This window comes from Terrabacter sp. LjRoot27, assembly GCF_964254175.1.
Taxonomy (GTDB): domain Bacteria; phylum Actinomycetota; class Actinomycetes; order Actinomycetales; family Dermatophilaceae; genus Terrabacter.
The window spans coordinates 4,368,208-4,478,997 of sequence record NZ_CAXUSS020000001.1; the positions used below are offsets into that span (position 1 = coordinate 4,368,208).

The window sequence follows — 110,790 nt, forward strand, 5'->3', positions numbered from 1 at the left end:
CGGCAGCTCGCCCCCGACCTCGCCTACCTGCTCAGGGCCTCCGGCGTCAGCCTGTGAAGGCCGTCGACGGGAGGTCGCGCTCGTCGTCGGCGAGAGCGCGCACGACGCGCTCGGCGACGGCCGCAGGATCGAGGCCCTGCGGCAGGCGCGGCGCCTCGCCGGCGACCGGACGGGTCGCCAGTCCCGTCTCGGTGTGCGGAGGACGGACGTCGAGGACGCGGATGCGCCGTCGCCGCAGCTCGGTCGCGAGCGCCGCGTCGAACGCGGTGAGCCCCGCCTTGGCCGCACTGTAGGCGGCCATCCCGGGCATCGCCTTCTCGGCGACGACGGCGCTCACCTGGGCGAGGAAGCCGCCCTCGGGGATGACGCCCAGGGCCGCCCGCGCGAGGCGGATCGGCGCGACGAGGTCGAGGAGCAGCACCTCGTCGAGGGTGTCGTCGTCGAGGTCGTCGACGGCGCCGAACGCGACGACACCGGCCGCGTTGACGACACCCGTCAGGGCCGCGGCACCACTCGCGGCGCGCACGACCGACGCGGGTCCGTCGGGCATCGTCAGGTCGACGGCGACGGTCGTCACGACGGCGCCACCCAGCTCGTCGGCGAGCGCCTGCAGCCGGGACGCGTCCCGGCCGGAGAGGGTGACCCGGGCGCCGGACGACACGAGCCGCCTCGCGATCGCGCTGCCGAGGCCCCCCGTGGCGCCGAGGACGAGGACGTGCGCTGAGGCGAGGTCGGTCACCCCGCCATCATCACCCGGCGGGTGCCCCTCCGGAAGGTGCGCTCGATCCTCCCCGGTTCGACGATCGGCGACCCCGGAGACGGGTATGTTGAGGGCGACCGCGCCGGGGGGCGCGGCCTACGGGGGACCGTGGGACACCGGGGGACACGGGGGCAGCACCATGGCACAGACGCATTCGTCCGGCGACGGCGACAGGGACGACCGCCGCGACAGGGAGCTCATGGCTCCCCACGAGGTCGCCCGGCTCTTCCGGGTCTCCCCGGCCACCATCACCCGCTGGGCCCGCGTCGGTCTCCTGCCGTCGACCCGGACGCCCGGCGGCCACCGACGGTTCGAGCGAGCCAACGTGCTGGCACACCTGGAGCGGCTCGTCCGCGAGGGGGACGCCGACCGCACCCGCAGCGCGACCGGCGACGCCTGACCGCACGTGTCGACACGGCATACGCCCTTCCCTCGCGCGGAACGGGGCCCCCTCCGGTGGAGAGGACCCCGCTCACCTGCCACCCGACAGGAACGCCTCCACGCTCAGTCGAGCAGGTAGTCCTGGGTCTGCGGGTTGAGCCACGGCAGGTGCTTCGCGCCCGCCACGGCCTTGTTGCTGAACCGGAGCGTGTCGACGCCGCGGGAGATGTCGTTGGCGACGATCAGGCCGTTGTACCAGTAGGTCGACCACTGGTTGGAACGCATGTCGTAGTAGCCGATCTCCTTGGGGGACGAGGGGTTCGTCAGGTCGACCACAGAGGTCCCCGATCCGTACGCGGACGCGACGAGGACGTAGCGGTCGGCCAGGGGGACGTAGTTGAAGTTGTGGTACGTGTTCGGCTCGGCCCGCGGGATCCGCAGGTGGCTCAAGGCCTTCGACGGGTCGGCGGTCGAGTAGGTCCACAGGGCGCCGAAGGGCTCCTTCGCCGGCCCGAAGTACTCGTCGCCGAACGTGACGTAGCGACCGTCGGGCGTGAAGGCGGCCGAGTGCCAGATGTCCACGTCCGGTGTGTCGATGTCGGCCGTGACCACCGGGTGCAGCGGGTCGGAGATGTCCCACAGCTGACCCTGCGAGAGGCAGGCCGCTGCAGCGAGCTTCTTCGGCGACAGGACGGTGATGTCGTGGCAGGCGAAGAACGGCGTCACCCCCTGGGCGGCACCGAAGAGGTCGACACCCTTGATGGTCGGCTCGCTGACGACCCGGGCCCCTGCCCCGGCCGCTGCGTCGTCACCGTCCACCTCGATGACCGAGATGTGCTCGAACGGGGGCTGGCAGTCGGGACCGATGTTGCTCGCCGACAGCGGGTAGGACGCCACGTAGACGTACGCCGTGTCGCCCTCGCCGGGGACCAGGGTGTTGGTGTGCGACCCACAGTCCGTGCGCACACCCTTGATGAACGTCGGGGAGGCGGGGTCGCTGATGTCGAAGACGCGGATGCCCTCGAAGGCGCCGGGCGTGCTGGCCGTGACGTTCCTCGAGCCTTCGCAGCCCACGGTGCTCTGCGGGGTGTCTACGGACAGGAAGAGCAGGTCGCCGTGGACGGTGACGTCGCCCTGCGGTCCGTTGCAGTGGACGTCGGCGAGCTCGACCGGCGCACCGGGCTCGGCGAGGTCGATGACGCGGAAGCCGCCGTAGTGACCGGCGAACGCGAGGCTGCCCTTGAAGGCGAGGTCGGAGTTGACCCCACCCGTGTGGGCTGCCGTGCTCAGCAGGTGCATGTCCCTGCTGTAGCCGTCGGCCGCACTGGCTGGTGGAGGAGGTGGGATGCTGCCGTCGTCCCACGGTTCGTGGGCTGCTGCCGGCAGGGCCGTGGCGAGGGCGACGGTCGCAGCGGCGACCGCGACGAGCGTACGGATGTGTCGCATGGGTGAGCCTCCTGGAAGGACCGCTCTCCCCCCGAGTCGGGAGCGATCGGGACTGCCGGGAGCCGGTCGGCTCCGGCTCGGCCATGCTGGCACGAAACGGACATATCGGCGCGTCGAGGCAGCACGTGCCCCATCAGCCCCCGGGTGTGGGAGGTGTCGGTCATGATGTGCGGGTCATGACGCGATGGACTTCCCAGCAGGTGGCCGGCCTGGCTCCCGACGCCTCGTCGCTGGCCGCTGCCCGCAGGCTCGCGCGCCCGGGACCCTGGTCCGACACGGGCTCCACCGAGACGTTGCTCTGGGGCAAGTGCCAGGGCTCGGGCAAGACGCCCTACCAGGTGAGCATCGACCTCACCGGACCCGCGTTCCGCTGCTCGTGCCCGAGCCGGAAGTTCCCGTGCAAGCACGGGCTCGCGCTCCTGCTCCTCTGGGTCGACGGGTCGGGGTCGGTGGCTGACGCCGCCGAGGCCGCAGGGTTCGCGCAGGAGTGGGCGGCCGAGCGCTCGGCGCGGGCCGAGGCGAAGGCCGCCGGTGACGCCGCCCGTCCCGCGCGGACACCCGACCCCGCTGCGGCGGCGAAGCGGCTCGAGGAGCGGCTCGCCCTCATGGACGACGGCATGGACGACTTCGCGCGCTGGCTCACCGACCTCGCGCGCAGCGGCACGGCGGCCGCCCGGCACCAGTCCTACGCGTGGTGGGACGGCACGGCGGCGCGCCTCGTCGACGCGCAGCTGCCCGGCCTCGCCGACGACGTGCGCTCGGTCGGCGGCGCCGTGAGCGGTCGCGCCGACTGGGCCGAGCGGCTGCTCGTCGCCCTCGGCCGGTGGTGGACGGCCACCCGGGCCTGGTCCGCGCGCGACTCGCTCGGCGAGGCTCGGCTGGGCGACCTGCGTGCCTATCTCGGCTGGTCGACGAGCACCGAGTCGGTGCGCCGCGCCGACGCCGTGGCCGATCGCTGGCTCGTCCTCGGCGCCCACCGCAGCGACGACGGCCGCCTCCAGCAGCAGCGCACGTGGCTGCGCGGGACGTCGACCGGCGAGACGGTGCAGGTGCTCGACTTCGCGGCCGGCGGCCAGGTGCTGCCGGTCGCGCGGGTGGTCGGCTCGAGCCTCGACGCCACGCTCGCCCGCTACCCGGGCGCCGCCGTGCGCCGTGCCCTCTTCGTCGACGAGCCCACCGTCTCCGACGGCGACGTGCGTATGCCGTCCGGCGCGTCCCTGGACGACGCGCGGTCGGCGGCGGCCGAGGCCTGGGGCCGCAACCCGTGGGCTCGGCGGATCCCCGTCGTCCTCGACGACGTGCGCGTCGGCGTCGACCGGGTCGTCGACGCGGACGGGGCGAGCGTCGCCCTCACCGACGACGCCGACGTGTGGTCGCTGCTCGCCCTGACCGGGGGCAATCCCGCGCGCGTCTTCGGGGAGCTCGAGGAGGCGCGGCTGCGGCCGCTGACCGTCGTGGTCGACGGCGAGGTGGTGGGGCTGTGAGCGACCTCGACACGTGGTGGCGCGACGTCGGCAACGCCGCCCTGCTGGGCACGGCCCGCCGGCCGGCGCCCGCCCTCCCGGACCTCGGCCGGGCCGGCGTGCTGGGCCGTCCGGGCGGCTCGTCCCGGGAGGAGGCCCTCCTCGACGCCGCCGCGCTGGGTGGCGCGGCCCTGCGCGCGGGGCGCCGCCTCGACCACGCCGACCCACCCGACGCCGCGCCCGACGACCGCCGTCCGGTCGCGCCGCGGCGAGCCGTCCAGCTGCTCGAGCTCGTCATGACCCAGCCCCCCGCCGGGGCCCAGCAGCGCACCGGCCTGCTCGTGCACTGGCTGCGGGCCGCCGACGACGCCGGCTGTCGCGTGCCGCACGCCCTGTTGCCGACGCTGCTGGCGCTCGCCACCGGGACGCGCGGGCTGCGCCGTCCGACGGCGGCCGTCCTCGACGAGCGCGGACGCTGGCTGGCCGGCCTGCGCGACGAGTGGTCGTGGGTCGCCGACGCGTCCGCGGGCGCAGAGGCGCGCGCCCTATCGCGCACCGAGGGCGCGGTCCGCGACCCGCACGACTGGGCACGGCTGCCCGCGACCGACCGGGTCGCCGTGCTCGCCGCCGTGCGGGCCCACGACCCGGCCGCCGCGCGCGAGCTCGTCCGCTCCACGTGGGCCACCGATGCAGCGCGCGACCGTCGCGCCCACCTCGACGCCCTGCGCGTCGCCCTCGGTCCCGACGACGAGCCCCTCCTCGAGGACGGCCTCGACGACCGTGCCGGCGCCGTGCGCGAGGCCGCGGCCGAGCTGCTCGACGCCCTGCCGGGCTCGGCCCGGGCCGCCCGCATGGCCGCGCGGCTGGGACCACTCGTCCGGCGCTCCGGCCTGCTCGGCCGCGGCGTCGAGGTCACCCTCCCCGACGAGCCGGACGCGGCAGGCGTGCGCGACGGCCTCGGCAAGCCTCCACCGCGGCGCTCGGCCCGCGGGTGGTGGCTCGAGCAGATCTGCGCGGGAGCACCGCTCGAGGTGTGGGCCGAGCTGACCGGCGCCGGCCCGTCGGCGACGGTGGGGCGCCTCACCGACGCGCAGGCGACCGACGCGCTGGCCGGCATACGCCGTGCCGTGCGGGCCCGCCGCGACCCCGAGTGGGCAGCGGCCCTGCTCGACCGTGGCTGGGACGCTGCGCTCGTGCCCGCCCTGCCCCGCGAGCTCCGCGAGCGCGTCGTCCTCCGGCGCGTCGACGCCACGACCGAGCGCGTGCACGAGATCGCGGCGGTCGTCGGCTCCGTCGACCCACCGTGGTCGCCCGACTTCAGCGTCGCGCTCGTGTCGCGGCTGCGCGCGTCGAAGGTCGGCTCGGCGATGGTCGTCGCGTCGATGCCGCACCTGCTCGTCGGGCTGCACCCCGCAGCGCTCGACCCCCTCGAGCGCTGGATCGAGTCGACCGGCGCCGACCAGACCCTGATGACCAACCTGCGCAACCTGCTCCAGTTCCACTCCGTCCAGCGATCGATCACCGAGGCCTTCAGATGAGCGAGTCCCCCTCTCCCACCACGGTCCTGCGGGCCCACGCCGAGCACGCGTATGCCGCCGAGCTGGCTGCGCTCGCCGCCTCGGACGACCGGCCCCGCCCGCCGCGCTGGCGGCTCTCGCCGTGGGCCGTCACGACCTACCTGCTCGGCGGCACGCTCGACGACGGCACCGAGATCACGCCGAAGTACCTCGGGTCGCGGCGGCTCATGGAGGTCGCGGTCGCTTCGCTCGCCACCGACCGGGCCCTGCTCCTCCTCGGCGTCCCGGGCACGGCCAAGACGTGGGTCAGCGAGCACCTCGCGGCCGCCGTCAGCGGCTCGTCGACGCTCGTCGTCCAGGGCACGGCGGGCACGCCCGAGGAGTCGCTGCGCTACGGATGGAACTACGCGCGCCTGCTCGCCGAGGGGCCCACGCGCGGGGCCCTCGTGCCGAGCCCGGTCATGCGGGCCATGGAGACGGGCACCCTCGTACGCATCGAGGAGCTGACCCGCATCCCGGCCGACGTGCAGGATGCCCTCATCACGATCCTGTCCGAGAAGCACCTGCCGATCCCCGAGCTCGATTCCGAGGTGCAGGCGCAGCAGGGCTTCAACGTCATCGCCACCGCCAACAACCGCGACAAGGGCGTCAACGACCTCTCGTCCGCGCTCAAGCGGCGCTTCAACACCCTGGTGCTGCCCCTGCCCGACACCCTCGCGCAGGAGGTCGAGATCGTCCGCACGCGCGTCGACTCGCTGGGCCGCTCCCTCGAGCTGCCGCCCGGTCTCGAGTCGCTGGCCGAGATCGAGCGCGTCGTCACGATCTTCCGCGAGCTGCGCTCGGGGGTCACCGCCGACCAGCGCACGACCGTCAAGTCGCCGTCGGCCACGCTGTCGACCGCCGAGGCCATCTCGGTCATGACCAACGGGCTGTCGCTCGCGGCCCACTTCGGCGACGGCGTCGTCCGCGCCGACGACGTCGCGGCCGGCCTCGTCGGCGCAGTCGTCAAGGACCCGGTCCAGGACCGCATCGTCTGGCAGGAGTACCTCGAGACGGTCGTCAAGGACCGCACCGAGTGGACCGACCTCTACCGCGCGTGCCGCGAGCTCGGCTGAGCGCGTGAGCAGTCCCGCGAGAGACGTCCGCGTCGAGGTGCTCGGCGTCCGGCACCACGGTCCGGGCTCCGCGCGGTCGGTCGCGCGCGCCCTCGACGAGCTGCTGCCCGACGTCGTCGTCATCGAGGGACCCCCCGAGCTCGACGCGCTCGTGCCGCTCGCCGCCGATCCCGACCTCGTGCCGCCCGTGGCCGGTCTCGTCTACGCCGTCGACGAGCCGAGGCGGGCGGCCTTCTACCCGTTCGCCGTCTTCTCCCCCGAGTGGGTGGCGTTGCGCTGGGCGCTCGAGCACGGGGTCGACGTCCGCTTCGCCGACCTGCCTGCGACTCACCACCTCGCCGACAGCCCCGACCCTGCCGACGGCCCGGACGACGCGCCGCGGCGACCGACGCGCAGGCTCGACCCGATCTCGGCCCTGGCGTCGGCCGCGGGCTACGACGACCCCGAGCGCTGGTGGGAGGACGCCGTCGAGCACCGCCGCACCTCGTCCCTCGCCCACTTCGCGCACCTGCGCGAGGCGATGCACGGAGTCCGTGGCGACCTCGAGGTCGACGACGACGCGCTGCGGGAAGCCTTCATGCGCAAGGTGATCCGCGCCGAGATGCGCGGCGGCCGCCAGCGCATCGCCGTCGTGTGCGGCGCCTACCACGCCCCCGCCCTCGACCCCGCCAGCTTCCCGCCCGCCAGCCGTGACAACGCGCTCATGAGAGGGCTGCCCAGGATCAAGGTGGCCGCCACGTGGGCCCCGTGGAGCTCAGAGCGCCTGTCGTATGCCAGTGGCTACGGCGCCGGGGTCCGCTCGCCCGGGTGGTACCACCACCTCTTCGTGACCCCCGACGACGAGGTCGTGCCGTCGTGGTTCGTCCGCGTAGCGCGAGCGCTGCGCGGCGAGGACCTCGACGCGTCGACGGCGTCCGTCTTCGAGGCAACGCGGCTCGCAGGCGCGCTCGCCGCCGTGCGCGGCCGGCCCTCGGTCGGGCTCGCGGAGCTGACGGACGCTGCCCGGGCCGTGCTCACCGAGGGGTCCGACCTGCCCCTACGGCTCGTCGACCGCACCCTCGTCATCGGTGAGCTGCTCGGCCGGGTGCCCGAGTCGACCCCGATGGTGCCGCTCGCCGGCGACCTCGCGAGGCAGCAGAAGACCTTGCGGCTCAAGGCGTCCGCCACCGCCACGGTCGTGCAGCTCGACCTGCGCCGCGAGTCGCAGCTCGCCCGCTCGGTGCTGCTGCACCGCCTCGCGGTCCTCGACGTGCCGTGGGGCACGCAGGTCGACGCCGGCCGCACGACCGGCACCTTCAAGGAGGCCTGGGAGCTCGAGTGGACACCCGAGCTGGCCGTGGCCGTCATCGAGGCCAGCCTCCACGGCACGACGGTCCGCAGCGCCGCCGAGTCCCGCATCGCCGAGCAGGCGCGCGAGGCCGCCGACCTCGGGGTGCTGGGGCGGCTCATCGAGGAGTGCCTGCTCGCCGACCTGTCCGAGGGGCTGCGCGCCGTCGTCACCGCGCTCGCCGAGCGCACGGCCCGACAGCACGACACCCGGGCCCTGCTCGAGACCGTCGAGCCGCTCGCGCGCACGTGCCGCTACGGCGACGTGCGCGGGGTCGACGTCGCCGACGTGGCGCACGTGCTCCAGACCGTCGTCGTGCGCGCGTCCGTCGGGCTGCGCGCCGCGTGCTCCAGCCTCGACGACGACAGCGCGGCCGCCATGCGCACGGCCGTCGAGGCGGCGCACCGCGGCGTGGCGCTCGTCGACCGCGACGACCTCCGCGACCCGTGGACCGAGGCGCTCGTGAGCGTCGGTCGCGACGAGGCCATCCACGGCGGCGTCGCAGGGCGCGTCAACCGCCTGCTGCTCGACGGCGGGCACCTCACGCACGACGAGGCGGCAGCTCGCCTCAGCCGCCGGCTCTCCCCCGGCACCCCGGCCCCCGCTGCCGCGGCGTGGCTCGACGGCTTCCTCACCGGCGAGGCCCTGCTCCTCATCCACGGCGACGACCTGCTCGCGATCATCGACGAGTGGCTCGTCGACGCGTCCGAGGAGGCCTTCGAGGACCTCCTGCCCCTCGTGCGCCGCACCTTCTCGCGCTACCAGCCCGCAGAACGGCGCCTCATCGGGACGCACCTGCGCGACCTCGCGAGCGGCACGCACACCACCCCCTCGTCGACGGACTCGCTCGACCTCGACCGGGCCGCCCCGGCCATCGCCGCGGTCGCTCGCCTGCTCGGGATGGAGGTCGCGTCATGACCGACCGCGACCGGCTCACCCGGTGGCGGCTCGTCCTCGGCGGCGAGCAGTCCGACGGCATCGGCGAGGGGGCGACCCTCGACGCCGACGACCTCAAACGCGACGAGGCACTGCGCGAGCTCTACGACGGCGAGCGCCGCAGCGGCCTCGGGGCGTCCGCGCCACGGGTGGCCCGGTGGCTCGGCGACATCCGCGGCTACTTCCCGTCGTCGGTCGTGCAGGTCATGCAGCACGACGCGATGGACCGCCTCGGGCTGACCCAGCTGCTCCTCGAGCCCGAGCTGATGGAGGCCGTGCAGCCCGACGTCAACCTCGTCACGACGCTCGTCGGGCTCGGCCGCGTCATCCCCGAGCGGTCCCGCGCCACGGCGCGGGCGGTCGTCCGCGTCGTCACCGACGAGCTCGAGGAGCGGCTGCGCTCCGAGACGGTCCAGGCCGTCAGCGGCGCGCTCAACAGGGCAGCCCGCACCCGGCGCCCCAAGGCCTCCGACATCGACTGGAACCGCACCATCGCGGCCAACCTCAAGCACTACCAGCCCGAGCACGGGACGGTCGTGCCCGAGCGGCTCGTCGGCCACGCCCGGCGGGCGCACCGCGTCGAGCGACGGATCATCCTCTGCATCGACCAGTCCGGCTCGATGGCCGAGTCCGTCGTCTACTCCAGCGTCTTCGGCGCGGTGCTGGCCTCGCTCCGGTCGGTCGAGACGCGGCTCGTCGTCTTCGACACCGCCGTCGTCGACCTCACCGACGAGCTCGACGACCCCGTCGACGTGCTCTTCGGCGTGCAGCTCGGCGGCGGCACCGACATCAACCAGGCGCTCGCCTACTGCGAGGGCCTCATCGAGCAGCCGGGCGAGACGATCCTCGTCCTCATCAGCGACCTCTACGAGGGCGGCATCGCCGAGGAGATGGTGCGTCGCGCGTCCTCGATCGTCGCGTCCGGCGCGACGATGGTCGCGCTGCTCGCGCTCAGCGACTCGGGTCGCCCGAGCTTCGACGCCGACCACGCCGCCGCCCTCGCCGCCGTCGGGGTGCCGGCCTTCGCGTGCACCCCGGACAAGTTCCCCGACCTCATGGCGACGGCCATCGAGAAGCGCGACATCACGGCGTGGGCCGCCGCCAACGACATCGTCACCACCCACGAGGCCGACCCGGCTACCTGAGTGCGGCGACGGCCTCGATCTCGACGAGCTGGTCGGGGTAGCCGAGGACGGTGACGCCGTGCAGCGTGCTCGGCACCTCGTGCTCGCCGAAGGCGTCGTGGACGACGGTCCACGCCGCCACGAGGTCCTCCCGGACGGTCGTCGCCACGAGGACGCGCGTGTAGGCGACGTCCCCCAGCGTCGCGCCGGCGGCCTCGAGAGCGGTCACGAGGTTGTCCACGCACTGTCGGGCCTGGGCCGCGATGTCGCCGGGCGCCACGGTCGCACCGGACCCGTCGAGGGGGCAGGCTCCCGCCGTGAAGACGAGCCGGGCTCCGGCGTCGGTCGTCGCGGCGTACGCGTAGGGCGCGATGTCGGTCAGGGCGGCGGCCCTGACGAGGCGGACGGCGCTGGTGGGTCGGCTCATGGCCAGGACGCTAGTGCGCGAGCCGACCTGACGTGGGCGGCGCGGCCGGACGGCATACTCACGCCATGCGACTGCACCCCGAGGAGACCGAGGCCGGCCCGTGGAGCCCCGTCGACGACGGAGCGCTGGCGGCGCTGCTGGGGAGCCTGCTCCCCGCCGGGCGGGGCGTGCTGCTCGTCGACGGCCGGTCGGGGTCGGGCAAGACGACCTTCGCCGAGCGGGCCGCGGCGCTCCTCGGCGGGGCGGTGGTCCACACCGACGACCTCGCCTGGCACCACGACGCGGTCGCGTGGGACGACCTCGCCCTCGAGCACGTCATCGGGCCCTGGCGGCGCGGCGAGGTCGTCGACCACCGCCCGCCGGGGTGGGTCGCGAAGGGGCGCGACGGGTCGGTCACCGTCCCCGAGGGCGTACGCGTGCTCGTCCTCGAGGGGGTCGGCGCGGGCCGCGCGTCGCTGGCCCCGCACGCCGACGCGGTGGTCTGGGTGCAGGCCGACCGTGACGAGGCGCGCGAGCGCGGGCTGCGCCGCGACGTCGAGCTCGGCCGCACCCGAGAGGAGGCCGAGCGCTTCTGGGACGAGTGGATGACGGCCGAGGAGCCGTTCCTCGCCGACGACCGGCCATGGGACAGCGCCGACCTCGTCGTCCGCGGCGACGCAGGCGGCTGGGTGGCGGCGGCACGGGACGGTCCTCGGTCATGACTGCAGGGCGCGCTCGAGCGTGCTCCTGATCATCGTGGGCCAGTCGTCGGGCTCGGGCACGATCCGGAGCTCGGCCTGCGACGACAGGGCGAGCACCCGGCGCTGGTACTGCCTCCAGACGCCGTCGATCGCGGCGGCGTCGACCGCCGCCGGCCACGGCTGCGCCTGCGCGTCGACGAGGTCGTAGAGCGGGGTGGACGTCGCCGGCAGCCGTTCGTAGGCCGTCCACGAGGCCGGGTCGAGGCTCTCCTTGTTCGTCGCGACCGTGTTGTAGCGGTCGAGGTCGGCCCAGAGGGTGCTCAGCTCGGGGTCGCCCGGGTCCTTCGGCGGCAACAGCCTGAGCAGGGCGCCGGAGGGTCCGGAGTAGCCCGGAGGGACGGGGTCGAGGAGCACGACCGCCCGGGCGTCGGACTCGTGCCGGCTCACCCACGTCAGCGCGATCGGGGCGGCCATCGCAGGGCCCACGACGACGACGGGCCGGCTCAGCCCGAGCCCGGAGATGACGCCGTCGAGGTCGTCGGCGAGCGTGGCGAAGGTCTGGCGGTCCGGCACCGAGTCGCTCCGGCCGATCCCGAGACGGTCGTAGACACAGACGCGGCTGCGCGCCGCGAGGGTCTGCGGGATCGTGCCCCACGCGTCGTCCATGGCCCGTCCGTAGTCGGCCACGAGGACGACCGACGGGCCGCTCCCGGCGCAGCGGGCCTTGAGGTGGTGACCGGCCACGACGACGTCACGCTCGGGCTCGAGCGTCGGGGTGGTGGCTGCGCTCGGGGCCCTGGCTGCGCTCGCGGTCGTCGGGCTCACGAGGCCGCCCGCGGAGGTACAGCCCGAGAGGGCTGGTCCCAGCGCGATCAGAGCCGCGGCGGTCAGCCACCTCAGGCCATCTCCTGCTCCGGTCCGGCGCGCGTGTCCGGTCGTGGTTCCCATCTCGGCCTCCCTCTGCGAGAGCGAGGGCGTTGCGTCCTCGACCCGAGGATGACCGTTCGCCGGGACGATGTCTGTGCGCGCGGCGACACCCGGCCGCGGCTGCGCGTCGCCGGGTCAGGACGACGCGGGCCGGACGAAGCAGGAGCGGCAGCGCGCCTCGTAGGTGAAGGTGCCGTCGTCGGGCAGCGCCTCGGAGCCGCCGAGGTGGTCGAGGAACGGCTCGCCGGAGCGGAGCACCTGCGTGTGCGTGGCGCTGAAGTCGCGGCACTGGTCGCACACCGCGCGGCGGTAGGTCACGGTGTCGGGCCCGAGCTCGAGCAGCGCCCGGACCGGCGCGAAGAGCTCGCCGCGGTGGTCGAGGTCGATGCCCGCGACGACGACCCGGGTGCCGCGACGCAGCAGCCGGTCGACGACCGCGACGTCGTCGAGGTCGAACATGTGCACCTCGTCGACGGCCACGACGTCGAGTTGCTCGTCGAGGGCCTCGTGCAGGCTCGTGACCTTCGTCGTGGCGAGGACGCCACCGCTGCGGGAGGTGACGCCGGTGTCGCGGACGTGCCGCTCCGACTGGTAGACGCGGTGCCGCACGCGCGTGAACTGCAGGGGTGACAGCAGCGAGATGAGTGCGAGGCTCTTGCCCGACTTCATCGGCCCCAGGACGACGTCGAGCGACACCTCGGACGCGGTGCGGACGGCCTGTCTGACGTCGTCGATCGTGGTCACCGCGGAACCGTACCGACTCGGGCCGACAGCCCGACGACGGACCCGCCGCACGAGAGCCCGGGCCGCCGTGCTTTCGCCGCGGTTCCCGAGACGTCACCGTGTCGCCGCGGGATGCTGGGTCGCATCGGGGGCACTGTCCGGACCACGGACAGGATGAGCCCTTCCGTGAGGTCAGCCATGCCGATGAAGCGCATCGCACCAGCCCTGCTCGTCGGGGCACTGGCGGCACCAGCCGCGTGCTTCGCCGCGGCGCCCGCCGCCGCTGCCTCCGAACCCGGAGCGACGATCCGGGCGAGCGTCAGCACGACCGGCGCCACGGCCACCGGCTCCTACGCGACTCCGGGCCTCCAGCGCGATGTCGTGTTCGCCTCGACGTCCTCCACGCTGACCTCCGGGGACACCAACGGGGTGTCGGACATCTTCCTGCGCTACGACGGCCGCACCCTGCGCCTGCCCGACTGGCAGCTGAACGGGCCGAGCAGCGAGCCGGCCCTCGGTCATGACGTGGTCGTCTTCTCGTCGAGGGCCACCAACATCGGCGCCGACACGAACGGCGTCCAGGACGTGTTCCTCTGGCAGGAGGAGAGCGGAGGCGCCTTCCGGGTCAGCGTCTCGGACGCCGGCGGTCAGGCCGACGGAGCGAGCGGGGACCCGTCGATCAGTGACGGCAACCTCCTCTTCGACCCCGTGTCGGTGGCGTTCACGTCGACGGCCACGAACCTCGTCGCCGGAGACACGAACGGCTCCGCGGACGTCTTCGTCAGGGACCTGAAGAACCGGCGGACGACGAGGGTGAGCGTGGCCGGCGACGAGAGCCAGGCCGACACCGGAGCCAGCTCCCACCCCGCGATCAGCTCGGACGGACGCTACGTCGCCTTCACGTCGACAGCGTCCGAACTCGTCGCCGGTGACACGAACGGCAGGGCCGACGTCTTCGTCCGCGACCTCACGGCCGGGACGACGAGCCGGGTCAGCGTCGACGACGCCGGCGGTCAGGCGAGCGGAGCCAGCACCGACCCGAGCATCAGCTGGGACGGCCGCTACGTCGCCTTCGCCTCGACGGACCCGGCTCTGGCCGACGGCGTGGGCACGAGCACGTCGGACGTCTACGTCCGTGACCGCGTCACCGGCACGACCCGCCGGGCGAGCAGGTCGAGCTCGGGCCAGCCCGCCGACGGTCCGTCGACACAGCCGGCCCTGAGCGGCGACGGGCTCCACGTGGCCTTCACCTCAGCCGCCGACAACCTCGTCGCTGGCGACACGAACGGTCGCCGGGACGTGTTCCTGCGCGACGTCACGACCAACACGACGACGAGGGAGAGCGTCTCCTCCACGGGTCTCCAGTCGCGCAGCGACAGCCACTCCCCGTCGGTGGAGTTCACGGGCAGGTCGGTGGCCTTCGTGGCCGAGGCCGGCGGCGGGCTCGTCCCGGGCGACACGAGCCAGGGCGTGCTCGTGCGCGAGGACCAGGCTCCGCCCACCCCCTTCGGCGACTTCGACGCCGACGGCCTCTCCGACGTCGTCGCCCGCACCGCCACCGGCCAGCTCAACCTCTACCGCGGCACGGGCTCGGGGCTGGCCCCGCCCCTGCGCATCGGCGCGTCGGGGTGGGGCGGCATGAGCGCGGTGACGAGGCTCGGCGACGTCGACGGCGACGGGTTCGAGGACGTCCTGGCCAGCGAGAGCGCCACGGGCCGGTTGTGGCTCTACCCCGGCAGGCGGACGTCCTTCGCGCCGCGGGTCCTCGTCGGTGCGAGTGGCTGGAACGGGATGCGCGAGATCACCGCGGTCGGGGACCTCGACGTCGACCACCGTGCCGACGTCCTCGCGGTCCAGTCGTCGACCGGCGACCTCTACCTCTACCCCGGCAGGGGCTCGGGGTTCGCGCCCCGTCGCCTCGTCGGTCACGGGGGCTGGAACGCCATGGACGAGCTGACCGGCGTCGGGGACCTCGACGGCGACGGTCGCAACGACCTCGTCGCTCGCCGCCCCTCGACCGGAGAGCTGTGGCTCTACCCGGGCAACCTGGCCGGCACCGGCTTCGCTCCACGGCAGCGGATCGGGCTCGGCTGGAACGGGATGCGCGACCTCGTCGGCATCGGGGACTTCCGCCGGACCGGGAACGTCGACCTCGTCGCGGTCCAGAACAACACGTCGAAGCTGTACGTCTACGACTGGGGACAGTTCCGGAGCCAGCCGTCCGGGAGCGGCTTCACGTCGGCCCTGCGGCCGCTGCTCTGAGCGACGCGGCGCGGGTCAGCGGCCGTAGCCGTTGGCGCCCCGGATCACGTTGTCGGTGCACGCGTCGACGGTGCCCGACGTCGTCACCTGCCCCACGAGCTCCTTGGCGTGGCCGGCGGCCCGGGCCTGCGCGCCGATGAGCCAGCACAGCGTCGGGTCGGTCTCGGTGGACGGCACGGACACGTCCACCGTCCCGACCTGCGACCGGAGCATCCGGAACTGCTCGTCCTGGTGGTTCACGAACCACAGCCAGCCGATGGCGTTGGCGACGACGAGCAGGAGCACGAGTCCCACGCTCACCGGGCGACCCAGCGGGCGCTCCACGCCGGTGAGCGGCGAGTCCGGGCCGCGCTGCCCCGGCTGCCCCGGCAGCCCCGGCTGCCCGAGCCCGTCGGGAGCCTCGCCCCGCGTCGCGCTGGTCACGGTCTCGTCCATGTGCTGCCCCTGTCGGCCGTGGCGCTCCCCTGCGCCGGTGAGGCGCAACCTACTCCGCACATCGGCCCCCTGCGCGGTGAAGCCGTCGCATCCCGGCGCTCGGGAAACCCGGTCGCCAGGAGCTGCGCGCACCGCCTAGCGTGCCGGGATGCCGATGCACGACGACGAGGTCCGCGCGACGCCCGAGCTGGTCGAGCGGTTGCTCGCCGAGCAGTGCCCGCAGTGGGCCGGGCTGCCCGTGACGGCTCTGCCCGACGACGTCGAGGGCACCGACAACGTCCTCTTCCGGCTCGGCGACGCCCTCGTCGTGCGGATGCCGAAGGTCGAGTGGGCCGCCCAGCAGGCCGACTCCGATGCCCGGTGGCTGCCCCGGCTCGCCCCGCACCTCCCGGTCACCGTGCCGGTGCCCGAGCACGTCGGCCGCCCGTCCGACGACTACCCGTGGGCGTGGTCGGTCGTCCCCTGGGTCGAGGGCGAGACGCCGCCGCGCCTCGGCTCCGACGACGTCCCGCTCGCCCGTGACCTCGCCGCCTTCGCCCTCCGGCTGCGGCAGATCGACGCCACGGGCGGCCCCACCAAACCACCGGGCTCGCGCGGCACCCCGCTCTCCCACGTCGACGACGCGGCGCGCGCCGGCCTCGAGCGACTGCGGGGCCACGACGACGGCCTCGACCTCGACGCCGCCGAGCGCGCCTGGGACACGTGCGTCTCGGCTCCGGACTGGGACGGCGACCCGGTGTGGATCCACGGCGACCTCCAACCCGGCAACCTCGTCGTCGACGGTGGGCACCTCGCCGCCGTCATCGACTGGGGCGCGCTCGGCGTCGGCGACCCGGCCCCGGACGTCGCCGCCGCGCTGTGGACCTTCACCGGTGCCGCGCGAGCGGCCTACCGTGACGCCGTCGCCCCCGACGACGCCACGTGGGTGCCTGCGGCTGGGCGCTCGCCCCGTCCCTCACCGGTATCGACTACTACCGCCACACCTTCCCGCGGATGGCCGAGCACGGCCGACAGATGGTCCGCGCCGTCGTCGCCGAGCTCGCCTGACCGAGCGACCGGACCACGCACCCGACGACTCCGCGCCTGTCTACTCGCCGGTCACCGGGCAGGCGTGGAAGGCTGCAGGGTGCGACACCACCCCCGTCTGAAGGAGCACCGATGATCTCGCGCATCGCCATCGTGAACCGAGGCGAGGCCGCCATGCGGCTCATCCACGCGGTGCGGGACCTCAACGCTGCCGCGGGCCGCGACGGCCACCGCATCGAGACCATCGCCCTGCACACCGAGGGCGAGCGGCGGGCGATGTTCGTGCGCGAGAGCGACCACGCATACGACCTCGGGCCGGCGTCCGCGCGTCCCTACCTCGACCACGCCGTCCTCGAGCGCGCCCTGCGCGAGACGAAGGCGGACGCGGCGTGGGTCGGCTGGGGCTTCGTTGCCGAGGACCCGGCCTTCGCCGAGCTCTGCGAGCGCGTCGGCGTCACCTTCATCGGCCCGAGCCCCGACGCGATGCGCAAGCTCGGCGACAAGATCGGCAGCAAGCTCATCGCCGAGGAGGTCGGCGTGCCCGTCGCGCCGTGGAGCCGCGGCGGCGTCGACACCCTCGAGGACGCGACGGCCGCGGCCGCGCGCATCGGCTACCCCCTCATGCTCAAGGCTACCGCCGGCGGTGGTGGCCGCGGCATCCGTCGCGTCGACTCCGACGCCGACCTCACCGACGCCTACGAGCGCACCCGTGACGAGGCGCAGCGCGCGTTCGGCTCGGGCGTCGTCTTCCTCGAGAAGCTCGTCACCGGCGCCCGCCACATCGAGGTCCAGGTCATCGCCGACGGCCAGGGCAGCGCGTGGGCCGTGGGCGTGCGCGACTGCTCGGTGCAGCGCCGCAACCAGAAGGTCATCGAGGAGTCCGCCTCGCCCGTGCTCAGCAGCGAGCAGGAGGACGAGGTGCGCACGAGTGCCGAGCGCCTCGCCATCGCCGTGGGCTACGCCGGGGCCGGCACCGTCGAGTTCCTCTACCACCCGGGCGAGCGCTTCTTCGCCTTCCTCGAGGTCAACACCCGCCTCCAGGTCGAGCACCCGATCACCGAGGTCGTCACCGACACCGACCTCGTCAAGCTCCAGATCCACGTCGCGAACGGCGGCCGCCTCGACGACCTCCCCGGCGGGCGCCCCACCCAGCGCGGCCACGCCGTCGAGGCCCGCCTCAACGCCGAGGACCCCGACCGCGACTTCGCGCCGAGCCCCGGCCACATCAGCCTGCTCCAGTTCCCCGCCGGCCCCGGCATCCGCGTCGACACCGGTGTGGGAGAAGGCGACTCGATCCCCGCCGACTTCGACTCGATGATCGCCAAGATCATCGCCCACGGCCGCGACCGCGACGAGGCGCTCGCCCGCCTGCGCCGGGCCATGGCCGAGACGACCGTCGTCATCGACGGCGGCTCGACGAACAAGAGCTTCATCCTCGACCTGCTCGACCAGCCCGAGATCATCGACGGCTCGGCCGACACCGGCTGGATCGACCGCGTCCGCGCCGAGGGCCGCCTCGTCTCGCACCGCCACTCCGGCGTCGCGCTCGTCGCCGCCGGCATCGAGGCCTACGAGGACTCCGAGGCCATCGAGCGGGCCCGCCTGCTCGAGTCGGCCCGCGGGGGCCGCCCGCAGGTGCAGCACACGGTCGGCCGCGCCATCGACCTCAAGCTGCGCGGCACGGCATACAAGGTCATGGTGCTGCGCACGGCGTCGCACCGCTACCGCGTCTCCATCACGAACGGCGGCGACGAGCACGTCGTCGACGCCACGCTCGACCGCATCGACGAGTATGCCGGCCGCATCGTCGTCGAGGGACGCGCGCACCGCCTCGTCACCGCCACCCACGGCCCCGTCCACCTCGTCGAGGTCGACGGCGTCACCCACCGCGTGTCGCGCGACGAGGGCGGCGTCGTGCGCTCGCCCGCGCCCGCGCTCGTCGTCGCGACCCCCGCCGCCGTCGGCGACGAGGTCGCCGCCGGCGCCCCGGTGCTCGTCCTCGAGTCGATGAAGATGGAGACGGTCCTCCCGGCCCCCTTCGCCGCGCGCGTGCGCGAGCTGCTCGTCAGCGTCGGCAGCCAGGTCGAGACCGGCGCACCCCTCGTGCGCCTCGAGCCCACCGGCGACGAGGCCGAGGTCGCCGAGGCCGCGGCCACCGAGACGGTCGACCTCGACCTGCCCGACTCGAGTGCCGGGCACGCGAGCGTGGGCGAGCGCGTCGACCGCGGCATCGAGGACCTCTCCGCGAGCGTCCTCGGCTTCGACGGCGACCCGAGCGGCGACCGCCGGATGCTCAGCGGCTACCTCGCGGCGCGCGACGAGCTCGCCGCGAGTGGCACCATCCCGCTCGCCGAGGAGATCGCCGTCCTCGACCTGCTCACCGACTTCGCCGAGCTGAGCCGCAACCGCCCGGCCGCCGAGGAGCGCCACACCGAACTGCTCGTGCACAGCCCGCGCGAGCACTTCCACTCCTACCTCCAGAGCCTCGACGTCGACCGGGCCGGCCTCTCGGCCGACTTCCGCGACAAGCTCGCCCGCGTCCTGCGCCACTACGGCGTCACCGACTTCGAGCGCACGCCCGACCTGGAGGAGGCGGTCTTCCGCATCTTCCTCGCGCAGCAGCGCTCGGCGCCCGAGGTCCAGCTCGCGACGTCGATCCTCCAGCGCTGGCTCGCCGAGCCCATCCCGGCGGCGCCGCTCGACGCCGCAGCCCGCGAGGCGCTCGACCGGCTCGTCGTCGCCACCCAGCTGCGCTTCCCCGTCATCGGCGACCTCGCCCGCAGCGTCCGCTTCCGCTGGTTCGACCAGCCGCTCGTCGACGAGGAGCGCCAGAGCGTCCTCGCCGGCGTCCGCGACAAGCTGGCCTCCCTCGCGGCCGAGCCCGAGGCACCGGACCACACGGCCCGCATCGACGAGCTCGCCGCGATCCCCGAGCAGATCGTCCGCTTCCTCACCGAGCGCCTCCACGAGGAGGCTCCGGAGCGGCTGCCCGAGCACGAGCCGATGCTCGAGGTGCTCATCAAGCGGCACTACCGCGAGCACGAGCTGCACGGCCTGCGCACCTTCTCCGAGGGTGACCGGCCCTTCGCCGTGGCCGACTACACGCTCGACGGCCGTCCGACGCACCTGACGTCGACGATCGGCGGGGTCGACGAGCTCGTGCCGGGCAGCCCGCTCGACGCGGCCGTCTCCAACGACGTGTGGTCGCGCGCCACCGGGCTCCAGTCCGTCGTCGACCTCTACCTGCGCTGGCCGCAGGAGCCCGAGTCGCCCGACGCCGCGAGCGAGCAGCTCGGCGCGCTGCTCCAGCAGCTGCCCTTCGCCCAGGACGTACGCCGGGTCGCGGTCGCCGTCAGCGCCGGCCAGGGGCGCCCCGTCGGCTACTTCACCTTCCGCCCCGTCGACGGCACGCTCGTCGAGGACCGCCTCGTCCGAGGCGTGCACCCCATGGTCGGCCGCCGCCTCAACCTCTGGCGCCTCACGTCCTTCGACGTGACGCGCCTCGAGGCGCCCGAGGACGTCCTGCTCTACGAGTGCATCGCCAAGGACAACCCCGACGACCACCGCCTCGTCGCCCTCGCGCAGGTGCGCCAGATCGTCGTCGTGCGCGACGAGTCCGGCCAGGTGTCGGGCCTGCCGCACGTCGAGCGCGCCATCGCCAACTGCCTCGAGGCGATCCGCCGGGTCCGGGCGAGCCGCGGCGCCAAGGGCTCCCGGCTCGACATGAACCACGTGTGGGTGCAGATCTGGCCGACCATCGAGGCCGACCTCGGTCAGCTGACGGCGCTCCAGAGCAAGATCGCCCCGGTCACCGCCGGTGCCGGCATCGAGGAGGTCCTCGTGCAGGCGCAGGTGGCCGGCGCACCCGGCGAGGCCCCCGCCCCGATCGCGGGCCGATTCTTCTACCAGCCCGGATCGGGCGTCACCGGCTCTCTCGGCGCACCGCCCACCGAGCCGCTCAAGCCGCTCGACGACTACGCGTCCAAGGTCGTCCGGGCCCGGCGCCGCGGGCTCGTCTACCCCTACGAGCTCCAGTCGATGATCGCCGGCGACGGCGGCACGGTCGTCGAGCACGACCTCGACGACTCGGGCACGCTCGTGCCGGTCGACCGCCCGCAGGGCCTCAACAAGGCGGGCATCATCGTGGCCGTCGTCAGCTCGCCGACGGTGCGGCACCCCGAGGGCGTCACCCGTGTCGTCCTCTCGGGCGACCCGCTCCGCTCGCTCGGCTCCGTCGCCGAGGCCGAGTGCGCCCGCGTCATCGCGGCCATCGACCTCGCGGAGCGCCTGCAGGTGCCGCTCGAGTGGTACTCCCTCTCCGCCGGCGCGCGCATCTCGATGGACTCCGGCACCGAGAACATGGACTGGGTGGCCCGCGCCCTCAAGCGGATCATCGAGTTCACCCAGGCGGGCGGTGAGATCAACATCGTCGTGGCCGGGATCAACGTCGGTGCACAGCCCTACTGGAACGCCGAGGCGACGATGCTCATGCACACCAAGGGCATCCTCGTCATGACGCCCGACAGCGCCATGGTCCTCACCGGCAAGCAGTCCCTCGACTTCTCCGGTGGCGTCTCGGCCGAGGACAACTTCGGGATCGGCGGCTACGACCGCGTCATGGGTCCCAACGGCCAGGCGCAGTACTGGGCCAAGGACCTCGCGGGTGCCCGCGCCATCCTCATGGCGCACTACGAGCACGCCTACGTCAGCCCGGGCGAGTCCGGTCCGCGCCGGGTCACGACGAGCGACCCGTCGCACCGCGACGTGACGCTCTACCCGCACGAGCTGGCCGACTCCGGCTTCAAGACCGTCGGCGACATCTTCAGCTCGCTCACCAACCCGGACCGCAAGAAGCCCTTCGACATCCGCACCCTGATGCGGGCCGTCAGCGACCAGGACCACGAGCCGCTCGAGCGCTGGGCCGGCATGGCCGACGCGGAGACGGCCGTCGTGCAGGACGCCCACCTCGGTGGCATCCCGGTCACCCTCATCGGCATCGAGTCCAAGTCGGTGCCGCGCCGCGGCTTCCCGCCCACCGACGGCCCCGACACCTACACGGCCGGCACGCTCTTCCCGCGGTCGAGCAAGAAGGTGGCGCGCGCCATCAACGCCGCGAGCGGCAACCGCCCGGTCGTCGTCCTCGCGAACCTCTCGGGCTTCGACGGCTCACCCGAGTCGATGCGCAGCCTCCAGCTCGAGTACGGCGCCGAGATCGGCCGGGCCATCGTCAACTTCGACGGCCCGATCGTCTTCACCGTCGTCTCCCGCTACCACGGTGGTGCGTTCGTCGTCTTCTCCAAGACGCTCAACCCGCGGATGACGGTGCTCGCCGTCGAGGGGTCGTTCGCGTCGGTGCTCGGCGGTGCCCCGGCGGCGGCCGTCGTCTTCTCGCGCGACGTCGACGCCCGCACGGCGTCCGACCCGCGCGTCACCGAGCTCGAGGCCGCGCTGGCGCAGGCCACGGGGGTCGAGCGCGCCCGCCTCGCCACCGAGCTCGCCGAGCTGCGCACCTCGGTGCGCGCCGAGAAGCTCGGCCAGGTCGCCTCGGAGTTCGACGCGGTGCACAGCATCCACCGCGCCGTCTCGGTCGGCTCGGTCGACGCCGTCATCGACGCGCACGACATGCGTCCGCGCATCATCGCTGCCATCGAGGCCGGCCTGCAGGGCTGACAGGGGTGTGTGGGCGTGCGCGAAGTCGCGCGCGCCCACACGACACGCAGGGGAGCACATGCGCAGCACCACGCAGGAGTTCGTCGACCGTGCCCGCGCGGCAGCCGAGGGCACGCCGTATGCCGTCGCGGAGCGCCCCTAGCTACGGCATCACCGACGTCGAGCAGGGGGCGGCCTCGTCGTCGGCATCATCGCCATCGTCCTCACCGTGGGCGTCTTCGCGGCCATCGGCATCAACGCCCTGCTGCGCTGAGCCGCCGGCGACTGGGCGTGCGCCGAGCCCCCTCGGCACACGCCCAGCACCCTCCTCGGTCTCAGCGACCGACGGTCCCACCCGGCTCAGCACTCCCGGCGCTCGGCGGCACCGGCGTGCCGGTGGTCGCGGACGTCGTCGCGGACGTCGTCGCTGACGTCGTCGGTGACGTCGTCGCGGCACCGGACGTCGGTGTCGCGGACCCCTGGCCGTTCGGGGCCGGGCTCGCGCTCCCGGTAGACGCTCCGCCGGGGCTCCCGGTCTCCTTGCCGCTCGGCTCGTCTCCCGGCTTGTCGGGCTTGTCGGGCTTGTCGGGCTTGTCGTCGGGTTGCTTCGTCGGCTTCCCGGTCGCGTGGCCGGTGGTCTTGCCCGCACCCTTGCCAGCACCCTTGCTGCCCGAGGCACCCGGGGCCGGGATGTCGGCGCAGAACGCCGCAACCTTGCTCGCGCCGCCGGCGGCCCTGACGAGGTTGGTGAAGGCCACCGACCCCTCGGCGTTGCCCTGCGCGCCGGCGTTGTGGGACCGGGCCTTCCAGGCCGTGCAGAGGCCCCGCCTGGCGGGCCCGTTCGCGTCTGGCCCCTGAGGGGTTGCCGTCGTGCTGACCGCGGCCGGCCGCGGCTGGGCAGGTCCGACGACACCTGCCGGAAGCTGGGCTCCGCTCGGCACGTGCGTGGAGACGAGCACGACCGTGCCGACGCCGACGAGCCCTGCGGCCACTCCACCCAGGGTGGCGCCGAGCTTGGCGCCGAAGGCTGTCGCGAACATCGTCCGTCTCCTCGTTCTCGTCCGCTGGTGCGCGACCCGGGACCGGAGCTCGACCAGCGCCGGGCCCATGCCCTCGAGCTCACGCTCGGTCGGCTCGGCCGTCAACGCCCGGATCACCGGGGCGAGCGAGAGGTCGCGCAGTCTGTCGCGTTCCTGCTCGTCGCGATGCGGTCCGGTCAGCGACCCGGGAGCGCCCTCAGAGCGCTCTCGTCGGTTCCCTCGGTGCCACCAGTTCGTGCCCATGTCACTCACGAAGCGCTGCGACGTCGGCCGGCGTTACACCTGCCGGGGCGACGAGGTCGGCGAGCGTGCGCAGACCCCGGTGGCAGGCGACCCGGACTGCACCGGGCGTGCGCCCCAGCACCTCCGCCACCTCGCTCACGGGCAGGCCGGCCACGACCCTCAGCAGCACCACCTCGGCCTGCAGCGGCGGAAGCTGCCGCACGAGCGCCACGGCGTCCTTGGTCGACAACGAGTCGACGACGACGTCCGCGCAGTCGGGGACCGTCACGATCCATGCGGTCGGCCGCCCGAGCCGGGCCTCCCGTCCCCGTCTGCGGGCAGCATCGACCGCCCTGCGGCGTGCCGTCGTGAAGACCCAGGCACGCCATCCCGTCTCGTCACCCGTGAAGGTATCGAGTCCCCTGACGACGGTCAGCCACGTCTCCGCGGCGACCTCGTCAGCGGCGTCTCCCCCAAGACTCAGGTAGCGCAGCAACGGTGGGTTGAGGTCGCGCCACAACCGTGCGAACTCGGCCTCGTCACCGTTCCGTGCGCCGGCGAGGACGTTCTCGAACTCCGCGCCGATCACGCCAACAGTGTGGACCGCGCCAGAGACGGGTGACCCGGTTTCACCGGAATGTCACGGACGACCGGGATCCCGCGCCGCGGGGACGGAAGGCGGACGCGGGGTCGGCACGCGCAGCGACGTGACACCGCCGAGGTCGAGCCACACCGCGTCGGGGGTGCGCACGACGCGGACCAGCACGTCGTCGCAGCCCGGGCACCGACCGACGAGGCCCGGCTCGGGCCCGTAGACCCGCAGCGTCGCGACCTCCGAGTCCGCTCCGCAGCCGCGGCAGCGGACGACGGCCACGGTGACGTCGAGCGCGAAGAGCTCCGAGAGCGGGCCGGCCATGAGGTTGCCGTCGTAGTCCGCCGTGGGCCCTGGTCCACCGGGGGTCGTCATGGGAGGTCCTCCTTCACGGGCCGCTCGGCCCGAATCGCTCTGTCCTGATGCGGTCGGCCGCGTGTCCGAGCGCGACGAGCAGGTCGGCCGCGCCCTCGACGAAGCCGGTCGGCCCGCACACGTAGCAGGTGGGCGCGTCCTCCCCCGCCCAGCCGGGAGCGACGAGGTCGGACGCGTGCAGCCGACCGACGGGACGTGCGTCACCGTCGGGGGCCCGGCGCGTGTGGACGAGCCGGACCTCGATGCCGTCGGTGGCGGCGAGTGCCGCGAGCTCGTCGCGGTAGATGACGTCGTCGGGCTCGCGGACCGAGTAGACGAGGCGGAAGGGGGGCGAGCCACCGTCCCGCGCCCGGAGCATCGCCATGAGCGGGACGATCCCCGAGCCACCGGCCACGAGCATCACCGGCTCGGGCTGCCCTGTGCGCCAGACGAACCAGCCACCAACCGGCCCGCGCAGGCGCACGGCGTCGCCGACAGCCAGCCCGTCGGCGAGGAAGGTCGACACCTCGCCGTCGGGGACCCGCTGGACGGTCAGCTCGACGCGGGCGCCGCGCTCGGGCGCCGAGACGGAGTAGCTCCGCGTGGCGGTGTAGCCGTCGGGCGCCGTGAGCCGCACGTCGACGTGCTGCCCCGGCAGGTGCCCGGGCCACCCGTCGACATCGAGGACGAGCGTCACGGCGCTGTCGGTCTCGGGCCGCCGCTCGACGAGCGTGGCCTCCCGCCAGGCGCGCCGGGCGCTCAGTCCCCCTGGTACCGCTGCTCGCGCCATGGGTCGCCGTAGTCGTGGTAGCCGAGCTGCTCCCAGAAGCCGGGGGCGTCCTCGAGCATCAGCTCGATGCCGCGCACCCACTTGGCCGACTTCCAGAAGTAGAGGTGCGGCACGAGCAGCCTGGCGGGGCCGCCGTGCTCGGGCCGGAGGTCGTCGCCGTCGTAGCCGTAGGCGACCCAGGCCTGCCCGTCGAGGAGGTCCTCGAGCGGCAGGTTCGTCGTGTAGCCGCCGTAGCTGTGCACGAGGGCGAAGTCCGCGGCGGTCTCGACGTCGGCGAGGAGCGTGTCGAGCGAGACACCCCGCCACTCGGTGTCGAGCTTGGACCAGCTCGTCACGCAGTGGATGTCGACGGTGACGGTCTCGGCCGGGAGGGCCATGAGCTCGCTCCACGACCACGTGTGGCGAGTGCCGTCCTCGGCCGCGACCCACAGCTCGAACTCGTCGTGGTCGACGTTCGAGGTCGGCCCCGCCGAGAGCACCGGGAAGTCCCCGGTGAGGTACTGCCCAGGAGGCAGCCGCTCGTCACGGCCGCGCGGGCGACCCTGGAACCCTCGCGTCACGAAGTCCATGCCCAGTCACTGTACGGGCCCTCGGACCGGGCCGGACGGCATACGCGAGCGGTCGTCCGAACGGGCTCCGGGCGACGCCCCTCCCCAGGACGGCTCCCGCGAGGCAGGATGAGCCCGTGACGACGACGGTGCCGCTCCTGTCGGTGTCGGACGGCGTGGCCACGATCCGGCTCGCGCGACCCGACGCCGGCAACGCCGTGGACCTGCCGACCGCCATCGCCCTGCGCGACGCGGTCGGCGCCATCGCGAGTGCCGCCCCGCACGTGCACATCGTCGTCCTTCGGGCCGCGGGGCGGCTCTTCTGCGCCGGCGGCGACGTGCGCGCCATGGCTGCCGCACCCGAGCGCCGGGCCTTCGTCGCCGAGCTGGCCGGCGTGCTGCACGCGGCTCTCGACGCGCTGCGCGCGCTGCCCGTCCCTGTCGTCGCCGTGGTCCAGGGTGCTGCGGCCGGTGCGGGCGTGGGCCTCGTCCTCGCGTCCGACATCGTGCTCGCGGCCGACCACGCGACGTTCGTCGCGGCCTACCCCGGCGTCGGCCTGTCGCCCGACTGCGGCGTCAGCGCCCTGCTGCCCGGCGCGGTCGGCGCGCGACGGGCCGCGCTCTTCCTGCTGACCGGCACGCCGATCGACGCGGCGACGGCGCTCGACTGGGGTCTCGTCTCCGAGGTGTGCACCGCCGAGGACCTCGACGCCCGCGCCGGTGAGGTCGTCGCCGCCATCGCCGCCCTCCCCCGCGAGGCCGTCGGCGAGACGGCCCGCCTGCTGCGCCTGGCCGGTGAGCGGCCGTATGCCGTCCAGCTCGCCGACGAGGCAGCGACCATCGCGCGCCTCGCCGCGGGCGCGGAGGCCGGCGCCCTCCTCGCGGCGTTCGCCGCGCCGGCCCGACCCCACGACCGCCCGACCCCGGGAGACACCCCATGAGCGTCACCACGTCCAGCACCGTCGACGACATCGTCCGCCGCAGCGCGTCCCGGCACCCCGAGCGGGTGGCGCTCGTCTTCGAGGACCGCACGTGGACGTATGCCGCCCTCGACGACGCCGTGTCCCGCGCGGCGGCGCACCTGCTGGGTCTCGGGCTGGCCGCCGGCGACCGGGTCGCGACGGTCGGGGTCAACTCCGACGCCTACCTGCTCGCCTACCTCGGCTGCGCCCGCGCCGGGCTCGTCCACGTCCCGGTCAACTACGCGCTCACCGGCCCCGAGCTGACCTACCTGCTGCGCGACTCGGGCGCCCGGGTCGCGCTCGTCGACGTCGCGCTGCGCGCCGGTGTCGAGGCCGTGCGCGCCGACACCGACCTCGAGCAGGTGCTGCTGCTGCACGGCGGCGACGACGCCGTGCTGCCGGGCTGGAGCGAGGGCGACGTGCCCGTGCTCGACGTCGAGACGCGCGACACCGACCTCGTCCAGCTGCTCTACACGTCGGGCACGACGTCCCAGCCCAAGGGCGCGATGATGACGCACCGCGCCCTCGTCCACGAGTACGTCTCGTGCATCGTCGGTCTCGACCTGGGCGAGGACGACGCCCCGCTGCACTCGATGCCGCTCTACCACTCCGCCCAGATGCACGTCTTCCTCCTGCCCTACCTCGCGGTCGGCGCGACGAACCACCTGCTGACGCGGCCCGACGTCGCGACGATCCTCGAGCGCGTCGCCGCGCACGGCATCGGCTCGCTCTTCCTCGCACCCACGGTATGGGTGCCGCTCTCGAACCACCCGGCCCTCGACACGGCTGACCTCAGCTCGCTCCGCAAGGCGTACTACGGCGCGTCGATCATGCCGGTGCCGGTGCGCGACCGGCTCCAGCAGCGCCTGCCCGGTCTCGGCTTCTGGAACTGCTTCGGCCAGTCCGAGATCGGCCCGCTCGCCACGGTGCTGCGGCCCGAGGAGCATGCCGAGCGCCCCGAGGCGTGCGGCCGCACGGTGCTCTTCGTCGAGGCCCGCGTCGTCGATCCCGAGGGCACCGACGTCGCCGCCGGCGAGCCGGGCGAGCTGCTCTACCGCTCACCCCAGCTGTGCACCGGCTACTGGGGCAAGGGCGACGCCACGGCGGAGGCCTTCCGCGACGGGTGGTTCCACTCCGGCGACCTCGTGACGCGCGACGAGGCCGGCTACCTCACCGTCGTCGACCGCATCAAGGACGTCATCAACACCGGTGGCGTCATGGTCGCCTCGCGCGAGGTCGAGGACGCGCTCTACACGCACCCGGCCGTCGCCGAGGTCGCCGTCATCGCGACGCCGCACGAGCGATGGGTCGAGGCCGTCACCGCCGTCGTCGTCCTGCGCGACGGCCAGTCCGTGACCGAGACCGAGCTCGTCGACCACGCCCGCGCGACCCTCGCACCCTTCAAGCTGCCCAAGGCGATCCACTTCGTCGACGAGCTGCCCCGCAACCAGAGCGGCAAGCTGCTCAAGCGGGTGCTGCGCGACGATCTCGCGCAGGAGGCCACCACCGCCTGAGGGGTGCGGTCCGCTCAGCCGGGCAGGACGGCATACGCGAGGTATGCCGTCCAGGCCACCCACGCGGCCAGGCCGGCGAGGTTGGTGCGCGGGTGCAGCGTCAGCGCGGCGAGGAACTCGCGCAGGAAGGCGCTCGGCAGGAAGTACCACGCCGTCGGGCCGCCGGTGACGTCGGCGTCGATGCCGAGGCGGCGGGCCAGCAGCGCCGCACGCCCGACGTGGAAGTTGCTCGTCACGACCCGCAGGTGGTGCTCGACGTCGAGCCCGCGCGCGCGCAGGATCTCGCGGGAGAGCAGGAGGTTCTCCTCCGTCGTCGTCGCGCGGTCCTCCGTCGCGAGCGACGCCGGGGGTATGCCGTGGGCCACGAGGTAGGCGGTCATGGCCACGCCCTCGGCCATCGGCTCGTCGTCGCCCTGGCCGCCGCTCGGGACGAGGAGCACGTCGTGGCCGCGGTCGCGCTCCTCGCGCCACGCATCGGCCGCGGCGTCGAGCCGGTGGGCGAGCAGCCGCGGGACCGTGCCGCCGACGAGACCGGAGCCGAGGGCGACGACGGCCGCCGGGTCGGGACGCGGGCGGTGCCGCCGGTAGGTGAGGCAGTAGAGCGCGAAGCTGACGAAGGCGAGCCCCGGGTAGCCGGGCAGGAGCAGCACGACGACGGCGGCGGGCGTCAGGGTCGTCGGCGGCGCGCCGAGCAGCCCGACGCCGAGCACCGTCGCGGCCAGCATCGCGACGCCGATGACGAGCGCGACGACGTTGAGGAGGCCGCGAGCCTGGGGCAGCACCATCCGGACGCCGTTGCCGACGAAGAGGAGGCCGAGCACCGCCGCCCCGAGCCACGGCAGCAGCAGGACGTGCACGAGCGACGTCGCCGCCCACAGCGCTCCGAGGAGCAGCACGCCGACGCGCCAGCGGCGCGGTTCGGTGCGCGAGAGACGGACCGCGAGGGCCAGGAGCGCCGCGACGAGGACGAGGTCGACAAGCGGGCGCATGCGACGAGCATGCCCTCCCGGGTGCCCCGTCACGAAACCGACTGGTGCCCGGGGTGTCCGGACCCGTCAGTCGCCCGAGCGGACGAGGCACTCCTGAGCCGGTTGCCCGGTGGCCGGGAAGGCCCGGACCAGGGCGTCGGCCACCCTCCGCCCGCGCTCGACGTAGCCCTTCGTCGTGAAGTGGATGCCGTCGTCGACGAACCACGACCGCCGCACCTCGGCGCGCCAGTCGTAGACGCGCAGGTTCGGGTAGCGGGTGCACGCCTCGAGCAGGGCCGCGTTCCACTTCTCCATCTCGCGGTCGGCGTACGGACCCGACGTGTCGGTGGTGCGCACCGTCAGCCACAGGACCGGGTGGTTGCCGATGGGCCGCATCAGCCGGTCGATCCGGTCGGCGAGCGGCACGACACCCCCGACGTACTGGTTCGCCACCTCGTTGGTGCCCATGGCGAGGACCCAGCACCCGGCATACCCCTGCGTGGTCCTCGAGGTCACGGCGCTCTCGGCGTTCGGCTGGCCCCGGAAGGTCTCGACGATCGAGCGCGCCCCGAGGATGTCGGGGACGAAGCTCGTGACCCCGACGCGGGCGTACTGCGCGGGCAGGCGCGTCGCTGCACGAGGTTGGTATGCCGGGTCGACGAGACCGACGGACGTCGAGTCGCCGACGTGGACGAGTGACGTGCACGAGGTCCGCGACGGGGTGCGCGTGGGCGCGGCGGTCGGTGGCGTCGCCGTCGATGACGCCGCCGATGACGCCGCCGATGACGTCGAGGAGGACGCCGACGGTGTCGAGGTCGCCGCGGTGGCCGGCGGCACGGGAGGGTCGCCCGGGTCGGCTCGGGCGTCGTCCGTCCCGCCGCGACCGACGAGCGCCGCCGCGCTCAGCGACGTGACGGCCACGATGGCCAGGGCGATGGTGCCCGCGGCGACGACCGGCATCGACGGAACGGCGCGCGGCAGGTCACCGGGCTGGGGACGTCGCGGGCGCAGGGCGCGTCGGAAGCCGCGACGCCGGATCGGGTCCTCGACGAGGTTCCACGACAGCGTCGCGAGCAGCAGCGTCAGGCCGAGTTGCAGGGCGCCCCGGGCCGCGTCATGACCGCTCAGCACGGCCGGCCCGGTCAGAGCGACGACGGGCAGGTGCCAGAGGTAGATGCCGTACGACCGCTCGCCGACCCAGCGCAGCGGTGCGACACCGAGCAGGCGGCCGAGTCGGGACCGCGGGTGCGACACGACGGCGACGAGGCCGGCCGTGGCCAGCGACAGCAGGAGCAGTCCCCCGCGATAGAGCGTCAGCGAGTACTCGTCCGTGAGCGTCATGAGGGCGAGGACGACGACGAGGCAGGCGAGACCGACGCCGTCGAGGGCGCGGCGGCCGCGCCGGTCGTCGAGGGGCGGCAGCGAGCCGCGACGCCAGACCAGGGCCACGGCCGCACCGACGAGCAGACCTCCGGCCCTGGCGTCCGTGCCCTCGTAGGCCCGCGTGTTGTCGAAGCCCGGCACGGCGAGCAGCCAGAGGAGCACGAAGGACGCGACGGCGAGCGCCGTCGTCAGCGTCGCCGCGCCGCGCAGCCGACCCCGCACGAGGACGACGAGCGCCAGCAGCAGCACGGGCCACACGACGTAGAACTGCTCCTCGACGGCGAGGGACCACAGGTGGTCGAAGGGTCCGGGACCACTGAACCGCTGGAAGTAGGACTCGCCGTCCGTGATCGTCTTCCAGTTGCTGACGTAGAGCAGGGCGGCCACCGACTCGGCGAGCCGCTCGCCCGCGTGCTCGGGCTGGGTGACGACCGAGACGAAGGAGACGACGACGAGGAGCACGACGACGGCGGGCAGCAGACGGCGGGCCCGGTGCACGTAGAAGCGGCGGAGTCCGACCGTCCGGGTGCGCTCCCAGCCGGAGACGAGCACGCCCGTGATGAGGAAGCCGCTGAGCGTGAAGAAGACCCCGACCCCGAGCAGTCCGCCGCTGAGGGACGGGACACCGAGGTGGTAGCCGACGACAGCCGCCACCGCCAGCGCGCGAACTCCGTCGAGCCCCGGCACGTACGCGGTCGGGCGTTCAGTCGGTCTGGGCATCGGTCCGCCAGGGGTCGCCGGGATGCCGAGGACCCCGGATGCCAGCAGGCTAGGACGGCGCGGACCGATGGGCGCCGAGGTGCTCGTCGAACGCCGATACGGGCGATTCCGGGAAAAAGTCGCACTCCACCCCCTCGGCACATGAGGCGGACGAACGACACATTCCAGCCCGGATCACCGGATTCGGCGGCTCCTTCGCCCCCACCAGGCGCCCCTCGTCCCGTAGCGTGTCCTACTGGAAGGGCCGGGATTGACTGCCACTCCACCCCTCCCTCACGGCTTGGCAGTCAGGTGGGGTCCGGCCCTTCCACCCTCCCGGAGCCAGCGCGACGTCAGCGCAGCAGCAGCGCCGTCAGCGCGCTCGCGAGCATCCGGTGAGGATCCGCGCGATCTGCGCCTTCTCGGCGGCCGTGACCCACAGGTGGTAGCGCAGCTTCACGGCGACCTGGCGCGCGACGTACGTGCAGCGGTACGCCTTGTTCAGCGGGAGCCACGACGCTGCGTCGGCGTCACGCTTGGCGCTGTTCGTCGGCCCGTCGACGGCGAGCAGGTTGTTCGGGTCGTTCGCGAGCGTCCTCCGCTGGGTCGGGCTCAGCTGCTGCGCGCCCGTCACCCACGCGTCGCCGAGGGCGACGACGTGGTCGATCTGCACCTTCGACGACGTCGCGCGTCCCCGGACGAAGGTGATGGTGCGACCTGTGTAGGGATCCGCGAGGGTGCCTGAGACGACGACGCATCCACGCGTGCCGGGTTTCAGCCGCTCGGCGACGAGGTCCCGCCGCAGGACGTCGTTGCGGGTGTCGCAGCCGTTGTGGCCGAGACTGACGTCGACGTCGTCGCTCCAGGCCGGACCGAAGGCGTCCCGGTCGTAGCCGGTCCTCGGCGCCCGACCCTTGACCGAGAGGATGTCGAGCGAGGTGAGTGCAGCCCGCGCCTGAGCGGGCGTCAGCGTGGGGACGGGCGCGGGCCGGGAGCTCGGGTCGACTCCGCCTGCCGACGCGCCGGGCACGACGCGCGTCGAGGCGTGCGGGCCGCCCACCCCGGGCGACGGGAGCGGGAGCCCGCACCCGGCGAGCGCGACGCCCGCCGCGCCCGCCGCGAGGAGAACGGTCAGCAAGCGAGTCAACGAGCGAACGGGCACGGTCGGCAACCCTGCCACACAATGGAATTCGGATACGACCGGCTCGCCGTCGACGTGCTCCCCGGTGTGGGGCTCGCCGCACCGGCTGGCTAGAGTCTGCGGTCGTGCGATGGATGGCCAGCGGTGCTCGGTAGGACACATGCACTGTCAGGAGCGGTGGCCGTGCTCGCCCTCACGCCGCTGCTCCGCGACCACGGCGTCACCGTCGAGGCCTGGGCGGTCCCGGTCGCAGCCGTTACGGCGGCGGGCGCGGCAGTGCTGCCGGACATCGACCACGCCCACGCGACGCCGGCACGCTCCCTCGGGCCGGTCACGGCCGGACTCGCCTGGTGCGTGGGCCTCGTCAGCGGTGGACACCGCAACGGCACCCACTCCTTCGTCGGACTGGCGGCCTTCACCGGGCTGGCGGCCTACGTGACCAGCGTCGGCGGGCTGCCCCTCGGCCTGTTCCTCTCGTTCCTCTTCGCCCTCGCGGCGGCGGCCCTGCGCGTCAACATGGTCCGGGCGACGGTGGGGCACACGCTCCTCTGCCTGCTCATGGGCGCGATGCTGACCCGAGGGGCCGTGCTCGACTCCTTCCCCGTCGAGGTCGTGCCGTGGGCGGTCGCGATCGGGGTCACGGTCCACCTGCTCGGCGACATGGCCACGGTGCAGGGCTGCCCGCTCTTCTGGCCCGTCCTCGGCCACCGCTACAACTACCTGGCACTCAGCACCGACCACGCCGTCGAGCGCTACGTCGTCGGGCCCGCTCTCACGCTGGCGGCTGCCTGGCTCGTCGTGACCATGGCCGGTGGCGTCGACGTCATCGGACCGGCGCTCCGCACGACCTGGCGCACCGTCCAGCTCGTGGTGCCCGGCTGAGGTCACGCGGTCGGGGTGTGGCCGACGGCGTCGGCCACACCCCGACGCGTCACTGGCAGCAGGCGTTGTAGCCGCGGTCCATCCAGAACTGGGTGGGCACCGGGTTCACGAGGGTCGTGTCGCTGCTGAAGGTCGCCGCGGTCTGTCGCCCAGGGCGCATCTCGACGTGGGTGTGGGTGGCGGGCGCACCGCGCGCCGCCTCGTCACCGACCTTCTGGCCCTTCGAGATCGACTGCCCCACAGCGAAGCCCAACGGGTTGAGGTGGAGGTAGACGATGGTCTTGTCGTACGTCGCGTTGTAGACCGCGAGCGTGGACAGCGCGTCCGTCGCGTCGCTGCCCTCGGTCACGCGGGTCACCGTGCCGCCGAGGACGGCGAAGACGTCGGCACCCGACTGGTAGGCGACGTCGATGCCCTCGTGCCGCCCCGGGGTGTTGAGGTAGCCGTCGAACCACGCCGTGACGCGGGCGCCGGCAGCGTGGTAGACGCCGTACTCGAACGTGTCGTTGGTGGCGACTCCGACGATGTGGCCGGCGTTCTCGTTCTTCAGCTCCGGCCGGAGGTCCGCCTTGACGCCCGCGTCGACCGAGTCGATGGCCCCGGAGTAGCCGCTCCGGTAGAAGACGGTTGCGACGGCGGCCTCGCGGTTCCAGACGGACGCGGCGTTGTTCTTGACGCACTGGCCCTGACCGTTCCCCGCCGAGACGAAGGTGACGCACCCGGCCCCGGTGCCGTAGTCCGACTGGCTGTTCGCGAGGTCGACGAGGGACCCGCCGTTGCCCGAGTTGTAGTAGAGGCAGAACTCGCCCGACTCGCACACGCCGTTGCGCGACGTGGCGGCCTGGGCCGTGGGTGCCGATGCCACGACGGCTCCGGCGAGCGCCGCCGCGGCTGCGGCGAGCGCGATCATCTTCTTCATGGTGTCCCCTGTGCGGTCGTGGGGCCGTGGCCCCCGGGCCCGCCGGGCGGTCGCGCCGGCGTTGGTCCCGGATCCGACGCTAGGGCAGCGTGCCCGGGCCCGGCGCGCCGAAAACCGGGGAGCACTCCCCATCGGCTCGCCACCCTCGGCCCGGCCAGGTCCAGGGCGGGGTAGGTCAGCGGCGAGCGATCGTCAGCGTGCGGACTCCGTGCAGGTGCAGGTCGCTGCGGCGGAGCAGCGCGTGCGGGCCGTCGTCGTCGAGCAGGGCCTCGAGAGTGTGCAGGTCCTCGGCGTCCAGCCGGTCGGTGAGACCGTGCGAGAGCCGGTCGAACCAGGCTCGGGCGTAGCGGCCGGCGAGCGGGTGGTCGGGCGAGCGCTCGTCGATGACGACGTCGTGCTCGTCGACCACGGTCCAGCCCGCCTCGCCGAGCAGCTCGGCCCACGACGCGCCGATGGTCGGCAGCGCCTCGGCGTGCACCGCGGAGAGCACCTCGAGCGCGCGGGTCTCGAAGCCGGGTCGACCGACGCCGAGGTCGTCGGGAAGGAAGCGCAGCGGCTCGTCGAACTCCGCGACCGCGACGAGTCCCCCGTCGCGGGTGATCCGACGAAGGTCCGAGAGCGCCCGCGTCGGGTCGGCGAGGTGGTGCAGCGACATCGAGGCCCACGTGAGGTCGATCGGTTCGAGGTCGGGCCAGCCGGCGTCGAGGTCGGCCAGCAGGGTGCGGACCCGGTCGGCGAGCCCGGCAGCGCGCGCCTTGGCGTCGATGCGGGAGAGCGCGAGCTCGGAGACGTCGACGGCGACGACCTCGGCGTCGGGCAGCCGGCGCGCCAGGCCGAGCGAGCCGGTGCCGGTGCCGGCACCGAGGTCGACGACGCGGGCCTGCCGCGTGGTGGGCAGCGAGGTCATGGCCGCGGTCACGCGGTCGAGAGCGGTGTCCCAGTAGGCCCGGAGCACCTCGCCGTCCAGGTCGAGGAGGTCGGCTCCCCCGGACTCGGACGCCGCGTCGTCGTGGCCGTGCTCGCCGTGGCCGCGGCCGTCGTGGTCCAGGTGTCCCTGGTGGGCAGGGGTGTCTGCGTGGTGTGAGTGCGACATGACGGCCACGGTACGACTCTCTTGCGCACACGGCATACGATCTTGCTGATGACGCAAGAACTCGACCTCGACGCCGTGATCCGCGCCCGCATCCGCGGCCTCCGACTCGCCCGCGGATGGTCCCTCGACGCCCTCGCCGGCCGGTGCGGGATCAGCCCGTCGACGCTGAGCCGGATCGAGACCGGCCACCGTCGGATCGCCATCGACCAGCTGGGTCCCATCGCCCGCGCGCTCGGCACGAGCATCGACGAGCTCGTCGACCTCGCGAGCGACGACGACGTCGTCATCCACCCGCGACGCGACACCGCGCACGGCCGCACGACCTGGCTGCTGACGCGTGAGGACGAGCCGCACGGTCTCGTCGTGGCCAGGATGCGGATCACGGCCACCCGCCACGACGGACGCCTCGGCGTGCACCCCGGTCACGAGTGGTTCACCGTCCTGTCCGGCACGGCCCGGCTGCACCTCGGCGAGCGCGTCGTCGTCGTCGAGGAGGGCCAGTCGGCGCAGTTCTCGACGATGGTCCCGCACGCCATCACCGCGGACGACGAGCCGGTCGAGGTCATCCTCGTGCTCGACCGCGACGGGCGGCGCGCCCACCTCGACGTCGCCGCGGGCGAGTCACCCGCCTAGCGCTTCCGGGCGCTCAGGACTGCGTGCGCAGGTAGCGGCCGAAGTGCGGCACGGTGAAGGCGATGAGGCCGCGCTCACCGGAGTAGATGAGGCCCTTCTTGATGAGGGCGTCGCGGGCGGGCGAGAGCGACTGCGGCTTGCGCCCCAGCACCTCCGCCACGGCGGACGTCGGCACCGCCTCGCGCTCGGTCACCCCGTCGCGGACGTATGCCGCGTCGTCGCCGACCACGGGCACGTCCCGTTCCGGGTCCCCCTCCCCCGCGGACGGGTTGACGAGCGCGGCGTCGGCCATGGCCCGGAGGTACTCGCGCTCGGCGGGCGTCGCCCGCTCGAAGCGTGAGCCGAAGAAGCCGACGGCGAGCTCGGACTCGGCCTCGGGCACCGCGACGCGGATGTCCTGGGCCGTGACGGGCGAGGAGGGCGCGACGTCCCACACGACCTTGCCGTAGGCCTGGATGAAGTACGGGTAGCCGGCCGTGACGGCATACATCTCGTCGAGGGCCTCGGGCGTGAACTCGCAGCCCTCCTCGGTGGCCGGGCCGACGAGCGCGCGATCGGCGGAGTCGCGGGGCAGCCGGTCGATGCGCGAGTAGCGAAAGAGCCTCTCCGAGTATGACTTCGAGGCCGAGAGCACGGCGGGCAGGTGCGGCAGGCCGGCGCCGACGACGATGACCGGCAGGCCCGACTGCGAGATCTCGTGGCAGGCCGCGCAGAGGGCCGACACGTCGTCGGGGTCGAGGTCCTGCATCTCGTCGATGAAGGAGGCGATGCCCTTGCCGACGTCGGCGGCCAGTCCCCCGATGTCGGTGAAGAGCTCGACGAGGTCGATCTCGATGTCACCCGAGTCGGCCCGCCCGGTGACGGCCGGGACGTCGATGCCGGGCTGCCACTTGTCGCGCAGCTTGGCTCCCGTCGGGGCGTCGCGCAGCGCGAAGGCCTTGATGATGCCGAGCACGTGGTCGACGTCCTCGCCGCGCGGGTGCCCCAGCTCGCGCACGGCCTGGTGGGCGGCCGCGGCCAACGGACGGCGCAGCCGCTGGTCGGGGCGCGCCTCGAACTTGCCGGTGCCCCAGTCGGCCCGCACGGCCGAGCTGCGCAGGGCGTTGAGCAGCACGGTCTTGCCGACCCCGCGCAGTCCGGTCAGGACGATCGAGCGCTCGGAGCGTCCGCGGGCGATCCGCTCGAGCACGACGTCGAAGGTGCGCAGCTGCTCGTCACGGCCGGCGAGCTCGGGCGGGCGCTGGCCCGCGCCCGGGGCGTACGGGTTCGTGATCGGGTCCACGATCGGAGGCTATACGCATCTCTACCGCAAACCTGAGACATCCCGATCGACCCCGATCGGCGCGTCACCCGAGCCCCAGCGGGCGAGCTGGCCGGCGGGGCTGGCTGGCGTGCTGGCTGGGCGACGCAATCCGGGAGGAGGAGCCGTGACGAACGAGGGACGTCAGGGGCAACTCACCTCGGGGGCCAACCGAAAGGCACCACCATGCGCTCCAAGCAACGCACGCTCGCCGTCGCCGCGGCCTGCGCCTCGGTCGTCCTGCTCGTCCCCCTCGCCCCCGCCTTCGCGGGTCACACGAACACCGTGCTCGAGGCCGACCTCACCGGTCGCGCCGAGGTCGGCACCTCCAAGGCGATCGCCGGGGACCCGAACGGTCGCGGTGAGGTCTACGTCAACGGCATCGACGGGGACCCGACGACGCTCTGCTACGTCCTCACCGTCAGCAAGATCGCTCCCGCCCAGGCGGCGCACATCCACAAGGGCGCGGCCGGCACCAACGGCCCCGTCGTCGTCAACCTGGCCGCCCCGGCCGACGGAAACGCCGCGGACTGCCTGACCGAGGGCGAGGCCGGCAAGTTCGTGAGTGGCCAGACCGTTGCGGACATCCTCGCCAACCCGGAGGACTACTACGTCAACGTGCACAACGCAGAGTTCCCGGGCGGCGCGATCCGCGGCCAGCTCGCCGCTCAGCACTGAACCGCACGCCGGTCGCTCGCGCACCGACTCGATGGAAACCGAAGTGATTTGATTCGGATTCCACTGAATTGAGGCATGAAAAAGCGCCGTTCCGCACGGTCAGGGGTGGTCATGCGGAACGGCGCGTTGCGACTATAACGCGGTTCGGGGCGAAACGGTCAAGCGATCGAAGAGATTTCAAAAATCTCGTCAGGATGGGCGATCGCGTCCTGCTCGGCCACGAGCAGCATCTCGTCCGAGCCGCTCGCGTGCGTGCGCTCCAGCACGGCATACATCGTCGCCGCGGTGCGGCTCAGGGCCACCTCGGGACCGTCGGTCAGGTAGTGCGCGAGGAAGACCGCGGCGGTCACGTCGCCGCCCCCGCGGACCGTCATCGGCAGCATCGGGGTCGTCACGACCCAGGCGTCGTCGGCGGTGACGCACGCCATCTGGATCGTGCCCTCGGGAGTGTCGGAGGTCAGCGCGCTCGTGACGAGGACCGCCGTCGGACCCTGCGCGACGAGCTCGCGGGCCGCGGCGACGAGCTCGGACTGCGTGGACACCGGACGGCCGACGAGGAACTCGAGCTCGAACTGGTTGGGGGTGACGATGTCGGCCTTCGGCACGACGTGGTCGCGCATGTACTCGGGGATGCCCTCGCGCACGAAGAAGCCGCGACCGACGTCGCCCATGACCGGGTCGCAGCAGTAGACGGCCGAGGGGTTGGCCGCCTTGACCCGCGCGACGGCGTCGAGGACGACCTCGCCGACGGCCTCGGCGCCCTGGTAGCCGGAGAGCACCGCGTCGATCGCCGGGAAGGCGCCCCGCTCCTCGACACCGTCGATGACGGCCGCGACATCGGAAGGAGCGATGAGCGGGCCACGGGTCGAGCCGTAGCCCGTGTGGTTGGAGAAGGTCACCGTGAGCACGGGATAGACCTCGTGCCCGAGCCGCTGGAGCGGGAAGACCGCGGCCGAGTTGCCGGCGTGGCCGTAGGCGACGTGGGACTGGATCGACAGGATCTTCACGACTCCCACACTATCCGCTTGGCTTTGCCGAGTAGTTATAGTCATAATAGAACTATGTTGTGGCAGGTGGACCCCACGTCGAGCACCGCGTTGCACGTGCAGGTGGCCGCCTGCGTGCGCCGCGAGATGGCCTCCGGACGGCTCGCGAAGGGCGACCGGCTGCCGTCCGCGAGGGAGGTCGCCGGTGTCCTCGACGTCAACCTCCACACGGTGCTCCGCGCCTACCAGTCCCTGCGCGACGAGGGCCTCATCGACCTGCGCCGGGGCCGTGGGGCCGTCGTCAGCGCGTCGGACCCCGGTGGTGACGCCCGGCTGCGCACCCTGGCCGCCGCGCTCGTCGCCGAGGCGCGACTCGTGGGCGCCACCCCGACCGACCTCACCCGACTCATCGAGAGCGAGTTCCAGCGATGACCTCCGACCGCCGCCCCACCCATGCCCTCGTCGCGAGCGCCGTGCTGGCTCCCGTCGTGGCCGCGGCCGGCACCGGCCTGGCGTATGCCGTCCGGGACCTGGTGCCGGACCCCGTGGCCGTCCACTGGGGCCTGCACGGCGAGCCGGACCGCTGGCAGCCCTTCGCGACCGCGGTCGTCACCGCGGCCGTCATCACGACGGTGATGCCGCTCGCCCTCGTCGGTCTCGCCGCGGTCATGCACCGCTCCGCCCGGGGTCCCCTCGCCGCCGTGGCCGGTGGCCTCGCGGTCTTCCTCGGTGGGGTGCTCTTCGGTGGCCTCGTCGCGCAGCGGCCGGGGCAGGTCCCCGAGGCGTTCCCGCCGCAGTGGGTCGTGCCGACGCTCCTGCTGACCGCTCTCGTGGCCGTCGGGATCTGGCGCTGGGGACGCACGACGCCGCCCGAGGTCGCCGGAGCACGCGAGCCCCTACCCGCCGACGCGCGCCGCCTGGACGTCCCGCCGACGACGCGGCTCGCGTGGACCGGACGGGCGAGCCTGCGCGTGGGCCCGACGGTGACGCTGGCGGTCGTCGTCGCCCTGCCGCTCGTCTGGGTGGCGCTCTCCGGGTTCGTGTGGGTGTGGCTGCTGGCCCTCGCCCTCGGGGCCCTGCTCGCCCTCACCCTCTGCGCGCGCGTGACCGTGGACGCCTCCGGACTCCGGGTCTCGAGCGCCGGACTGTCGTGGTCCCGCGTGCCGATCGAGCGGGTCGCCTCGGCCACGACCGGCACCGTGTCGCCGCTGCGCGAGTTCGGCGGATGGGGCTGGCGCATCGGCGTCGACGGCCGCCGCGGCTACGTCACCCGTGCCGGCGAGGCCCTCGTCGTCCACCGCATCGGCGAGCCGGACGTCGTCGTCACCGTCGACGACGCCGACGAGGCCGCGGCCGTGCTCAACACCCTCGTCGCCCGGGCCTCCTGACCGACGGACGACCGTTGGTGGCCGTGCGTCGCCCACCCCGGCGTGTCCCACCGCGTGTCGCCGGCGGACGCGGACCAACGGTCGTCGGACGGCGGCGTCGTGCCACGATGAAGGCATGAGCATCCCCACGACGACCGTGTCCGAGCTGCCCGACGACGCCGTCCTCGTCGACGTCCGCGAGGCCGACGAGTGGGCCGCCGGCCATGCCCCCAACGCCATCCACATCCCGCTCGGTGAGCTGCCGGCGCGCATCGACGAGCTGCCCGAGACCGACGACACCGTCGCCGTCGTCTGCCGCATGGGCGGCCGCTCCGCCCGCGCGGTCCAGTGGCTCGTGCACCAGGGCTACGACGTCGCCAACGTCGAGGGCGGGATGCTCGAGTGGGAGCGGGCCGGCAAGCAGCTCGCGGCGGACGGCGACCCCACCATCATCTGACCGGGTCGATTCGTCCGGTTCGCGCCCCGAACCTCGCTCCGCATGGAACGCTGTCGCTCCTGACGGGTCTCACCAGTGACCGACCCGCCGAGCCAGGAGCACCCGGACCATGGACGACCGCCGACCCGATCCCACGCAGGACACCTGGTCCCAGTGGCTGCCCGACCTCGAGCCGCCGGACCACGCCCCAGCGAAGACCGCGGCGACAGCCGGACCGACGGCGCCGCTGAGCCCGCCGCCCGTCCCGCTGCCGCCGCCCGCCGGCCGGGTCGACCCGCTGCCGTATGCCGCCACCCCCATCGCCGAGTGGGTCGGCCCCCGCAGTGGCCAGGCACCGCCACCACCGACCCGGCTCGGCTGGGCGATCCTGTGCACGATCTTCTGCTTCACGCCCTTCGGGATCGTCGCGATCATCAAGTCGACCCAGGTCAACCCCAGGTGGGCCCTCGGCGACTGGGACGGGGCCCGGGCCGCGTCACGGTCGGTCAAGACGTGGTGCCTGGTGGCCGCCGCGGCCTGGCCCGGCTCGTTCATGCTCTTCAGCTGCCTCGGCATCGCCAACGGCGGCCACGTCTCGCTCCACCTCTGACCCGTCAGGGGTGGCGCACCACCGCGCCCTGGGCCACGACGACCCGGACCCGCTCGACCGCGCCGCCGTCGTCGAGCGGGTTGCCGTCGACGACGAGCAGGTCGCCGAAGCCGCCCGGCACGAGCCGGCCGGCCTGACGCGACCAGCCGAGCATCCGCGCCGCGCTCGTCGTCGCCGCCCGCAGCGCGTCGAGCGGGGTCAGTCCGGCCTCGACGAGCAGGCGCACCTCGGACCCGATGGGGTCGACGTCGGTGCCGAAGGAGTCGGTGCCGGCCACGATCGTGACGCCACGCTCGTGGGCCTCGCGGACGGCCTTCATGAGGATCGGGGTGTACTCGCGACCGCGGGCGTCGAGGACGGGGTTGCTCGAGCCGATCATGCCGCTGATCGCGGCGAGGGTCGGCGTGAAGTGGGTGTCGCGCCGGGCCATCTCCGAGATCGTCGCGTCGCCGACGAAGACGCCGTGCTCGATGCTGCGGACGCCGGCGCGGACGGCACCGTCGATGCCCTCGGCGCTGTACGCGTGACACAGCACCGGGCGCCCGCTCGCGGCGCGGACCACGGCCGTGAGCTGCTCACGGTCGTAGACGAGCTCGCGCGGGTCCTGCTCGGCGAGCCCGGCCCGTGGGTTGGCCCTCGTCTTGACGACGTCGACACCGCGGGAGACGTTGACCCGGGTCACGTGGGCGATGTCGGCGGTCGACGTGACGCCGCCGGGGAGGGCCGCGAGCGGGGCGAGCTCGGGGTCGGCGAGCAGCGAGTCGCCGAGCTGCGGCGACACGAAGATGCCGGCGGCCCGCATGCGGGGCGCGAGGCCGGGCGCCCAGTCGGGCAGGGAGCGCATCGCGACGTCCTGGTAGAAGGAGGAGGACCCGCTGCGCACCGACGTGGCGCCGGCCTGCAGCAGGGCGCGGGCGTCCGCGAGCGCGTTGGCGTGGACGTGCACGTCGATGAGACCCGGCACGACCCAGCGTCCCGAGGCGTCCACCCGTCGCGCGGCGGAGCCGACCGAGGCCACGGCCCGCCGCGTCGCGTCGCGCGAGCCGACGGCGAGCACCCGACCGTCGCGGATGACGACGACGCCGTCCTCGGCGACGTGGCCCGTGAGGGGGTCGACGACCGAGCCGCCCTCGACGACGAGCGGGGCTGCGGTCGTGGGCCGGAGGGAGCCGGTCCGGCCGCGGGCCACCGTGTCAGCGGCCTGTGCCGACGAGGCCGAGGCGATCCCCCCGGCCGTGACGCCCGCGAGGACCGCGGCCCCGGCGATGACGTTGCGACGCGAGAGGGCCGCGGGCGGCAGGGACGGCGTGGCGTCGTGGTCGTGCAGGCACATGCGGGACCTCCAGGGGTTAGGCTCGGGCCGAGCCGTTTTTGGTATACCAATTTGGTATACCAACTGAGGAGGGGTGGTCAATGCCTACTCGTGAGGAACATGCGGGATCGCTCCGCGACTCCGTCACCGAGGCGCTGCGCCGGCGCATCGTGTCCGGCGACCTCGCCCCCGGCACGCGCGTCGTCGAGCGCCAGGTCGCCGAGCAGCTCGGCGTCTCCCGGGTGCCCGTGCGGGAGGCGCTGCGCGCCCTCGAGCGGGAGGGCTTCCTCGAGGAGCGGGCCACACGGGGCATGGTCGTACGCCGCCTCGACCCCGACGACGTCGCCATGCTCTTCGCGGTGCGCGAGTCCCTCGAGGCCGTGCTGTCGCACCGGCTCGTCGACGTGCTCGACGAGGAGGGCCTCGCGACCCTCGACGACCTCGTGACTCGGGCCGACGCCCACACCCGAGCCGGTCGTCACGCCGAGGCGGTCGGCGCCAACGCCGCTTTCCACGACGCGCTGGTCGACCTCGCCCGCAGCCGCGTGCTCAGCTCGATCATCGAGCCGGTCGCCGGTCGGATGGCGTGGCTGCTCAACCAGCACGCCGAGCCGGCCGCCATGGTCGCCGAGCACCGCTCCATCGTCGAGGCCCTCCGCTCCCGCGACGCCGACCGTGCGGCAGCGGTCTTCCGTGACCACCTCGCGAGCAGCCGCGCCGCCGTCACGAGCCTCGACGGACCCTGACGGGCCGGGCGTGCCCCGTCAGCCGACCGGGATCGTCGACGGAGGGGTGCAGACGAGCTCCTCGCCCTGCGGAGCCGTGGACGCCGCCTCGACGACGCCACCCCCGACGGCGGACGGTCGGGCCTGTGCGGCGCGGTCGGTGACCTGGATGCAGAGCTGCCACTGCTTGACGCCCGGGTCGACCGGGGTGCGCGGGGCCTGGAAGGACTCACCCGGCACGTCGAGCGTCGGCGGCGACACGGCATACGCCTTCCCCGTGATGCTGGCACCGGGCGCGACCGTGTGGCCGCCCATGACGGGGGCGGCGGCGAAGCGGACGTTCGGGCCCGGCGCGAAGCCCTGTTTGCTCAGGCGGAGGACGCCGGACTGCTCGTAGACCCACGCGTGCTTGAGGTCGACGTCCGCGGGGAGGGTCGCGCTGCCCAGGTCGGCGGGGACGACGTCGAAGGCGAGGACGGGCTTCGTGCCGGTGTTGGTCAGCGTGTAGTCGACGACGAGACCGGGACTCGCCGCGATGCCGGCCCCCGTCGCTCCGGCCTCGGGGCCACCCGGGGCCATCGTCGCCTCGAGGCGCACGCCGCCCGACGTCACCGTCTGGGCTCCCGCACCGGCGTCACCCGTCGAGCTCGCCGTGGCCGACCCTCCGTCGCCGCCGGCCGGGGTCGCGACGCCGGGTGACGGCGTCGCCTGCCCGCACGCGCTCGTGACGAGCACGGCTCCGAGGGCGAGGGCGAGGAGTCCTCGTCCGGGACGGACGGGCTGGAGGGGACCGCGCGGGACGTGGTGGGTCAACGGCTTCATGACGATGAAGACAACCACGAGACCGGAAGCGTTGCATTCCGGACGAATCCGCGTCGCGGCCTAGTCGCGACCAGGTAGCGCTGGCTGACCTTGACGACGACGAGCTGCGCCACCGGCGCGGCGCGCAGGCTCGCTCACTTGAGCAGCTTGGACATCCGCCGGTCGGCGAGCGGCTTGCCACCGGTCTGGCAGGTGGCGCAGTACTGCAGGGACGTGTCAGCGAACGACACCTCGCGCACGATGTCGCCGCACTCCGGGCACGTCTCACCGGTGCGCGCATGGACCCGCATGCCCGCTCGCTTGGCGTCCTTGAGCTCCTTGGCCGGCTTGCCCGACGCCGTCGTGACGGCGCCCTTCAGCGTGTCGCGCAGGGCGGCATACAACCGGTCGACCACCTCGGGGGCGAGCGTGCCGGCGATGGCGAACGGGCTGATCTTGGCCACGTGGAGGATCTCGTCGGAGTAGGCGTTGCCGACGCCCGCGATGAACTCCTGGTCGCGCAGCAGGCCCTTGATCTGCGTGCGTCGGCCCTCGAGCATCGACCGGAACCGCTCGAGCGTGAAGTCGTCGGCCATCGGGTCGGGCCCGAGGCGCGCGATGCCGGGCACCTCTGCGGGGTCCGTGACGATGTAGGCGGCGAGGGACTTCTTGGTGCCGGCCTCGGTCAGGTCGAAGCCCGAGCCGTCGGACAGCCTCACCCGCAAGGCGATCGGCGACTTGCCGGGACGCACGACGGTCGTCGGCAGCTGGTCGGACCAGCGCAGCCAGCCGGCGCGCGCGAGGTGGAAGACGAGGTGCGTGCCATCGGCGTCGATGTCGAGGAACTTGCCGTGGCGGTGGACGCCGTCGATGGGCGCACCCTCGAGCGCCTGGGGCGGCGGGTTGAACGTCTTGAGCACGCTGAACGACGCGAGCTCGACCTTCGTGATGGCAAGGCCGTCCGTCCGCTCGGCGAGGAAGTCGACGAGCGCCTGCACCTCCGGCAGCTCAGGCATGACCCCAGTCTGTCACCCGGACCCGACGGAACGGCCCGGACGCGAGGGCTGCTCGTCGGTCGCCACGGGCTCACCGACCTTGCCGGCGCCCTCGAGCACCCGGAGCATCGCGTGCCCGTCGGCTGCCGAGAAGGTCGGCACCGATCGCGCCGCCCAGGGACGGATGGGTGAGTCGATCTTCATCGGGTTGGACAGCACCTGCTCGGTCGGCGACAGGTGCCGGATGCAGATGGCGTCGACGCGGTCGGGGCGCGCCTCGGCGAAGTCGGCGTAGATCTGCGGGTCGTGCTGGCCGTCGTCGCCGACGAGCAGCCACGTGATCTCGGGGAAGTCGCGGGCCAGCCGGTCGAGGCAGGTGCGCTTGTGCGCCTGCCCGCTGCGGAACCAGCCGGTGTTGGTGGGACCCCAGTCGGTGAGCATGAGCGGACCGAGGGGGAAGCCGTTCTCGACGAGGAAGCGGTTGAGCGTGGCAGAGGTGTTCCACGCGCCGGTCGAGACGTAGACGATGGGCGCGCCGGGGTGGGCCGAGAGGATGCGGCGGTACATCGGCGCCATGCCCGCGACCGCGTGACGCGCCTTGGCCCGGCGCACGAAGGTGTTGAACGCCGCGATCATCGGGCGGGGCAGCATCGTCGTGATGACGGTGTCGTCGATGTCGCTGACGATGCCGTGCGTCACGCCGTCGGCGACGATGAAGACGTCGGCCGCGACGGGGTCGGTGCCCTGCGCCTCGACGACGACCTGCTGCCAGCCGGGGGCGAGCCCGTGGTCCCGGGCGACGATGTCGACGTGGCCGCCGCGGTCCGACCGTCCGTAGACCTCGCGGTCGCCCACGGTGACCTTGACCGGCACCCCCGTGGCCGGTGAGGTGATGAAGGCGCGCCAGCCCCGGTCGTAGTGGGCCGGGCTCAGCGCGCCGGTCGCGTCCTGACGGGCCTCGGGGCCCTCGACGTCCTCACGGCCCTTGCGCCCGAGGAGGATCCGCGCATAGACACGGACGAAGGAGGACGAGCCGTAGCCCACGTGGGTGATGACCCGGTTGCCCCAGCCGCGGCTGCGGAGCACGCGCTCGATCTGCTCGTGGACGGCGTCCTCCACGATGGCGGCCGCGTGCGGTCGGGACATGGCCACAACCTACCCGGCGGGGCCGTCCGGGGAGCACCGGGAGAGCTGCCGGCGGGTGCCAACAGGTGGACCCCGGCGGGCGCGGGGTCGACGCGGCGGGTTTGATGGACGGCGTGCACCCCATTGCCGAAGTCCTCAGCAAGGCCGCAGGCGGCGACTTCCCGGCCGTGGACGGCGCGTGGCAGCGCGTCGAGCCGTGGCGGGCCGGCGTGGAGGGCGTCGTCGCCTTCACCGGCCACGCGTACCTCGCCGTCGACGACGACGTCTCCGACGGCACCCTGGACTCGCTGAGCCCGGACGGCTTCGGCGGGGCGAGCAACCCGCGCCTCGTCTCGCGCCTCGCCGGCACCGGCTGGATCGACGCCCTCGACATCATCCTCGTGGCGCGCGGCACGGGCGGCGAGCCGGTGCTCGTGCCGCGCAGCGACCTGCGCAACCACCCCCGCGCCGAGCACGCGACGTCGGTGCGCAGCGACGTCACGACCTTCGGGTATGCCGCCCCGGACGACCACACGCTCGTGACCCTCTCGACGGGGCTGGGCGGGCTGCCCGAGGTGGGCCTCGAGACCGACCCGTCCAAGGACCACGTCGGGACCGACGTCGTGCGCGACGCGCTGACGCTCATCGACGAGGGCGACGTCGTCGTCGCGGCCTGCGCGCCCGGCAACGCCCGTGCCCTGCGCGCGTTCCTCGCGGCGGGCTTCGAGCCGGTGGCCTCCGTGCAGCTCTGGCGCCCCGAGCGCTGAGCCCGGCCCCCAGCCGCGACCCGGGGATGCCGACCGGCTGCGGCGAGCACGCCGACGATTGGCGGATGTCGGTCAGTCATGATCGGATCTGCGCGTGGACACCGGCGTTGGCGTGGGCAGTGTGGCGCCCCATCGGCCTGCCCGCGACCACCTCTGGCCGGTCCTGCCGCTCGCGGCGGCGGCCTGGTGGGTCGGCGGCGCGCTGCCCTGGACCATCGACGGGCTCGGCGCACGGTCGCCGCGCAACTGGCCCTTCGACGTCGCCACCGGCTCGGCGACGGACGGCTACATCAGCCTGCTCCCCTTCACGACGGCGCGCCTCGGGCTGCTCCTGACGATCACGCTCGTCGGCGGCGCGCTCGCGGCCCTCGCGACGCTCTGGGTGCGTCCCCGCGCCGGGCGACGTCTCCGGGTGGCTGCGCTCGCCGTCCTCGGCGCCCTGACGTCCAGCGCCTACACGATCGCCCAGTCGGCCGGCGCCACCCGCCAGCTCGGCAGCGACTTCGACCGCGACGACCGCGTCATCCTCGGCGTCCTCGCCGTGGCGGTCGTGGGCACCGTCCTCGGTCTCGTGCTGGGTCTGACCGTCGCCCTGGGCGGCCCGGTGCTGCGCGCCCTGGCCGCCGCACCGCTGGCCGTCGCCCTCGGCAGCTGGGTCAGTGCCGTCCTCGTCGCGCTGCTCGGCCTCCAGCGTTCGCTGGGCCTGCTGCAGTGGAGCCCGGTCGTCGTGGGTGTGGCCGCGGGTCTCGCCCTGGCCGGCTTGGGGCTGCGACCGGCGCGACGCCTCGTCGCGTGGCTCGCGGTGCTCGTCCTCCTCTCCGTCTGCGCCGCCGGCCAGACCGCCTTCTCCTACCTCGCCTCCTACCTGCGGCCCCGTTCGGGGCTGCCCAACGGGCTGCGCGACCACGTCGAGGCGAGCCGCGACGTCTTCGTCGCCGCCCTCTCACCGGCCGACCAGGCCTGGGGCGTGCACCTCGTCGCCATCGCCGTCGGCCTGCTCGGGTCGCTCGTGCTGTGGCGGCGTCCCCGCACACCGAGCAGCCCCGGGACCGCGCGCCGGGCACCCGGCCCGACCACCCGGCATACGACCGCTCCTGCACAGGACCGTCACGTGGGCGCCACGACCTCATGACACGGGGGCCGCGGCCCGGCACGTACCGTGGAGCCATGCTCAGGGGATCTCGCGCCAGGACTCTCGTCGCCGTCTCGCTCTCGGGGGTGCTCGTCGGCACGCTCGGTGCAGGATGCTCGCTCTTCGAGTCGCCGCCGAAGCCCGACGACACCGCGCGCGCCCTCGCGACCGGCCTGGCCACGGGTGACCTCGGTGCGGTCACGTTCAAGAACACGACCCCCGCGAAGGCGACCACCTTCGTCAAGGCGGCCTACAAGGACCTCGGCACGCTGCGCCCGCAGGTGTCCCTCAGCGAGATGAGCCACAACGAGGGCTCCGACCACGCCACGGCCACGCTCTTCACCCGCTGGGACGTCTCGACGTCCCCCACCGACTGGACCTACGAGACCCAGGTCGACCTGACCCTCGTCGACGACCAGTGGCGGGTGTCGTGGACGCCGGGCGTCGTGGCGCCCCGGCTCACCTCCGACGAGACCCTCGACCTCGCGCGCAAGTGGCCGCGGCGAGCCGACATCGTCGACTCCTCCGGCGGCAAGATCATGACCGAGCGCGAGGTCGCCGCCGTCGGCATCGACAAGACGAAGGTGTCGGGGGCCGAGGCCACGGCCTCGGCGAAGAAGCTCGCCGCGCTCGTCGAGATCGACCCCGCCCGGTTCGCGGCGAAGGTCGAGGCCGCCGGCTCGAAGGCCTTCGTCGAGGGCGTCACCCTGCGCGCCACCGACCCGATCATCGAGGAGCGCGGCGCCGCCATCGAGAAGGTCAAGGGCGCGCTCACCGTCCCGGCCCTGCAGGTGCTCGGGCCGAGCCGCACCTGGGCCGCCCCGATCCTCGGCACCGTCGGCGAGGCCACGGCCGAGCAGATCAAGGCCTCCAAGGACACCCTCGAGGCCGGCGACACCGTCGGCAAGAACGGCCTCCAGTACCGCTACGACGCCCGGCTGCGCGGCACGCCGGGCCTCGCCGTGCACGCCGTCAAGCGCGGCGCCGACGGCAGCGCCCTCGACAAGCGCGAGCTCTTCGCCGAGCAGTCGACCGAGGGCGAGCCGCTGACGATCACCCTCGACCCCAAGGCGCAGTCCGCGGCCGAGGCCGCGCTCGCCAAGCAGACGAAGCACCCGACCGCGCTCGTCGCCGTCCGGGTGTCGACCGGTGAGGTGCTCGCCGCCGCCGTCGGGCCCGCCGCTGCCGGTACGACGCTCGCCCTCGCCGGCAAGGAGGCGCCGGGCTCGACGTTCAAGATCGTCAGCTCGCTCGCCAACGTGCGCAAGGGCGCCACGGCCGAGACGAAGCTGCCGTGCACCGAGACGCTCACCGTCAACGGTCGCCGGTTCAGCAACTACACGACCTACCCCAAGGACAAGCTGGGCGACATCCCGATGCGGACCGCCCTCGCCTACTCGTGCAACACCGCCTTCATCAGCCAGTACAAGAAGGTGAGCCAGGACGACCTCGTGTCGGCCGCGCAGTCGCTCGGCATGGGCGAGAAGCTCGACCTGCCCTTCACCGGCTTCCTCGGCTCGGTGCCGACGACCGACGACGTCGTCGAGCACGCGGCGTCGTTCATCGGCCAGGGGCGCGTCGAGGCCTCGCCGCTGACGATGGCGCTCGTCGTCGCGTCGGTCATGAAGGGCCAGACGGTGCGCCCCCAGCTCGTGGCCGGCGCCACGGCGCTGCCGAAGCCCGCGACGCCCCTCGACCCCACCGAGGCGGGCGTGCTGCGGCAGGAGATGCGCGACGTCGTCGCCGAGGGGTCCGGCACGGTCCTCAAGCCGCTCGGCGTGGAGTACGCCAAGACCGGCACCGCCGAGTTCGGCACGAAGAGCCCGCCCGACACCCACGTGTGGATGGTCGCCGGCCGCGGGGACATCGCGATCGCGGCCTACAACGAGGTCGGCGACAACGGCGTGACCGGCGCCGCGCCCTTCATCGTCAGCTTCCTCAAGGCCTACGACCTCCGCTGACACCGTCGAAGGGCCACAAACCGGGCCCGAACGCGGTCGAAGGGCCACAAACCTGCCCGGTTTGTGGCCCTTCGACGGTTGGGGTGGGGGGTCCCCCGCGGGCTAGCGGGCCGTCACGACGTCGACGTCCGCGGCGCGGACGTAGGCGAAGCGGTGGCCGAGCGAGATCTGGTAGTAGCGGTCCTGCCCGACGACGTCGACGTGGTCGTTCGGGGTGTCGAGCGAGAACGTCGACGCGCGGTAGTAGTTCGTCGGGACCGTGAGGTCGCCGACGGCATACCGCTGGCCCGCCGCAAAGGTGTACTGCAGCGGGGCGAGCGCCTGGACCGGGATGCCCGCGGGGTACGCGGACGCCTCGGGGTAGGCGCGGCCGTAGACGGGCGCCTTGGCCAGGCCCGCCTTGGGCACGACGTAGGAGCCCTTGACCGGGACGGCCGTCGGGTCGCTCGCCGGGTTGAGGAACCAGCCCTTGACCCCGTTGAACCAGATCGCCGTCCAGTCACCGCGGCGCTCGGCCACGGCGAAGGTCAGACCCGTCTGGGCGCGCGCCCCGATGTCGGACACGCTCGTCGTCGACGGCGTGCCGTTCGGCTTGCGGCCGATGTCGTTGACGAGCGGTGCGCTCGCCGACGGCTCGGTGTGCAGGTAGACGAAGTTCGTGCCCTGCGGCCGGCAGGCCACGCCCGCGGTCGTGCACGAGGTCACCGGCTGGATGTTGTCCTCGAAGCCGGGGAGGATGCGGACGAGGTCCTTGGCGTCACCGGACTGGTGCGCCGAGAGCGGAGCCCCGAGCAGCTGGAAGTAGTGCTCCCAGTTCCAGTAGGGGCCCGGGTCCCAGTGCATGCCGGCGACGTTGGCCGGCGTGACGCCGGGGATCTGGTCGTGGCCGAAGATGTGCTGCATGTCGAGCGGGATGTCGTACTTCGTCGCGAGGTAGCGCACGAGACGGGCCGACGAGCGGTACATCGGCTCGCTGAACCACTCGGCGCCGACCGGCGCGAAGCCCTCGTGCTCGAGGCCGATCGAGTGGCTGTTGACGTACCAGTTGCCCGCGTGCCAGCCGACGTCCTGCGGCTCGAGGTGCTGGGCGATGTGGCCGTCGGAGCTGCGCAGGCTGTACTGCCACGACACGTAGGTCGGGTCGCTGACGAGCTTGAGCGTCGTGGCGTAGCTCGCCTCGGTGTCGTGGATGACGATGTTGGTGATCTTCGGCGCGCGCGGGCGCTGGGCGAGGTCGTGGTTGCCGTAGTCGCCGTCGCCGAACTCCTCGTAGGGCGCGGGGATCCACTCGCAGTCGAGCCCGGGCGGGCAGTCGACGGGGCCGCCGTTGGGCTTCTTGAGCAGCCCGAGACGGTCGACCTGAGCGGTGTCGGCCGTGACGGCCGAGGGCAGCAGGGAGACCTCCTTGCCGTCGACGGTGCGGCGCGAGGCACCGGACGCGATGACGGAGTACGTGTCGTCGGCGAAGGCCTCGGCGACGTCCTCCTGCACGGAGCCGGAGGCGTCGGCCACGGCGGCGTACCACTGGCCGGCGTCGGTGGCCTCGCCCGTGGGCAGGCCCAGCCGCTTCTGCGTCGCGGCCAGCAGGGCCGCCCCGCCCCGGATGTTGGCGAGCTCGTCGGTGCGCAGCGCGTCCTCGGGGAGCCCGGTCAGCTCGGCCGCCCGGCCGAGCGTGTCGGCCACGGGAGCGGCCTCCGGCGCCGGCGCGTCCCCGAGGCCCTTCGCCTCGGCCCGCGTGCCGAGGCCCGCGTCGACGAGGTGCATCGGCCCGTAGCCGCCCGACGTGCTGTGGCCCGGGTTGAAGTCCCAGCGCGTCTGCGCGTAGGACACGGCCTCGAGCACGGAGCGGGGCACGCCGTACTCGGTCGATGCCGCCTCGAAGGCGCGCTCTCGGCTCGCCGGGTCGCTGCCCGAGGCCGAGGCCGACGGGTCCGCGGCCTGCGCGGCCGGGCTCGTCAGCGCCAGGCCGGCGGCGACGGCCGCGACAGCCCCCAGCGCGGCGACGGACCGCCGCGCCCGTCGGGCTCCCGGAGTCCGGTGTGGTGTGGAGTTGGGTATCACTCGATCGTCCCTTTCATGTCCCTGGTGACCGCAGGTTGCTGACCGCCGACGTGGGTCCGTCGGTGCCCGCATCCGTGCGGATGGGTGCGTCCGGCCCCGAGCCCGACACACACCTCTGACACCGAGCATTCCTGCGCACCCCGAGGCCCGCCACTTGAAACCGTCATCCAAGCGTTGTCCCGAATCCACCGCGTCAGGCGTGCATCGCCCGCCGCGAGGGGCCACCATGGTCTGCATGGGGCGCGCAGGCCTGTGCGTGGGGATGGCCGTCGCAGCACTCTTCGTCGGGGGCTGCGGGTCGGCCACGCCCGACGACGGATCGACCGGCGGGGTGACCCCGGCGGCCCCCACGGCCACGTCGTCGACGACCTCGGCCCTGCGCTTCGGGGCCGCCGGCGACGACGCGCTCGGGTCGTCCTACGGGCCCGCCTTCCCGTTGACGTTGCGTCGCACCGGCGGCATCGCCGGCTTCGACGACCAGGTCGTGCTCGAGGCCAACGGCCGGGTCCGCGTCGAGACGCGCTCGGTCCACGGCCGCGTGTGCACCCTCAGCGCCCCGCAGCAGCGCCAGCTCGTCACGCTCCTCGCGACGCTCCGCCTCGGCCCCTCGACGACCGCGCCGTCGACCGACGGCTCCCTCGGGGGCGACCCCGACGCCGTCCCCGAGAGCGACCCGATCACGATCTCCGTCACCGACCACCAGGCCCGCGCGATCGACCTCAGCGACCCGTCGCTCGGCGAGATCTCGGGCCTCGTCGGGGTGCTCGTCAGCGACGTCACGCTCTCGGTGCCGGCGACGACCCGCTGCACGACGCCGTCGACACCCGTCGCTCCCCCCGCCGCGCCCGCTCCCTGAGCGACCGCTCCCTGAGAGCCCGCTCCTGAGCGCCCGCCCGGCGTTCGGCCGCGCGGCAGTCGCGCCGAGCGGCACGCGTCCCCCGCCACACGCACGAGGTCGGTATGCCGCGGGGCTGACCCGGCGGCATACCGACCTCTGGTGGTGCGTGTCCTTCAGGGCAGCTCACGCGGCCCGACGTGCTGTGTCCGTCAGAAGTTCGTCGACACGTCGTCGATGACGAAGCTCGTCTGGAGCGAGGAGTCCTCGGTGGAGGCGAACTTCAGCGTGACGTTCGTGCCCTTGTAGGCCGTGAGGTCGAGCGTCTTGGCGACGTAGGACGCCTTCGGCGTGGACAGGTTGGAGAAGCTGGCCTTGGTCACGCCGTTGAGCTGGACCGTGGCCTTGTCGTATGCCGTCGAGGTCGTCGTCTCGGCCGTGTCGATGCGGATGTAGTACGTCAGCGTCGGCGAGGTGGCCGTGGACGGGACGGAGAAGGTCTGCGACTCGTTCTCGGAGGCCGTCGTGCCGTTGCCGCCGAGCCACAGCTTCCACGAACCGGTGCGCGCGGGGCGACCCGTGTTGTTCGTGATCGGGCCGGAGGTGCCGGTCCAGCCGGTCTGGCCGGACTCGAAGCCGCCGTTGGTCAGCGCAGCGCCGGTGGGCGGGGGCGTCGTGCCGCCGCACGTCTCGGTGCTGGCCGGGGCGGAGATGGCCGCCATGGCGTTGTCGACCGCGGTGCACTCGGCCGAGCCGGCGCCGTAGAGGTCCTTGGCCGCCTTGATGACGCCGGTGCGGGCAGCGGCGTAGTTGCTGCTCGAGGTGAGGTACGTCGACAGCGTGCGGTACCAGATCTTCTCGACCTTGAGGTGGCCGATGCCGGTCACGGTCGAGGCGTTGCACGTCGGGCTGTTGTAGGACGTGCCGTTGATCGTCTTGGCGCCCGAGCCCTCGGAGGCCAGGTAGTACCAGTGGTTCAGCGGGCCGGAGGAGTAGTGCGGGTCGAGGCCACCGAGGGAGCTGCTCCAGCAGTCCTTCGAGGCGCCGTCCTTGCTCGGCTTGTCCATGTAGCGCAGCGGCGTGCCGTTGCCGTTGATGTTGATCTCTTCGCCGATGAGGTAGTCGGGGGTGTCGCTCGGGTTGTTCGAGTACCACTCGACGCCCGTGCCGAAGATGTCGGACGTCGCCTCGTTGAGGCCGCCCGCGTCGCCGGAGTAGTTGAGGCCGGCGGTGTTCTCGGTGACGCCGTGGCTCATCTCGTGGCCGGCGACGTCGAGCTCGACGAGCGGGGCGGCGTTGCCCGCGCCGTCGCCGTACGTCATCTGCGTGCCGTCCCAGAAGGCGTTGACGTAGTTCTGGCCGTAGTGGACGCGGCTGCGGGCGCCGGTGCCGTTGTTCCAGATGCCGGCACGGCCGAGCTGGGTGTTGTAGTAGTCGTACGTCTTGCCGGCCCCGTAGTGGGCGTCGACGGCGGCCGACTGGCGGTTGCTCTGGAGGCCGTTGCCCCAGACGTCGTCGGCGTCGGTGAACGTCGTGCCGGTGCCGGACGTCGCCTGGTTGAGGTCGGTCGTGTAGTTGCCGTGCGAGTCCTTCATCGTGTAGCTCGTGCCGGCGGTCGTGCCGAGCGTGACGGAGCCGACGAAGATGCCGTTGCCCGTGCCGTGCTTGATATCGTCCCAGCTCGTCAGGGTCTTGCCCGTGGTGGCGTCGACGATCGTGTGCAGGCGGGTCGGGGTCTGGTCGGCCTTGATGCCCTCGGTGATGACCTCGTAGGCGAGCTTGGGGCCGGTGGCCGACTGGAAGACGACGAGCTCACCGGGGGTGGCGGTCTCCTTGTCGGCCTTCGACGCGGCGAGACCGGCCTGGTGCGCCTCGCTCTTGGAGACGCTCGGGGTCATCGTCGCGGGGGTGACGTTCTTGCGGTAGTTCCACGTGACGCTCTTGACGGCACCCGAGGAGTCCTTGTGGCTGACGAAGTCGCCGCCGATGACGCGCAGGCCGTCGAGGGTGCGCTCGTAGCGGACGTGCGTCGCGCCGTTGGCGTCCTGGATGACGGACTTGACGGTGAGCTTCTCGCCCGAGGCGAGGCCGAGGGCGCTCGCGGACGACGCGGCTCGGGACTGCTCGGTCGCCTTGAGGCTCTGCGACTCGGGGGCGGGCGCCTTGTCGCGTCCCGCACCGGCCGCTGCGCCCGCCGGGATCGCCGGCGAGATGGCGAGGGCGAGGGCGAGCAGCCCTCCGGTCGCCAGCCCAGACTTCAGTCGATTCACTGGTTGCTCCTTGTCGAGATGCGGCTCGAAGGCCGCCTGGAGGGAGTTCCGCTCATCTCACGACTTGAGATCGGGCCGGAACGAGCGTGACGTTCGCAGCAGCCCAGAACACGGGTCAACGGGGCTTACCAAGTCTTTGCCAAATGCGTTCCAAGTCCTGAGTAGCGCATGGCTGCAAGAGGATTCGCTGCAGGGCGCGACTTGGGCGATCTCCCAGAGTCGCCCGCCGAGGCGGTCAGTCGACGCCCGGACGGTGCTCCGCGCGGTCGCGCGCACGCGCGAGGTCGGCCGGTGTGTCGACGTCCAGGGCCACCTCGCCGGGGTCGTCCACCGACTGCGTGCGTATGCCGTGGGCGAGGTCGCGCACGCTCCTGCCGTAGGGGTCCCCGAGCTCCTCGAGACGCCCCTGCAGGGCGGGCAGGCGCCAGGCCGAGCAGAGCCAGTTGGTGCGTCCCTCGCGGTCGACCGTCACGGCGAGGTCGGCCGACCCGAGCGCGTCGAGGAGCCGGTCGACGTGGGCGGGGGTGACGAAGGGCAGGTCCGCGGCGAGCAGCACGACGGCATACGGCAGCGGGGTGTCGCCGGCGGCGTCGGTGACGAGGGCCGCGACGGCGGTGGACACGGCCGAGACGGGACCGCCGCCCGGGACGCGCTCCCACACGACGCGTACGCCCTCGGGGACGCCCTGGCCGGGACCGACGACGAGCGCCGGACGGTCGCCGGCCGCGTCGAGCACGCGCGCGACGAGGGGGCGACCACCCACGTCGAGGGCGGGCTTGTGGGAGCCCATGCGCCGGGAGGCCCCGCCCGTCAGGACGACGACGACCGGGGGTGCTTCGGGTGGGCGGGGCGGCACCCCTCGGAGTCTGGCACGGCGTCTGGCAGGCTGAGGCCATGGGACGGGTCACGGTACGGCGCAAGGTCACGACGATCGACCTCGCGACCCCGTCGACGACCACGCGGCCCGACACGCTCACCGTCGAGGAGCCGCTCGAGCTGCGGGTCAACGGCTCGCCGCTCACGGTGACGATGCGCACGCCGGGTCACGACATCGAGCTCGTCCACGGCTTCCTCATGTCCGAGGGGCTGGTCCGGTCGGCCGACGACATCGCGCTGGCGCGCTACTGCGAGGGCGCGGTCGTCTCCGGCGAGAGCGGCTTCGACGAGAACACCTACAACGTCATCGACGTGACGCTGGCGCCCGGCGTCGCCGCCCCGGCCGCGTCGGCCACGCGTGCCTTCTTCACGAACTCGTCGTGCGGCGTCTGCGGCAAGGCGAGCATCGAGCAGCTCCGGGCGCAGTCGGCCTTCGACGTGCGCTCCGACACGACGGAGTTCGCGGCCAAGATCGTCGCCGAGCTGCCCGACGCGCTGCGCGTCGAGCAGCGGTCGTTCGACAAGACGGGCGGGCTGCACGCCGCCGGCCTCTTCACCGCCGACGGCGAGCTGCTCGTCGTGCGCGAGGACGTCGGCCGGCACAACGCCGTCGACAAGGTCGTCGGGTGGGCCCTCCAGAGCGGACGCGTGCCGGGCGTCGGGTGCGTGCTCGTCGTCTCCGGGCGCGCGTCGTTCGAGCTGACGCAGAAGGCGATCATGGCCGGGATCCCCTGCCTCGCAGCGGTGTCGGCGCCGTCGTCGCTGGCCGTGGAGTGCGCCGAGGACGCCGGGATGAGCCTGCTCGGCTTCGTGCGCGGCACCCGCCTCAACGTGTATGCCGGCGCGCACCGGATCACGACCACCTGACCACCCGAGCGACTGGAGGCCCATCCGTGGCGATCTTCGCGATCCACTACACCTACCCCGACGACGCGACCGAGATGCTGACGATCCGTCCCGAGCACCGCGAGTGGCTGACCGGGCTGTCGGGCCTGCTCGTCGCCGGGATGTACCAGGACGGCATCGACGAGGTGAGCGAGGGCGAGCCGACCGAGCAGGAGGCGGTCAACGCAGCGCTCATCGTCTACTCCGGCGAGTCGCTCGAGGCGGTCACGGAGACGTTCGACCAGGACCCCTACTGGGTCGGCGGGCACATCCTGCGCCGCGTCGTGCGCCGGTGGGACCCGCCGCTCGGCCCCTGGGTCGCCGACCCGACCAACTCCCCCGGCTGAGGTCGCCGCCGCCGCTCCTCCTCGGCTCCTCTTCTTCGGGAAGTCACACCGGGCGCCCGTCGTCGCCCCCCACCTGGTCGCACACCTTGAGGTCAGGCACACCTCGGAGACGGTGTCCGGGTGGCCTCGACGTGCGCGGCTGGTGGCGCGGGGCGGTGGGCGCGAGGTCAGGTCGTGGTGACCTGGCCGGCCTCGACGTGCCAGCGCTCGTCGAGGCGGACGTTCTCGAGCAGCCGGCGGTCGTGCGAGACGAGCAGCAGGGCCCCGTCGTAGGCGTCGAGCGCCTCCTCGAGCTGCTCGATGGCGGGCAGGTCGAGGTGGTTCGTCGGCTCGTCGAGCACGAGGAGGTTGACGCCCCGCGCCTGCAGGAGTGCCATCGCGGCCCGGGTGCGCTCGCCGGGTGACAGCCGCCCCACGGCGCTGCCGACCTGGTCGGCCTTGAGCCCGAACTTCGCGAGCAGCGTGCGGCGGTCCGCAGGGTTGAGGTCGGGCACGGCCTCGCCGAACGCGTCCCCGAGCGGCAGGTCGTCGCGCAGGCCGGTACGGGCCTGGTCGATCTCGCCGACGGCGACGCTGGCGCCGAGCGAGGCGCCACCCTCGTCCGGGGCGAGCCGACCGAGCAGGAGCGAGAGCAGCGTGGTCTTGCCGGCTCCGTTGGGCCCGGTGATGCCGATGCGCCGACGGGCCTCGACCTGCAGCGACGCCGGACCGAAGGTCCAGTCACCCCGGCGCACCACGGCCTCGTTGAGCGTGGCCACGACCGAGCTCGAGCGGGGCGCCGCCGCGATGCTGAACTGGAGCACCCACTCCTTGCGCGGCTCGGCGACCTCGTCGAGCCGGGCGATCCGCGACTCCATCTGGCGCACCTTGCGCGCCTGCTTCTCGGCCGAGTCCTGCTGGGCCGAGCGCCGGATCTTGTCGTTGTCGGGGCTCTTCTTCATCGCGTTGCGCACGCCCTTGGACGACCACTCCCGCTGCGTGCGGGCCCGTGCTTCCAGGTCGGCCTTCGTGCCGGCATACGCCTCGTACGCCTCGCGGGCGTGCCGGCGGGCGACCTCCCGCTCGTCGAGGTAGGACTCGTAGCCGCCGTCGTGGACGGCGACCGAGTTCTGCGCGAGGTCGAGCTCGACGATGCGCGTGACGCAGCGGGCGAGGAACTCGCGGTCGTGCGAGACGAGCACGACGCCGCCGCGCTGCCCGTGGACGAAGGCCTCGAGCCGGTCGAGCCCGGCGAGGTCGAGGTCGTTGGTCGGCTCGTCGAGGAGCACGAGGTCGAAGCGGCTCAGCAGCAGCGCGGCGAGCGCCGCCCGTGCGGCCTGGCCACCGGAGAGCGAGGTCATGAGGGCGTCCGGCCCGACGTCGAGGCCGAGCTCGGCGAGCATCGGCGGGATGCGGTCGTCGAGGTCGGGCGCGCCGCTGACGAGCCAGTGGTCGAGCGCGACGGCATACGTCTCGTCGGCCGTCGGGTCGTCCCCGCCGAGGGCGGCGGCGGCCTCCTCCATGGCGAGGGTCGCGGCGGTCGCGCCGGTGCGGCGGCCGATGTGGTCGGCGACGGTCTCGCCGGGCACGCGCTCGTGCTCCTGCGGCAGCCAGCCGACGAAGGCGTCGGACGGCGCGGTCGTCACGGTGCCGCCGAGCGGCTCGGACTCGCCGGCGAGGAGGCGCAGCAGCGTCGACTTGCCCGCGCCGTTGGCGCCGACGACCCCGACGACGTCGCCCGGGGCGACCGTGAGGTCGAGGTGCTCGAAGAGGGTCCGGTGGGCGTGGCCCCCGGCGAGGTCCTTGGCCACCAGGGTCGCGCTCACGCTCACCAGCCTAGGGGCGCCCGGCGGGTGCCTCGTTCACACCGGGTGGACGACGACGAGGTCGCCCTCGATGAGCTGGTCGACGCCCTCGGGCACCTCGATGAGGCAGGTGGCCGCGGCGAGCGCCGTGAGGTGGCGGGCGTCGGGCGCGCTGACGGTGCCGTCGTCGTGGTGCACGCTCGTGACGAACTGGACGCGCCCTGCGCGCGTGCGACGCGTCCTGCCCACGTATGCCGCCCGGCCGGGTAGCGTCGCCGGCACCCCGTGGCGTCGGTCGAGGGCCGGACGCACGAGCACGTGGAAGGCGACGAACGCGCCGACCGGAGTCCCCGGCAGGCAGACGACCGGCGTGGACCCGTAGCGGCCGAGGCCCTGCGGACCGCCGGGCTGCATCGCGAGGTGGACGAACTCGAAGGTCGGCAGCGGCTCGCAGACCTGACGCACGACCTCGTAGGCGCCGGCGCTGACGCCACCGGTCGTGACGACGAGGTCGACGGCGGGGTCGGCGTCGAGCCCGTCGAGCAGGGCGCGCAGGTCGCCGGGCTCGTCGGAGCAGACGTCGACGTGGCGCACCTCGCAGCCCGCGGCCTCGGCGAGCGCGGCGACCATGTCGGAGTTGGACTCGTGGATGCCTCCCGCGCCGGGGTCGGCGTCCGGCGGCGCAAGCTCGGCGCCGGTCGCGATGACCGCGACCCGGGTCGGCACGTGGACCTCGACCGTCGTGCACCCGGCCGACCGGCCCAGGGCGATGAGCGCGGCCGTCACGGCGGTGCCGGCGGACGCGATGACCGACCCGGCCGTCACGTCCTCACCACGGGGACGGACGTGCTGGCCCGGTGCGGCATCGAGGTCGACGAGCACCCGCGACGGCGCGGGCCCGGTGGGGCTCGCGTCGGTGCGCTCGACCGGGACGACGGCGACGGTGCCCAGCGGCACCCGCGCTCCGGTCATGACCCGGGCCGCGTTGCCCGGCGCCAGCACGAAGTCGGGGGCCGACCCGGCGGGCACGTCCCCGACCACGGGGAAGGCGCGCTGGTCCGGCGCACCCGGGCACACGGCATACCCGTCCATGGCGGACGCGTCGAAGCGCGGGAGGTCGTCGGCCGCGACGAGGTCGGCGGCGAGCCGGCGGCCGGCGGCGTGCCGGTCGAGCGTCACGGTCTCGGTCGATCCGTCGCCGAGGAGCCGCGCGACGGCGGCCCGGTGATCGGCGACGGAGACGTGACCCACGCGCGCCAGTCTGTCGCATCGGGTGCCGGTACGTTGAGCCGCATGGCGACCGCTGACGGCTTCCGGCTCGACGGGGTGCTGCTCGGCGTCGCGACCGCGGCCACGCAGGTCGAGGGCGGCGACGTCGACAGCAGCTGGAGCGACTGGGCCGACCGGCCGGGCACCATCGCCGACGGCTCCAGCCCGCGGCGCGCGACCGACCACTGGCGACGGTGGCGCGAGGACACCGAGCTGATGGCCTCGCTCGGCGTGCAGGTCTACCGGCTGAGCGTCGAGTGGGCCCGTCTCGAGCCGCGCCCCGGCGTATGGGACGACGCAGCCTTCGCCCGCTATCGCGAGGAGCTGGAGCTGCTGCGCGACAGGGGGATCCGCCCTCTCGTGACGCTGCACCACTTCAGCCACCCGCTGTGGTTCGAGCGCGACGGCGGGTGGCTCGCACCCGGCGCGCTCTGGGTGTGGGAGCGGTTCGTCGCGGAGGTCGTGACGCGGCTCGGCGACCTCGTCGCGGAGTGGGTGACGATCAACGAGCCGAACGTCTACGTCACCGGTGCCCACGTGTTCGGCGACTTCCCGCCGGGCCACCGGAGCCTCCGCGAGGGCATGCGGGTCTACGGCGTGCTCGCGGCCGCGCACATCCGGGCGTACGCCCTCATCCACGCGCTGCGGCCAGCGCCAGACACGATGGTCGGGGTCGCCCACCACCTGCGGCTCTTCCGGCCGGGCAACCCGCGCAACCCGTGGCACCGAGCGCTGACGCCCGTCATGCGCCACCTCTTCCAGGACGCGATCGTGCGAGCGATGACGACCGGCGAGTTCGCGGCGCCGCTGCGCCGGCCGGACGGGATCACGCCGGGGCGCTACGCCGACTTCTTCGGTCTCAACTACTACTCCCGGACGACGGTGACGCGCTTCGACGACGGCACGCCGCCGGGCGTCCCCGTCAACGACCTCGGCTGGGAGGTGTATGCCGCCGGGCTGGGAGAGACGGCGCGGTGGGCCTGGGAGACCTACGGGCTCCCGGTCTGGGTCACCGAGAACGGCACGTGCGACGCCGCCGACGCCTTCCGTTCGCGCTACCTCTGGGAGCACCTCTCGGTCGTGAGCGACGTTCGGGCCCAAGGCGTTCCGGTCGAGCGCTACTACCACTGGTGCTTCGTCGACAACTGGGAGTGGAACGAGGGCGAGGGGCCGCGGTTCGGCCTCGTCGCCCTCGACTACGAGACGCAGGAGCGCACGGTCCGCGAGTCGGGTCGGTTCTTCGCCGAGATGGTCCGCGAGGGCGGAGCGACGCCCGACATGCACGCGAGATACGTTGCGGGACAGACGTATCCGATCAGCTCGACCGAGACCCACCACCGGTGAGGTGACCTCCCGCAGACGGCGGCGCGGACGCGGCGACGGGAGTACCGTCGAAGGGGTCGGACCTTCCCGAGGAGGCTGTCATGCGTCTCACCCCTCTCTGCGACGCGAGCTGGACCTACGACCTCATCCACGAGGTCGAGCCCTCGGCCGGACGCGACGGACGCGTCTACGGCCAGGGCACCGGCACCCTGACGGGCCGGTTGTCTGGCACGGCGTCGTGGTCGAACTTCCCACGCATCCGGGAGGGCTGGGCCTCGCCGGACGCCCGGGGCGTCATCCACGTCGACGACGGGGTCGTGCTCTTCACCCTGACCGGCCTGTCGTCGTTGACGGACGGGCGCGGCGTCCACGTCCTCACCTTCCAGGCCGAGGCGCCGTCGCACCGGTGGCTCGACGACGTCATCGCCATCAGCGAGGGGTCGATCGACGTCGAGCGCGGCCGTCTGCAGATGCGCTACTACGAGTGCGAGGTCGAGCTGCCGCTCAGCACTCGATGACCTTGACGGCGAGGCCGGCGCGCGCGACACACCCAAGCCGACTCCCAGCGAGCTGCCCTGTCCCTTGGGAAGATCACCTCTCCCGACCATTTCAGGAGCAGGTGTGGACAGCGAGATCCAGCTCATCAGCGACGGCGACGGCGTGGCGGTCATCGGAGACCCTGCACTCGTCGAGCAGTTCCTCGCCGCCGAGGGATTGCCCTCGAAGGACCTGGGCCTGCCCAAGCTCGGGTCGGCGCTCAGCACGGCATCTGCGGTTGCCCAGGCCGGTTCTGAGCTGGCCGCGAACTCCGGCCGCTGGGTGAAGCTGACCGAGAAGTCTGCGAGGGCTTTGAAACAGAGCCCCGAGCTGATGAAGGGCTCTGAGGCGCATACCTTCCGGGCGGTGCTGACGAAGAACGGCAAGGTCAGCGGGTTGCTCGAGTTCAGCAAAGGGCCAGGGGCACTGCTGACCAATCCAGCTGTGCTGGCGGGTGCGGCTGGCCTCATGGCGCAGCTGGCCATGCAGCAGACCATGGATGAGATCACCGACTATCTGGCTGCCATCGACGAGAAGGTCGACGATGTCCTGCGCGCACAGAAGGACGCTGTGCTCGCGGACATGATCGGAGTTGGCTTCGTCATCGACGAAGCCATGACCATCCGAGAGCAGGTGGGCCGCGTCTCGGAGGTGACATGGTCGAAGGTGCAGGCCACCCCTGGGACCATCGCTCGCACACAGGCCTATGCACTGGGCCAGCTCGACGCTCTGGCGGACAAGTTGGAGAAGAAGTCGAAGATCGGTGACCTGGCGAAGGCTTCGAAGGAAGCGGAGTCCACGACCCAGGAATGGCTGACCGTCCTTGCACGGTGCTTCCAGCTCCAGGACGCGGTTGGCATCCTCGAACTCGACAGGGTCCTGGATGCCTCGCCGGACGAGCTCGACCGGCACCGGGTGGCCCTACGAACAGCTCGTCACAACCGGACGACGCTCATCTCACGAGCCACAGGACAGCTGATGGAGCGCTTAGGAACCGCCGCAGTGGCCGCCAACTCGAAGGTGCTCATGCACCCCACCTCGTCACGCGAGGTTGTACAGGCGAGTAACCAGGTCTCCCTCAGCGTGGTCGACTTCCACGCCCGCCTCGGGATCGAGCAGGCAGGTCAGTCGCTGGAGGCGAGACGCTGGCTTGAAGCCGCCGCGGAGGCGAGAGAAAAGGCGCTCACGGTCGGTGGAGAAGGTGTCGACACCGCAAAGCGCCTGGGTGGAGAAGGTGTCGACACCGCAAAGCGCCTGGGCGAAGACGGCCTGGACGCGGCCAAGCGAGTCGGCGGGGAGACGTTCAGCCGCGCCAAGTTCATGACGGGCAAGCTGTCGTCCGGCCTCAGCGACCGGGCTATGCGCCGCCGATCAGGCGACGAGGACCCAGACGCGTAGTCAGCACTCGATGACGTTGACGGCGAGGCCGCCGCGCGCGGTCTCCTTGTACTTCACCTTCATGTCACGGCCCGTCTCGCGCATCGTCTTGACGACCTTGTCGAGCGAGACGACGTGCGAGCCGTCGCCGCGCAGCGCGGTGCGGGCCGCGGTGATGGCCTTGACGGAGGCGATGGCGTTGCGCTCGATGCACGGGATCTGCACGAGGCCGCCGACGGGGTCGCAGGTCAGGCCGAGGTTGTGCTCCATGCCGATCTCGGCGGCGTTCTCGACCTGCTCGGGCGTGCCGCCCATGACGGCGGCCATCGCGGCGGCCGCCATCGAGCAGGCCGAGCCGACCTCGCCCTGGCAGCCGACCTCGGCGCCGGAGATCGAGGCGGTCTCCTTGTAGATGACGCCGATGGCGCCGGCGGTGAGCAGGAAGCGGACGATGCCATCACGGTCCGCGCCGTTGACGAAGTTCGCGTAGTAGTGGAGCACCGCGGGGATGATGCCGGCCGCGCCGTTGGTCGGGGCGGTGACGACGCGGCCACCCGAGGCGTTCTCCTCGTTCACGGCGAGCGCGTAGAGGGTGATCCAGTCCATGCCGCGCAGGGGGTCGTCGCTGTTGGCCTCGAGCGAGAGGCGGCGGGCGAGCTCGGGGGCGCGGCGCCGCACGCGCAGGCCGCCGGGCAGCACGCCCTCGGTGGCGATGCCGTTGCGCACGCACTCCTTCATGACGCGCCAGATCTCGAGGAGGCCGTCGCGGACCTCCTGCTCGGTGCGCCACGACAGCTCGTTCTCGAGCATGATGCGGGCGATCGACTTGCCCGTCTCCTTGCAGTGGGCGAGCAGCTCGTCGCCGGTGCGGAAGGGGTGCGCGACCGGGGTCGAGTCCTCGACGATCTTCGTCGACCCGTCGGCGTCCTCGCCGACGACGAAGCCGCCGCCGACGGAGTAGTACGTGTGCTCGGCGACGGTCGCGCCGTCGGCGTCGAGCGCGGTGAACGTCATGCCGTTGGGGTGCAGCGGCAGCGTCTTGCGGCGGTGCAGCGTGAGGTCCTCGAGCTCGATGAAGTCGATCTCGTGCTCGCCGAGCAGGCGGAGGCGCTTCGTCGCGCGGATCTCGGCGAGGCGTCCCTCGACGGCGCGCGGGTCGCACAGCTCGGGCCGCTCCCCCGTCAGACCGAGGAGGACGGCCTTGTCGCTGCCGTGCCCGTGCCCGGTCGCTCCGAGCGAGCCGAAGAGCTGCGAGCGCACGCGTGCGACCCGGTCGATGACTCCCTCGTCGCGCAGCCGCTCCGCGAAGAGGGCGGCGGCCCGCATCGGGCCGACGGTGTGCGAGCTCGACGGCCCGATGCCGACCGAGAAGAGATCGAAAACGCTGAGCGCCATGGAGTCCTGACTTCGTGTCGTCGTTGACGGCTGCCGCCCGGGGTGGTGGGCGATCCGCTCGAGCCTACGTCCCGGGGGCACCGGCACGCACATGCGTGGATTCCGGCCCCCGGGACCTCCCGGACGGGCAGCTCCCAGCCACGGCACCTACAGTCGAGGAGTGCCCCAGGTCAGTGCCGACGTCCACGTTCCGCTCCCGCCGCCCGTCGCGCGGGCGCTGGCCGCGTCGGTGGGCGAGCCGGCCCTCCGGCTGCCTCCGCACGTGACCCCGGAGCCCGTCGCGTGGCGCTTCGACGCGGAGGACGACGGCACGCTTGTCGTGCTGACGCTGGCGTATGCCGTCGACCCGGGTTGGGTGCGCTCGATCACCCACGAGGTCACCCAGTGGTCGCTCGCCAAGCAGCTGCGCACCCACCTCGCGGCGCTCGCGGACGCCGGCGGCGACCCGGTGCGGGTCGAGCGCGCGCGCTCGAGCGCGGGTGAGGGCTGAGGTGCAGCAGCCGCGCTGGGTCGACGCCGCAACCGTGCGCCGGAACCTCACGCCCGACCGCGCCCGGCGGCTCATCCGCCGCGAGCTCGCCGACGGTCTCGACCCGGCGTCGGACCCGCCCCGGCTCGCCGCGGGGGTCGGTGACGGCCAGCTCCTCGTCATGCCGTCGGCGAACCGCCGCACGGCCGGGGTCAAGGTGCTCACCGTCGCGCCGGGCAACCCGGCGTGGTCTCGACCGCATCCAGGCGGTCTACGTCCTCATGGACGCCGACACCCTCGCCCCGTCGGTGCTCGTCGACGGCACGGCCGTCACGTCGCTGCGCACCCCGGCGGTGTCCGCCGTCGCGATGGATGCGCTCGCCCCTTCCGAGGTCGAGTCGGCCGTCATCTTCGGCAGCGGGCCCCAGGCGCTCGGTCACGCGGAGGCGTTGCTCGCCATCCGGCACACGACCTCGGTGACGGTGGTCGGCCGACGAGGTGACGCGGCGCGTGCGACCGCGCAGCGGATCTCGGGGCTCGCGTCGACGCACGCGCTCACCACGCGTGGGCTCACCGTCGACGACCCTGGGGTCGAGGACGCCGTCCGCGGGGCGCAGGTCGTCGTGACCGCGACGTCGGCGGCGACGCCGGTGCTCGGCGACGACTGGGTCGCCGACGGCGCGTGCGTCGTGGCCATCGGGTCGCACGAGCCGCACCGCCGCGAGCTCGGGTCGGCGCTGCTCGGGCGCTCGCTCGTCGTCGTCGAGGACATCGGCACGGCGCACCGCGAGGCGGGCGACGTCATCCTCGCCGCCGCGCAGGGCGCCATCGACTGGGCCGACGTGCGCACGCTCGCCGACCTCGTGCTCGGCCGGTTCGAGCGGGCGACGGACCGCCCGAACGTCTTCAAGAGCGTCGGCATGGCGTGGCAGGACCTCGTCATCGCCGAGCACGTCGCCCGCCCCTGACCCTCGAGTGAGCGCCCAGTCCCAGTCGAGTGGCCCCGCTCTCCCACCCAAGGCACCTCCCCATCCGTCGAGTGGCCCCGTCGTCACAGGCCGGTGGTGTGACGACGGGGCCACTCGACGGGGAGGTGGCGACGCCGGGTGTTGCGGGAGTGACGGCGAGGCCACTCGAGTGGGGTGGGGCGCTCACTCGAGTGGGACTGGGCGGGTCAGGGTGCCTGGGTGGGGGTGTTGGCGACCACGGCGTCGATGGGCTGGTAGCCGTCGTTGAAGGGGAGGATGCGGCGGGCCGTCGTGTCGGGGTGCTCGACGACCGCGCGGATGACGTGGGCGACGTTGTCGCGCGAGACCTTGCCGGCCTCGACGCCCTCGCCGGTCTCGATGTGACCCGTGGCCGCGTCGGTGGTGAGGGCGCTCGGGCGCAGGATCGTCCACGCGAGGTCGGTCCCCTGGAGGTGCTCGTCCGCGGCCGCCTTCGCCTCGGCGTAGGCGTAGAAGCCGTTGTCCTCGGGGACACCGTGGTCGGGCCCGGCGCCGAAGTAGGACACCATGACGTAGCGCCCGACGCCGGCCTGTCCCGCGGCGTCCATCGAGCGGATCGCCGCGTCGCGGTCGACGGCATACGTCCGCTCGGGACTGCCACCGCCGGCGCCCGCTGACCAGACGACGACGTCGCTGCCGCGGACGAGGTCGGCGATCTGCTCGGTCGTGGCGTGCTCGACGTCGAGCACGGCTGCCGTGGCACCGGTCGCCTCGACGTCGGCCACGTGGTCCGGGTTGCGCACGAGCGAGGTGACGTCGTGACCGTCGGCGACGAGCAGCGGGGCGGCGAGCAGTGCGACCTTGCCGTGGCCGCCGATGAGGATGACGCGGGACATGACTCTCCTGGGGTTCGGGGACGGGGTCTGTCAGGTCCAACGCCACCGCACCCCTTGCGTATGCCGCAGGCCCGGCCGGGAGCGCGACCGGGCCTGCTGCACGTGCTGGGGTCAGTCGCCTCGGCGACCGATGAGCCAACCGATGACGACCCCGATGGCGGCAGCCGCTGCGTAACCGGCATACCGCTGGACCAGCACGGGCATCACGGCCGAGCCGAGGTCGAGGGGGGCGTCCTCCTCGACGGCGGCCGGGACCCTGCGCGGGGGCGGCGGCCGGTGCGCCGCCGGAGCGGGCGCGGCTGCCGTCGTGCCGGCACCGCTCGTTCCGGTGTCGGCTGCGAGCGCGTCGGACGCCGTCTCGACGAAGCCGCCCGAGGGCGCCTCCGCGGCAGCCGCTGCAGCCGCGGCCGGGGCCGGCGCCGGTACCGGTACCGGCGCCGGCGCCGCCTCGGGAGCGGCCTCCGGACCGGTCAGCTGCTTCTCGATGCACGCGGTGAACGCGCCCAGCAGCTTGTCGGACACGTCCTGCATGACGCCGCGGCCGAACTGCGCCGGCTTGCCGGTGACGGCGAGGTCGGTGACGACGTCGGCGCGGGTGCCGTCGCCGTCGGGGCTCAGGGTGATCGTCACGGTCGCGCCGGCCGTGCCGTTGCCCCGCTTGTCCTTGCCCTTGGCCTCGATGACGGCGTGGTGCGCCGCGTCGTCGCGCTCGACGAACGAGCCCGACCCGGAGTAGACGAGCGCGATCGGCCCGAGCTTGACCTTGACCGTGCCGGAGAAGCCGTCGTCGGTCACCTCCGTCACGGTCGCCCCGGGGAAGCAGCTGCCGACGCGCTCGAGGTCCATGAAGAGGGCCCAGGCGTCGTCGACCGAGGTCGGCACGGTGAAGGAGTGCGTCAGGTCCATCCGGGCATCACGCTCCTGCCGCGGCGAGGACCGCGCGCCGCGTCAGCACCGTGGCGAGGTGCTTGCGGTAGTCGGAGTCGCCGTTGAGGTCCGACGGTGGGTTGGTGCCGTCGGTGACGGACGCGACCGCCGCGCGGACCGCCTCGTCGGTCGCGGGCTGCCCGACGAGGGCCTCCTCGACCGAGCGGGCGCGCAGCGGGGTCGAGCCCATGTTCGTCAGACCGACGCGGGCCTCGGCGATCGAGCCGCCCTCGCTGCGCACCGTGGCCGCGACGCCGACGATCGACCACTGGTGGCTGACGCGGACGAACTTCTCGTAGTGCGCGCCCCAGCCCGTGTGCTTCGGGACGCGGATCTGGGTCAGCAGCTCGCCCTCGCCGACGGCCGTCGCGAAGAGGTCCTCGAAGAAGTCCTCCGCCGCGACGGTGCGGGTCGAGCCGTCCGCTCCCGCGATGACGAGCTCGGCCTCGAGGGCGAGCGCCGGCGCGCCGACGTCACCCGCCGGGTCGGCGTGCACCAGCGCGCCGCCGATCGTGCCGCGGTGGCGGATCTGCGGGTCGGCGACGGTCTGGATCGCCTTGGACAGCAGGGCCGCATGGGTCGACACGGCCTCGGAGGCCAGCACGGCGGCATACGTCGTCATGGCTCCGATGACGAGGTGGTCACCGTCCTCGCTGACGCCCTGCAGCTCGGGGATGCGGCCGAGGTCGATGACGACCCCGGGCGCGTTGAGCCGCATGCGCAGGATGGGCAGCAGCGACTGGCCGCCCGCGAGCACCTTGGCGTCGTCGCCGTGCTCGGCGAGCGCCGCGACGGCCTCCTGCACGGTCGTGGGGGCGAGGTAGTCGAACTGGGCGGGGATCATGCCTGGCTCCCTTCGGTCGCGGCGCCGGGATCCTGGTTGGGCACGCCCTCGTCGAAGTGCGGCTGCGCCTCGCGGTCACCCTCCGTCGAGACCGCGCGTCCGGCCTGGATGGCCTTCCACACGCGCTCGGGAGTGCACGGCATCACGACGTCGTCGACGCCGAGCGGTCGCACCGCGTCGACGATCGCGTTGACGACGGCGGGCGTCGAGGCGATCGCGCCGGCCTCGCCGACCCCCTTGGTGCCCAGGGCGGTGTAGGTCGAGGGCGAGGTCGTGTGGTCGGTGACGAAGCTGATCGTGTCGGCCGACGTCGGCAGGGTGTAGTCGACGAACGAGCCGGTCACGAGCGTGCCCTGGTCGTCGTACTCCGCGCCCTCCCAGAGGGCCTGCGCGATGCCCTGGACGAGACCGCCGTGCACCTGTCCCTCGACGATGAGCGGGTTGATGATGACGCCGATGTCGTCGACGCAGACGTACTTGCGCATCGACGTCGCCCCCGTCTCCGTGTCGACCTCCATGGCGCACAGGTGGGTGCCGTGCGGGAAGGAGAAGTTCTCGGGGTCGAAGGTGGCGTCGGAGTCGAGGCTCGGCTCGACGCCGTCGGGCAGGTTGTGGCCGGTCCACGTCGCGAGCGCGACCTCAGGCATGCTGACGCCCTTGTCGGTGCCCTTGACGCCGAAGCGACCGCCCGTGAACTCGATGTCGTCGACGCTCGCCTCGAGCAGGTGCGCTGCGACGACCTTGGCCTTCTCGATGACCTTGTCGGCGGCCCGGACGACGGCCTCGGCTCCCACGACGAGGGAGCGCGAGCCGTAGGTGTCCATGCCCTTGGACGAGATCTGGGTGTCGCCGTGGAGCACCTCGACGTCCTCGAAGGGGACCCCGAGCCGGTCTGCGACGATCTGGCTCCAGGCCGTCTCGTGGCCCTGGCCGTGCGGCGAGACGCCCGTGAGGACCTCCACCTTGCCCGTGGCGAGCATCCGGATGCTGGCGCTCTCCCAGCCGCCGGCGCCGTAGTTGAGCGTGCCGAGGATGCGGGACGGCGCGAGGCCGCACATCTCGGTGAAGGTGGAGATGCCGATGCCGAGCTGGACCGGGTCGTTGCTCTCACGCCGGCGCTTCTGCTCGGCGCGCAGCTCGTCGTAGCCGAAGAGGTCCTTGGCCTTGGCGGTCGCGGCCTCGTAGTTGCCCGAGTCGTACGTCATGCCGGCGACCGAGGTGAAGGGGAACTCGTCGTGCGTAATCCAGTTCTGCTCGCGGACCTCGAGCGGGTCGCGGCCGAGCTCGGCTGCGAGCTCGTCCATCATGCGCTCGATGGCGAAGGTCGCCTCGGGGCGACCGGCCCCGCGGTAGGCGTCGACCCACGTCTTGTTCGTGAGCAGCGTCCGCACGGTGAAGTGGTAGGCGGCGAACTTGTAGATGGAGTTGAACATCCACGCGCCGAGCACCGGCACGCCGCCGCCGACGACGCCGACGTAGGCGCCGAGGTCGGCGAGCAGCTCGACCTTGAGGCCGGTGACGGTGCCGTCCTTGCGGGCGCTCAGCGTCAGCTTCTGCCACTGGTCGCGTCCGTGGTGTCCGGAGAGGAGGGACTCGCTGCGGGTCTCGGTGTACTTGCACGGCTTGCCGAGCCGTCGGGCCACGGCGATCGTCGCGAACTCCTCGGGCGTCGTCTGGAGCTTGCCGCCGAAGCCGCCGCCGACGTCGGGGGCGATGACCCGCACCTTGGACTCGGGGATGCCGGTCGTCGCGGCGACGAGGAAGCGCAGGATGTGCGGCACCTGCGTCGAGGTCCAGACCGTCATCTGCTCGCCGGTCGGGTCGCACACCGTCGACCGCGGCTCCATGAAGGCGGGGATGAGCCGCTGCTGGCGGAACTCGCGCTCGATGACGACGCCGTCGTTGCGTGCGGCGGCGATCTCGTCCTCGACGTCGGTGCCCGACCCCTGCGCGGCCGAGTCGAGGGTCCACACGGCGGAGGTGTTGGTGCCGAGGTCGGGGTGCGCGAGCACCTCGTCCTTGACGGCCTCCTTGAGGTCGAGGACCGCGGGCAGCTCGTCGTAGTCGACGTCGACGAGCTCGGCGGCGTCTCGCGCCTCGGCTGCAGAGCGGGCGGCGACGACGGCGACGATCTCGCCGGCACACGCGACGTGGTCGACGACGACGGGCAGGTGGTTCGGTGTCTTCTGCTCGGCGTTGAGCGGCCACGCGTTGGCGATGGCGCCCTGGACGTCCTTGATGTCCGCGCCGGTGACGACCCCGACGACACCCGGGGCCTTCCTCGCCTCGTCGGTGTTGATGGCGGTGATGGTGGCGTGGGCGAAGGGGCTGCGCACCATGGCGAGGTGCAGCATGCCGGGGAGCTGGATGTTGTCGGTCCACCGGGTGCGGCCGGTGATGAGGCGCTGGTCCTCCTTGCGGGTGCGCGCCTTGCCGATCTCGGGTGTGGCGGCCTCGGCCGCCCGGTCCTCGGTGATCGTCATGACGACACCGCCTGCGAGCTCGCCGAGCTCGCGGAGCTGGCAGCGCCCGCGCCGCTCATGGTGCCGGCCGCCTGCTGCACGGCCTTGACGATGTTGTGGTAGCCGGTGCAGCGGCAGAGGTTGCCCTCGAGACCCTCGCGGATCTCCTGCTCGCTGGGGTCGGGGTTGTTCTTGAGGACGTCACACGCCTGCATGATCATGCCGGGGGTGCAGTAGCCGCACTGGAGGGCGTGGCACTCGTGGAAGGCCTGCTGGACCGGGTGGAGCTCACCGTCCGTGGCGAGCCCCTCGATCGTCGTCACCTCGTGGCCGTCCGCCTGGACGGCGAGGACGTTGCACGACTTCACGCTCGTGCCGTCGAGGTGCACGGTGCAGGCACCGCAGTTGCTCGTGTCGCATCCGATGACGGTTCCGGTCTTACCGAGGCTCTCGCGAAGGTACTGGACCAGAAGGGTCCTGGGCTCGACCTCGTCGGAGTAGCTCACCCCGTCGACGGTCATGTTGATTCGGGTCATGCTGTCGGTCCTCCTGCCACGCTGCAGTTGACATCGTTGACTTCCCCACGCGCAGTCTTACTCGCGTTCAACTACTGCACAAGGGCAACGGGGAGAACCCTCCACATCCGCAGAGCATCCCCAGAGCGTCCCCCGGAGCATCCCCGGAGTTTCCGCGTCCGATCCCCGTCCGGGCGGCCGCCGCGGCCACAGCGTGACCCGGCTTTTGGCGGCATACGGCAGGGGGACGAGACTGGGTCGCATGACTCTTCACGCCGACGACTACCAGGCCTCCCGCAGCCGCTACGACTCGATGACCTACCGCCGGACGGGCCGTTCGGGGCTCGACCTGCCGGCCGTCTCGCTCGGGCTGTGGCACAACTTCGGCGACGACGTCCCCCTCGACCGCCAGCGCGCGACCCTGCGCCGCGCCTTCGACCTCGGCGTCACGCACTTCGACCTCGCCAACAACTACGGCCCGCCCTACGGCAGCGCCGAGCGCAACTTCGGCACGATCTACGCGCAGGACTTCAAGCGCTACCGCGACGAGCTGATCCTGTCGACGAAGGCCGGCTACGACATGTGGCCCGGCCCGTACGGCCAGGGCGGCGGCAGCCGCAAGTACGTCCTGTCCTCGCTCGACCAGTCCCTCGCCCGGATGGGCGTCGACTACGTCGACATCTTCTACTCCCACCGTTTCGACGAGACGACGCCGCTCGAGGAGACGATGGGCGCGCTCGACACGGCCGTCCGCCAGGGCAAGGCGCTGTATGCCGGCATCTCCTCCTACTCGGGCCCCCGCACCAAGGAGGCCGTCGAGATCCTCCGCGAGCTCGGCACGCCGCTGCTCATCCACCAGCCGAGCTACTCGATGCTCAACCGCTGGGTCGAGGAGGACCTGCTCGACGTGCTCGGCGAGGAGGGTGTCGGCTGCATCGCCTTCAGCCCGCTCGCGCAGGGGATGCTCACGAGCAAGTACCTGGGCGGCGTGCCGGAAGGCTCGCGTGCGTCGCAGGACAAGTCGCTCTCGACCGACCTGCTGACCGAGCAGAACCTCACGCACATCCGTGCCCTCAACGAGATGGCGCAGTCGCGCGGCCAGTCGCTCGCGCAGATGGCGCTCGCGTGGATCCTGCGCGACCAGCGCATCACGTCGGTGCTCATCGGCGCCTCGTCGGTCGCCCAGCTCGAGGACAGCCTCGGCTCGCTCGACAACCTCGACTTCTCGCAGGAGGAGCTCGACACGATCGACCAGCACGCGGTCGAGGGCGGCATCAACCTCTGGAAGACCTCCAGCGCCCACTGACCCCTGGGGGTCGTATGCCGTGTCGCCGGGACCGCGCGTCGCCGCGGTCCCGGCTACCGGCCGCTACGTCAGTGCCCCGCCACGCGGAGCACTGACGTAGCGGACCCGGGCACACGGCATACGCAAGGGCTTCCGCAGCGGTCGCCCACCAGCGGACGTCAGTCGTCGAGGTAGCCCTGGACGAACGCGAGGACGTCGGCCCGGTCGGTGCGGAAGACGCCACCGGTGCCGCCGCACGTCGGGTTGATGCCGAAGGACGTGACGCCCGCGACGACGTTGCTCGTGCCGAGGAAGTTCGGGCCGCCGGAGTCACCGAAGCACGTGCCGCCGGTGTTGGCGTTGTTGGACAGCAGCAGCGACTGGGGTCCGGTGAAGCCCGTGTTGATCTGGAGCAGGTGCGGGTGCGCGACCATCCGGATGCGCAGCGCCGACTCCTTCCACGAGGCGGCGTCGGGGAAGGCCTTCTGGAGGCCGTAGCCGACGGAGGTGAACGTCGTCGCGCGGCTCGGCTTGAGCGCGTCGAGCTGGTCGGTCGTGGGCAGCGCGCCGTAGGTCGACATGGTCATCGGGGTGTCGAGCACGACGACGCCGACGTCGTGGAGGTAGAAGGCGTCGGGGTCGTAGGACTCGATGGTGTGCGGCGTGCCGCCGACCTGGCCCTTGAGCGGGTAGCCGTTGCCGGGTCGGCCGCTCTCGACGTCCGCCTGGAACCAGATCTCGACGTGGGCGGCGGGGGCCTCGGTGCAGTGGCCGGCGGTGAGGTAGACGGTGGAGCTGAGCAGGGTGCCGGAGCAGCGCCACAGCGGGTTGCCGTCGGCGTCCTGGGCGACCATGAGCCCGACGTACGGGTGGCCGTTGCCGTCGAGCGTGCCGTTGGTGACGGCGCCGGCGGGCGCTGACGCCCCGAGCGCCAGGGCGAGGGCCGCGACGAGCGCGAACCAGATCTTCTTCATGGGTGGACCTTTCGGGGGCGGGCGCGCCGCGGCGCGCAGCTCGTTCCCCGAGGTCTCGCCACGGTAACCCGCCAGGCGGCCCGCGTGGGCCTCTTCGTCCGACGGGATCCGAGGCCGGGTGCCTCAGGCGCGGGGCAGCACCGTGAGGACCCGCTCGACGTGGTCGCGGAACTCCTGCATGAAGTCGGTGAGGAACTGCTTCATCGGCTCGTCCGTCACGTCGCCGTCGTCGGTGATCGCTCCGGGCTCGAGCCGGATGTAGGCCTCGGGTGAGGTCATCTGCCGGGCGTTGCAGAAGCTGAGCACGGCCCGCAGGCTCTGCTGGGCGAGCGCCGTTCCGATCTGTCCGGGAGAGGCGCCGATGACGGCGGCGGGCAGGTGGTTGAAGGAGTTCTGCCCCCAGGGGCGCGAGGCCCAGTCGATGGCGTTCTTCAGGGCGCCGGGGATCGAGCGGTTGTACTCCGGCGTCACGAAGAGGACGGCGCTCGAGGCGGCGATGGCCTCCTTGAGCGCCGTGGCCTCGGCCGGGTAGTCGCTGTCGAAGTCCGGGCTGTAGAGCGGCAGGTTGCCGATCGGGATCTCGGTGAACTCGAGGTCCTTCGGCGCGAGCCGGACCAGCGCCGTGCTCAGGGTCCGGTTGATCGAGGTCGATGACAGGCTGCCGACGAAGTAGCCGACCTGGTAGGTGCTCACGTGGATCTCCTCGCTCGGGACCTCCAGTGTCGTCCTCGCGGCCGCCCGCGGCTAGGTCGCGACGACGTCACGGACCCGGCCACACGGCATACCTCAGGTGTTGGGCTGCCAGCCCGGGCCGCGGACGACGAAGCCCCAGCGGTCGCGCCACGAGCGGGCGGCGCGGACGTCGGCCCAGATCGAGGCGTACTCGTGGGTGGCGACGACGAGCGGGTTGTAGGTGCGCAGCTGCTTCGTCAGGCCGTAGACGACGCGCTCGCCCTCGGGCTCGAAGGAGCGGAAGAGGCGGTCCCAGATGACGAGGATGCCGCCGTAGTTGCGGTCGAGGTAGGCGTTGTTCATGCCGTGGTGCACGCGGTGGTGCGAGGGCGTGTTCATGACGTATTCGACTGGGCGCCAGAGCTTCCCGACGCGCTCGGTGTGGAGGAAGAACTGGTAGAGCAGCGAGATCGACTGCTGGAGGAAGATCGCCCACACCGGCACGCCGAGGAGCGCGAGCGGCGCCCAGAACGGGATGCCGCCGAAGGGGGTCCACGTCTGGCGCAGCGCCGTCGAGAAGTTGTAGCGCTGGCTCGAGTGGTGCACGACGTGGCTGGCCCAGAGGATCCGCACCTCGTGGTGGGCGCGGTGGTACCAGTAGTAGGCGAGGTCCTCGGCGAAGAAGATGACGACCCACACCCACCACAGCGAGGTGTCGAGGCGGAGCGGGGTCACGGCATACAGCGCGGCGTAGACGACGAGCTGCGCTGCCTTGTAGAGGATCCCGACGCCGACGCTCCCGATGCCCATGGTGAGGCTCGTGACGGTGTCGCGGACCTCGTAGCCGACCTCGTCGTCGTCGGGCGCGAGCCACAACGAGAGCACCTCGATGACGATGAAGGCGATGAAGAAGGGGATCGCCGTGACGATGATGTCGACCATCACGCCCCCTTGGTCACCGGGTCGAGCGTGCGCCCGTCGTCGGTGAGCGAGGCCCACACGTCGACGGCCTGGGTGAGGATCGCGTCGGCGAGCCGCGCGGCCTCGGCGGCGTCGCCGGTCGCGATGGCGGCGGCGAGCGGCGCGTGCGGGAGCAGGTCGGAGCGGTCGCCGGCGAGGAGCGCGTCCATGACCTCGGGGCTGCCGTCGATGGCGTGGACGAGGGAGTTGAGCGCGAGGCGGAAGGTGAGGTTGCCGCTCGCCTCGACGACGGCGAGCCAGAAGTCGCGGTCGGCGTCGTCGATGTCGGGGCAGCCGTATGCCGCCGCTGCCGCCACGACGCTCGCCCGTGCCGGCTCGGTGGCCCGGGTCGCGGCGAGGCGCGAGCCCTCGACGCCGATGCAGCGGCGCATCTCGAGGCCGTCGCGCAGGATCATCGGGTCGAGCCCGTCGCCCGAGCGGGCCAGGTGGGCGAGCAGGTCGAGGCCGGCGCTGCTGCGCACGTCGAGGACCGTCGTGCCGCCGCCGTGGACGACGCGGACGAAGCCGGCGACCTGGAGGCGCTGGAGGGCCTCGCGGACGGCGTGCCGGTTGACGGCGAAGGAGGCGGCCAGCTCGCGCTCCGGCGGCAGGGAGTCGCCGGGGGCGAAGCGGCCGGTGAGGATCGCGTCGCGCAGCTCGGTGAAGACCTGCTCGGACACGGACCGGCGGGCGACGGGGGTGAATCCGCTCTGACTCATGTCGTCGAGGATGACACTGCGCACGTCAACTCATCAAGAGGTTGGACCAATTCGTGATGCGGAGCTCGCTTGTAGGTTGGGCCCATGCCGGACACCGACGTCGACATCGCCCGCGCCGACGATGCGCTCAGCATCCAGGAGCGCCTCTACCCGAACCTCCCGTGCTTCGGCTGCGGGCAGGGCAACCCCAAGGGTCTGCAGCTCAAGAGCTACCCGGTCGGTGACGGCGGTGGTGCGGGCGGCGTGACGGCGGCGTTCATGCCGTGGCCCGAGCACGACAACGGCCTCGGCTACCTCAACGGCGGCATCATCGGCACGGTCCTCGACTGCCACAGCGCGGCCGCCGTCATGCTCGAGGCCCAGCGCCGGGGCTGGCCGCCGCTGCCGGGCGCCGACCTCTCCTACGTCACGGCCGGGCTCGACGTGCGCTACCTGCGACCCGCTCCCCTGCACGACGAGATCGAGCTCTTCGCGACCGTCACCGAGGCCGACGAGCCGCAGATGACGGTCGAGGTCGAGCTGCGCTTCGACGGCAAGGTGCGCGCTGCGGCGACGGCCGTCTGGAAGCGCTGGCGCCCACGCACCTGAGCGCGTCAGACCGGCGGGCCGCCGCCCTCGGCCCGGGTCGGCGGGCAGGACCGGACCGCAGGGCGAGGGCCTACGGTGGACGCATGAGGCTGCCCACCCGACGTCACGTCCAGCGGAGCCTGCGGTGAGCGGCGCGAGCGACCGCGACCGCGACGGGGCCGGGCGACCCCGACAGGAGCGACCCCGCGACGCTCTCGGTCGACCGCTGCCCTACGGCGCCGAAGGCGTCGAGCCGGTCTCCGAGGAGCCACTCCCGCCGCACGAGACCCTGGCCGCGGCCAAGGCCCTCGTCGAGGAGGGGCGGCCCTTCTCGGCGCACGAGGTCCTCGAGGCCCGCTGGAAGGCCGGGCCCGATGACGAGCGTGACCTCTGGCAGGGCCTCGCCCAGCTCTGCGTCGCCCTGACGCACGCCGCTCGGGGCAACGAGGTCGGGGCTCACCGTCTGCTCGACCGTGGCGTCGACAGGCTCCAGCAGTATGCCGCGGGCGGGGGTCCCCCTTACGGGCTCGACCTCACGGCCGTCGTCTCCTGCGCGCGCGACCGGGTCGCGCCAAAGTAGCCGGCCGAGTCCGGCCGCATACGAACTTTGTCGAGGTGGGGCCTAGAGCCCGAGCTTGCCTCCGAGACCGCCGAGGAGCTCCTGGGGGTCGATGTTGAACTTGCTGAGCAGGTCGGCGTGCTGGTCGGTGTCGACCTGGTCGGGCAGCTCGGTCTCGGCCTGGGCGGCCTGCTGCTGCTCACCGCGGTTGCGCAGGAGCTCGAGGATCTGCTGCTTGTCGATCTGCATGGTGGCCTCCTTGAGGGGTGGTGCGGACAGGACGCCCTTACCCCGTCGGCTGCCCTCGTGACATCACGAGCACGTGAGGTCTCAGTGACCCAGCGGGGTGTCGTGCGCGGGATGGTGGTGGTGGATCGGGCCCTCGGTGGCCGCGAGCCGCTCGCCGGCGCCGCCCCAGCGCAGCGCGATGATCTCGGCGGCGATCGAGACGGCGGTCTCCTCCGGCGTGCGGGCGCCGAGGTCGAGGCCGATCGGTGAGCTCATCCGGGCCAGCTCGTCGTCGGTGAGCCCGGCCTCGCGCAGCCGCTCGAGCCGGTCCTCGTGGGTGCGCCGCGAGCCCATGGCGCCGATGTAGGCGACCTCGGGCAGACGGAGCGCGACCTCGAGCAGCGGCACGTCGAACTTCGGGTCGTGGGTGAGCACGGCGATGACGGTGCGGCTGTCGATGCGTCCCTCGTCGACCTCCGCCTGGAGGTAGTCGTGCGGCCACTTGACGACGACCTCGTCGGCGCCGGGGAAGCGCGTCTTCGTGGCGAAGACGGGCCGGGCGTCGCACACGGTGACGTAGTAGCCGAGGAAGCCGCCGACCCGCGCGACTGCGGCGGCGAAGTCGATGGCGCCGAACACGAGCATCCGCGGCTTCGGCGCGTGGGCGGCGACGAAGACCCGCATCCCCTCGCCGCGACGCTCCCCGTCGGGGCCGTAGGTGAGGATCGCCGAGCGGCCCTGTGCCAGAAGGCCTCGGGCGTCGTCGCGTACGGCGTCGTCCGCGCGCCCGCTGCCGAGCGAGCCGAGCACGGATGCCGTGTCGTCACCACCGTCGGGCCCGTCGGCCTCCGGGTGCACGACGACGCGGCGGCCGACCCACGTGGGCTCGGGGTGCTCGATGACGGTGACGACGGCGACAGGCCGTCCGGCCGCGATGTCGGCGGCGACGTCGCCGAGCTCGGGGAACGTCTCGCGGGAGACCTTCTCGACGAAGACGTCGAGGATGCCCCCGCACGTCAGCCCGACGGCATACGCGTCGTCGTCGCTGACGCCGTAGCGCTGGAGCACGGGCCGACCGGTCTCGACGACCTCCTGGCTCAGCTCGTAGACGGCGCCCTCGACGCAGCCTCCGGAGACGGAGCCGACGGCCTCACCGCCGGGGCCGACGAGCATCGAGGCGCCGGCCTGGCGCGGCGCCGAGCGCCACGTGCCGACGACGGTGCCGACGCCGACGGTCTCGCCGGCCGACCACCACTGCATCAGCTCGTCCATCACCTCACGCACGGGCGACCACCTCGATCAGCTCCTCGAACGCCGCGAGCGAGTGCCCTGCGACGAAGTCGTCGATGTGCGGCAAGGCCGCGACGATGCCCTGCTGCACCGGCTCGTAGCCGACCTTCCCGCGGTGCGGGTTGGCCCACACGACCCGGTGCGAGAGCGCGTTGAGGCGGCGCATCTGCTCACCGAGCACCTCCGGTCCCTCGCGTTCCCAGCCGTCGGAGAAGACAACGACGACGGAGCCCCGGGCCATACCCCGGCGGCCCCAGCGGTCGAGGAAGGCGCCGATGGCCTCGCCCAGGCGGGTGCCGCCCGACCAGTCGGGGACGACGCGTCCGGCGGCGGCGAGCGCCCGGTCGGGGTCGCGCTCGGTGAGCGCCCGGGTCACGTGGGTCAGGCGGGTGCCCATGGTGAAGACCTCGACGTGGGGCACCGTGCGCACGAAGACGTGGGCGAGGCGGAGGAGGCTGTCGGCATACGGGCTCATGGAGCCGGAGACGTCGATGAGCAGGACGATGCGGCGCGGGCGGGTGCCGCGGCGGCGGTGGTGGATGCGACCGGGCTCGCCCATCCGGCGCAGCTGCTCGCGGAGCGTGGCGGGGCCGTCGACGGTGCCGCTGCTCGCGCGGACGTGGCGGCGGGCGCGGCGCAGCGGCGAGCGCGGGTCGAGGCTGGCGAACATCCTTGCGGCGGCAGCGCGGTCGGCGGCGCTGAGGGTCGCGACGTCACGGTGGCGCAGCACCTCCTGCGCGCTCGCCTTGGCCTGGATCGTGTCGGCCTCGCCGTCGCCGGCCTCCCCCTCGGCGTCGCCGAGGGGCGCCTGGCGCACGGGAGGGCGCTGGATGTCGACGCGGCGTCCCTGCGGGATGGACTCGCCGCCGAACCAGCGCTCGAAGATCTCGTCGTATGCCGGGAAGTCCGCGGGCGTGGACGTGAGGGTCGAGCGGCCGGCCCAGTAGACCCCGGCGCGCTCCCCCATCCCGACCGTGGCCGCGGCGATCAGGAAGGTGCGCTCGCGGTCGGCGGTGACGTTGACGCCGGCGGCGCGCAGGGCGCGGGCGAAGCCGAGGAGCAGCTCGTCGACGTCGGGCTCGGTCGGGTGCTGGGTGGCTGCGGCGGGCGCGAGGTCTCGGGTCATGCGGTGAGCAGCTTGTCGAGCGAGGCGCGGATCCTCTCGGAGTCCTCGCGGTACTTCAGGGCGGCGCCGAGGGTGGCGGCGGCGACCTCTGCGTCGAGGCGGGTGGCGCCGACGGTCTCGAGGGCGCGCGCCCAGTCGAGCGTCTCGGCGACGCCCGGGGGCTTGATGAGCTCGCCCGAGGAGCGGAGGCGCTGGACGAGGGTGACGACCTGCTCGGCGAGCGCGGCGCTGACCTCGGGCAGGCGGGTGCGCACGATCTCGAGCTCGCGGGCGAGGCCGGGGTGGTCGATCCAGTGGTAGAGGCAGCGGCGCTTGAGCGCGTCGTGCAGCTCGCGGGTGCGGTTCGAGGTGAGGACGACGATCGGCGGGGTTGTGGCAGCGATGGTGCCGAGCTCGGGGATCGTCACCTGCCATGTGGAGAGGACCTCGAGGAGGAAGGCCTCGAACTCGTCGTCGGCGCGGTCGATCTCGTCGATGAGCAGGACGCAGGGGGCTTCGCGCAGGGCCTGGAGGACGGGGCGGGCAAGGAGGAAGCGCTCGTCGAAGAGCTCGGCCTCGAGTGCCTTGGCGTCGTGGTGCTCCTCGCGGGAGAGGGCCTCGACGGTGCGCAGGTGCAGGATCTGGCGCGGGAAGTCCCAGTCGTAGAGGGCCTGCGTCGCGTCGATGCCCTCGTAGCACTGGAGGCGGATCAGCTTGAGGTCGAGCGCCTGGGCGAGGCCCTCGGCGAGGGCGGTCTTGCCGGTGCCGGGCTCGCCCTCGAGCAGGATCGGCCGGTTCAGCCGGGTCGCGAGGAAGGTGATCGTCGCGAGCGCCTCGTCGGCGAGGTAGCCCGTGCCGCCCAGGGCGGTCGTGACGTCGTCGGCGCTGTTGAACAGGTGATCCATCCCCTGAGCATCACTCATGAACGGGGGTTGCGGAAGCGGAGGGCCCGTCTAGCGGGACGTGTCGAGCTCTTCGCGGGTGTCGACGTCGCGGCCCGTCGCGAGGTCGCCGCACTCGACGAGCTCGTGGGCGGTGGTGCGGAAGTAGTGGCGGGCGCCGTGGTCGCCGGTCGCCGAGGCGATGACCTGCTCCCAGTGGTCACGCCCGATGAGCGCCGGGTGCCCCGGGACGCCGTCGTATGCCGCCCGGCGGAGTGTCGCCCGGAGCTCGTGGTTGGTGGGGGCGGCCGTCTTGTGGAGCTCGACGGCGTGCTCGTCGGGGTCGGGGTGCGGCGAGTGCGCGTTGTCGACGTGGCCCGGGGCGTCGAGCACGCGCGCGACGACCTCGGGTGTCAGGTCCGGGAGGTCGACGAGGGTGACGAGCACGGCGTCGACGCAGCCCTCACCCTCGTGGGTGGAGCGGGTGAGGGCCGTGAGTCCTGCGCGGAGGGAGGCGCCCATTCCTTCGTCCCAGTCGGGGCAGGTGACGACGTCGACGTCGCGGCCGAGCGCGGTGACGATGGCGGTGACCTCCTCGGCGGCGGCACCGACGACGACGGTGATGCCGGAGCAGCCGCCGGAGTGGAGCAGCGAGACAGCGCGCTCGACGAGCGTCGGCTCGTCCGGGTGCCGGCGCACGAGCGCCTTCGGCCCGCCCATCCGGCGTCCCGCGCCTGCCGCCAGGACGAGCCCGCGCACGTGGGCGGCTCGGCCGTGGGTCGCAGCTGGGTGAGGTGCGGTGTCGCTCTCGGTCACACCGGGAACCTACCCGTCGAGGTGCACCTGGTCGCTGCTGCGCAATGGCTCAGATCGCCGCGTGGCCCGTGGTGATCAGCAGCACCATCTCGTTGTGGAGTCGGCGATTGTCGGCGATCGGTGCCTGCGAGCACTGCTCGGCGACCGTCAGGATGGTGTGCCCGATGTCCGCGATCGGGAACCTGACCGGCGCGGGTGGGATGGGCATGAGCGCAGCGGCCTGGTGCGACACTGCCAGAGCCGCCACGGCGACGAAGAGTGCGATCGAGGCGCGGCGTCGGATTCGCGTTGAACCAAGGCGCCTCACCACTGCGCGCATGGTGCCTGCGGTGAAGGACTCTGTGCCACAGGGAATTTGGCGTCGATTCGTGGTGGTCATCGGAGTTCACCTCCAGTCCTACGAGAACTCCGGATCCCCCAAATGTGGGCCGTCCACGGCGCCATGTCTGTGCGCACGCAAACACACTGACCAGAACGTGGCGGAGCACACGAGAAGGGGCGGCCGACTGCGGCGGAGGCATCCCCGTCGTCACGGAGCGGTGGCGACCCGTCGCGGTCACACGATGTGGAACTCGATCCGATGGACCAAGGTGTCGTCGTGGATCGGCCCCGAATGGGCGGCTCGGTCACGAAGTGCCTCGAGGTCGGACTCGCCCGAGGCGACCACGTCCTCGTCCGTCACGGCGGAGAAGGGCACGACCTCCATGGAGTCGACCTCGATGACGACCCCCGCGGTCCGGTATCGGCCCCCGGCCTTGACCTACGGACGGTCCCACCGGCGGATCGTCACGGTGATCTCCCCGCGGGCGACCGCGTCTCGCAGTTCACGACTGAACATCACATCGACACGCTACGTCGCACCGTCAGCGCTCTGCTCCGTTCAGCTCAGGGGCAGTTCGGCTCTCGAGCCGTCGACGAGAAGCAGGGCGCGGTCGAGGTGTGCCCTGTAGACGCGCAGCGGGGCTGGCTCCTGCACCTGGCGCAGCGACCATTCGTTGCCGCCGGCTGCCACCGACGCCGTCGAGAAGGCAGCCAGTGCCGCTTCGAGCTCCTCGGCCGGCACCTGCTCGGCGCGGGCCGCAAGCTGGAGCCCGACCCCGGTGTCGGCGGGCTGCCTGCTGTCGAAGACGCTGATGCCCACCTCGGGCCGCTCGAGGAGATTGGCCGAATGCTGCGCCTCGGGTCTCGAGAGCCAGATCAGCTCTACGTCGAGCCGCTCCGTCGACGGTGAACGAAGCGAGGCGCAGAACCAGACGGTCGATGCCCACGGCCGGCCGCTCTCGTCCGCGGTGGCAAGTGTCATGTACTGGATGTCGCCGAGCAGCGTCGCGGCGATCCGGACACGGTCGACGACGCCCTCAGGCAGCTCCGATGGCGGCACGGACATGTCCCGAGTATCCCTGCCCCTCCAGCAGCGATCAGCAGATTCGCCTTCGTCTTTGGCCAAGAAACCGAGGCCGATGCGCACCCACAACGGCCGGGCTGCCTCGAGCTAGACACGGAGGTATGCGGCCCATTCCGCCCAGTAGGGGCAAGCCTCAAGTCGCCCAGATGAGGGGGAGGCCCGGCTAGTTGCTTCTGGCCGCCGTGCCCACTCGGGGTCACCGGCGCGGACACCGGCGGGCTTCTCCCTGATCGGGTCCGATTCTTGCCATCATGCTCCTATGACATCTGTGTGGAATCCAGAGCTGCCGGATCCGAGCGACTGGCAGCCAAAGTCTTCCCCGGAGGTTCTCAAGTCGGCTTTCCGCGATCGATGTCTAGGCGTCGAGCGATTGATTCGCCTGCGGGCCGAGCTAGAACGAGAGTTCAATCTTCATAATTTCGATTCAGGGCCAGGCGTCGAGGACATCTTTCGCGAAGAATTAGGGCGTCTCCTGCCCGAGCGATACTCCATTAAATCTGGTGTAGTCTCGAATCGAGACGGGCTGAATGCTGGCGACTGTGACGTAGTGATCTTCAATCATCTGTGGTTCCCGAGCATTAAGGCGGGCGCCACCGCGGCGTCACGGCGATTCCACTATCCGGTCGAAGGTGTTTACGGCGTTCTTGAAGTCAAGCAGTCGCTCACGGCGGCCAGTTTGGACGCCGCCATGGAGAAGCTTGTGACTGTGGCCCGGCTATGTCCCACGCCGTCGGGCCAACTCTTGGTCGAGAATAGAGGCGCAATCGAACTTGGCCCAACGCCTCCGATGTTCACCGCGGTGGTGTGCGCTCGATTGGGGGAAGGACAGTCGCTGCGAGAACTTGTCGACCGATTTATCGCCATAAACGGTCAACTGAAGCGTCGCGAGGTCGTAAATGCGCTCTGTGTTCTGGGCGAGGGTTTCGCATCTTGGGTATACGCGGACCCGCCGCGCACGGCCTTCTTTGGCCCAGAAGAAAGCAATATGCATCTCCGTCCGCTTCTCGTTGAGGCAGATGAAGGGATCGTGTCGCCCTTCTATGAGTTGGCGTCAATGTTGCTTGAGCAGCTGACAGGACAGGTCTTGCCAGCCGGTGGGATCGCGGTTCAGTACGGGGCGCCCCAAGCCTTCCGACGACCTGAGGAAGACATCTGGGATCTCCATCCTGACGGCTGCGATTGCCATCTCGAGACCGGGAGCGCCGACGGCGAATCAGGTCCGGGCTAGCCTCGTCTCTGCGCTAATCCTTGCACAACGCAGACTCCGATAGGCCCTAAAGCCTGACTTCACCTGAGTGCTGCGATTAACCGAGCCCTCGACAGTGCTCCGACGAGTCGGCGCACACGTCCCCCTGTGCGGGCTTGGCGGTAAGTCGGTGGCACTAGTCCTGAGCCGGCCCCCCCTCGCCGGCAGTCCCGACGTGCGGTGACGGGACCACATGTGCAACAGGCCCCTGGCATCAGTCTCTTGCAACGAGCGGTCCAAGCGGTGCCGTCGGATACTGGAGTCCCCATAGAAGGTACCCTTCTAGGCGCAGCCGCTTCGGGTCGGGGTTTTGCAGACAGCGGCTCCACTTGCCGCCGCAAGCGACCAGCGAAAGATCAAATTCCGAGGACCGTTCTCAACTCCAGAACAAACTCGGAGCTGCTCTGACCCTCAAGGCTCAAACCTTTGGCGAGGACTTTTCGCTCTCTGAGCTTGTGCGTCACCTGAGTTAAGAGGAGTTTCCCGTAGAGTAGGCTCTCGGGCGCAGCGTCACCTTCCGGCCACATTTCCTCCGTGCGCGGCGCTCCGCCGTCCAAATATTTCCGATTGGCCGCCCTCCTCTTTTCGCGCAACTTCTTGCGAAAGGCCTCCAAATTCTCTTCAACGACTTCTTGCCGTAGGCCCTCAGCCTCTTCCAGCGGGAGCTTGGTAACCTCGGCAATGTGTGCAGTAGTCGCATGGTACGACTCTGTGTCACACAGGGAGGGGCAAAATGTTTCAATGTCGCGCTCGACAAAGATCCTGGACCATTCTTCAAGTTCGTCTTGGGTCAGGAAGTCTCGATCTCGGTGAATCAGGACGCGAGGACTTGAGTCCATTAGGGCGGCCATCTCGCGGAACGCTTCCGCCGTGAAAGCATTATTGAGCCCGTTGAAAGAGGCTATTTTCACGTCATCCTCGCCAAGGCCGAGCTCCGTCAGAGCGAGTTGGAGCACCCAAGGGTCTTCGTCCTCAGTGCAAATTATTGTTTGTGGAGAACGATCCAACTGGTCGAGTGCTCCGAGATCCATGAGGAGCGCGGCTAATTCTCGATGCTCGTCGGACTCGACCGTTCCGTCCTTCATCCACACAACCTTCACCGCGTCGGATGCGCCAGTAATCAGGTGGCGACTATGCGTCGAGACCAGGACCTTGCAATTGAACCGTTCTGAAATCTCCTCCAGCGCAACGCCTAGGCTTTTTTGTCTAGAGGGGTGGAGATGACTGTCAGGCTCGTCAACAAGAAGCATTGATGGTCTGAAGAGTAGGACGTAAGCGAAGATCTGGGTGACCTGCAAAATGCCTGTGCCCCACAGATCGACGGGTAAGAAGTCCCGCGCCGATGGGTCTGACCCCGTCGCCAAGCGCACGTCGACGTAGAGATCGCGATCAGCGTCGTAATCGACTCGGAAGGAGACTGGAGCCTTCAGGACCCCCTCTAGAAGTTCCTCCAGTTCCCCGAGCAATGCTCGATCGGCCAGTAGGCGAATGATATTGCGGAACACCAAATTTGCGTCACCACTTGCAGCCTTGCGGAAGACCGCTGCATACCCACTCATTTCCTCTCGATGCGGGACGCCAGCTAGGCCTGGCACATAAACGCTGAACAGGGCTTTCGGGTCGCAGATGAATTGACCAAATCCTTGAGATAGGCCAGACCGGTCAACCCCGACATTGTGATGATTCCGGGCTTTGTACATTTCGATTCGATAATCAGACTCCTCCGAGTTGTCAGAGGTCCCTTCGAAGTCGACGACACCTCGCTGGCCTCCGGCTCGGTTCTCATATGGCGTCCCGTGTCCGAGAAGTGAAAAGTCCGCCACCGGCGAATATCGCAGACTGGCCTCGGCAATGACTCGCTGGCCAAGCTCAACTGACGCTTGGGCGCAACTGACTGCGGTGTGAATCGCTTGGAGAACGCTGCTCTTCCCGGAATTGTTGCCGCCAACGAGATAGGTGATAGGACCCAGTTCGATGCGCGTGTCTCTAATCTTCTTGAAATTTTGAATGCGAATAGCGCTGATCTGCGGGCGCGAATTGCGTGGCGACGGCTCCAGGTCCTGAACCGCTGGCTCCAGAACCGGCGCATCCGAGGGACCGTCCCCGTCCGCGCCGCCGCTGGCACTGGTTGATTCATCGTCGGCGCAGAGTCCTGAAAGCGAGTTCTCTGAGATCGGCTTCTCACCAGCAGCGGTCGTCACGTCGTCCCTTTCCAGATGTACAACAACCTGAGAACTCTACGACGTGAACGTGCTGCACGGTCCCATACGCCGAGCCGAGTTAATCCCCGTACGCAGCAGGGCTTGTTGACGCGCGGCGTCGAGATTCAGGGCCGGTGGGGGGCCGGTCACGCCAAGCGGCCCGGCTGCCCCATACCGCCGCGAGACGGCCAGGCCGATTGAGCCGGCCTGCCGAGGGCGGCAAGTCGCAACGACGAACCGTGCGCCATGAGCCCTGGATTGCCGTCCTGATGGGTAACGTTGCAGTGCCCGGCTTTCGCCGGACATACCGCGAACATCGCCGCATCGCAGTCGTCGTTGACCAACTCGCGTCGCCGTTGCGTACACGCACGGCCTTGGATTGGATCGAACATGCCCGCCCGACGGATCGTGCCCACCTTGATCACTCCGCGAGCGACCAACCTGCAGGACTTTGACGAGCACGTCTTGGACGACGACGACTTGGTGCATACGCTCAACCCTCGCTATCCGCGCCTTGCCCTCTGCAGCCGGCGCTGGATCGCGCCGTGGTGGCAGGAGAATTGGGTGCCATCAAATTACGACCGCTGCACAACGTGTGAGACCGTGCGTTCCGCAGTCGTGCAGGGACTGGAAGGCCACTGGGGCAAGCCCGCGAAACGGAAAGACTTGCGATGGTTCGTCCGCGACGGCGCCGAGCCTGAGTTCGTGCATCGACTGGATCCGTTCGCAACATTCCGCGCGCAATGCGGCCACGAGTGGGTGAACGTTGAGGCTGAAGGTCGGCGTAATGAAGTCACTGGCCCCCTTTGCGAGACGTGCGAACTTGTTTCAAGCGCGGGGTTTGGCTTGCCTGCGCGAAGAGAGGCTGTCGGTCGCCGTAGAGCACGGGAGCTATATAAAGCGAACCGCGGTCATGGCCCCAGCGCAGAACCATCCATCGACGTCGGTGCTCGATGGCGCGCCGCGGAACGCGACGATCGCGCGAGCTCTCGCTCTCATGGACGGAGCACAAGCATTCGCACACTCTCTGGTGGTTTGCCAACCCTTGGTCGCCGTCGCTAGACGCGCGGGTCGTGTTTGGATGCCCCTTGCGGGGAGGGCGTAGGAATCCTCAACTAGCTAGGCTGATTACCTGTCCACACAGTCCCTAGGAGCCAAGCCCACCACGCGACGCGCTTCCTGCGTCTTTCCGCCGCCTGCAGACCGGGCCGAAACGCTGGCACGTGGCTAGCGTCGATAGGTCCATGCGCCTGGCCGCCAGCGGCGGGCGGGGTCTGGGTCAGTGAAGCATCGCCGCGCGAGGTGACTTCATGTCCGGCCCGTCCACCCTTTCACCGTTCCAGCCCGCGACCATGTCCAGGGCCCAACTCGCCGCCGTGTCCTTCCTGGCGCGCTACGCCGGGCGCACGCACTCCCTCTACGCGTTCCAGCTGCGGGAGTGGTTCGCGTGGTGCGAGATCGGCGGGCTCGACCCGCTCCTCGGGATCCAGCGAGCACACATCGAGCTCTACGTCCGTCACCTCGGCGAGCGGGGCCTGATGGATTCTTCCGTCGTCACGATGATGCACGCCGTCCGCGGCTACTTCCGCTTCGCCCACATCGACGGCCTCATCACTGCCGACCCAGCCGTCTACGCCCGACTGCCCAAGATCCACCGCGACGAGTCCCGCACCCAAGGACTGGACCGGCTCGAGCTGATCCGTTTCCTCCAAGTCGCCCAGACCATTACCGTCCACCACGGCGCCTTGGCCTACCTGCTCGGCATCAACGCCCTCCGGGCATCGGAAGCCGCGGCCGTGCGGATCGAGGACTACGCCGACACCCTCCGCGGCCACCGCGTTCTGCACCTGGTCGGCAAAGGCAACAAGCCCGCCACCATGCCGGTCACCGTTCCCGTGCTTCGGGCACTCGAGGCCTGCCGAGGCCAACGCACCTCCGGACCACTCGTGCTACGGCCGGTCTCCGGTAAGCCGATCGACCGACGCGACGTCTACCGAATGGTCGCGCGGATCGCGAAGACTGCCGGCATCCCGCGGCACGTCAGTCCTCACTCGCTACGGCACGCAGCCATCACCAACGCGCTCGACGCCGGCGTCCCTTTCCGGGACGCGCAGATCCTGGCCCGGCACGCCGATCCGCGCACCACCGAGCACTACGACCGCGCCCGCGGCAACCTCGACCGACACGGCGTCCACTTCCTCACCGCCTACGTCGCCGGTGTCTGACTAGCTGGGGCCACCAGCGTCGATTCCGCCCAGATAGGGCGCGCCCCAGGACGTGCGGCATACTGCCCAATCAGGCTAGGGGCGAACCAGCCCACCCATTAGGGGGCGCCAACCCATCCCGGCCCTGCTGGGCTGGCGTCTTGGCGCTCAGAAGCCTGACACCAGAGCACTGCTCAAGGGGATCCACTGCAATGCTTGGCAAGCCAACTGGGCAGGATGTCCGTCGACATGCGCCCAAGGGATCACACCCGCTCGTCGCAAATGCCATACTTCGCGGATGTTCCGCAGCCGACCCGCTACCCGCCTGCGGCCTGTCGCAGCCCAAGAGACGCTTGACACTGCCTTCCTTGCGAGGGCTCTCGACATCGTCGACCGGTTCAGTCAGCCGGCCACCAGATGCTCTGCGCTTATCTCGTTGGTGTCCATCGCACCTTCTGCCGCGCGCGAAAGCTTCATTTCTCGGCTACGGGTCGGACTAGCACTGATCCCCGAGGGGCCCGATATGACACGCCTCATGTGTGATTTGGCTAGCTCATACGGAATCGACGAAGGCCTGGAACGCGAAGCAAAGAGCCTACTCGCGGAGCGCGTCGGGAGTGGGAGTATCGGTGACGTTGACCTCCAAATAATGTTAGAGCGAGGCGTCCCTACGGACTCAATGGATCCTATCCACATCCGGGACGCTGAAGTTCTGTTCGACTGGCAGCTGGCCAATGGTAATTTGAAGGCGGCTCAGCGCGTGATCTCGAACCTTAGCGATCAAGATGCAGCGTTCGAGCGACTGATAGCAGAAGCAGAGCGGTGCTTTCCTCAGACGAAGTTGCGCGCGGACGATCTACCCCTCGAATATCGAGCCTACTACGATGCAAAGATGCTGCTCGCGCAGGCGCTCATGCGACATCTCCCCGATGACGGAGAAGACGTCGCGGCCGCCTTGGCCGTGTGTGCAGACGTACCAGATATCCCCCGAAGGCTTGAAATCTTGGAGAATTGTCTGGTCTACGCTCGCGGCACAATTCAGGCTGATTTGGCATCAGCCACTGCGCTTGGCGCCATCGCGGATGTACTACCGTCACGCGAGATGGCGGCGTGCCTCGCGAGGTGGAGCTGGTACGTTTCACAGGGCCACTGGCAGAACTTAATTGGGCTGGTGCGGACGCTAGACAGTGATGCGGCCAAGGCCACGGCGCTGGTGACCATGGCATATTCCTCAAGAATGCGCGACGATGACCGGTCGTTCCGTGAACTGCGTAATATCGCCAGCAAAATCAGCGCGCCGAGGTGGCGAGCGCGAGCACTCCTCCCCTTTAGCCGCATGTCGCATAAATCGATTCTCACCCATTTCAACCTCGTGTCGGCGGCGGCCGTGTCCAACGACAAGAACGAATCGTTGAAGGTACTGGCGGATCGCTGGCCGCATTTGGTTAGCCCGCGATTGTTGCTGCGCGGCACCAAAACTGCAGACTTGGATGCTGCTGTGACCGTGCTGGATCGACGCCGGACCAAGCATGTCGCGCATTATTGGCCGATGGTACGGCAGGCTGCAACACACCGCTTTCGCCTGAATCAGGCCGAAACCGTTCAAGCGCTTTGCTCGTTCTCGTGGCTCCTTGGGGCTAGGGTAGACCGGCACGGAATTCGCCTTGAGATCTTGGAATTTGTAAACCAGGTCGACTGCGAAGACTCACGTGCGCAGGCACTCCAACATTTGACTGGGGGCATGGTCCTTGAGTAATGAGAAGATCTTTTGCCGACTTGAGATGAAGCAGTTCCCGAAAAGCGAGTTCGTCGAGGATCCCGACTGGGGCCTTGTTCATCAGACAGAACCTCTCCACACTACCTTGGGGAGCCAGGTCGACGACGACTTTACATTTGAAGGAATGGGCGGTCAGTGATGGACACCGCCATGGGGAGTTGGCCGACGCCGCCTGCTGGAGTGGATGGAGGAGCCGAGACGCTTTTCAAGGCCCGAGTCGAATTCGAAATTGAGCGACGCCTCAAGGAACTGGACGCGATCTCGGCAGAACGGATCTCAAACTCAGCCAAGGAAATCCAGGCAGTTCAGGCCGAAGACAGATTGAGAGAAGCGGTCCAGAGCGCGTATCTTACGAGCGCGGCCCAAGCCGTTGATCGATCGGTCAAGCGCGCAGAACTTGTAGTGAAGACCGCGGCGACCATAGGTACAGTACAAACTGGCCTAACTGCGCTGTTTTACAGAGACAGCACGACGCAGACGATTCCTGCTCATGTCATGATACCGATGATCGCGATTGCCTGCAGCATCGGGTTGGCTGCAGGCTATTTGGGCTACTTGGGCAAAAGAACTATCGACGGAGACCCCTTGGTCGCCTCGATGGCGCCCAAGCAGCAGGCTGCAAGACTATCGTTGTACATCGCTTGGATTAACACGACTGTGTTCGCGCGGGTCGCACTACTTCGGTTAGCAGTTCTAGCGCTCTCGCTAGGAATAGGCCTTATGCCTACAGCACTGATCCCAGATCCGCCGCTTTGGATCTATGTGACTGCTGGCCTGGTAGCGGGCGTCGCGCTATTGGTTGAAGTTTGCCGTGCTGAGTGGGACAAGACTTGAAAGGTGCTTCGCGCCCGTGCCGTGTCGTCCATAACTCGGACGGGGTCGGCGTGACTGTGGCCCCAGGGGATAGAAGGCGCTCTTAGAGCTCAGAGCGCGCCTTCCACTCGGTTTCGACGTATAGTTGGTCATCGATGTCTGGGGGGTGGCCCACCACAACGAAGTCTTCCCCGTCGTTGTCAACGTCATGAAGGATCCTCCGTCCGTCAACAATGAGCGGAAGTTGAAGACGCCACCGCCACAGCCTCCCGTTCTCCGGGGTGACCTTCAGAAAGAACCGCTCGACTTGCCCTTCGCTCAGTGACCAACTGAGAGGCGCGAACCGCGGTCCGTCGATATCCGACAAGGTGACCCAGCTCTGCCCAGCGTCCATGAGGCTGATATCGAAGCCCAACGGATGGACCTCAGCCCCGGCGGTCGGGCGGGCGAGGTAGCGCCCGGCCGGGAGAGGGTGTGACGTCGCCGTTACGAGCGGCGGGCTGATCACGACGGTCACCTTGGAGCGGGCAACGACGGTCAGCAGGACCGTAGAAGTACCACTGTCGTAACCGCCGTGGCCCGCAACCCACTTCTGCCACTCCGCCAGTGTGCCGGGAGGCGCGCCAAGTGGACCTGTGTCTGGCACCCAGAAGCAGGCAGCATTCCAGTCAGGGCTCCCCGCCCAAATGATCCCCAGATCGGTCTCGACGTTGACGTCCAAGGGACTGCGTTCGAAAGTCCGGCGTCCCAGCCGCTCGGCGACATGCCGCACGGGTTCGAAGAAGCTTGCGACCACACCCGTTAGAAACCCAACGACCAGACCTCCGAGTGCGCTCCACAGCCACTCAGTCATGCCCGCCACCCTAGTCACTCGGTGGGGGACATAGGGTCTAGCGGACCTGAGCCGAACCGCGGGGGACCGGCCTGCGGGCGGGCACCCTCTGGGGATCTCCACGTGACGCGGCGACATGTCGGCGAAGTTGTCGAGATATCCAGCCTGGGTGTCGCACCCGGGGCGGGGTAATCGCCCCGGAGGACGATTGTGGCGCGATTGCCCTCAGGGATGCGTCATCCCGCCGCGAATGGACCGTCGCGTCGACAATCCGGACGCGCCGTCCTCTAGCGCGTGCTCAGCGCCGCGAGCTCGCGAACGTCTTCGCCCGGTAGAGCCGGACGAGGGGCTCGCTCGCACCGGCGGACGCTTATGTTCCCCGGTCGATTAGAGTCGGTCAGTTCTTCCGCTGGCCTCCCAGCCGTCAGCCGACCAGCTCGTGGAGGTGGACGCCATGTTCGCCGGCGATCAGCTCGGCTGCCTTCTCGCCGATCATGATCGTCGCGGCGTTCGTGTTTCCGCTGACGACGTTCGGCATGACGCTGGCGTCGGCCACGCGCAGGGCCTCGATACCGCGAACCCGCAGCCGCGGGTCGACCACGTCACCAATCCGGCACGTCGACGTCACGTGGTAGACGGTCAGCGCGTAGTGGCGGGCCAGGTCCTCCAGCAGCGCGTCGCTCAGCTCGGAGCCGGCCTCGTGGCCATGGGCCCGCGCCAGGTGCGGTGGGATGACGGGGGCACCCAAACCACCGCCGGGCCAGCCCTTCGCGATCTCGAGGGCCCTGCGCATCACGGCGATCATCACCGTCACGTCATGGGGGTCGTCGAAGTAGTTGAGCTCGATCCGCGGTGGGACGGCCGGGTCCGCGCTGGTCAGCGTCACGGCGCCCTCGGAATGGGGTTGCACGGGGTTGGGCAGCAGGACCACCTGGCCGCGCGTCGGGTCGAGGAAGGACTCGGGGTCCTCGAAGAACGCGGACGGCGGGAGCCGGAAGACGCCCTCCCAGATCGGCGGCGTGTAGCCGGTCGCGAGGAAGCCGATCTGCGCGTCGTGGGTGTGCGCGTCGCCCAGCCCGGTGGAGAAGAACGCCACGGCGTCGTAGAGCGAGGATGACGCGAGCCCGCGGCCGGTGGTGAACCACTCGCCGATGCGTCGCTCTGCCTCGGCCTTGGCAGCAGCCAAGGGCTCGGGCAGGTCGCCGTCGTCGGCAGGGTCGGCCGGGAGTGGACCGGCCGGAGCCCGAAGCGCGTCCGGGCCGAGAGACATGGCGACGTCGAGCATCGTCTCGCCGATGCCGTCGGCCGCGAACATCAAGGGCGTGTGGAGGTGGTCCTTGAGGTGGCGCCCGACGTCCGGGAGGTCGACGACGCATTCGACTCCGACGGCTGCGAGCTCGTCGCGAGCCCCGACTCCCGAGAGCAGCAGGAGGTGCGGCGAGCCGATGGCACCCGCGCACAGCACCACCTCGGTGCCCGCGGCGACCTCCTCGCTGACGCCCTGCTCGGTGCGGTAGGCGACCCCGGTCGCCCGGACCACCTCACCGTTCGTCTCGAGCAGGACGCGCTCCACGAGCGCGCCGGTGACGACGGTGAGGTTCTCCCGACCCATCACGGGCTCGAGGTAGGCGTGGAAGGTCGAGCTGCGCCGGCCGTCCTTCGTCGTGGTCTGGAAGAGCGAGGCCACCCCCTCGGGCTCGAGGCGGTCGCGACCGTTGTAGTCACCCTGCTTGAGGCCCGCCGCCCCGGCGGCCTCGACGAACTGGTTCGACGCGCGCAGGATCGGCTGGCGCACCGACACCCCCACCGGACCGTGGTGTCCGTGCATCTCGCGGTCGGGGTGCAGCTCAGGACTGTCCACGAAGCCCTCGGACTTGAGGAAGTAGGGCAGCACCTCCTCGTAGGACCAGCCGTCCGCACCCGAAGCGGCCCACGCGTCGAAGTCGCCGGGGTGTCCACGGACGTATGCCATGTAGTTCAGTCCCGAGGAGCCGCCGAGCATCTTGCCCCTCGGCACCATCATCTGGCCGCCGACCAGGCCCTTCCCGACCCCGCCCGGGTCGCCGTTGTACATCCAGTCGGTCGCGGGGTCGTTCTGCAGGCTCGCCACCGCGGCCGGCACCAGCTCGGCGGGCGGCGGCGGGCCGCCGGCCTCGAGCAGGCACACCCGGACCTGTGGGTCCTCGCTCAGCCGGGCAGCGACCACGGCTCCTGCCGATCCCGCCCCCACGATCACGTAGTCGTACGTCGTGCCCATCGCTACCACCTCGTCGTGGCGCCTCGCCGGGCGGCGGGGACGGTATCGCCACGCAACCACACTCCGGGAGGGGAGACAAGGAAGCCTGCACAGCGCACGAGAGGTCAGGCCAGCGTGCTCAGCCGGCGTCGCGGTCGAGCAGGGCGAGGAACCGCTCTGCGTCACCGGTCCGGGGCAGGTTGTTGAACATCACGTAGGGAGTCGGTCGGCCGTCGACCAGATCTCGGAGCCGACGGAGCTCATCGTCGGTGTGGACGTGGCGCGAGCCCGTGGTGCCGTGCAGGCGGTAGTAGGTCTGCTCCGGTGTCACTGTCTCGGTCTGCATTGGGTCCACGACGTGCACGAGATCCAGCTCGGCGCAGAGCTCCTCGAGCAGCTGCCGGGGCCACTCGCCGCGGGGCTCCCAGAGCAGCCGACCGGCCGGCCGCTCCACCTGCGACAGGAAGCTCCGGAGCCGACCGATGTTGTCCGCCGTCGGGCGGAAGCTCTTCGGGCACTGGAGCAGCACGGCGCTGGCCCGCAGGACGCGGGCGCACTCGAGAGTTCGCTCCCACCCCGCAAGGACCTCGGGCGTCGTCCGGAACCCTCCCACCTGCCCATGGGCGCTCTCAGGCAGAGGCTGCTTCAGCCGCCTGTAGGTGGGGCTGTTGGACTCATGGGTGACGATCTGCCACGCCTTCATCGTGAACTCGAAGTCGGCCGGCACCTGGGTCCGCCAGCGCGTCAGCACAGCGTCCGCCGGCGGGTCGTAGAACGTGTTCTGCACCTCGAGGACCGGGAATCGCCGCACATACGACGCCTGCGAGACCGTCCACCCGCACAGGCCGACCCGGACGTCCACGGCCCTACCCCTCCCCGGGGCGGCTGTCGTCAAGACTCACCACGGTCATCCCGGCGGCTGACGGGTGATCCATGGTGGCCAGGGCGGCACTGGCTTCGTCGAGGCCGATGACGTGGCCGACGAGGTCGGCTGGGCGGAGGGTGCCGTCCTCGATCAGGGCGAGCATCGCCGGATAGTCGCGGGCGGGCATGCCGTGGGAGCCGTAGATCTCGAGCTCCTGGGAGATCACGAGGTCCATCGGGATCGGCGGGGTGGACTTGGGGCCTAGCAGCAGTCCGGCCTGCACGTGCCGACCGCGGCGTCGAAGGCTGCGCACCGAAGCGACCGCCAGCTCGGGCGAACCGAATGCGTCGATGGAGACATGGGCGCCGCCATCCGTGACCTCCCGGATCGCCGCCGCCACGTCCCCAACAGCCCCACCATCAACGACCGCAGAAGCCCCCAGAGACGAAGCCCGTTCCAGCGCAGCTGGATTCACGTCGACGGCGACAACCTGCGCACCGAGCGCCACCCCGATCATCACCGCCGACAGGCCGACCCCGCCGCACCCGTGCACGGCCAGCCACTCGCCAGAACCGAGACGGCCGTGGGTCGTCAGAGCCCGGAACGCCGTCGCGAACCGGCACCCGAGCGACGCAGCCGTCACGAAGTCGACCGAGTCCGGCAGCCGCACGAGGTTCGTGTCGGCGCCGTGGATCGGCACGAGCTCGGCGAACGACCCCGGCCCCGTGAAGCCGGGCTGCGTCTGGTCCGGGCACACCTGCGCCTCGCCGGCCAGGCACCACGAGCACACACCACACCCGCACACGAAGGGCACCGTCACCCGGTCGCCGACGGCCCAATCCCGCACGCTGGCCCCTACCGACGCCACGACACCGGCGAGCTCGTGACCCGGTATGTGCGGCAACGACACCGGGTCGTGCCCCTTCCACGCGTGCCAGTCCGAACGGCATACGCCCGTCGCCTTGACGGCGATGACGACCCCGCCCGACGGACACTCGGGCTCCGGCACGTCCCGCAGCTGCGGCATACGCCCGTAGTCGTCGTAGACGACGGCCTTCACGACGCGTGCGGGTCCGTCAGGACGTCGCGCCACGAGTGCTGCGGCGAGTAGCCGAGCAGGTCGCGGGCCTTGTCGATGGAGTAGAAGGTCTCGTTGCGTCCCATCGGCCGCCGCAGCTCCACCCCGTCGTAGAAGCGCTCGCGCACCTCGTCGGCCGTCGCGGCGACGGACATGTCGGCGTTCGCGACGTTGAAGACCTCGTAGCCCAGCCCGTCGACCTCGAGGCAGCGCGCCACCATCTGGCCGAGGTCGCGGGTGTCGATGTAGGCGAAGATGTTGCGCCGCCGCAGCGCCGGGTCCTCGAGGAACGGCGGGAACATCTCGGCGTACTCGTGCGGCTCGATGACGTTGTTGATGCGCAGACCGTAGATGTCGAAACCGGTGCGGGCCTGGAAGGAGCGCGCCGTCACCTCGTTGGCGACCTTCGACATCGCGTAGGAGTCCTCCGGCACCGTCGGGTGCTCCTCGTCGACCGGCACGTAGAGCGGCCGCCGCTCGCCCTGGGCGAAGCACACGCCGTACGTCGTCTCCGACGACGCGAAGATCACCTTGCGCACGCCGAGCCGCGTGGCCGCCTCGAGCACGTTGTACGTGCTGAGCACGTTCGTCGCGTACGTCTTCGCCTCCGACGTGAGCAGGATCGCCGGCACGGCGGCGAAGTGCACGACGGCGTCGTAGGCCGGCTTGGCCGGCAGGTCCAGCTCGTCGAAGCGCGCCAGACCCGCGAGCGCCGAGTAGACCTCGCCGGCGTCGGTCAGGTCGACCCTGAGGTCGTCAACGGCCGTATGCCGTAGCGGCACGAGGTCGGCGTTCGTGACCTGGTGCCCCTGCTCGGCGAGGAACGTCGCGACGTGCTTGCCGGCCTTGCCGCTGCCGCCGGTGAAGAAGATGCGCATGCCTCGATCCAATCACCGATGCCGCACCACTGTTCGGGCGCCGGTCACGCCCCGACTGGCGAGAGCAGGGGGAGCAGCATCTCGCGGAGCGCCTCCTCGGTCTGCCTGGCCGAGAGCCCGCCGTCGAACCGGAGGATCCGCCACGTCGTGGCGTCACAGACGGCGACGACCTGGGCCAGCCGGCGCTTTCGAGTCGCTGTGTCGTGAATGCCGTCGAGGCGCTCGGCGAAAGCCTGCCGGCACCAGCTCACGTGGTAGCTGCGGCTGCGTGCAGCGAGCTCCGGCACACCGGGCGCCTGGCCCGCCTCGGCGTAGAGCTTGAGGATCAGCGCGCCGTGGTTCTCGTAGTAGCGGACCAGCGAGTGCAGCGTGGCCTCGGGGCTCTCCCCCACGGCGGCCGCCCGGTCGGCGGCAAGGCGGGAGAGCTCGCGCTCGACCGTGGCGGCGAGGAGCCCGTGCTTCGTGCCGAAGCGCCGGATCACCGTCTGCACCGTGACCTCGGCCGCGGCAGCGACGTCCTCGAGCCGGATGCGGTCGTACGGGACGTCGGCGTAGAGCCCGAGCATGGCGTCGATGATCCGCTGGCCGGTCTGCTCGGCCGCTTCCGCTCGGGCCGTCATCCGGTAGGCCCGCGCCGCCCCATCTTTCATGCGACCAATGCTAACCTCAATATATTCATGTCAGTCTCATTAAGATCAACTCACGCAAGGAGCAGTCGATGGACCCCCACACCCCCGCTTCCGGCAGCGACCCAACGCTCGCCGAGAGCACCGCCCTCGTGCCCACCCGGCTCGGCCGGCTTCACGTCCGTCTGGTCGGGCAGGGCCCCACGACCGTCCTGTGGTCCTCGATGTTCGTCGACAGCCACACGTGGGACCCCGTGGTGCCGCTGCTGCCTCGGGACCGGCGTTACGCGCTCGTCGACCCGCCCGGGCTGGGCCTCAGCGAGTCGTTGCGCGAGGCCAGCGACATCGCCGGCGCCGCGGACGCTGCCACCGACCTGCTCGCCGGGCTCGGCGTCGATGGCCCGGTCGACTGGGTCGGCAACGCCTTCGGCGGGCACGTCGGTTTCAAGCTCGCGGCGCGACCGGGAGTGCTGCGCAGTCTCGTGGCCGTCAGCTCACCCGCCCAGCCTGTCGACGCCCCGCTTCGGCGGCAGATCACGCTCCTGCTCCCGGTCCTTCGGGCTGCGGGGCCCGTGGGGCCGGTGCGCACGGCGATCCTCACGGCCATGCTCACCGACGCCTCGCGAGACAGCGCGCCTCTGCGTCAGGCGGTGGAGGAGTCCTTGGCGCGCCCCACCCACCGCAGCATGGCCCTGGCCGTCCGGTCCTTCATCCTCAACCGGGTCGACGTCACTGCTGAGCTCGCGGACCTCACCGTGCCGAGCCTCTTCGTGGCCTCCGACGACCGCGGCGACTGGCGCCCGCAGGACGCCGAGGATGCCGCAGCCGCGGCGCCCGACGCCACGGCGGTGACGGTGGAGCAGGCCCGCACCCTGGTCCCACTCGAGCAGCCGGAGGCCTTGGCCTCGCACATCCGCCAGTTCTGGGCGCGGCTCGCCGCGTGACGTGACGCCCACCAGCGCGGGGCACGCGAAGCGGCGGCTCGGGTCCGAGGGTGTCAGGATCCGAGCCGCCGCTGTCATTCACTTGGTGAGGAGCCGGCCTCTCAGCAGAGAGACTCCGCGACTGCGTTCTTGGCCTGGCCCCCGCCGACGGCCTGAACGAGCTGCCCCACGTTGTCCACGCCGGGGACTCCGCCGCTGTTCACCGTCTTGTGCACCTGGCCGAAGCACGCCGAGTCGGACGGTGCTGCGTTGGCGCTGCCGGCCAAGCCGACCATGGCGAGAACGGCGATGGACCCCGTGGCGAGAATGCGCTTCATGAGACATCCCTTTCTGTTGGTGGGTGCGAGTCACCCATCAACACCTCTTCCGCATGGGGGATGCGTCCGGATGCAGCCCGGCCCGACTTTTTCTTCAGGGCGCCTCGTCCGCTGACATGATGACGACCATGCAGGACGACGCGGACCGGCAGACCGAGACCCGCGCCCTGCTGGCCGAGCTCGGCACCGCCATGATCGCCACCGGACAGCCGGTGCAGGAGATCGAGGAGGAGCTCACCGAGGTGAGCGCCCGCCTCGGCTACCCCGAGGTCCAGACCGCCGTCGGTCCGACCGGCCTCATGGTCAGCCTCACCTCGGGCGGCCCGTCGACCTTCCGCTCGGCGCCTCCCGGCCTGCGCCTGCACCAGTCCGCGAGCGTCCGCCTCATCCGCCACCAGCTCGTCCACGGCGAGCTCGGCCCAGCCGCCGCCCGCGACGAGCTCGCCGCGACGGCCATGCGCCCGGTCCAGCAGCCCGCCTGGCTCGTCGCCCTCGCGTGGCCCGTGCTCGCCGTCGGCATCGCCCTGATCCTCCAGCCCGGCTGGGCCAACATCGCCGCAGCAGCAGTCGGGGCCCTCATCGTCCTCGCACTCGTCCAGCTCGCCGAGCGCTACGAGGTCGTCAAGGCGCTGCTCCCGACGCTCGCCGCCTTCGCCGTGTCCCTCGCCGTCTTCGGCGCCGCCAACGCCGGACTGCTCGAGGGACCGCTCCGCACCGTCCTGCCCCCGCTCGCGGTCCTGCTCCCCGGGGCGCTCGTCGTCAACGGCATGTCCGAGCTCGCGTCCGGGCACATGCAGGCCGGCTCGGCCCGCCTGACCTACGGCCTCGCGCAGCTCGGCCTCTTCGCCCTCGGCCTGCTCATGGCCACCGCCCTGCTCCGCGTGCCGACCTCGACCCTCGTCAACCTCCGCGTCGACGAGATCGGCTGGGCCGGCGCCGTGGTCGGCCTCATCCTCATCGGCGCGAGCATCTGCCTCATGGAGGGCGTCCCGCTGCGCATGCAGGGCTGGGTCCTGCTCGTGCTCAGCCTCGCCTTCGGCGCCCAGGTCGCCGGGCAGGAGCTCGGCTCGATCGCCCTCGGCGGCTTCCTCGGCGCCATCGCGGCAAGCCTCGGCGCGAGCGTCGTCGAGCTGCGCCGCCCGCAGCTGCCGCGCCTCGTGCTCTTCCTCCCCGCCTTCTGGCTGCTCGTCCCCGGCAGCCTCGGCCTCGTCGGCGTCACCGAGCTGGCCGCCGGACGCGAGTCGGCCACCGACGTCGCGCTCGGCCTGCTCGGCGTGGCCATCGCCATCTCGCTCGGCCTGCTCGTCGGCTCCGCCGTCGGCCGGGCCCTGCGCGGCCGGCTCGCCGCCGACCCCGCACCACCACCCGCGCCCGCACCACCCACAGCCCCGTCACCACACCCGGCGGCATCGGACTAGAGTCGGAGACGCAACACCCTGTCCTCTCGCCAGGACGGGGTGTTGTTCGTTGCCCACGGTGCGGGCACCGCCGGCATGGGTACGGAACGTAGGCTCTAGGGTCAACTGGCCCCAGCCCAGCACGCCGAGGAGGCACCGTGTCTCAGACTTCATCCCGGATCAGGACGATCCTGCCGACGTCGAGTCGCACCGCATTGGGCGCGACCGTCGCCACCGGTCTGCTGACCGCTCTCGCCCAGGCCCCCGAGCGCCTGAGCCGGCTGCTGCGCGACCGCTACCCGATGGTCGCCGTGACCGGCATGACCGGCGTCGGCAAGAGCCAGCTCGTCGACCGGCTCTCGCGCCGCTCGACCGACGACGCCGCTGCCGAGGTCGGCTCGGCCACCATGGAGCGCCGCACCCGCAAGGGCGCCAAGCTGCACGGCTTCCGCTTCCTCGTCGTCCCCGGCGACAACGCGGCCACCCGCCTCGCGGCCCTCGACGAGGTCTTCCACGACGAGCCGGTCGACGGGCTCATCCACGTGGTCGCCAACGGCTACGCCACTCCGCGCCGGGCGGGCGGCACGAGCGGGGTCGCCACCTCGACCCGCGAGGAGCAGCTCGTCGCCGAGCTCGAGGACTGGACCATCACCTCGCACCGCATCGCCTCGCTGGCCGTGCGCCGCAGCAAGCCGATCTGGCTCATCATCGCCGTGACGAAGACCGACCTCTACCCCGACGACGTCGACGAGGCCGTGCACTACTACTCGCCCGGCAGCGGCACGCCCTTCGGCGACAAGGTCGACGCCCTGCGCGCCCTGGCCGGCGGCGCCAAGCTCTCGATCGACGTGCTGCCCGTCTCCAGCCAGGGCGGCGACCGCAAGTCGCCCCTCCCGGAGAAGCGCGCCGGCGCCATGGTCGACGCCCTCGCCACCCGCCTGGGCCAGCTCAGCGGCCACGCCTGAGCGGCTCCAGCTCCGGGCGTACCTCCCGCTCCTAGCGGGACGCCACCCACGCGTCGACGGCTTCGAGGACCGTGTCCGTGACGCTGTGCCGGGGGACGAAGCCGAGCAGGTCGCGAGCCTTGTCCATCGAGAACATCGGCGACCGGCCCAGGTGGTCCTCGGTCAGCGCGACCTGCTCGGGGTCGAGACCGTCGACGAAGTCGGCCCACGGCACGAAGTCGATCCGGGGCTCGTGGCCGAAGTGGCGCGCGAGCAGCTCGGCGTAGCCCCGGAGGGTCAGGGCCTGCGTGCAGACGCTGTTGAAGCTCTCGCCCGCAGCGTCGTCGGGCTGCTCGACGCAGGCCTGGTGCAGCGCCGCGACGTCCTCGGCGTGGACGTGGTGGATGGTCTCGCCACCCCGGTCGGGCAGCGTGCACGAGCCGGCGGCGCGCAGCGACTCGATGACCGCGGGGTCGACGTTGCCCGCCGGTCCGATGGGCATCCAGCCGGGACCGCTGATGTGGCCGGGGTGCACGACGCTGGCCCGCACCCGGTCCTGGCCCATGAGGTACTGCTCGACCGAACGCTTGCCGATGCCGTAGTCGCCGTAGGGGCGCTTGGGGGCGTCCTCGGTCGTCGGCACGAGCGTGCTGGGACCGTAGGACCAGATGCTGCCGGTGTGGACCACGTGCTGGCCGTCGAGTGCCTCGACGAGCTGCTCGGCCTGGGCGGTCGTGAAGCACGTGAGGTCCACGACCGCGTCGGGCCCGAGGTCGGCGACGAACGTGCCGAACCGGCCCTCGCGCTCCGCGGCCTCCCGGTCGCGCGTGACCATCTCGACCCGGTCCCAGAGCGGGTCGTCGCGATAGGGGAGGCTCGTCCCCCGGCTGACGACGACGGTCTCGTGCCCGGCCCTTACGAGGCTCGGGACGAGGTAGGTGCCGATGTGACCAGTCCCGCCGATGACGACCGTACGCATGCCGGCAACACTAACCAGCGCGCGCAGGTCGGTCCCCGACGACCATCAGTAGCGGTCGGCCTCGCGCAGCACCTTCGGTCGTCCGTCGGGGTCGTGGACCAGGTCGAGTGGCGGCGCCGCCCATCTGCGCTCACGAGCCGTGAGCTGCGGCATCGGCAGCGGACGCAACCGCCCCGGCGGCCGCTCCCCGTACCTGCCGCCCGCGTGCCAGGCCTCGAGCTCCGCGGCACGGGTCGCGTAGGCCTCGAACATCCCCGCGGGATCGAGGCAGTCGCCCATCGCCGCCTCGAGACCGCGGTCTCTCACCGCCTTCAGCCGGTCGAGGTGCTCGGCCGCGAGCGTGAGCCGCAGGTCGCGGGCATACGCCTCGTCGAGCACGACGGCCGACAGCTCCGAGTCGTGCGTCCACGAGCGGCGGCTGAAGTTGTCCGAGCCGATCCCGGCCCACGTGTCGTCGATGACGCAGACCTTGGCGTGGACGTAGACGGGAACGCCCGCATGGTTCTCGATCCCGTATGCCGCCACGCGCCCGGGAGCGACCGCCGTGAGCCGGGCGATCGCCCGGTCACGACCGAGCAGCTGCGGCACGCGGTTGACCCCGTCGAGGTCGGGGACGAGCGGGATGACGACGACGAGGTGCAGGCCCGGCTGCGTCCGCAGCTGCTCCTCGAAGACGCGCGCCACGTCGTGCCCCCAGAAGTACTGGTCCTCGACGTAGACGAGGCGCTCCGCCCGCCGCACCGCCTTGGCGTAGCCGCGCGCCACGCTGCGCTCGCCACCCCTGGCGAAGGGATAGTCCCGGCCGTGCCTGAGGTCGGGATAGGTCCGGAGGAGCTGCACCGTGTGGTCCCCGGCGGGCGGCGGAGGTGGCCACTGCTCGGGGAGCGGCGCCGGCGAGCTGGCCAGACCGCGGGCCCTGTCGGCCGCGCGTCGCCACGGAGCCCGCGACAACGGCGTCGGGTCCTCCCACCTCTCCCGGAACACCGTCTCGACGTCGTGGACCGCGGGCCCCTGGATCGCCGTCTGGACGTCGTGCCACGGCGGGTGCGCGCCGTACTCGTCGGTGAGGCGCTGGGACTGCGGGTCACCCTCGTGCGTCGCGTCGTCGCGCCGGTTGTGCGCGAGGTCGATCCCGCCGACGAACGCCACGTCGCGGGTCGGGTCGTCACGGTGCCGGATGACGACGAACTTCTGGTGGTGCGAGCCACCGGAGCGCACCCGCATGTCGAGCAGCACCTTCACGCCCCGCTTCTCCAGCTGCTCCCCGAGGTGACGGTTCTCCGCGGCGAAGAAGCCGGTCCGGTCGAGGTGCGAGCGCCACACGAGCCCGTAGACGACGACGCCGCGCTGGTCCGCGCGGGAGAGCACCTCGACCACCTCGCTGCCGGGCTCGCCGGTCAGCCGCTCGTCGCCATCGCCCTGCCAGTCGGTGAAGAGCACGAGGTCGCCCGGTCCCGTCGCCTCGAGCGCGTCGTGGAGCGCGCGGAAGTACGTCGCGCCGTGGATGAGCGGACGCACGTGGTTGCCCTCGGACCACGCCCGGTCACCGTGGAGCTCGTCGACCCGGGTCGTCGGGTTGCCGCGCTCGGCCCGGGTCAGCAACCAGTCAGCAGGCTCGACCATGCTTCGAGCATGCCGCATCGGTCACAGCGGCGAGCGCTCCGACGGCACACGCGACCGTCACCGATCGCGTATGCCGTGAGGCGGAGTCAGCGGCTCAGCTCGGCCTCCTGCCCCAGCCGCTCGAGCTTCGTCGGGTTGCGCATCGCGTAGACGTGGGTGATCCGGCCGTCCTCGACGTCCACGCTCACGACCGTCGTGCCGAAGACCGGCAGGTCGATCCGCACCGCGCGTCCACCGTTGAGCGACAGCGTCGCGATCTGCGCGCCTTCGCTGACGCGGGGGAAGGCCGAGAGGAAGTTCGCCACCCGCTTGGCGCCGGTGACCGGATGCCGCGCGGCCTGCACCAGCCCGCCGCCGTCGGCGACGAGGACGACGTCGGGGGCGAGCACGTCGAGCAGGCCCTGCACGTCACCGGTCGTCACCGCGGCCATGAAGCGCTCGAGCACCTGCTCCTGCTCCGACCGGTCGACCGCCACCCGGGGACGACGGGCCGCCACGTGCTCGCGGGCGCGGTGGGCCACCTGGCGCACCGCCGCCGTCCCCTTGCCGATGGCCTCGGCGATCTCGTCGTAGGGCACGTCGAAGACCTCGCGCAGCACGAAGACCGCCCGCTCGGTCGGGGTCAGCGTCTCGAGCACCGTGAGCATCGCGATCGACACGCTCTCGGCGAGCTCGACGTCCTCGGCGACGTCCGGGCTCGTGAGCAGCGGCTCCGGCAGCCACTCGCCGACGTAGTCCTCTCGTCGCCGGGCGAGGGTGCGCAGCCGGTTGAGCGCCTGCCGGGTGACGATCCGCACGAGGTAGGCGCGCGGGTCGCGCACCTCGGCGCGCGCCTCGTCGCCGAGGTCGGCCCACCGCAGCCACGTCTCCTGCACGACGTCCTCGGCGTCGGCGGCCGAGCCGAGCATCTCGTAGGCCACCGTGAAGAGCAGGCTGCGGTGGTCGAGGAACGGGTCCCGGCTCATGCCGTCGAGCGTACGGCGGTGCGCTCCGCCATCGGCTTGAGCCCGCACGCCGATGCGAAGCCCTCAGACTCGATCCCGAGCGCGACGTTCGAGCGCGTCGTGAGGTTGTCGTAGCCGATGACCGTCGTCAGCTCGACGAGCCCTGCGGAGCCGAGCTGCCCCTCGAGGCTCCCGACCATCTCGTCGGTGACGGTGGGCGGCGTCTGGCTCATCGCCTCGGCGTACCCCATGACCTCCCGCTCGAGCGGCGTGAACACGTCGGACTCGCGCCACCGCGGGATCTCGCGCGCCCGCTCGACGTCGAGCCCGTGGTTCTTGGCCATGAAGTAGTTGAAGTCGAGGCACCACGTGCAGCCGACGAGCGACGCCACGGCCATGTGCGCGAAGGACTTGAGGCCCTCGTCGCACGCGTCCCACTTCTGCAGCTGCTGGCCGAAGCGCATGCCGGCCTTGAGCGCCGGAACGTGGTGCCACATGACACCGAGCGACTCCGGCACCTGGCCGAACATCCTGCGGCTGAACGCCTTGACGACAGCGCCGTACGCGCCGGTGATCGGCTTCGGCTGGATCCTGGTGGTCATGGTTCCTCCTCGGGGGAACGTGGGGGGTTGCGTCGACATGAAGACACCGCCCGCGCCCCCGATGTGACATCCCGGCGCCACAAACACCGAAAACCGGTCGGCCGACCGCCCGCTGCCGGGCCACCCGTGCAAAACTCCCAAGGATGCCGACGCCTACCGGTGACTTCGAGCTGACGACGGACGAGCTGCGCGCCGTCGTGGCGTATGCCGTGTCGTGCGCCGAGCCCTCCCTCCTCCTCTTCGAGCGGGCTGAGCCCGACGACCCGCGGCCCGCGGCCGCGCTCGACGCCGCCCGCGCCTTCGTCGACGGCGCTCCGCGCTCGCGCCTCCAGAGGACGGCCGCCACGGACGCCCACCGCGCGGCGAAGGAGGCGTCGACCGAGCCCGCCCGGCACGCGGCGACCGCCGCCGGCGATGCGGCCGCGGCGGCATACCTCCACCCGCTGGCCAAGGCGACGCAGGTGCGCCACATCCTCGGGGCGGCGGCCCATGCCGCCCGGGCGGCCGAGCTCGCCCGGGGCGATGACCCCGTCGTCGCGGAGTACGTCGTCGACGCAGCGGCCAAGCGGGCCACGCCCGAGCTGCTCGACGTGCTCGGTCGCTACCCGCGAGCGCCGCACGGACACACCCGGGTCGCCGCCCTCATGACCCGGCTCGACAGCCTGCTCCGCGACCCGCCGCCGACGCCCCGGGTCGTCGACGACCCGGGCCCCTTCTTCCACGGGACGCGGGCCGACGTGGCCGTCGGCGAGCTGCTCACCCCGGGGTGGCGCTCCAACTACGGTTCGGGCCGGCAGTCGAAGCACATCTACCTCACGGCCACGCGCGAGGGCGCCCCGCTCGCCGCCGAGCTCGCCCGCGGCGACGGGCCGCCGCGCGTCTACCGGGTCGAGCCGGTCGGCACGATCGAGGACGACCCGAACGTCACCGACAAGCGCTTCCCCGGCAACCCGACCCGCTCCTACCGCACGACAGAGCCGCTGCGCGTCGTCGAGGAGATCGTCGGCTGGGAGCCGCCGCCGCAGGCGATGGTCGAGCACATCCGCTCCAGCATGGGCGAGCTGGCCGAGCTCGGCATCGAGGCCATGGACGACTAGGGACCGACCGAGGAGCAGGGCGAGGAGGGGACGATGACGGACTACGAGGTCACGGCGCTGACGCCGGACACCTGGGACGCGTACGCCGCGATGATCGAGCGGCACGGCGGGGTCTTCGGTGGCTGCTGGTGCACGTGGTTCCACACGATGAGCTGGGAGAAGGGGCGCGAGTACGACGCCAACCGGGACCTCAAGAAGCGCCTCGTCGAGGAGGGCCGGGCGCACGCCGCGCTCGTCTTCGACGGCGACGAGGCCGTCGCGTGGGCGCAGTACGGCTCGCCCGCCGAGCTGCCCAACATCCGCCACCGCAAGCAGTACGAGGCCGAGACGGACGTCCTGCCCGACTACCGCGTCACGTGCATCTTCGTCGACAAGCGCTACCGCCGGAAGCACCTGTCGGACCTCGCCCTCCAGGGCGTCGTCGACCTCATCGCGGCGTCCGGCGGCGGCACCGTCGAGGGCTACCCGCACGACAAGGGCGGCAAGCGGGAGGCCGTGCTCTACAGCGGCACCCGCACCCTCTTCGAGCGCACCGGCTTCGCCTATGTCCGACCCAAGGGCACGACGAACTGCGTCATGCGCCGGACCGTGCCATGACGGCAATGTCCCGGTCCGACAAGGCCGCTGCGCTCCTCGCGCTGCACGACGGCCCCGGCTTCGTGCTGCCCAACGCCTGGGACGCCGGCTCGGCGCGGATCCTCGAGCAGGTCGGGTTTCCGGCGATCGCGACGACCAGCGCCGGGATCGCCTGGGCGTCAGGGGTCCCCGACGGCGGTGCGATGGACCGCGACACGATGCTCGGCCACATCGCCCGGATCGTCGCCGCCGTGGACGTGCCCGTGACCGCCGACCTCGAGGCCGGCTACGGCGACAGCGCCGAGCAGGTCGGCCGCACCGTGGCCCTCGCCGCCGGGACCGGCGCCGTCGGGGCCAACCTCGAGGACATCGTCGACGGGCGCCTCTTCCCGGTCGACGAGGCGGTCGACCGCATCGCCGCCGCCCGGGTCGCGGCACCCCGCGGCACCTTCGTCATCAACGCCCGCACCGACACGTACTTCGCCGGTGTCGACGGCGACGTCTTCGCCCAGACGGTCGAGCGCACGAGCCGCTACCTCGAGGCCGGAGCCGACTGCGTCTTCGTGCCCGGCGTCGTCGACGAGGACTCGATCCGCCGGCTCGCCGCGGCGATCCCGGGCCCGCTCAACATCGTGGCCGGCCTCGCCAACACCATCGACGCGCGCACGCTCTTCGCCCTCGGCGTCAGGCGAGTCAGCCTGGGCGGCAGTCTCGCCCGCGCGTCGCTCAGCCTGCTCGAGCGCGCCGGCCGGGAGCTGCTCGACACCGGCACCCTCGGCTTCCTCGACGGCGCGGTCGGCTACGCCGACCTGCAGGAGCGCTTCCGCCCGTAGTCACCCGTCGCCTCCCGGCGAGACGGCGTATGCCGTGTCGCCGGGCCTGCGGTGAGCCGCGGTCAGCGGCGGTCAGCGGCGGTCAGCTGCGGTCAGCTGCGCAGGACCTTCTCCATCTTCCTGCCCTTGGCGAGCTCATCGACGAGCTTGTCGAGGTAGCGGATCTTCTGCATGAGCGGGTCCTCGACCTCCTCGACCCGGATGCCGCAGACCGTGCCCGTGATCGCGGATGCGTTGGGATTGAGGTGCGCCTGGTCGAAGAAGTCCTCGAAGGTCGTCTCCGCGGCGAGCTGCCGGGCCAGGGTCTTGTCGTCGAAGCCGGTCAGCCACTCGATGACCTCGTCGAGCTCGGCCTGGGTGCGGCCCTTGCGCTCGAGCTTCTTGACGTAGAGCGGGTAGACCGACGCGAAGGACGTCGTGAAGATGCGGTGCGCCATCCCTCGAGGGTAGCCACGGGGTGAGCGCCACGGGGCCGGCCGCCCGATTCACGCTGGCTGCGGGCGTCCGCATGAGGCACGATCGGGAGCCCAGCCCCTCGCCGAGAACGGTTCTCCCGCATGAGCATCGCCGTCACCGTCCGACCGCTCGACGTCGGCGACGACATCGAGCTCGCCGCCGCGCATGCCGTGGAGTCGGCGGCGACGAGCGACGTCCGTCCCGGCTGGGTGCCCATGGGCGAGGCGGCCCGGCTCGCCGCGTGGCGCGCCGACACCGGGTGGACCTGTCACCTCGTCGGGGCGTTCGACGGCACCGACCTCGTCGGCATCGCCTCGGCCCAGACGGCCCACGACACCCCCGACACGTGCTGGGTCGACGTCGCCGTGCACCCCCGCTCGCTGCGACAGGGCGTGGGTGGTCGTCTGGCCCGCGCGGCCGAGCAGAGCGCCCCCGCCACGGTCAGCCGCTTCGTCGCCAGCGCCTACCGCCCCACTCGGGCCACGATGGACGAGCTCGTCGGCGGCTTCGCCCACCGGCTCGGCTACGCCCTCGCCACGACCGAGACCGTCGTCGAGCTCGACCTGGCGCGCGCCCGGCTGCCGGTGGACACCGACGGCCACCCCACGGCATACGCCATCTCGACGCACGTCGACGGCGTCCCCGAGCACCTGCGCGCGCAGGTGGGCGTGCTCAAGGGGCTCGTCGACGCGGAGGCGCCCCACGGAGAGCTGGGCTGGCAGCCCACGCCGGTCAGCGCGGAGGAGTACGCGGCCGAGATCGCGCTCGCTCAGGAGCAGGGGCGCACGACGATCGAGTCCGTCGCCCTCGCCCCGGACGGCTCCGTCGTCGCCTGGACCGGTCTCGCCGTCGGCCCCGACCCCGCGCGCCCCGCCCAGATCGAGGGGACGCTCGTGCTGTCCGACCACCGCGGGCACCGGCTCGGCCGGGCCGTCAAGCTCGCCTCGCTCCACGCCACCCGCGAGCACGGCCGCGCGGCACGTGTGCGGACGAGCAGCGACGACGAGAACCGGTGGATGCGGGCCGTCAACGCCGAGCTCGGCTTCGTCCCCGTCGAGCTCGAGGTCATCGTGCAGCGGGACCGAGAGTCCTCGACGCCACGGACGCCGATCGTCCGGGACACGCCCTAGCGTTCCTGCCATGGCTATCGCTCGCTACCCCAGCTTCGTCCTCGACTGCCCCGACGCGGAGGCCCTCGCGACCTTCTACGGCAGCCTGCTCGGCTGGACGGTCAAGACGTCCGACGGGTGGGGTGAGATCCGCGACGAGAGCGGGCAGCAGTGCATCTGCTTCCAGCAGGTCGAGGACTTCACCGCGCCCCAGTGGCCCGGCCAGGCCGTGCCGCAGCAGATGCACCTCGACGTCATGGTCGAGGACCTCGACGCGGCCGAGCCCGAGGTGCTCGCGCTCGGTGCGACGAAGCACGAGCACCAGCCGGGCACGTCGTTCCGCGTCTTCCTCGACCCGGGCGGACACCCCTTCTGCCTCTGCGTCGACTGAGGCGAGGACCTGCCGACTGGCCGACCGGCCGAGTGGCCGGCCGGCCGGCCGCGCTCGGGTGCCTCAGCCGACGAGGTGCTCGAGCGCGAGCTGGTTGAGCCGGACGAAGCCGTAGTCGCGCTCGGCGGCCTTCTCGGCGTCGAAGCCGTCGTCGGTCGCGAGGAAGTCGTCGAGCGACTCCCCGGCACCCAGGGTCGGCTCGGCGAGGT

At 71.8% G+C, this 110,790-nt stretch carries 106 protein-coding genes (2 of these 106 cut by a window edge); 47 read left to right on the forward strand and 59 right to left on the reverse strand.

Annotated features, from left to right (window positions below):
- Positions 1-57, forward strand: the final stretch of a protein-coding gene (locus ACSQ2D_RS20155; protein ID WP_435987693.1) for an acyltransferase family protein. Its footprint begins 2,145 nt before the window's first position; 57 of the gene's 2,202 nt are visible here — the last part of the coding sequence; its start codon lies beyond the left edge, outside the window; the stop codon is at positions 55-57.
- Here ACSQ2D_RS20155 and ACSQ2D_RS20160 read toward each other — a convergent pair.
- Positions 47-739, reverse strand: a complete 693-nt coding sequence (locus tag ACSQ2D_RS20160; protein WP_435987694.1) for an SDR family NAD(P)-dependent oxidoreductase — start codon at positions 737-739, stop codon at positions 47-49. The genes ACSQ2D_RS20155 and ACSQ2D_RS20160 overlap by 11 nt on opposite strands.
- Before the next feature lie 160 nt (positions 740-899).
- Between ACSQ2D_RS20160 and ACSQ2D_RS20165 the strand changes: the two genes are divergently transcribed.
- Positions 900-1,160 (forward strand): MerR family DNA-binding transcriptional regulator, encoded by a 261-nt coding sequence (locus tag ACSQ2D_RS20165; RefSeq protein ID WP_435987695.1) that lies wholly within the window; start codon positions 900-902, stop codon positions 1,158-1,160.
- A gap of 104 nt (positions 1,161-1,264) precedes the next feature.
- On the opposite strand, the gene ACSQ2D_RS20170 is transcribed toward ACSQ2D_RS20165, so the two are convergent.
- The gene (locus tag ACSQ2D_RS20170; RefSeq protein WP_435987696.1) at positions 1,265-2,587 is read right to left on the reverse strand and encodes an LVIVD repeat-containing protein; all 1,323 of its coding nucleotides are present in this window, start codon (positions 2,585-2,587) and stop codon (positions 1,265-1,267) included.
- Between the two features lie 176 nt (positions 2,588-2,763).
- Here ACSQ2D_RS20170 and ACSQ2D_RS20175 point away from each other — a divergent pair, with 176 nt between their 5' ends.
- From ACSQ2D_RS20175 to ACSQ2D_RS20195, 5 genes are read left to right on the forward strand one after another with little or no spacing between them, the layout of a single operon-like run.
- Positions 2,764-4,071: an SWIM zinc finger family protein gene (locus ACSQ2D_RS20175; protein WP_435987697.1), complete on the forward strand. Its 1,308-nt coding sequence runs from the start codon at positions 2,764-2,766 to the stop codon at positions 4,069-4,071.
- Positions 4,068-5,588, forward strand: coding sequence for a DUF5691 domain-containing protein (locus ACSQ2D_RS20180; protein WP_435987698.1), 1,521 nt, complete (start codon positions 4,068-4,070; stop codon positions 5,586-5,588). The genes ACSQ2D_RS20175 and ACSQ2D_RS20180 overlap by 4 nt, the downstream gene beginning before the upstream one ends.
- Entirely contained in the window at positions 5,585-6,682 is a 1,098-nt protein-coding gene (locus tag ACSQ2D_RS20185; protein ID WP_435987699.1) for an ATP-binding protein, read from the forward strand. The genes ACSQ2D_RS20180 and ACSQ2D_RS20185 overlap by 4 nt, the downstream gene beginning before the upstream one ends.
- Positions 6,683-6,686: 4 nt before the next feature.
- Positions 6,687-8,927: a DUF5682 family protein gene (locus ACSQ2D_RS20190; protein ID WP_435987700.1), complete on the forward strand. Its 2,241-nt coding sequence runs from the start codon at positions 6,687-6,689 to the stop codon at positions 8,925-8,927.
- Complete coding sequence (locus tag ACSQ2D_RS20195) at positions 8,924-10,090, forward strand: VWA domain-containing protein (RefSeq protein WP_435987701.1); 1,167 nt, start codon at positions 8,924-8,926, stop codon at positions 10,088-10,090. Before ACSQ2D_RS20190 ends, ACSQ2D_RS20195 begins: the two co-directional genes overlap by 4 nt.
- Here the strand turns inward: ACSQ2D_RS20195 and ACSQ2D_RS20200 are convergent.
- Positions 10,083-10,496, reverse strand: coding sequence for a RidA family protein (locus ACSQ2D_RS20200; protein WP_435987702.1), 414 nt, complete (start codon positions 10,494-10,496; stop codon positions 10,083-10,085). The genes ACSQ2D_RS20195 and ACSQ2D_RS20200 overlap by 8 nt on opposite strands.
- Positions 10,497-10,561: 65 nt before the next feature.
- Here ACSQ2D_RS20200 and ACSQ2D_RS20205 point away from each other — a divergent pair, with 65 nt between their 5' ends.
- Positions 10,562-11,197, forward strand: a complete 636-nt coding sequence (locus ACSQ2D_RS20205; protein ID WP_435987703.1) for a uridine kinase family protein — start codon at positions 10,562-10,564, stop codon at positions 11,195-11,197.
- Here ACSQ2D_RS20205 and ACSQ2D_RS20210 read toward each other — a convergent pair.
- Together ACSQ2D_RS20210 and ACSQ2D_RS20215 are read right to left on the reverse strand one after the other, a co-directional pair.
- Positions 11,192-12,001 (reverse strand): alpha/beta hydrolase, encoded by an 810-nt coding sequence (locus ACSQ2D_RS20210; RefSeq protein WP_435987704.1) that lies wholly within the window; start codon positions 11,999-12,001, stop codon positions 11,192-11,194. The two genes, ACSQ2D_RS20205 and ACSQ2D_RS20210, sit on opposite strands and share 6 nt — an antisense overlap.
- Before the next feature lie 237 nt (positions 12,002-12,238).
- The gene (locus ACSQ2D_RS20215; RefSeq protein WP_435987705.1) at positions 12,239-12,847 is read right to left on the reverse strand and encodes a thymidine kinase; all 609 of its coding nucleotides are present in this window, start codon (positions 12,845-12,847) and stop codon (positions 12,239-12,241) included.
- A gap of 165 nt (positions 12,848-13,012) precedes the next feature.
- Here ACSQ2D_RS20215 and ACSQ2D_RS20220 point away from each other — a divergent pair, with 165 nt between their 5' ends.
- Positions 13,013-15,088 (forward strand): FG-GAP-like repeat-containing protein, encoded by a 2,076-nt coding sequence (locus ACSQ2D_RS20220; RefSeq protein WP_435987706.1) that lies wholly within the window; start codon positions 13,013-13,015, stop codon positions 15,086-15,088.
- 15 nt (positions 15,089-15,103) lie between these two features.
- Here ACSQ2D_RS20220 and ACSQ2D_RS20225 read toward each other — a convergent pair whose 3' ends face one another.
- Positions 15,104-15,523 (reverse strand): hypothetical protein, encoded by a 420-nt coding sequence (locus ACSQ2D_RS20225; protein ID WP_435987707.1) that lies wholly within the window; start codon positions 15,521-15,523, stop codon positions 15,104-15,106.
- Between the two features lie 148 nt (positions 15,524-15,671).
- On the opposite strand from ACSQ2D_RS20225, the gene ACSQ2D_RS20230 reads away from it, so the two are divergent.
- Positions 15,672-16,685, forward strand: a complete 1,014-nt coding sequence (locus ACSQ2D_RS20230) for an aminoglycoside phosphotransferase family protein (RefSeq protein ID WP_435987708.1) — start codon at positions 15,672-15,674, stop codon at positions 16,683-16,685.
- Positions 16,682-22,219, forward strand: a complete 5,538-nt coding sequence (locus ACSQ2D_RS20235) for a carboxyl transferase domain-containing protein (protein WP_435987709.1) — start codon at positions 16,682-16,684, stop codon at positions 22,217-22,219. The genes ACSQ2D_RS20230 and ACSQ2D_RS20235 overlap by 4 nt, the downstream gene beginning before the upstream one ends.
- A 314-nt stretch (positions 22,220-22,533) precedes the next feature.
- Here the strand turns inward: ACSQ2D_RS20235 and ACSQ2D_RS20240 are convergent, their stop codons facing one another.
- From ACSQ2D_RS20240 to ACSQ2D_RS20260, 5 genes are all read right to left on the reverse strand, one after another.
- Complete coding sequence (locus ACSQ2D_RS20240) at positions 22,534-23,238, reverse strand: hypothetical protein (RefSeq protein WP_435987710.1); 705 nt, start codon at positions 23,236-23,238, stop codon at positions 22,534-22,536.
- Between the two features lie 244 nt (positions 23,239-23,482).
- Complete coding sequence (locus ACSQ2D_RS20245; RefSeq protein ID WP_435987711.1) at positions 23,483-24,049, reverse strand: RNA polymerase sigma factor; 567 nt, start codon at positions 24,047-24,049, stop codon at positions 23,483-23,485.
- A gap of 51 nt (positions 24,050-24,100) precedes the next feature.
- Positions 24,101-24,427: a DUF6510 family protein gene (locus ACSQ2D_RS20250; RefSeq protein ID WP_435987712.1), complete on the reverse strand. Its 327-nt coding sequence runs from the start codon at positions 24,425-24,427 to the stop codon at positions 24,101-24,103.
- A 13-nt stretch (positions 24,428-24,440) separates the two neighbouring features.
- On the reverse strand, positions 24,441-25,196 hold the full coding sequence (locus ACSQ2D_RS20255) for a ferredoxin reductase (RefSeq protein WP_435987713.1): 756 nt from the start codon (positions 25,194-25,196) through the stop codon (positions 24,441-24,443).
- Positions 25,166-25,765 (reverse strand): sulfite oxidase-like oxidoreductase, encoded by a 600-nt coding sequence (locus ACSQ2D_RS20260; protein ID WP_435987714.1) that lies wholly within the window; start codon positions 25,763-25,765, stop codon positions 25,166-25,168. The genes ACSQ2D_RS20255 and ACSQ2D_RS20260 overlap by 31 nt, the downstream gene beginning before the upstream one ends.
- 116 nt (positions 25,766-25,881) lie before the next feature.
- On the opposite strand from ACSQ2D_RS20260, the gene ACSQ2D_RS20265 reads away from it, so the two are divergent.
- Both ACSQ2D_RS20265 and ACSQ2D_RS20270 read left to right on the forward strand, forming a co-directional pair.
- On the forward strand, positions 25,882-26,685 hold the full coding sequence (locus tag ACSQ2D_RS20265) for an enoyl-CoA hydratase/isomerase family protein (RefSeq protein ID WP_435987715.1): 804 nt from the start codon (positions 25,882-25,884) through the stop codon (positions 26,683-26,685).
- Entirely contained in the window at positions 26,682-28,220 is a 1,539-nt protein-coding gene (locus ACSQ2D_RS20270) for an acyl-CoA synthetase (protein ID WP_435987716.1), read from the forward strand. Before ACSQ2D_RS20265 ends, ACSQ2D_RS20270 begins: the two co-directional genes overlap by 4 nt.
- 14 nt (positions 28,221-28,234) lie before the next feature.
- Here the strand turns inward: ACSQ2D_RS20270 and ACSQ2D_RS20275 are convergent, their stop codons facing one another.
- From ACSQ2D_RS20275 to ACSQ2D_RS20285, 3 genes are all read right to left on the reverse strand, one after another.
- Positions 28,235-29,209 (reverse strand): YdcF family protein, encoded by a 975-nt coding sequence (locus ACSQ2D_RS20275; protein ID WP_435987717.1) that lies wholly within the window; start codon positions 29,207-29,209, stop codon positions 28,235-28,237.
- A gap of 66 nt (positions 29,210-29,275) precedes the next feature.
- Entirely contained in the window at positions 29,276-31,291 is a 2,016-nt protein-coding gene (locus tag ACSQ2D_RS20280) for an acyltransferase family protein (protein WP_435987718.1), read from the reverse strand.
- Positions 31,292-31,643: 352 nt separating this feature from the next.
- The gene (locus ACSQ2D_RS20285; protein WP_435987719.1) at positions 31,644-32,408 is read right to left on the reverse strand and encodes an HNH endonuclease family protein; all 765 of its coding nucleotides are present in this window, start codon (positions 32,406-32,408) and stop codon (positions 31,644-31,646) included.
- Positions 32,409-32,555: 147 nt separating this feature from the next.
- On the opposite strand from ACSQ2D_RS20285, the gene ACSQ2D_RS20290 reads away from it, so the two are divergent.
- The gene (locus tag ACSQ2D_RS20290; protein ID WP_435987720.1) at positions 32,556-33,293 is read left to right on the forward strand and encodes a metal-dependent hydrolase; all 738 of its coding nucleotides are present in this window, start codon (positions 32,556-32,558) and stop codon (positions 33,291-33,293) included.
- A gap of 49 nt (positions 33,294-33,342) precedes the next feature.
- Here the strand turns inward: ACSQ2D_RS20290 and ACSQ2D_RS20295 are convergent, their stop codons facing one another.
- Complete coding sequence (locus ACSQ2D_RS20295) at positions 33,343-34,212, reverse strand: peptidase inhibitor family I36 protein (protein WP_435987721.1); 870 nt, start codon at positions 34,210-34,212, stop codon at positions 33,343-33,345.
- A gap of 175 nt (positions 34,213-34,387) precedes the next feature.
- Entirely contained in the window at positions 34,388-35,305 is a 918-nt protein-coding gene (locus tag ACSQ2D_RS20300) for a class I SAM-dependent methyltransferase (protein ID WP_435987722.1), read from the reverse strand.
- Positions 35,306-35,353: 48 nt separating this feature from the next.
- On the opposite strand from ACSQ2D_RS20300, the gene ACSQ2D_RS20305 reads away from it, so the two are divergent.
- Positions 35,354-35,938 (forward strand): helix-turn-helix domain-containing protein, encoded by a 585-nt coding sequence (locus tag ACSQ2D_RS20305; protein ID WP_435987723.1) that lies wholly within the window; start codon positions 35,354-35,356, stop codon positions 35,936-35,938.
- A 13-nt stretch (positions 35,939-35,951) separates the two neighbouring features.
- Here ACSQ2D_RS20305 and ACSQ2D_RS20310 read toward each other — a convergent pair whose 3' ends face one another.
- Positions 35,952-37,220, reverse strand: coding sequence for an AAA family ATPase (locus ACSQ2D_RS20310; protein WP_435987724.1), 1,269 nt, complete (start codon positions 37,218-37,220; stop codon positions 35,952-35,954).
- A 204-nt stretch (positions 37,221-37,424) separates the two neighbouring features.
- On the opposite strand from ACSQ2D_RS20310, the gene ACSQ2D_RS20315 reads away from it, so the two are divergent.
- Positions 37,425-37,916 (forward strand): CHRD domain-containing protein, encoded by a 492-nt coding sequence (locus tag ACSQ2D_RS20315; protein ID WP_435987725.1) that lies wholly within the window; start codon positions 37,425-37,427, stop codon positions 37,914-37,916.
- A gap of 158 nt (positions 37,917-38,074) precedes the next feature.
- Here the strand turns inward: ACSQ2D_RS20315 and pdxY are convergent, their stop codons facing one another.
- Positions 38,075-38,923 carry a pyridoxal kinase PdxY gene (gene pdxY, locus ACSQ2D_RS20320; RefSeq protein ID WP_435987726.1) on the reverse strand — a complete coding sequence of 283 codons (849 nt, stop codon included), beginning with the start codon at positions 38,921-38,923 and terminating at the stop codon, positions 38,075-38,077.
- 54 nt (positions 38,924-38,977) lie between these two features.
- On the opposite strand from pdxY, the gene ACSQ2D_RS20325 reads away from it, so the two are divergent.
- From ACSQ2D_RS20325 to ACSQ2D_RS20340, 4 genes are all read left to right on the forward strand, one after another.
- Positions 38,978-39,334 carry a GntR family transcriptional regulator gene (locus ACSQ2D_RS20325; RefSeq protein WP_435987727.1) on the forward strand — a complete coding sequence of 119 codons (357 nt, stop codon included), beginning with the start codon at positions 38,978-38,980 and terminating at the stop codon, positions 39,332-39,334.
- Positions 39,331-40,290, forward strand: coding sequence for a DUF1648 domain-containing protein (locus ACSQ2D_RS20330; RefSeq protein ID WP_435987728.1), 960 nt, complete (start codon positions 39,331-39,333; stop codon positions 40,288-40,290). The genes ACSQ2D_RS20325 and ACSQ2D_RS20330 overlap by 4 nt, the downstream gene beginning before the upstream one ends.
- 115 nt (positions 40,291-40,405) lie before the next feature.
- Positions 40,406-40,726, forward strand: a complete 321-nt coding sequence (locus tag ACSQ2D_RS20335; protein ID WP_435987729.1) for a rhodanese-like domain-containing protein — start codon at positions 40,406-40,408, stop codon at positions 40,724-40,726.
- Between the two features lie 109 nt (positions 40,727-40,835).
- Positions 40,836-41,315 carry a CD225/dispanin family protein gene (locus tag ACSQ2D_RS20340; RefSeq protein ID WP_435987730.1) on the forward strand — a complete coding sequence of 160 codons (480 nt, stop codon included), beginning with the start codon at positions 40,836-40,838 and terminating at the stop codon, positions 41,313-41,315.
- Between the two features lie 4 nt (positions 41,316-41,319).
- Here the strand turns inward: ACSQ2D_RS20340 and ACSQ2D_RS20345 are convergent, their stop codons facing one another.
- Complete coding sequence (locus ACSQ2D_RS20345; RefSeq protein WP_435987731.1) at positions 41,320-42,648, reverse strand: amidohydrolase family protein; 1,329 nt, start codon at positions 42,646-42,648, stop codon at positions 41,320-41,322.
- A gap of 80 nt (positions 42,649-42,728) precedes the next feature.
- Here ACSQ2D_RS20345 and ACSQ2D_RS20350 point away from each other — a divergent pair, with 80 nt between their 5' ends.
- The gene (locus ACSQ2D_RS20350) at positions 42,729-43,373 is read left to right on the forward strand and encodes a GntR family transcriptional regulator (protein WP_435987732.1); all 645 of its coding nucleotides are present in this window, start codon (positions 42,729-42,731) and stop codon (positions 43,371-43,373) included.
- An 18-nt stretch (positions 43,374-43,391) separates the two neighbouring features.
- On the opposite strand, the gene ACSQ2D_RS20355 is transcribed toward ACSQ2D_RS20350, so the two are convergent.
- From ACSQ2D_RS20355 to ACSQ2D_RS20365, 3 genes are all read right to left on the reverse strand, one after another.
- Positions 43,392-44,192 (reverse strand): hypothetical protein, encoded by an 801-nt coding sequence (locus ACSQ2D_RS20355; protein ID WP_435987733.1) that lies wholly within the window; start codon positions 44,190-44,192, stop codon positions 43,392-43,394.
- A gap of 116 nt (positions 44,193-44,308) precedes the next feature.
- Positions 44,309-45,169: an Fpg/Nei family DNA glycosylase gene (locus ACSQ2D_RS20360; RefSeq protein ID WP_435987734.1), complete on the reverse strand. Its 861-nt coding sequence runs from the start codon at positions 45,167-45,169 to the stop codon at positions 44,309-44,311.
- A gap of 12 nt (positions 45,170-45,181) precedes the next feature.
- On the reverse strand, positions 45,182-46,294 hold the full coding sequence (locus ACSQ2D_RS20365; protein WP_435987735.1) for an App1 family protein: 1,113 nt from the start codon (positions 46,292-46,294) through the stop codon (positions 45,182-45,184).
- 113 nt (positions 46,295-46,407) lie between these two features.
- Here ACSQ2D_RS20365 and ACSQ2D_RS20370 point away from each other — a divergent pair, with 113 nt between their 5' ends.
- The 3 genes from ACSQ2D_RS20370 to ACSQ2D_RS20380 all read left to right on the forward strand — a co-directional run bounded on the left by ACSQ2D_RS20370 (position 46,408) and on the right by ACSQ2D_RS20380 (position 50,133).
- A complete protein-coding gene (locus tag ACSQ2D_RS20370; RefSeq protein ID WP_435987736.1) occupies positions 46,408-47,040 on the forward strand; it encodes an N-acetyltransferase in 633 nt (210 codons plus the stop codon).
- A 94-nt stretch (positions 47,041-47,134) separates the two neighbouring features.
- Positions 47,135-48,172 carry a hypothetical protein gene (locus ACSQ2D_RS20375; protein WP_435987737.1) on the forward strand — a complete coding sequence of 346 codons (1,038 nt, stop codon included), beginning with the start codon at positions 47,135-47,137 and terminating at the stop codon, positions 48,170-48,172.
- Positions 48,173-48,207: 35 nt separating this feature from the next.
- Positions 48,208-50,133 carry a penicillin-binding transpeptidase domain-containing protein gene (locus tag ACSQ2D_RS20380; protein WP_435987738.1) on the forward strand — a complete coding sequence of 642 codons (1,926 nt, stop codon included), beginning with the start codon at positions 48,208-48,210 and terminating at the stop codon, positions 50,131-50,133.
- Positions 50,134-50,235: 102 nt separating this feature from the next.
- On the opposite strand, the gene ACSQ2D_RS20385 is transcribed toward ACSQ2D_RS20380, so the two are convergent.
- Positions 50,236-52,194, reverse strand: a complete 1,959-nt coding sequence (locus ACSQ2D_RS20385) for an N-acetylmuramoyl-L-alanine amidase (protein WP_435987739.1) — start codon at positions 52,192-52,194, stop codon at positions 50,236-50,238.
- A 235-nt stretch (positions 52,195-52,429) separates the two neighbouring features.
- On the opposite strand from ACSQ2D_RS20385, the gene ACSQ2D_RS20390 reads away from it, so the two are divergent.
- A complete protein-coding gene (locus ACSQ2D_RS20390; protein WP_435987740.1) occupies positions 52,430-53,050 on the forward strand; it encodes a hypothetical protein in 621 nt (206 codons plus the stop codon).
- Between the two features lie 191 nt (positions 53,051-53,241).
- Here the strand turns inward: ACSQ2D_RS20390 and ACSQ2D_RS20395 are convergent, their stop codons facing one another.
- Positions 53,242-55,299: a M4 family metallopeptidase gene (locus ACSQ2D_RS20395; RefSeq protein ID WP_435987741.1), complete on the reverse strand. Its 2,058-nt coding sequence runs from the start codon at positions 55,297-55,299 to the stop codon at positions 53,242-53,244.
- A 235-nt stretch (positions 55,300-55,534) separates the two neighbouring features.
- Entirely contained in the window at positions 55,535-56,155 is a 621-nt protein-coding gene (mobA, locus tag ACSQ2D_RS20400) for a molybdenum cofactor guanylyltransferase (protein WP_435987742.1), read from the reverse strand.
- Positions 56,156-56,193: 38 nt separating this feature from the next.
- Here mobA and fdhD point away from each other — a divergent pair, with 38 nt between their 5' ends.
- Positions 56,194-57,042: a formate dehydrogenase accessory sulfurtransferase FdhD gene (gene fdhD, locus ACSQ2D_RS20405; RefSeq protein WP_435987743.1), complete on the forward strand. Its 849-nt coding sequence runs from the start codon at positions 56,194-56,196 to the stop codon at positions 57,040-57,042.
- Between the two features lie 26 nt (positions 57,043-57,068).
- A complete protein-coding gene (locus tag ACSQ2D_RS20410; RefSeq protein ID WP_435987744.1) occupies positions 57,069-57,407 on the forward strand; it encodes a YciI family protein in 339 nt (112 codons plus the stop codon).
- 167 nt (positions 57,408-57,574) lie between these two features.
- Here the strand turns inward: ACSQ2D_RS20410 and ACSQ2D_RS20415 are convergent, their stop codons facing one another.
- Both ACSQ2D_RS20415 and ACSQ2D_RS20420 read right to left on the reverse strand, forming a co-directional pair.
- On the reverse strand, positions 57,575-59,212 hold the full coding sequence (locus ACSQ2D_RS20415; RefSeq protein ID WP_435987745.1) for an ABC-F family ATP-binding cassette domain-containing protein: 1,638 nt from the start codon (positions 59,210-59,212) through the stop codon (positions 57,575-57,577).
- Positions 59,213-59,248: 36 nt separating this feature from the next.
- A complete protein-coding gene (locus ACSQ2D_RS20420) occupies positions 59,249-60,442 on the reverse strand; it encodes a molybdopterin molybdotransferase MoeA (protein WP_435987746.1) in 1,194 nt (397 codons plus the stop codon).
- Positions 60,443-60,484: 42 nt separating this feature from the next.
- Here ACSQ2D_RS20420 and ACSQ2D_RS20425 point away from each other — a divergent pair, with 42 nt between their 5' ends.
- The 3 genes from ACSQ2D_RS20425 to ACSQ2D_RS20435 all read left to right on the forward strand — a co-directional run bounded on the left by ACSQ2D_RS20425 (position 60,485) and on the right by ACSQ2D_RS20435 (position 63,718).
- Positions 60,485-61,804, forward strand: a complete 1,320-nt coding sequence (locus ACSQ2D_RS20425) for a glycoside hydrolase family 1 protein (protein WP_435987747.1) — start codon at positions 60,485-60,487, stop codon at positions 61,802-61,804.
- Between the two features lie 80 nt (positions 61,805-61,884).
- Positions 61,885-62,301, forward strand: coding sequence for a hypothetical protein (locus ACSQ2D_RS20430; protein ID WP_435987748.1), 417 nt, complete (start codon positions 61,885-61,887; stop codon positions 62,299-62,301).
- A gap of 103 nt (positions 62,302-62,404) precedes the next feature.
- Positions 62,405-63,718, forward strand: coding sequence for a hypothetical protein (locus ACSQ2D_RS20435; protein ID WP_435987749.1), 1,314 nt, complete (start codon positions 62,405-62,407; stop codon positions 63,716-63,718).
- Here the strand turns inward: ACSQ2D_RS20435 and ACSQ2D_RS20440 are convergent, their stop codons facing one another.
- On the reverse strand, positions 63,719-65,092 hold the full coding sequence (locus ACSQ2D_RS20440; protein ID WP_056775085.1) for an L-serine ammonia-lyase: 1,374 nt from the start codon (positions 65,090-65,092) through the stop codon (positions 63,719-63,721).
- A gap of 160 nt (positions 65,093-65,252) precedes the next feature.
- Here ACSQ2D_RS20440 and ACSQ2D_RS20445 point away from each other — a divergent pair, with 160 nt between their 5' ends.
- Positions 65,253-65,582 (forward strand): hypothetical protein, encoded by a 330-nt coding sequence (locus ACSQ2D_RS20445; protein ID WP_435987750.1) that lies wholly within the window; start codon positions 65,253-65,255, stop codon positions 65,580-65,582.
- Between the two features lie 260 nt (positions 65,583-65,842).
- Complete coding sequence (locus ACSQ2D_RS20450) at positions 65,843-66,529, forward strand: ornithine cyclodeaminase family protein (RefSeq protein ID WP_435987751.1); 687 nt, start codon at positions 65,843-65,845, stop codon at positions 66,527-66,529.
- Between the two features lie 206 nt (positions 66,530-66,735).
- On the opposite strand, the gene ACSQ2D_RS20455 is transcribed toward ACSQ2D_RS20450, so the two are convergent.
- From ACSQ2D_RS20455 to ACSQ2D_RS20475, 5 genes are all read right to left on the reverse strand, one after another.
- Entirely contained in the window at positions 66,736-67,404 is a 669-nt protein-coding gene (locus ACSQ2D_RS20455) for an NAD(P)-dependent oxidoreductase (RefSeq protein ID WP_435987752.1), read from the reverse strand.
- 111 nt (positions 67,405-67,515) lie between these two features.
- Positions 67,516-68,310, reverse strand: coding sequence for an SRPBCC family protein (locus tag ACSQ2D_RS20460; protein ID WP_435987753.1), 795 nt, complete (start codon positions 68,308-68,310; stop codon positions 67,516-67,518).
- A gap of 7 nt (positions 68,311-68,317) precedes the next feature.
- Complete coding sequence (locus tag ACSQ2D_RS20465; protein ID WP_435987754.1) at positions 68,318-69,175, reverse strand: FAD binding domain-containing protein; 858 nt, start codon at positions 69,173-69,175, stop codon at positions 68,318-68,320.
- Positions 69,172-71,658, reverse strand: coding sequence for a xanthine dehydrogenase family protein molybdopterin-binding subunit (locus tag ACSQ2D_RS20470; protein ID WP_435987755.1), 2,487 nt, complete (start codon positions 71,656-71,658; stop codon positions 69,172-69,174). The genes ACSQ2D_RS20465 and ACSQ2D_RS20470 overlap by 4 nt, the downstream gene beginning before the upstream one ends.
- On the reverse strand, positions 71,655-72,173 hold the full coding sequence (locus ACSQ2D_RS20475) for a (2Fe-2S)-binding protein (protein ID WP_435987756.1): 519 nt from the start codon (positions 72,171-72,173) through the stop codon (positions 71,655-71,657). Before ACSQ2D_RS20475 ends, ACSQ2D_RS20470 begins: the two co-directional genes overlap by 4 nt.
- 241 nt (positions 72,174-72,414) lie before the next feature.
- Here ACSQ2D_RS20475 and mgrA point away from each other — a divergent pair, with 241 nt between their 5' ends.
- Positions 72,415-73,458 carry an L-glyceraldehyde 3-phosphate reductase gene (mgrA, locus tag ACSQ2D_RS20480; protein ID WP_435987757.1) on the forward strand — a complete coding sequence of 348 codons (1,044 nt, stop codon included), beginning with the start codon at positions 72,415-72,417 and terminating at the stop codon, positions 73,456-73,458.
- Positions 73,459-73,616: 158 nt separating this feature from the next.
- Here the strand turns inward: mgrA and ACSQ2D_RS20485 are convergent, their stop codons facing one another.
- From ACSQ2D_RS20485 to ACSQ2D_RS20500, 4 genes are all read right to left on the reverse strand, one after another.
- Positions 73,617-74,411 (reverse strand): trypsin-like serine protease, encoded by a 795-nt coding sequence (locus tag ACSQ2D_RS20485; protein WP_435987758.1) that lies wholly within the window; start codon positions 74,409-74,411, stop codon positions 73,617-73,619.
- A 123-nt stretch (positions 74,412-74,534) separates the two neighbouring features.
- A complete protein-coding gene (locus ACSQ2D_RS20490) occupies positions 74,535-75,104 on the reverse strand; it encodes an NADPH-dependent FMN reductase (RefSeq protein WP_435987759.1) in 570 nt (189 codons plus the stop codon).
- A 93-nt stretch (positions 75,105-75,197) separates the two neighbouring features.
- Positions 75,198-76,025 (reverse strand): sterol desaturase family protein, encoded by an 828-nt coding sequence (locus ACSQ2D_RS20495; RefSeq protein ID WP_435987760.1) that lies wholly within the window; start codon positions 76,023-76,025, stop codon positions 75,198-75,200.
- Positions 76,025-76,762 (reverse strand): FadR/GntR family transcriptional regulator, encoded by a 738-nt coding sequence (locus ACSQ2D_RS20500; RefSeq protein ID WP_435987761.1) that lies wholly within the window; start codon positions 76,760-76,762, stop codon positions 76,025-76,027. The genes ACSQ2D_RS20495 and ACSQ2D_RS20500 overlap by 1 nt, the downstream gene beginning before the upstream one ends.
- Before the next feature lie 84 nt (positions 76,763-76,846).
- Here ACSQ2D_RS20500 and ACSQ2D_RS20505 point away from each other — a divergent pair, with 84 nt between their 5' ends.
- Together ACSQ2D_RS20505 and ACSQ2D_RS20510 are read left to right on the forward strand one after the other, a co-directional pair.
- Positions 76,847-77,350, forward strand: coding sequence for a PaaI family thioesterase (locus tag ACSQ2D_RS20505; RefSeq protein ID WP_435987762.1), 504 nt, complete (start codon positions 76,847-76,849; stop codon positions 77,348-77,350).
- A 124-nt stretch (positions 77,351-77,474) separates the two neighbouring features.
- Positions 77,475-77,909, forward strand: coding sequence for a DUF309 domain-containing protein (locus ACSQ2D_RS20510; RefSeq protein ID WP_435987763.1), 435 nt, complete (start codon positions 77,475-77,477; stop codon positions 77,907-77,909).
- A gap of 42 nt (positions 77,910-77,951) precedes the next feature.
- Here ACSQ2D_RS20510 and ACSQ2D_RS20515 read toward each other — a convergent pair whose 3' ends face one another.
- From ACSQ2D_RS20515 to ACSQ2D_RS20550, 8 genes are all read right to left on the reverse strand, one after another.
- Complete coding sequence (locus ACSQ2D_RS20515; RefSeq protein ID WP_435987764.1) at positions 77,952-78,137, reverse strand: hypothetical protein; 186 nt, start codon at positions 78,135-78,137, stop codon at positions 77,952-77,954.
- Positions 78,138-78,218: 81 nt separating this feature from the next.
- Positions 78,219-79,400, reverse strand: a complete 1,182-nt coding sequence (locus ACSQ2D_RS20520; RefSeq protein WP_435987765.1) for an XdhC family protein — start codon at positions 79,398-79,400, stop codon at positions 78,219-78,221.
- Positions 79,393-80,532 (reverse strand): vWA domain-containing protein, encoded by a 1,140-nt coding sequence (locus ACSQ2D_RS20525; RefSeq protein ID WP_435987766.1) that lies wholly within the window; start codon positions 80,530-80,532, stop codon positions 79,393-79,395. The genes ACSQ2D_RS20520 and ACSQ2D_RS20525 overlap by 8 nt, the downstream gene beginning before the upstream one ends.
- Positions 80,529-81,416 (reverse strand): AAA family ATPase, encoded by an 888-nt coding sequence (locus ACSQ2D_RS20530; protein ID WP_435987767.1) that lies wholly within the window; start codon positions 81,414-81,416, stop codon positions 80,529-80,531. The genes ACSQ2D_RS20525 and ACSQ2D_RS20530 overlap by 4 nt, the downstream gene beginning before the upstream one ends.
- 48 nt (positions 81,417-81,464) lie before the next feature.
- Complete coding sequence (locus ACSQ2D_RS20535; protein ID WP_435987768.1) at positions 81,465-82,208, reverse strand: nucleotidyltransferase family protein; 744 nt, start codon at positions 82,206-82,208, stop codon at positions 81,465-81,467.
- Positions 82,209-82,257: 49 nt separating this feature from the next.
- The gene (locus ACSQ2D_RS20540) at positions 82,258-82,587 is read right to left on the reverse strand and encodes a hypothetical protein (protein ID WP_435987769.1); all 330 of its coding nucleotides are present in this window, start codon (positions 82,585-82,587) and stop codon (positions 82,258-82,260) included.
- Between the two features lie 177 nt (positions 82,588-82,764).
- Complete coding sequence (locus tag ACSQ2D_RS20545; protein WP_435987770.1) at positions 82,765-82,914, reverse strand: hypothetical protein; 150 nt, start codon at positions 82,912-82,914, stop codon at positions 82,765-82,767.
- Positions 82,915-83,088: 174 nt separating this feature from the next.
- Positions 83,089-83,595 carry a pyridoxamine 5'-phosphate oxidase family protein gene (locus ACSQ2D_RS20550; protein ID WP_435987771.1) on the reverse strand — a complete coding sequence of 169 codons (507 nt, stop codon included), beginning with the start codon at positions 83,593-83,595 and terminating at the stop codon, positions 83,089-83,091.
- A gap of 277 nt (positions 83,596-83,872) precedes the next feature.
- On the opposite strand from ACSQ2D_RS20550, the gene ACSQ2D_RS20555 reads away from it, so the two are divergent.
- Positions 83,873-84,841 carry a DUF6602 domain-containing protein gene (locus tag ACSQ2D_RS20555; RefSeq protein ID WP_435987772.1) on the forward strand — a complete coding sequence of 323 codons (969 nt, stop codon included), beginning with the start codon at positions 83,873-83,875 and terminating at the stop codon, positions 84,839-84,841.
- Between the two features lie 374 nt (positions 84,842-85,215).
- Here the strand turns inward: ACSQ2D_RS20555 and ACSQ2D_RS20560 are convergent, their stop codons facing one another.
- Positions 85,216-87,060, reverse strand: a complete 1,845-nt coding sequence (locus tag ACSQ2D_RS20560) for an ATP-dependent nuclease (RefSeq protein WP_435987773.1) — start codon at positions 87,058-87,060, stop codon at positions 85,216-85,218.
- Positions 87,061-88,412: 1,352 nt separating this feature from the next.
- Between ACSQ2D_RS20560 and ACSQ2D_RS20565 the strand changes: the two genes are divergently transcribed.
- From ACSQ2D_RS20565 to ACSQ2D_RS20575, 3 genes are all read left to right on the forward strand, one after another.
- Positions 88,413-89,285 (forward strand): tyrosine-type recombinase/integrase, encoded by an 873-nt coding sequence (locus ACSQ2D_RS20565; RefSeq protein WP_435987774.1) that lies wholly within the window; start codon positions 88,413-88,415, stop codon positions 89,283-89,285.
- A 658-nt stretch (positions 89,286-89,943) separates the two neighbouring features.
- Entirely contained in the window at positions 89,944-91,020 is a 1,077-nt protein-coding gene (locus ACSQ2D_RS20570; RefSeq protein ID WP_435987775.1) for a hypothetical protein, read from the forward strand.
- A gap of 156 nt (positions 91,021-91,176) precedes the next feature.
- Positions 91,177-91,875, forward strand: a complete 699-nt coding sequence (locus ACSQ2D_RS20575; RefSeq protein ID WP_435987776.1) for a hypothetical protein — start codon at positions 91,177-91,179, stop codon at positions 91,873-91,875.
- An 82-nt stretch (positions 91,876-91,957) separates the two neighbouring features.
- Here ACSQ2D_RS20575 and ACSQ2D_RS20580 read toward each other — a convergent pair whose 3' ends face one another.
- The 6 genes from ACSQ2D_RS20580 to ACSQ2D_RS20605 all read right to left on the reverse strand — a co-directional run bounded on the left by ACSQ2D_RS20580 (position 91,958) and on the right by ACSQ2D_RS20605 (position 98,393).
- Positions 91,958-92,707: a hypothetical protein gene (locus ACSQ2D_RS20580; protein ID WP_435987777.1), complete on the reverse strand. Its 750-nt coding sequence runs from the start codon at positions 92,705-92,707 to the stop codon at positions 91,958-91,960.
- A 403-nt stretch (positions 92,708-93,110) separates the two neighbouring features.
- Complete coding sequence (locus ACSQ2D_RS20585) at positions 93,111-94,943, reverse strand: GMC family oxidoreductase (protein WP_435987778.1); 1,833 nt, start codon at positions 94,941-94,943, stop codon at positions 93,111-93,113.
- Between the two features lie 118 nt (positions 94,944-95,061).
- Positions 95,062-95,733, reverse strand: coding sequence for a DUF72 domain-containing protein (locus tag ACSQ2D_RS20590; protein ID WP_435987779.1), 672 nt, complete (start codon positions 95,731-95,733; stop codon positions 95,062-95,064).
- A gap of 55 nt (positions 95,734-95,788) precedes the next feature.
- Positions 95,789-96,847, reverse strand: coding sequence for a zinc-dependent alcohol dehydrogenase family protein (locus ACSQ2D_RS20595; RefSeq protein ID WP_435987780.1), 1,059 nt, complete (start codon positions 96,845-96,847; stop codon positions 95,789-95,791).
- Positions 96,844-97,743, reverse strand: coding sequence for an NAD-dependent epimerase/dehydratase family protein (locus ACSQ2D_RS20600; RefSeq protein ID WP_435987781.1), 900 nt, complete (start codon positions 97,741-97,743; stop codon positions 96,844-96,846). Before ACSQ2D_RS20600 ends, ACSQ2D_RS20595 begins: the two co-directional genes overlap by 4 nt.
- Positions 97,744-97,787: 44 nt before the next feature.
- Positions 97,788-98,393 (reverse strand): TetR/AcrR family transcriptional regulator, encoded by a 606-nt coding sequence (locus ACSQ2D_RS20605; protein ID WP_435987782.1) that lies wholly within the window; start codon positions 98,391-98,393, stop codon positions 97,788-97,790.
- Between the two features lie 68 nt (positions 98,394-98,461).
- Between ACSQ2D_RS20605 and ACSQ2D_RS20610 the strand changes: the two genes are divergently transcribed.
- On the forward strand, positions 98,462-99,313 hold the full coding sequence (locus ACSQ2D_RS20610; protein ID WP_435987783.1) for an alpha/beta fold hydrolase: 852 nt from the start codon (positions 98,462-98,464) through the stop codon (positions 99,311-99,313).
- 101 nt (positions 99,314-99,414) lie between these two features.
- Here ACSQ2D_RS20610 and ACSQ2D_RS20615 read toward each other — a convergent pair whose 3' ends face one another.
- Entirely contained in the window at positions 99,415-99,630 is a 216-nt protein-coding gene (locus ACSQ2D_RS20615; RefSeq protein ID WP_435987784.1) for a hypothetical protein, read from the reverse strand.
- Positions 99,631-99,758: 128 nt separating this feature from the next.
- Here ACSQ2D_RS20615 and ACSQ2D_RS20620 point away from each other — a divergent pair, with 128 nt between their 5' ends.
- Positions 99,759-101,048: a threonine/serine ThrE exporter family protein gene (locus tag ACSQ2D_RS20620; RefSeq protein WP_435987785.1), complete on the forward strand. Its 1,290-nt coding sequence runs from the start codon at positions 99,759-99,761 to the stop codon at positions 101,046-101,048.
- A gap of 137 nt (positions 101,049-101,185) precedes the next feature.
- Positions 101,186-101,992, forward strand: coding sequence for a GTPase (locus ACSQ2D_RS20625; protein WP_435987786.1), 807 nt, complete (start codon positions 101,186-101,188; stop codon positions 101,990-101,992).
- Between the two features lie 31 nt (positions 101,993-102,023).
- Here the strand turns inward: ACSQ2D_RS20625 and ACSQ2D_RS20630 are convergent, their stop codons facing one another.
- The 4 genes from ACSQ2D_RS20630 to ACSQ2D_RS20645 form a co-directional block, all read right to left on the reverse strand.
- Complete coding sequence (locus tag ACSQ2D_RS20630) at positions 102,024-102,950, reverse strand: NAD-dependent epimerase/dehydratase family protein (protein WP_435987787.1); 927 nt, start codon at positions 102,948-102,950, stop codon at positions 102,024-102,026.
- A gap of 45 nt (positions 102,951-102,995) precedes the next feature.
- The gene (locus ACSQ2D_RS20635) at positions 102,996-104,573 is read right to left on the reverse strand and encodes a phospholipase D family protein (RefSeq protein WP_435987788.1); all 1,578 of its coding nucleotides are present in this window, start codon (positions 104,571-104,573) and stop codon (positions 102,996-102,998) included.
- A gap of 86 nt (positions 104,574-104,659) precedes the next feature.
- Positions 104,660-105,538, reverse strand: a complete 879-nt coding sequence (locus tag ACSQ2D_RS20640; RefSeq protein WP_435987789.1) for an RNA polymerase sigma-70 factor — start codon at positions 105,536-105,538, stop codon at positions 104,660-104,662.
- The gene (locus tag ACSQ2D_RS20645; protein WP_435987790.1) at positions 105,535-106,119 is read right to left on the reverse strand and encodes a carboxymuconolactone decarboxylase family protein; all 585 of its coding nucleotides are present in this window, start codon (positions 106,117-106,119) and stop codon (positions 105,535-105,537) included. The genes ACSQ2D_RS20640 and ACSQ2D_RS20645 overlap by 4 nt, the downstream gene beginning before the upstream one ends.
- A 143-nt stretch (positions 106,120-106,262) precedes the next feature.
- Between ACSQ2D_RS20645 and arr the strand changes: the two genes are divergently transcribed.
- Genes arr through ACSQ2D_RS20660 form a run of 3 tightly spaced genes read left to right on the forward strand, consistent with a single transcriptional unit; the run spans position 106,263 to position 108,625 of the window.
- Positions 106,263-107,216, forward strand: coding sequence for an NAD(+)--rifampin ADP-ribosyltransferase (gene arr / locus ACSQ2D_RS20650; RefSeq protein ID WP_435987791.1), 954 nt, complete (start codon positions 106,263-106,265; stop codon positions 107,214-107,216).
- A 33-nt stretch (positions 107,217-107,249) separates the two neighbouring features.
- Positions 107,250-107,813: a GNAT family N-acetyltransferase gene (locus ACSQ2D_RS20655; RefSeq protein WP_435987792.1), complete on the forward strand. Its 564-nt coding sequence runs from the start codon at positions 107,250-107,252 to the stop codon at positions 107,811-107,813.
- Positions 107,810-108,625 (forward strand): isocitrate lyase/PEP mutase family protein, encoded by an 816-nt coding sequence (locus ACSQ2D_RS20660; RefSeq protein ID WP_435987793.1) that lies wholly within the window; start codon positions 107,810-107,812, stop codon positions 108,623-108,625. Before ACSQ2D_RS20655 ends, ACSQ2D_RS20660 begins: the two co-directional genes overlap by 4 nt.
- A 92-nt stretch (positions 108,626-108,717) precedes the next feature.
- Here ACSQ2D_RS20660 and ACSQ2D_RS20665 read toward each other — a convergent pair whose 3' ends face one another.
- A complete protein-coding gene (locus tag ACSQ2D_RS20665; RefSeq protein WP_435987794.1) occupies positions 108,718-109,062 on the reverse strand; it encodes a DUF2200 domain-containing protein in 345 nt (114 codons plus the stop codon).
- Between the two features lie 120 nt (positions 109,063-109,182).
- Between ACSQ2D_RS20665 and ACSQ2D_RS20670 the strand changes: the two genes are divergently transcribed.
- Positions 109,183-110,211: a GNAT family N-acetyltransferase gene (locus ACSQ2D_RS20670; RefSeq protein WP_435987795.1), complete on the forward strand. Its 1,029-nt coding sequence runs from the start codon at positions 109,183-109,185 to the stop codon at positions 110,209-110,211.
- A 10-nt stretch (positions 110,212-110,221) separates the two neighbouring features.
- The gene (locus ACSQ2D_RS20675) at positions 110,222-110,581 is read left to right on the forward strand and encodes a VOC family protein (protein ID WP_435987796.1); all 360 of its coding nucleotides are present in this window, start codon (positions 110,222-110,224) and stop codon (positions 110,579-110,581) included.
- A gap of 63 nt (positions 110,582-110,644) precedes the next feature.
- Here the strand turns inward: ACSQ2D_RS20675 and xylA are convergent, their stop codons facing one another.
- Positions 110,645-110,790: the 3' end of a xylose isomerase gene (gene xylA, locus ACSQ2D_RS20680; protein WP_435987797.1), read on the reverse strand. It continues 1,033 nt past the right edge of the window; only the last 146 of its 1,179 coding nucleotides appear in the window; its start codon lies beyond the right edge, outside the window — the gene reads right to left on this strand; it ends in the stop codon at positions 110,645-110,647.

What these genes read in the sequence shown, in the direction of transcription:
- ACSQ2D_RS20275 (WP_435987717.1), bottom strand. Translation starts at nt 29,209, where the DNA reads ATGCGCCCGCTTGTCGACCTCGTCCTCGTCGCGGCGCTCCTGGCCCTC.
- ACSQ2D_RS20675 (WP_435987796.1), top strand. Translation starts at nt 110,222, where the DNA reads ATGGCTATCGCTCGCTACCCCAGCTTCGTCCTCGACTGCCCCGACGCG.
- ACSQ2D_RS20300 (WP_435987722.1), bottom strand. Translation starts at nt 35,305, where the DNA reads ATGTCGCACTCACACCACGCAGACACCCCTGCCCACCAGGGACACCTG.
- ACSQ2D_RS20255 (WP_435987713.1), bottom strand. Translation starts at nt 25,196, where the DNA reads ATGGCGCGAGCAGCGGTACCAGGGGGACTGAGCGCCCGGCGCGCCTGG.
- ACSQ2D_RS20475 (WP_435987756.1), bottom strand. Translation starts at nt 72,173, where the DNA reads ATGACCCGAATCAACATGACCGTCGACGGGGTGAGCTACTCCGACGAG.
- ACSQ2D_RS20660 (WP_435987793.1), top strand. Translation starts at nt 107,810, where the DNA reads ATGACGGCAATGTCCCGGTCCGACAAGGCCGCTGCGCTCCTCGCGCTG.
- ACSQ2D_RS20530 (WP_435987767.1), bottom strand. Translation starts at nt 81,416, where the DNA reads ATGGATCACCTGTTCAACAGCGCCGACGACGTCACGACCGCCCTGGGC.
- ACSQ2D_RS20260 (WP_435987714.1), bottom strand. Translation starts at nt 25,765, where the DNA reads ATGGACTTCGTGACGCGAGGGTTCCAGGGTCGCCCGCGCGGCCGTGAC.
- ACSQ2D_RS20205 (WP_435987703.1), top strand. Translation starts at nt 10,562, where the DNA reads ATGCGACTGCACCCCGAGGAGACCGAGGCCGGCCCGTGGAGCCCCGTC.
- ACSQ2D_RS20585 (WP_435987778.1), bottom strand. Translation starts at nt 94,943, where the DNA reads ATGGGCACGACGTACGACTACGTGATCGTGGGGGCGGGATCGGCAGGA.
- ACSQ2D_RS20645 (WP_435987790.1), bottom strand. Translation starts at nt 106,119, where the DNA reads ATGACCACCAGGATCCAGCCGAAGCCGATCACCGGCGCGTACGGCGCT.
- ACSQ2D_RS20440 (WP_056775085.1), bottom strand. Translation starts at nt 65,092, where the DNA reads ATGGCGCTCAGCGTTTTCGATCTCTTCTCGGTCGGCATCGGGCCGTCG.
- ACSQ2D_RS20635 (WP_435987788.1), bottom strand. Translation starts at nt 104,573, where the DNA reads ATGGTCGAGCCTGCTGACTGGTTGCTGACCCGGGCCGAGCGCGGCAAC.
- ACSQ2D_RS20460 (WP_435987753.1), bottom strand. Translation starts at nt 68,310, where the DNA reads ATGGACCTGACGCACTCCTTCACCGTGCCGACCTCGGTCGACGACGCC.
- ACSQ2D_RS20640 (WP_435987789.1), bottom strand. Translation starts at nt 105,538, where the DNA reads ATGAGCCGGGACCCGTTCCTCGACCACCGCAGCCTGCTCTTCACGGTG.
- ACSQ2D_RS20305 (WP_435987723.1), top strand. Translation starts at nt 35,354, where the DNA reads ATGACGCAAGAACTCGACCTCGACGCCGTGATCCGCGCCCGCATCCGC.
- ACSQ2D_RS20425 (WP_435987747.1), top strand. Translation starts at nt 60,485, where the DNA reads ATGGCGACCGCTGACGGCTTCCGGCTCGACGGGGTGCTGCTCGGCGTC.
- ACSQ2D_RS20605 (WP_435987782.1), bottom strand. Translation starts at nt 98,393, where the DNA reads ATGAAAGATGGGGCGGCGCGGGCCTACCGGATGACGGCCCGAGCGGAA.
- ACSQ2D_RS20240 (WP_435987710.1), bottom strand. Translation starts at nt 23,238, where the DNA reads ATGTTCGCGACAGCCTTCGGCGCCAAGCTCGGCGCCACCCTGGGTGGA.
- ACSQ2D_RS20195 (WP_435987701.1), top strand. Translation starts at nt 8,924, where the DNA reads ATGACCGACCGCGACCGGCTCACCCGGTGGCGGCTCGTCCTCGGCGGC.
- ACSQ2D_RS20430 (WP_435987748.1), top strand. Translation starts at nt 61,885, where the DNA reads ATGCGTCTCACCCCTCTCTGCGACGCGAGCTGGACCTACGACCTCATC.
- ACSQ2D_RS20340 (WP_435987730.1), top strand. Translation starts at nt 40,836, where the DNA reads ATGGACGACCGCCGACCCGATCCCACGCAGGACACCTGGTCCCAGTGG.
- ACSQ2D_RS20360 (WP_435987734.1), bottom strand. Translation starts at nt 45,169, where the DNA reads ATGCCTGAGCTGCCGGAGGTGCAGGCGCTCGTCGACTTCCTCGCCGAG.
- ACSQ2D_RS20315 (WP_435987725.1), top strand. Translation starts at nt 37,425, where the DNA reads ATGCGCTCCAAGCAACGCACGCTCGCCGTCGCCGCGGCCTGCGCCTCG.
- ACSQ2D_RS20295 (WP_435987721.1), bottom strand. Translation starts at nt 34,212, where the DNA reads ATGAAGAAGATGATCGCGCTCGCCGCAGCCGCGGCGGCGCTCGCCGGA.
- ACSQ2D_RS20380 (WP_435987738.1), top strand. Translation starts at nt 48,208, where the DNA reads ATGCTCAGGGGATCTCGCGCCAGGACTCTCGTCGCCGTCTCGCTCTCG.
- ACSQ2D_RS20600 (WP_435987781.1), bottom strand. Translation starts at nt 97,743, where the DNA reads ATGCGCATCTTCTTCACCGGCGGCAGCGGCAAGGCCGGCAAGCACGTC.
- ACSQ2D_RS20165 (WP_435987695.1), top strand. Translation starts at nt 900, where the DNA reads ATGGCACAGACGCATTCGTCCGGCGACGGCGACAGGGACGACCGCCGC.
- ACSQ2D_RS20365 (WP_435987735.1), bottom strand. Translation starts at nt 46,294, where the DNA reads ATGTCCCGACCGCACGCGGCCGCCATCGTGGAGGACGCCGTCCACGAG.
- ACSQ2D_RS20505 (WP_435987762.1), top strand. Translation starts at nt 76,847, where the DNA reads ATGCCGGACACCGACGTCGACATCGCCCGCGCCGACGATGCGCTCAGC.
- ACSQ2D_RS20580 (WP_435987777.1), bottom strand. Translation starts at nt 92,707, where the DNA reads ATGACTGAGTGGCTGTGGAGCGCACTCGGAGGTCTGGTCGTTGGGTTT.
- ACSQ2D_RS20455 (WP_435987752.1), bottom strand. Translation starts at nt 67,404, where the DNA reads ATGTCCCGCGTCATCCTCATCGGCGGCCACGGCAAGGTCGCACTGCTC.
- ACSQ2D_RS20230 (WP_435987708.1), top strand. Translation starts at nt 15,672, where the DNA reads ATGCCGATGCACGACGACGAGGTCCGCGCGACGCCCGAGCTGGTCGAG.
- ACSQ2D_RS20200 (WP_435987702.1), bottom strand. Translation starts at nt 10,496, where the DNA reads ATGAGCCGACCCACCAGCGCCGTCCGCCTCGTCAGGGCCGCCGCCCTG.
- ACSQ2D_RS20545 (WP_435987770.1), bottom strand. Translation starts at nt 82,914, where the DNA reads ATGGAGGTCGTGCCCTTCTCCGCCGTGACGGACGAGGACGTGGTCGCC.
- ACSQ2D_RS20615 (WP_435987784.1), bottom strand. Translation starts at nt 99,630, where the DNA reads ATGAAGCGCATTCTCGCCACGGGGTCCATCGCCGTTCTCGCCATGGTC.
- arr (WP_435987791.1), top strand. Translation starts at nt 106,263, where the DNA reads ATGCCGACGCCTACCGGTGACTTCGAGCTGACGACGGACGAGCTGCGC.
- mgrA (WP_435987757.1), top strand. Translation starts at nt 72,415, where the DNA reads ATGACTCTTCACGCCGACGACTACCAGGCCTCCCGCAGCCGCTACGAC.
- ACSQ2D_RS20525 (WP_435987766.1), bottom strand. Translation starts at nt 80,532, where the DNA reads ATGACCCGAGACCTCGCGCCCGCCGCAGCCACCCAGCACCCGACCGAG.
- ACSQ2D_RS20335 (WP_435987729.1), top strand. Translation starts at nt 40,406, where the DNA reads ATGAGCATCCCCACGACGACCGTGTCCGAGCTGCCCGACGACGCCGTC.
- ACSQ2D_RS20175 (WP_435987697.1), top strand. Translation starts at nt 2,764, where the DNA reads ATGACGCGATGGACTTCCCAGCAGGTGGCCGGCCTGGCTCCCGACGCC.
- ACSQ2D_RS20325 (WP_435987727.1), top strand. Translation starts at nt 38,978, where the DNA reads ATGTTGTGGCAGGTGGACCCCACGTCGAGCACCGCGTTGCACGTGCAG.
- ACSQ2D_RS20515 (WP_435987764.1), bottom strand. Translation starts at nt 78,137, where the DNA reads ATGCAGATCGACAAGCAGCAGATCCTCGAGCTCCTGCGCAACCGCGGT.
- ACSQ2D_RS20225 (WP_435987707.1), bottom strand. Translation starts at nt 15,523, where the DNA reads ATGGACGAGACCGTGACCAGCGCGACGCGGGGCGAGGCTCCCGACGGG.
- ACSQ2D_RS20550 (WP_435987771.1), bottom strand. Translation starts at nt 83,595, where the DNA reads ATGTCCGTGCCGCCATCGGAGCTGCCTGAGGGCGTCGTCGACCGTGTC.
- ACSQ2D_RS20390 (WP_435987740.1), top strand. Translation starts at nt 52,430, where the DNA reads ATGGGGCGCGCAGGCCTGTGCGTGGGGATGGCCGTCGCAGCACTCTTC.
- ACSQ2D_RS20450 (WP_435987751.1), top strand. Translation starts at nt 65,843, where the DNA reads ATGGACGCCGACACCCTCGCCCCGTCGGTGCTCGTCGACGGCACGGCC.
- ACSQ2D_RS20465 (WP_435987754.1), bottom strand. Translation starts at nt 69,175, where the DNA reads ATGATCCCCGCCCAGTTCGACTACCTCGCCCCCACGACCGTGCAGGAG.
- fdhD (WP_435987743.1), top strand. Translation starts at nt 56,194, where the DNA reads ATGGGACGGGTCACGGTACGGCGCAAGGTCACGACGATCGACCTCGCG.
- ACSQ2D_RS20540 (WP_435987769.1), bottom strand. Translation starts at nt 82,587, where the DNA reads ATGACCACCACGAATCGACGCCAAATTCCCTGTGGCACAGAGTCCTTC.
- ACSQ2D_RS20330 (WP_435987728.1), top strand. Translation starts at nt 39,331, where the DNA reads ATGACCTCCGACCGCCGCCCCACCCATGCCCTCGTCGCGAGCGCCGTG.
- ACSQ2D_RS20185 (WP_435987699.1), top strand. Translation starts at nt 5,585, where the DNA reads ATGAGCGAGTCCCCCTCTCCCACCACGGTCCTGCGGGCCCACGCCGAG.
- ACSQ2D_RS20670 (WP_435987795.1), top strand. Translation starts at nt 109,183, where the DNA reads ATGAGCATCGCCGTCACCGTCCGACCGCTCGACGTCGGCGACGACATC.
- ACSQ2D_RS20630 (WP_435987787.1), bottom strand. Translation starts at nt 102,950, where the DNA reads ATGCGTACGGTCGTCATCGGCGGGACTGGTCACATCGGCACCTACCTC.
- ACSQ2D_RS20570 (WP_435987775.1), top strand. Translation starts at nt 89,944, where the DNA reads ATGGATCCTATCCACATCCGGGACGCTGAAGTTCTGTTCGACTGGCAG.
- ACSQ2D_RS20655 (WP_435987792.1), top strand. Translation starts at nt 107,250, where the DNA reads ATGACGGACTACGAGGTCACGGCGCTGACGCCGGACACCTGGGACGCG.
- ACSQ2D_RS20170 (WP_435987696.1), bottom strand. Translation starts at nt 2,587, where the DNA reads ATGCGACACATCCGTACGCTCGTCGCGGTCGCCGCTGCGACCGTCGCC.
- ACSQ2D_RS20610 (WP_435987783.1), top strand. Translation starts at nt 98,462, where the DNA reads ATGGACCCCCACACCCCCGCTTCCGGCAGCGACCCAACGCTCGCCGAG.
- ACSQ2D_RS20280 (WP_435987718.1), bottom strand. Translation starts at nt 31,291, where the DNA reads ATGCCCAGACCGACTGAACGCCCGACCGCGTACGTGCCGGGGCTCGAC.
- ACSQ2D_RS20565 (WP_435987774.1), top strand. Translation starts at nt 88,413, where the DNA reads ATGTCCAGGGCCCAACTCGCCGCCGTGTCCTTCCTGGCGCGCTACGCC.
- ACSQ2D_RS20235 (WP_435987709.1), top strand. Translation starts at nt 16,682, where the DNA reads ATGATCTCGCGCATCGCCATCGTGAACCGAGGCGAGGCCGCCATGCGG.
- ACSQ2D_RS20345 (WP_435987731.1), bottom strand. Translation starts at nt 42,648, where the DNA reads ATGTGCCTGCACGACCACGACGCCACGCCGTCCCTGCCGCCCGCGGCC.
- ACSQ2D_RS20555 (WP_435987772.1), top strand. Translation starts at nt 83,873, where the DNA reads ATGACATCTGTGTGGAATCCAGAGCTGCCGGATCCGAGCGACTGGCAG.
- ACSQ2D_RS20495 (WP_435987760.1), bottom strand. Translation starts at nt 76,025, where the DNA reads ATGGTCGACATCATCGTCACGGCGATCCCCTTCTTCATCGCCTTCATC.
- ACSQ2D_RS20270 (WP_435987716.1), top strand. Translation starts at nt 26,682, where the DNA reads ATGAGCGTCACCACGTCCAGCACCGTCGACGACATCGTCCGCCGCAGC.
- ACSQ2D_RS20620 (WP_435987785.1), top strand. Translation starts at nt 99,759, where the DNA reads ATGCAGGACGACGCGGACCGGCAGACCGAGACCCGCGCCCTGCTGGCC.
- ACSQ2D_RS20250 (WP_435987712.1), bottom strand. Translation starts at nt 24,427, where the DNA reads ATGACGACCCCCGGTGGACCAGGGCCCACGGCGGACTACGACGGCAAC.
- ACSQ2D_RS20470 (WP_435987755.1), bottom strand. Translation starts at nt 71,658, where the DNA reads ATGACGATCACCGAGGACCGGGCGGCCGAGGCCGCCACACCCGAGATC.
- ACSQ2D_RS20500 (WP_435987761.1), bottom strand. Translation starts at nt 76,762, where the DNA reads ATGAGTCAGAGCGGATTCACCCCCGTCGCCCGCCGGTCCGTGTCCGAG.
- ACSQ2D_RS20485 (WP_435987758.1), bottom strand. Translation starts at nt 74,411, where the DNA reads ATGAAGAAGATCTGGTTCGCGCTCGTCGCGGCCCTCGCCCTGGCGCTC.
- ACSQ2D_RS20350 (WP_435987732.1), top strand. Translation starts at nt 42,729, where the DNA reads ATGCCTACTCGTGAGGAACATGCGGGATCGCTCCGCGACTCCGTCACC.
- ACSQ2D_RS20665 (WP_435987794.1), bottom strand. Translation starts at nt 109,062, where the DNA reads ATGGCGCACCGCATCTTCACGACGTCCTTCGCGTCGGTCTACCCGCTC.